This window comes from Streptomyces sp. YIM S03343 (assembly GCF_054729195.1).
This window is the reverse complement of sequence record NZ_JBPUKX010000001.1, coordinates 6855322-6970664: the sequence shown is the minus strand read 5'-3', so window position 1 is coordinate 6970664 and position 115343 is coordinate 6855322. Positions and strand designations below refer to the sequence as shown.

General features: G+C 71.0%; 97 protein-coding genes, 1 pseudogene and 2 riboswitches (2 of these 100 only partly in view). Of the genes and pseudogenes, 32 read left to right on the top strand and 66 right to left on the bottom strand.

Going from position 1 to position 115343, the window contains the following annotated elements; translation table 11 throughout:
* Both ACSYGN_RS30770 and ACSYGN_RS30765 read right to left on the bottom strand, forming a co-directional pair.
* A protein-coding gene (locus ACSYGN_RS30770) for an ABC transporter ATP-binding protein (protein ID WP_460403841.1) crosses the window boundary here: on the bottom strand, window positions 1-497 show its 5' portion. 475 nt of this gene lie to the left of the window's left edge; only the first 497 of its 972 coding nucleotides appear in the window; the start codon lies at window positions 495-497; the stop codon falls past the left edge of the window.
* Between the two features lie 701 nt (window positions 498-1198).
* Entirely contained in the window at window positions 1199-2413 is a 1215-nt protein-coding gene (locus ACSYGN_RS30765; RefSeq protein WP_460401351.1) for an NYN domain-containing protein, read from the bottom strand.
* A 225-nt stretch (window positions 2414-2638) separates the two neighbouring features.
* Between ACSYGN_RS30765 and ACSYGN_RS30760 the strand changes: the two genes are divergently transcribed.
* Window positions 2639-2818, top strand: coding sequence for a hypothetical protein (locus tag ACSYGN_RS30760; RefSeq protein WP_460401349.1), 180 nt, complete (start codon window positions 2639-2641; stop codon window positions 2816-2818).
* Window positions 2819-2931: 113 nt separating this feature from the next.
* Here ACSYGN_RS30760 and dnaE read toward each other — a convergent pair whose 3' ends face one another.
* Window positions 2932-6471: a DNA polymerase III subunit alpha gene (gene dnaE, locus ACSYGN_RS30755; RefSeq protein WP_460401347.1), complete on the bottom strand. Its 3540-nt coding sequence runs from the start codon at window positions 6469-6471 to the stop codon at window positions 2932-2934.
* Between the two features lie 267 nt (window positions 6472-6738).
* On the opposite strand from dnaE, the gene ACSYGN_RS30750 reads away from it, so the two are divergent.
* From ACSYGN_RS30750 to ACSYGN_RS30735, 4 genes are all read left to right on the top strand, one after another.
* Complete coding sequence (locus ACSYGN_RS30750) at window positions 6739-8064, top strand: DUF2252 domain-containing protein (RefSeq protein WP_460401345.1); 1326 nt, start codon at window positions 6739-6741, stop codon at window positions 8062-8064.
* Window positions 8065-8164: 100 nt separating this feature from the next.
* The gene (locus ACSYGN_RS30745; protein ID WP_460401343.1) at window positions 8165-8857 is read left to right on the top strand and encodes a hypothetical protein; all 693 of its coding nucleotides are present in this window, start codon (window positions 8165-8167) and stop codon (window positions 8855-8857) included.
* A gap of 80 nt (window positions 8858-8937) precedes the next feature.
* Entirely contained in the window at window positions 8938-9750 is an 813-nt protein-coding gene (locus ACSYGN_RS30740) for a thioredoxin domain-containing protein (RefSeq protein ID WP_460401341.1), read from the top strand.
* Window positions 9751-9902: 152 nt separating this feature from the next.
* Entirely contained in the window at window positions 9903-11564 is a 1662-nt protein-coding gene (locus ACSYGN_RS30735) for an alkaline phosphatase D family protein (RefSeq protein WP_460401339.1), read from the top strand.
* 9 nt (window positions 11565-11573) lie between these two features.
* On the opposite strand, the gene ACSYGN_RS30730 is transcribed toward ACSYGN_RS30735, so the two are convergent.
* Window positions 11574-12143 carry a dienelactone hydrolase family protein gene (locus ACSYGN_RS30730; RefSeq protein ID WP_460401337.1) on the bottom strand — a complete coding sequence of 190 codons (570 nt, stop codon included), beginning with the start codon at window positions 12141-12143 and terminating at the stop codon, window positions 11574-11576.
* A gap of 160 nt (window positions 12144-12303) precedes the next feature.
* On the opposite strand from ACSYGN_RS30730, the gene ACSYGN_RS30725 reads away from it, so the two are divergent.
* On the top strand, window positions 12304-13512 hold the full coding sequence (locus ACSYGN_RS30725) for an RNA-guided endonuclease InsQ/TnpB family protein (protein WP_460401335.1): 1209 nt from the start codon (window positions 12304-12306) through the stop codon (window positions 13510-13512).
* A 272-nt stretch (window positions 13513-13784) separates the two neighbouring features.
* Here the strand turns inward: ACSYGN_RS30725 and ACSYGN_RS30720 are convergent, their stop codons facing one another.
* The 6 genes from ACSYGN_RS30720 to ACSYGN_RS30695 all read right to left on the bottom strand — a co-directional run bounded on the left by ACSYGN_RS30720 (window position 13785) and on the right by ACSYGN_RS30695 (window position 19255).
* Window positions 13785-14525 (bottom strand): SDR family NAD(P)-dependent oxidoreductase, encoded by a 741-nt coding sequence (locus tag ACSYGN_RS30720; RefSeq protein WP_460401333.1) that lies wholly within the window; start codon window positions 14523-14525, stop codon window positions 13785-13787.
* A 49-nt stretch (window positions 14526-14574) separates the two neighbouring features.
* Window positions 14575-16161, bottom strand: a complete 1587-nt coding sequence (locus ACSYGN_RS30715) for a Na+/H+ antiporter (RefSeq protein WP_460401331.1) — start codon at window positions 16159-16161, stop codon at window positions 14575-14577.
* Window positions 16162-16295: 134 nt separating this feature from the next.
* Window positions 16296-16769: a GNAT family N-acetyltransferase gene (locus ACSYGN_RS30710; protein ID WP_460401329.1), complete on the bottom strand. Its 474-nt coding sequence runs from the start codon at window positions 16767-16769 to the stop codon at window positions 16296-16298.
* Window positions 16766-17710, bottom strand: coding sequence for an RluA family pseudouridine synthase (locus ACSYGN_RS30705; protein WP_460401327.1), 945 nt, complete (start codon window positions 17708-17710; stop codon window positions 16766-16768). Before ACSYGN_RS30705 ends, ACSYGN_RS30710 begins: the two co-directional genes overlap by 4 nt.
* A gap of 127 nt (window positions 17711-17837) precedes the next feature.
* Window positions 17838-18461 carry a signal peptidase II gene (gene lspA, locus ACSYGN_RS30700; protein WP_460401325.1) on the bottom strand — a complete coding sequence of 208 codons (624 nt, stop codon included), beginning with the start codon at window positions 18459-18461 and terminating at the stop codon, window positions 17838-17840.
* Window positions 18462-18592: 131 nt separating this feature from the next.
* Window positions 18593-19255: a TraR/DksA family transcriptional regulator gene (locus tag ACSYGN_RS30695; RefSeq protein WP_460401323.1), complete on the bottom strand. Its 663-nt coding sequence runs from the start codon at window positions 19253-19255 to the stop codon at window positions 18593-18595.
* 28 nt (window positions 19256-19283) lie between these two features.
* Here ACSYGN_RS30695 and ACSYGN_RS30690 point away from each other — a divergent pair, with 28 nt between their 5' ends.
* Window positions 19284-19679, top strand: coding sequence for a hypothetical protein (locus ACSYGN_RS30690; protein ID WP_460401321.1), 396 nt, complete (start codon window positions 19284-19286; stop codon window positions 19677-19679).
* A gap of 556 nt (window positions 19680-20235) precedes the next feature.
* On the top strand, window positions 20236-23379 hold the full coding sequence (gene ileS / locus ACSYGN_RS30685; RefSeq protein ID WP_460401319.1) for an isoleucine--tRNA ligase: 3144 nt from the start codon (window positions 20236-20238) through the stop codon (window positions 23377-23379).
* A gap of 795 nt (window positions 23380-24174) precedes the next feature.
* On the opposite strand, the gene ACSYGN_RS30680 is transcribed toward ileS, so the two are convergent.
* From ACSYGN_RS30680 to rsmH, 16 genes are all read right to left on the bottom strand, one after another.
* On the bottom strand, window positions 24175-25485 hold the full coding sequence (locus ACSYGN_RS30680) for a DivIVA domain-containing protein (protein WP_460401317.1): 1311 nt from the start codon (window positions 25483-25485) through the stop codon (window positions 24175-24177).
* A gap of 53 nt (window positions 25486-25538) precedes the next feature.
* Window positions 25539-25823: a YggT family protein gene (locus tag ACSYGN_RS30675; RefSeq protein WP_460401315.1), complete on the bottom strand. Its 285-nt coding sequence runs from the start codon at window positions 25821-25823 to the stop codon at window positions 25539-25541.
* 50 nt (window positions 25824-25873) lie between these two features.
* Window positions 25874-26515, bottom strand: coding sequence for a cell division protein SepF (locus ACSYGN_RS30670; protein ID WP_460403839.1), 642 nt, complete (start codon window positions 26513-26515; stop codon window positions 25874-25876).
* 129 nt (window positions 26516-26644) lie between these two features.
* Window positions 26645-27364: a YggS family pyridoxal phosphate-dependent enzyme gene (locus ACSYGN_RS30665; RefSeq protein ID WP_460401313.1), complete on the bottom strand. Its 720-nt coding sequence runs from the start codon at window positions 27362-27364 to the stop codon at window positions 26645-26647.
* Between the two features lie 6 nt (window positions 27365-27370).
* Window positions 27371-28099, bottom strand: a complete 729-nt coding sequence (gene pgeF / locus ACSYGN_RS30660) for a peptidoglycan editing factor PgeF (RefSeq protein WP_460401311.1) — start codon at window positions 28097-28099, stop codon at window positions 27371-27373.
* Between the two features lie 10 nt (window positions 28100-28109).
* A complete protein-coding gene (ftsZ, locus tag ACSYGN_RS30655) occupies window positions 28110-29309 on the bottom strand; it encodes a cell division protein FtsZ (RefSeq protein ID WP_460401309.1) in 1200 nt (399 codons plus the stop codon).
* A gap of 278 nt (window positions 29310-29587) precedes the next feature.
* Window positions 29588-30382 (bottom strand): cell division protein FtsQ/DivIB, encoded by a 795-nt coding sequence (locus ACSYGN_RS30650; protein ID WP_460401307.1) that lies wholly within the window; start codon window positions 30380-30382, stop codon window positions 29588-29590.
* Between the two features lie 236 nt (window positions 30383-30618).
* Complete coding sequence (gene murG, locus ACSYGN_RS30645) at window positions 30619-31707, bottom strand: undecaprenyldiphospho-muramoylpentapeptide beta-N-acetylglucosaminyltransferase (RefSeq protein ID WP_460401305.1); 1089 nt, start codon at window positions 31705-31707, stop codon at window positions 30619-30621.
* A 6-nt stretch (window positions 31708-31713) separates the two neighbouring features.
* Window positions 31714-33093 (bottom strand): putative lipid II flippase FtsW, encoded by a 1380-nt coding sequence (gene ftsW, locus ACSYGN_RS30640; RefSeq protein WP_460401303.1) that lies wholly within the window; start codon window positions 33091-33093, stop codon window positions 31714-31716.
* 265 nt (window positions 33094-33358) lie between these two features.
* On the bottom strand, window positions 33359-34810 hold the full coding sequence (murD, locus tag ACSYGN_RS30635; protein WP_460401301.1) for a UDP-N-acetylmuramoyl-L-alanine--D-glutamate ligase: 1452 nt from the start codon (window positions 34808-34810) through the stop codon (window positions 33359-33361).
* On the bottom strand, window positions 34792-35865 hold the full coding sequence (gene mraY / locus ACSYGN_RS30630; protein ID WP_460401299.1) for a phospho-N-acetylmuramoyl-pentapeptide-transferase: 1074 nt from the start codon (window positions 35863-35865) through the stop codon (window positions 34792-34794). Before mraY ends, murD begins: the two co-directional genes overlap by 19 nt.
* Window positions 35862-37268 carry a UDP-N-acetylmuramoyl-tripeptide--D-alanyl-D-alanine ligase gene (locus ACSYGN_RS30625; protein ID WP_460401297.1) on the bottom strand — a complete coding sequence of 469 codons (1407 nt, stop codon included), beginning with the start codon at window positions 37266-37268 and terminating at the stop codon, window positions 35862-35864. The genes mraY and ACSYGN_RS30625 overlap by 4 nt, the downstream gene beginning before the upstream one ends.
* Before the next feature lie 4 nt (window positions 37269-37272).
* Entirely contained in the window at window positions 37273-38928 is a 1656-nt protein-coding gene (locus ACSYGN_RS30620) for a UDP-N-acetylmuramoyl-L-alanyl-D-glutamate--2,6-diaminopimelate ligase (RefSeq protein ID WP_460401295.1), read from the bottom strand.
* A 119-nt stretch (window positions 38929-39047) separates the two neighbouring features.
* A complete protein-coding gene (locus ACSYGN_RS30615; RefSeq protein WP_460401293.1) occupies window positions 39048-40997 on the bottom strand; it encodes a peptidoglycan D,D-transpeptidase FtsI family protein in 1950 nt (649 codons plus the stop codon).
* 187 nt (window positions 40998-41184) lie between these two features.
* Window positions 41185-41679, bottom strand: a complete 495-nt coding sequence (locus tag ACSYGN_RS30610; RefSeq protein WP_460401291.1) for a septum formation initiator family protein — start codon at window positions 41677-41679, stop codon at window positions 41185-41187.
* Between the two features lie 68 nt (window positions 41680-41747).
* The gene (rsmH, locus tag ACSYGN_RS30605; RefSeq protein WP_460401290.1) at window positions 41748-42704 is read right to left on the bottom strand and encodes a 16S rRNA (cytosine(1402)-N(4))-methyltransferase RsmH; all 957 of its coding nucleotides are present in this window, start codon (window positions 42702-42704) and stop codon (window positions 41748-41750) included.
* A 383-nt stretch (window positions 42705-43087) separates the two neighbouring features.
* Here rsmH and ACSYGN_RS30600 point away from each other — a divergent pair, with 383 nt between their 5' ends.
* The 4 genes from ACSYGN_RS30600 to ACSYGN_RS30585 all read left to right on the top strand — a co-directional run bounded on the left by ACSYGN_RS30600 (window position 43088) and on the right by ACSYGN_RS30585 (window position 49033).
* Entirely contained in the window at window positions 43088-43633 is a 546-nt protein-coding gene (locus tag ACSYGN_RS30600) for a beta-class carbonic anhydrase (protein ID WP_460401288.1), read from the top strand.
* A 354-nt stretch (window positions 43634-43987) separates the two neighbouring features.
* The gene (locus tag ACSYGN_RS30595) at window positions 43988-45028 is read left to right on the top strand and encodes an AAA family ATPase (protein WP_460401286.1); all 1041 of its coding nucleotides are present in this window, start codon (window positions 43988-43990) and stop codon (window positions 45026-45028) included.
* On the top strand, window positions 45028-46422 hold the full coding sequence (locus ACSYGN_RS30590; protein WP_460401284.1) for a DUF58 domain-containing protein: 1395 nt from the start codon (window positions 45028-45030) through the stop codon (window positions 46420-46422). Before ACSYGN_RS30595 ends, ACSYGN_RS30590 begins: the two co-directional genes overlap by 1 nt.
* Window positions 46423-46642: 220 nt before the next feature.
* A complete protein-coding gene (locus ACSYGN_RS30585; RefSeq protein WP_460401282.1) occupies window positions 46643-49033 on the top strand; it encodes a transglutaminase family protein in 2391 nt (796 codons plus the stop codon).
* Window positions 49034-49155: 122 nt separating this feature from the next.
* Here the strand turns inward: ACSYGN_RS30585 and ACSYGN_RS30580 are convergent, their stop codons facing one another.
* The 3 genes from ACSYGN_RS30580 to ACSYGN_RS30570 all read right to left on the bottom strand — a co-directional run bounded on the left by ACSYGN_RS30580 (window position 49156) and on the right by ACSYGN_RS30570 (window position 51469).
* Window positions 49156-49563 carry a DUF3040 domain-containing protein gene (locus ACSYGN_RS30580; RefSeq protein ID WP_460401280.1) on the bottom strand — a complete coding sequence of 136 codons (408 nt, stop codon included), beginning with the start codon at window positions 49561-49563 and terminating at the stop codon, window positions 49156-49158.
* A gap of 278 nt (window positions 49564-49841) precedes the next feature.
* Entirely contained in the window at window positions 49842-50645 is an 804-nt protein-coding gene (locus ACSYGN_RS30575; protein ID WP_460401278.1) for a methyltransferase, read from the bottom strand.
* Window positions 50646-50881: 236 nt separating this feature from the next.
* Window positions 50882-51469, bottom strand: a complete 588-nt coding sequence (locus ACSYGN_RS30570; protein ID WP_460401276.1) for an SAV_6107 family HEPN domain-containing protein — start codon at window positions 51467-51469, stop codon at window positions 50882-50884.
* Between the two features lie 270 nt (window positions 51470-51739).
* Here ACSYGN_RS30570 and ACSYGN_RS30565 point away from each other — a divergent pair, with 270 nt between their 5' ends.
* The 4 genes from ACSYGN_RS30565 (at window position 51740) to ACSYGN_RS30550 (ending at window position 57493) form a co-directional block, all read left to right on the top strand.
* Window positions 51740-52732: an ATP-binding cassette domain-containing protein gene (locus tag ACSYGN_RS30565; RefSeq protein ID WP_460401274.1), complete on the top strand. Its 993-nt coding sequence runs from the start codon at window positions 51740-51742 to the stop codon at window positions 52730-52732.
* Window positions 52704-54788, top strand: coding sequence for a YhgE/Pip family protein (locus ACSYGN_RS30560; RefSeq protein WP_460401272.1), 2085 nt, complete (start codon window positions 52704-52706; stop codon window positions 54786-54788). The genes ACSYGN_RS30565 and ACSYGN_RS30560 overlap by 29 nt, the downstream gene beginning before the upstream one ends.
* Before the next feature lie 121 nt (window positions 54789-54909).
* Window positions 54910-55545, top strand: a complete 636-nt coding sequence (locus tag ACSYGN_RS30555; RefSeq protein ID WP_460401270.1) for a TetR/AcrR family transcriptional regulator — start codon at window positions 54910-54912, stop codon at window positions 55543-55545.
* A 439-nt stretch (window positions 55546-55984) separates the two neighbouring features.
* Window positions 55985-57493, top strand: coding sequence for a phytoene desaturase family protein (locus ACSYGN_RS30550; RefSeq protein ID WP_460401268.1), 1509 nt, complete (start codon window positions 55985-55987; stop codon window positions 57491-57493).
* A 36-nt stretch (window positions 57494-57529) separates the two neighbouring features.
* Here the strand turns inward: ACSYGN_RS30550 and ACSYGN_RS30545 are convergent, their stop codons facing one another.
* The 5 genes from ACSYGN_RS30545 to ACSYGN_RS30525 form a co-directional block, all read right to left on the bottom strand.
* Window positions 57530-58588: an SCO2102 family sporulation regulator gene (locus tag ACSYGN_RS30545; RefSeq protein ID WP_460401266.1), complete on the bottom strand. Its 1059-nt coding sequence runs from the start codon at window positions 58586-58588 to the stop codon at window positions 57530-57532.
* Window positions 58589-58611: 23 nt separating this feature from the next.
* On the bottom strand, window positions 58612-59568 hold the full coding sequence (gene metF, locus ACSYGN_RS30540; RefSeq protein ID WP_460401264.1) for a methylenetetrahydrofolate reductase [NAD(P)H]: 957 nt from the start codon (window positions 59566-59568) through the stop codon (window positions 58612-58614).
* A 187-nt stretch (window positions 59569-59755) separates the two neighbouring features.
* Complete coding sequence (thiE, locus tag ACSYGN_RS30535) at window positions 59756-60403, bottom strand: thiamine phosphate synthase (protein ID WP_460401262.1); 648 nt, start codon at window positions 60401-60403, stop codon at window positions 59756-59758.
* 462 nt (window positions 60404-60865) lie between these two features.
* The gene (locus ACSYGN_RS30530; protein WP_460401260.1) at window positions 60866-61231 is read right to left on the bottom strand and encodes an Rv2175c family DNA-binding protein; all 366 of its coding nucleotides are present in this window, start codon (window positions 61229-61231) and stop codon (window positions 60866-60868) included.
* A gap of 185 nt (window positions 61232-61416) precedes the next feature.
* Window positions 61417-62604 carry an NAD(P)/FAD-dependent oxidoreductase gene (locus ACSYGN_RS30525; protein ID WP_460403837.1) on the bottom strand — a complete coding sequence of 396 codons (1188 nt, stop codon included), beginning with the start codon at window positions 62602-62604 and terminating at the stop codon, window positions 61417-61419.
* A gap of 353 nt (window positions 62605-62957) precedes the next feature.
* A riboswitch (TPP riboswitch) is annotated at window positions 62958-63069 on the top strand.
* On the opposite strand from ACSYGN_RS30525, the gene thiO reads away from it, so the two are divergent.
* The 5 genes from thiO to ACSYGN_RS30500 all read left to right on the top strand — a co-directional run bounded on the left by thiO (window position 63067) and on the right by ACSYGN_RS30500 (window position 68412).
* On the top strand, window positions 63067-64230 hold the full coding sequence (gene thiO / locus ACSYGN_RS30520) for a glycine oxidase ThiO (protein WP_460401258.1): 1164 nt from the start codon (window positions 63067-63069) through the stop codon (window positions 64228-64230). Its footprint overlaps the riboswitch before it by 3 nt.
* Window positions 64227-64442: a sulfur carrier protein ThiS gene (gene thiS / locus ACSYGN_RS30515; protein WP_460401256.1), complete on the top strand. Its 216-nt coding sequence runs from the start codon at window positions 64227-64229 to the stop codon at window positions 64440-64442. The genes thiO and thiS overlap by 4 nt, the downstream gene beginning before the upstream one ends.
* Before the next feature lie 3 nt (window positions 64443-64445).
* A complete protein-coding gene (locus tag ACSYGN_RS30510) occupies window positions 64446-65240 on the top strand; it encodes a thiazole synthase (protein WP_460401254.1) in 795 nt (264 codons plus the stop codon).
* Between the two features lie 234 nt (window positions 65241-65474).
* Window positions 65475-67442, top strand: a complete 1968-nt coding sequence (pknB, locus tag ACSYGN_RS30505; protein ID WP_460401252.1) for a Stk1 family PASTA domain-containing Ser/Thr kinase — start codon at window positions 65475-65477, stop codon at window positions 67440-67442.
* A gap of 34 nt (window positions 67443-67476) precedes the next feature.
* Window positions 67477-68412: a deoxyribonuclease IV gene (locus tag ACSYGN_RS30500; protein WP_460401250.1), complete on the top strand. Its 936-nt coding sequence runs from the start codon at window positions 67477-67479 to the stop codon at window positions 68410-68412.
* Window positions 68413-68474: 62 nt separating this feature from the next.
* Here ACSYGN_RS30500 and ACSYGN_RS30495 read toward each other — a convergent pair whose 3' ends face one another.
* Window positions 68475-69116: a sulfite oxidase-like oxidoreductase gene (locus ACSYGN_RS30495; RefSeq protein WP_460401248.1), complete on the bottom strand. Its 642-nt coding sequence runs from the start codon at window positions 69114-69116 to the stop codon at window positions 68475-68477.
* A 185-nt stretch (window positions 69117-69301) separates the two neighbouring features.
* Here ACSYGN_RS30495 and bfr point away from each other — a divergent pair, with 185 nt between their 5' ends.
* Complete coding sequence (gene bfr, locus ACSYGN_RS30490) at window positions 69302-69778, top strand: bacterioferritin (RefSeq protein ID WP_460401246.1); 477 nt, start codon at window positions 69302-69304, stop codon at window positions 69776-69778.
* Between the two features lie 251 nt (window positions 69779-70029).
* Here the strand turns inward: bfr and ACSYGN_RS30485 are convergent, their stop codons facing one another.
* Together ACSYGN_RS30485 and ACSYGN_RS30480 are read right to left on the bottom strand one after the other, a co-directional pair.
* Window positions 70030-70284: a (2Fe-2S)-binding protein gene (locus ACSYGN_RS30485; protein WP_460401244.1), complete on the bottom strand. Its 255-nt coding sequence runs from the start codon at window positions 70282-70284 to the stop codon at window positions 70030-70032.
* 156 nt (window positions 70285-70440) lie between these two features.
* Window positions 70441-71793, bottom strand: coding sequence for a class II 3-deoxy-7-phosphoheptulonate synthase (locus ACSYGN_RS30480; RefSeq protein ID WP_460401242.1), 1353 nt, complete (start codon window positions 71791-71793; stop codon window positions 70441-70443).
* A 97-nt stretch (window positions 71794-71890) separates the two neighbouring features.
* Between ACSYGN_RS30480 and ACSYGN_RS30475 the strand changes: the two genes are divergently transcribed.
* Window positions 71891-71947 (top strand): trp operon leader peptide, encoded by a 57-nt coding sequence (locus ACSYGN_RS30475; protein ID WP_101392327.1) that lies wholly within the window; start codon window positions 71891-71893, stop codon window positions 71945-71947.
* A 107-nt stretch (window positions 71948-72054) separates the two neighbouring features.
* The gene (locus ACSYGN_RS30470) at window positions 72055-74013 is read left to right on the top strand and encodes an anthranilate synthase family protein (protein WP_460401240.1); all 1959 of its coding nucleotides are present in this window, start codon (window positions 72055-72057) and stop codon (window positions 74011-74013) included.
* On the opposite strand, the gene ACSYGN_RS30465 is transcribed toward ACSYGN_RS30470, so the two are convergent.
* From ACSYGN_RS30465 to ACSYGN_RS30445, 5 genes are all read right to left on the bottom strand, one after another.
* Window positions 73941-74960, bottom strand: a complete 1020-nt coding sequence (locus tag ACSYGN_RS30465) for a 2-hydroxyacid dehydrogenase (protein WP_460401238.1) — start codon at window positions 74958-74960, stop codon at window positions 73941-73943. The two genes, ACSYGN_RS30470 and ACSYGN_RS30465, sit on opposite strands and share 73 nt — an antisense overlap.
* Window positions 74961-75100: 140 nt before the next feature.
* A complete protein-coding gene (locus ACSYGN_RS30460; protein ID WP_460401236.1) occupies window positions 75101-76129 on the bottom strand; it encodes a 6-phosphofructokinase in 1029 nt (342 codons plus the stop codon).
* A 330-nt stretch (window positions 76130-76459) separates the two neighbouring features.
* A complete protein-coding gene (locus tag ACSYGN_RS30455) occupies window positions 76460-77122 on the bottom strand; it encodes a response regulator (protein ID WP_460403835.1) in 663 nt (220 codons plus the stop codon).
* A gap of 119 nt (window positions 77123-77241) precedes the next feature.
* Window positions 77242-78519, bottom strand: a complete 1278-nt coding sequence (gene macS, locus ACSYGN_RS30450; RefSeq protein ID WP_460401234.1) for a MacS family sensor histidine kinase — start codon at window positions 78517-78519, stop codon at window positions 77242-77244.
* 73 nt (window positions 78520-78592) lie between these two features.
* Window positions 78593-79357: a lysophospholipid acyltransferase family protein gene (locus tag ACSYGN_RS30445; RefSeq protein ID WP_460401232.1), complete on the bottom strand. Its 765-nt coding sequence runs from the start codon at window positions 79355-79357 to the stop codon at window positions 78593-78595.
* 199 nt (window positions 79358-79556) lie between these two features.
* Between ACSYGN_RS30445 and ACSYGN_RS30440 the strand changes: the two genes are divergently transcribed.
* Window positions 79557-80336 carry an alpha/beta hydrolase gene (locus ACSYGN_RS30440; RefSeq protein ID WP_460401230.1) on the top strand — a complete coding sequence of 260 codons (780 nt, stop codon included), beginning with the start codon at window positions 79557-79559 and terminating at the stop codon, window positions 80334-80336.
* Window positions 80329-81033, top strand: a complete 705-nt coding sequence (locus ACSYGN_RS30435) for a hypothetical protein (protein ID WP_460401228.1) — start codon at window positions 80329-80331, stop codon at window positions 81031-81033. The genes ACSYGN_RS30440 and ACSYGN_RS30435 overlap by 8 nt, the downstream gene beginning before the upstream one ends.
* A gap of 281 nt (window positions 81034-81314) precedes the next feature.
* Here ACSYGN_RS30435 and ACSYGN_RS30430 read toward each other — a convergent pair whose 3' ends face one another.
* From ACSYGN_RS30430 to ACSYGN_RS30405, 6 genes and pseudogenes are all read right to left on the bottom strand, one after another.
* The gene (locus ACSYGN_RS30430; protein ID WP_460401226.1) at window positions 81315-82079 is read right to left on the bottom strand and encodes an endonuclease/exonuclease/phosphatase family protein; all 765 of its coding nucleotides are present in this window, start codon (window positions 82077-82079) and stop codon (window positions 81315-81317) included.
* A 103-nt stretch (window positions 82080-82182) separates the two neighbouring features.
* Complete coding sequence (locus ACSYGN_RS30425; RefSeq protein WP_460401224.1) at window positions 82183-83136, bottom strand: ROK family glucokinase; 954 nt, start codon at window positions 83134-83136, stop codon at window positions 82183-82185.
* A 54-nt stretch (window positions 83137-83190) separates the two neighbouring features.
* Window positions 83191-83808 (bottom strand): DUF5304 domain-containing protein, encoded by a 618-nt coding sequence (locus tag ACSYGN_RS30420; protein ID WP_460401222.1) that lies wholly within the window; start codon window positions 83806-83808, stop codon window positions 83191-83193.
* Between the two features lie 57 nt (window positions 83809-83865).
* On the bottom strand, window positions 83866-85044 hold the full coding sequence (locus ACSYGN_RS30415) for an ArsA family ATPase (RefSeq protein ID WP_460401220.1): 1179 nt from the start codon (window positions 85042-85044) through the stop codon (window positions 83866-83868).
* 141 nt (window positions 85045-85185) lie between these two features.
* Window positions 85186-85629 (bottom strand): SRPBCC family protein, encoded by a 444-nt coding sequence (locus ACSYGN_RS30410; RefSeq protein WP_460401218.1) that lies wholly within the window; start codon window positions 85627-85629, stop codon window positions 85186-85188.
* Between the two features lie 178 nt (window positions 85630-85807).
* Window positions 85808-86562 (bottom strand): annotated as a pseudogene (locus ACSYGN_RS30405) (metallophosphoesterase family protein).
* 353 nt (window positions 86563-86915) lie between these two features.
* On the opposite strand from ACSYGN_RS30405, the gene ACSYGN_RS30400 reads away from it, so the two are divergent.
* Complete coding sequence (locus ACSYGN_RS30400) at window positions 86916-88712, top strand: AMP-dependent synthetase/ligase (protein WP_460401216.1); 1797 nt, start codon at window positions 86916-86918, stop codon at window positions 88710-88712.
* Window positions 88713-88805: 93 nt separating this feature from the next.
* Here the strand turns inward: ACSYGN_RS30400 and ACSYGN_RS30395 are convergent, their stop codons facing one another.
* Complete coding sequence (locus ACSYGN_RS30395; protein ID WP_460401214.1) at window positions 88806-90443, bottom strand: GMC oxidoreductase; 1638 nt, start codon at window positions 90441-90443, stop codon at window positions 88806-88808.
* Between the two features lie 516 nt (window positions 90444-90959).
* Complete coding sequence (locus tag ACSYGN_RS30390) at window positions 90960-92102, bottom strand: glycosyltransferase family 4 protein (RefSeq protein WP_460401212.1); 1143 nt, start codon at window positions 92100-92102, stop codon at window positions 90960-90962.
* 145 nt (window positions 92103-92247) lie between these two features.
* Here ACSYGN_RS30390 and ACSYGN_RS30385 point away from each other — a divergent pair, with 145 nt between their 5' ends.
* Window positions 92248-93558: a glycosyltransferase 87 family protein gene (locus ACSYGN_RS30385; protein WP_460401210.1), complete on the top strand. Its 1311-nt coding sequence runs from the start codon at window positions 92248-92250 to the stop codon at window positions 93556-93558.
* Here ACSYGN_RS30385 and ACSYGN_RS30380 read toward each other — a convergent pair.
* The 5 genes from ACSYGN_RS30380 to ACSYGN_RS30360 form a co-directional block, all read right to left on the bottom strand.
* Window positions 93515-94717 (bottom strand): hypothetical protein, encoded by a 1203-nt coding sequence (locus tag ACSYGN_RS30380; RefSeq protein WP_460401208.1) that lies wholly within the window; start codon window positions 94715-94717, stop codon window positions 93515-93517. The genes ACSYGN_RS30385 and ACSYGN_RS30380 overlap by 44 nt on opposite strands.
* A 78-nt stretch (window positions 94718-94795) precedes the next feature.
* Window positions 94796-95824: a C40 family peptidase gene (locus tag ACSYGN_RS30375; protein ID WP_460401206.1), complete on the bottom strand. Its 1029-nt coding sequence runs from the start codon at window positions 95822-95824 to the stop codon at window positions 94796-94798.
* 315 nt (window positions 95825-96139) lie between these two features.
* Window positions 96140-97174 (bottom strand): C40 family peptidase, encoded by a 1035-nt coding sequence (locus ACSYGN_RS30370; protein WP_460403833.1) that lies wholly within the window; start codon window positions 97172-97174, stop codon window positions 96140-96142.
* Window positions 97175-97383: 209 nt separating this feature from the next.
* The gene (locus tag ACSYGN_RS30365) at window positions 97384-98727 is read right to left on the bottom strand and encodes an NYN domain-containing protein (RefSeq protein WP_460401204.1); all 1344 of its coding nucleotides are present in this window, start codon (window positions 98725-98727) and stop codon (window positions 97384-97386) included.
* Window positions 98728-98789: 62 nt separating this feature from the next.
* The gene (locus tag ACSYGN_RS30360) at window positions 98790-99029 is read right to left on the bottom strand and encodes a hypothetical protein (protein ID WP_055541554.1); all 240 of its coding nucleotides are present in this window, start codon (window positions 99027-99029) and stop codon (window positions 98790-98792) included.
* Between the two features lie 190 nt (window positions 99030-99219).
* Here ACSYGN_RS30360 and ACSYGN_RS30355 point away from each other — a divergent pair, with 190 nt between their 5' ends.
* Window positions 99220-99993, top strand: coding sequence for a rhomboid family intramembrane serine protease (locus tag ACSYGN_RS30355; RefSeq protein WP_460401201.1), 774 nt, complete (start codon window positions 99220-99222; stop codon window positions 99991-99993).
* Complete coding sequence (locus tag ACSYGN_RS30350; protein ID WP_460401199.1) at window positions 99990-100271, top strand: Lrp/AsnC family transcriptional regulator; 282 nt, start codon at window positions 99990-99992, stop codon at window positions 100269-100271. The genes ACSYGN_RS30355 and ACSYGN_RS30350 overlap by 4 nt, the downstream gene beginning before the upstream one ends.
* A gap of 92 nt (window positions 100272-100363) precedes the next feature.
* Here the strand turns inward: ACSYGN_RS30350 and ACSYGN_RS30345 are convergent, their stop codons facing one another.
* The 6 genes from ACSYGN_RS30345 to ctaE form a co-directional block, all read right to left on the bottom strand.
* Entirely contained in the window at window positions 100364-101773 is a 1410-nt protein-coding gene (locus tag ACSYGN_RS30345; protein ID WP_460401197.1) for an aminotransferase class V-fold PLP-dependent enzyme, read from the bottom strand.
* A 436-nt stretch (window positions 101774-102209) separates the two neighbouring features.
* Window positions 102210-102326, bottom strand: a riboswitch (SAM riboswitch).
* Window positions 102327-102436: 110 nt separating this feature from the next.
* Window positions 102437-103501 (bottom strand): anthranilate phosphoribosyltransferase, encoded by a 1065-nt coding sequence (gene trpD / locus ACSYGN_RS30340; protein WP_460401195.1) that lies wholly within the window; start codon window positions 103499-103501, stop codon window positions 102437-102439.
* 160 nt (window positions 103502-103661) lie between these two features.
* Window positions 103662-105323 carry a cytochrome bc1 complex cytochrome b subunit gene (gene qcrB, locus ACSYGN_RS30335; RefSeq protein ID WP_460401193.1) on the bottom strand — a complete coding sequence of 554 codons (1662 nt, stop codon included), beginning with the start codon at window positions 105321-105323 and terminating at the stop codon, window positions 103662-103664.
* The gene (qcrA, locus tag ACSYGN_RS30330; RefSeq protein ID WP_460401191.1) at window positions 105320-106375 is read right to left on the bottom strand and encodes a cytochrome bc1 complex Rieske iron-sulfur subunit; all 1056 of its coding nucleotides are present in this window, start codon (window positions 106373-106375) and stop codon (window positions 105320-105322) included. The genes qcrB and qcrA overlap by 4 nt, the downstream gene beginning before the upstream one ends.
* Complete coding sequence (gene qcrC, locus ACSYGN_RS30325) at window positions 106372-107184, bottom strand: cytochrome bc1 complex diheme cytochrome c subunit (RefSeq protein WP_460401189.1); 813 nt, start codon at window positions 107182-107184, stop codon at window positions 106372-106374. Before qcrC ends, qcrA begins: the two co-directional genes overlap by 4 nt.
* A 123-nt stretch (window positions 107185-107307) precedes the next feature.
* Window positions 107308-107928 (bottom strand): aa3-type cytochrome oxidase subunit III, encoded by a 621-nt coding sequence (gene ctaE, locus ACSYGN_RS30320; protein ID WP_460401187.1) that lies wholly within the window; start codon window positions 107926-107928, stop codon window positions 107308-107310.
* 178 nt (window positions 107929-108106) lie between these two features.
* On the opposite strand from ctaE, the gene ACSYGN_RS30315 reads away from it, so the two are divergent.
* Entirely contained in the window at window positions 108107-108508 is a 402-nt protein-coding gene (locus ACSYGN_RS30315) for a response regulator (RefSeq protein ID WP_460401185.1), read from the top strand.
* 132 nt (window positions 108509-108640) lie between these two features.
* On the opposite strand, the gene ACSYGN_RS30310 is transcribed toward ACSYGN_RS30315, so the two are convergent.
* The 4 genes from ACSYGN_RS30310 to ctaC form a co-directional block, all read right to left on the bottom strand.
* Entirely contained in the window at window positions 108641-109906 is a 1266-nt protein-coding gene (locus ACSYGN_RS30310; RefSeq protein WP_460401183.1) for a L,D-transpeptidase, read from the bottom strand.
* Between the two features lie 168 nt (window positions 109907-110074).
* Window positions 110075-110473, bottom strand: coding sequence for a cytochrome c oxidase subunit 4 (locus tag ACSYGN_RS30305; protein ID WP_460401181.1), 399 nt, complete (start codon window positions 110471-110473; stop codon window positions 110075-110077).
* Window positions 110470-112197 carry an aa3-type cytochrome oxidase subunit I gene (ctaD, locus tag ACSYGN_RS30300; protein WP_460401179.1) on the bottom strand — a complete coding sequence of 576 codons (1728 nt, stop codon included), beginning with the start codon at window positions 112195-112197 and terminating at the stop codon, window positions 110470-110472. The genes ACSYGN_RS30305 and ctaD overlap by 4 nt, the downstream gene beginning before the upstream one ends.
* Window positions 112194-113159, bottom strand: coding sequence for an aa3-type cytochrome oxidase subunit II (gene ctaC / locus ACSYGN_RS30295; RefSeq protein WP_460401177.1), 966 nt, complete (start codon window positions 113157-113159; stop codon window positions 112194-112196). The genes ctaD and ctaC overlap by 4 nt, the downstream gene beginning before the upstream one ends.
* A 313-nt stretch (window positions 113160-113472) precedes the next feature.
* Here ctaC and ACSYGN_RS30290 point away from each other — a divergent pair, with 313 nt between their 5' ends.
* Entirely contained in the window at window positions 113473-114855 is a 1383-nt protein-coding gene (locus ACSYGN_RS30290) for an aminotransferase class V-fold PLP-dependent enzyme (protein WP_460401175.1), read from the top strand.
* Window positions 114856-114904: 49 nt separating this feature from the next.
* On the opposite strand, the gene ACSYGN_RS30285 is transcribed toward ACSYGN_RS30290, so the two are convergent.
* On the bottom strand, window positions 114905-115343 hold the end of the coding sequence (locus tag ACSYGN_RS30285; RefSeq protein WP_460401173.1) for a carbohydrate kinase family protein. It continues 536 nt past the right edge of the window; only the last 439 of its 975 coding nucleotides appear in the window; its start codon lies off the right edge, out of view; it ends in the stop codon at window positions 114905-114907.

Sequence of the window (115343 nt, the reverse complement as noted above, 5' to 3'; positions counted from 1 at the left end):
AGCAGCGGGCGCTGTCCGACCAGCGCGGCAGCGAAGCAGGCGAGCCTGCGCTGTCCGCCGGACAGTTTCCTGAGCGCCCGCCCGGCGATCGGCGCGAGGCCGAGTTCGTCGATCACGGCGTCCCGTTCGGCGCGCGCCCGGCGCAGGTCCAGGCCGCGCAGCCGTCCGGTGGTCTCGGCGGCCAGGGAGACGGTGAGCTCGTCGAGGGCGCTGGACTCCTGGCCGAGGTAGGCGAGGATGCGGGCGGCGCGCTCGGGGTGGCGCACGATGTCGTGGCCGAGGATCTCCACGCTGCCGTGGTCGGGGCGCAGCAGTCCGGTCAGCTGCCGTACGAGGGTGGACTTGCCGGCGCCGTTGGGCCCGAGCAGTCCGAAGATCTCACCGCGCCGGACGTCGAGTTCGATCCCGTCGGTGGCCCGCACCTCGGGGGTGGCCGGAGTACCGCGGCGACCGCGCACCGCGGGGTAGGTCTTCCGCAGACCGCGCACCGCACACACGACCTCGGGGTCGTGCCGTAGTGCCTGCACCGCGCGCGTGTTCACAAACCACGAGAGTACGTGGTGGGCTCCCTTTACCTGTCTTTGGGGCACCTGCCCGCCCCGAGGCCCGCGTCCCCCGAAAAGTCCCGCTCAGCCGGGGTGTCCAGGGCCGTCAGGATCCCGCCACAGAGGCTCGGTGCCGTCTTGTTCCCGCGGGTACGGCCGATCGGGGGACATGAGACATCGGTCACCCCCACGGCCCCGGGCCTCCGGCTTCCGGCCTCTGGCTCCCGGCTCCCGGCTCCCGGCTCCCGGCACCACAGCCGCATCGCGCCACCGCACCCGCAGCGCCACGCCCCCACCGCCGCACTCACACCGCGTGGCACCACGCAGCGCACGCAGCGCACGCAGCGCACTCGGCAGACCCGGCAGACCCGGCAGACCCGGCAGACCCGGCAGACCCGGCAGACCCGGCAGACGGACAACGCCGCGCGGCCGCGGCCCGGCCCCGTTTTCACACGATCGGGGGATCCCCGCCCCCGTCGCTCATCCCGCCCAGGGTGCCCCCGGCGGAACCGCTCACCGCCCCGGCCGACGCCCCGGGCGCCTTGCCCGTGCAGCGCCGGGGCCTCGGCCGCCCCGATCGCCCGCCGCCCCGATCCACGCCCGCCGCCCCGGCACCGCACGACCGTCGCCGCTTCACCCGGCGGAGCCGCCCCTCATTCCCCCGCCGGTGCGTGTTCCGTCTCCGTGCGGGCGTCGATCTCCCGCCAGAAGCCCGCCCGGATGGCGTAGCGGTCGTTCTCGTCGATCTGGTCGTCCTTGTGGGCGAGGAGGCCGAAGCGGGCGGCGTAGCGGAGGAGTTCGCCGTCGATGCGGTGCGGGATGCGGGGGTACATGCCGGAGAGGCGCTGGAGCTGGGACTGGTCGCCGAGGCGGGCCATCCAGCGGCGGGCGAAGACCTGGCCGACCTCGTAGGAGTCCCCGCTGACGGTGGTGATGTCCTCCTCGCGGTCGGCCCAGCGCTGCTCGGCCGTGGTGAGCTGGGCGAGGGTCGGCATTCCGGCGGCCTCGGGCGACTCGGCACCGGTACCGGGGCGCTCCACCCAGCCCTTGTCGGAGGACCAGCGCAGGGTGGCGCCCGGGGGGTGCTGGCCGCCGCCGTGCCCGCCGCCGGGGGCGCGGAGGGCGGCGAGGTCCTTCGGGGTGGGGACGCCCTTGGCCGACGGCACCCGTTCGGGTGAGGCCGCCGCGGCGGGCGGGCGGCGGCTCTCCTCGGGGCGCCGCTCGGGCGCCGGGGCGAGGGCGGTGTCGGGCAGCGGCGCGGAGAGGATCGCGGCGATCTCGGGCCGGGACTCGGGCGGCGGCGCACAGGGGCCGGACAGTTCCTTGGCGCGGACGGCCTTGGTGATCCAGGTACGGTCCAGGACGCGCCGTTCGTCGGCCTCGGCGACCAGGTCCTCGGACTGGTTGTAGTCGCCGTCGGCGGCCTGGACGGCCCACAGATGGACGGCGACGCCGTGCTCCTTGGCGGCCATCATGCCCGGCAGCAGATCACCGTCGCCGGTGACGAGGACGACGTCGGAGCAGGCGCCGTTGCGCGCGAGCTCGGTCAGTTCGGCGTGCATGGCGGCGTCCACGCCCTTCTGCGCCCAGCGCCCGTCGCTGCGGGTCAGGGCGCCGAGCCGGACGGTGACCCGGGGCATCACCCGCAGTCTGCGGTGCTCGGGCTGGGGCACACGGTCGGGGGCGCCGTCGAACCAGTAGATGCGCAGCAGCGGCCGTTCGGTGTCGGACTCGGCCTGCTCGCGCAGCCCCTGGATCAGCGCGGTGTGGTCCACGGCGATACGGGAACGCGAGGGGTCTCCGGCGAGCAGACTCGCAGCCGCCCCCAGCAGATACCCGGCGTCCACCAGGACGATGCAGCGGTCCACGCGATCCACCCTCTTTCCCGGGAAGTTTGCTTCGGGCTTCCTTCGAGTCTGCCCGACCGGGCGGAGGTTAACGGCCCGAACTCGATCTTCGGCGTGGCGTTTCGAGGAACCGGCCCCACGACAAGCTTGTCACAGACGGTAATTGTCCGACATGCGCCCCCGGTGGCCGTGTGTGAATCTGGTCGCGGCCCTGGCCCCTAGATCCCCCTCAGGAGGCAGATCACCATGGCCAAGAACAAGAACCGCAAGCAGTCGGGCCCGCCGAACCGCGCGCCGCACGACGAGAAGACCCGGGAACAGGCGCAGCACGAGATGGCCGAGGAGCACGAGCCGTCCGGGGCTCGGATACCGGGCAGCCCGACGGAAGTTGCCCGGAAACAGCAGAAGCGTTTCGGCCACAACTGACGCCCGCTGCGGGCGCAGCTGAGCACGGGGCAGAGCCTCGTGCGAACGAGGGGCGCATCCCGCATGGGGTGCGCCCCTCGTCACATCAAGTAGCCGGGGCGCCCGCGAGTGGGTCAGCCCGCGAGGCAGGACGGGCCGAGGAGCACCTTCAGGTCCCCGAAGAGCGCCGGGTCCGGCTTCACCCGGTGGCGGTCCAGGCGCAGGACCGTCGTCCTCGTCGGTCCCTGGAGCTTGATGCGGACCTCGCTGTCGCCCTTGTGGCTGGTGAGGATCTCGCCGAGGCGGCTGACCATCGGCGGGGTGACGCGGGTGGCCGCGATGGTGAGGACCACGGGCGCGTTGGCGCCCGCGGCGGACAGGTCGGGGACGGCGAGTTCCATGGCCACCAGCCGGGGAATGTCCTCGCGCTTGTCGAGGCGGCCCTTGACGAACACCACGGCGTCCTCGACGAGCTGGGTGGACACCAGCTGGTACGTCGCCGGGAAGAACATGCACTCGATGGAGCCGGCGAGGTCCTCGACGGTGGCGATCGCCCAGGCGTTGCCCTGCTTGGTCATCTTGCGCTGGAGGCCGGAGATGATGCCGCCGATGGTGACGACCGCGCCGTCCGCGTGCTCGCCGCCGGTGAGCTGGGCGATGCCCGCGTCGGCCTTGTCGGACAGCACATGTTCGAGGCCGAAGAGCGGATGGTCGGAGACGTAGAGACCGAGCATCTCCCGCTCCTGGGCGAGCAGATAGGTCTTGTCCCACTCCTCGTCGGTGAAGACGACGTCGAGTCCGAAGCCGGGTTCCTCGGTCTGGGCGTCGCCCATGCCGCCGAAGAGGTCGAACTGGCCCTCGGCCTCCTTGCGTTTGACGGCGACCACGTTGTCGATCATCGGCTCGTACTGCGCCGTGAGGCCCTTGCGGGTGTGCCCCATGGTGTCGAAGGCGCCCGCCTTGATCAGGGACTCCGTGGTGCGCTTGTTGCAGACGACCGCCTCGACCTTGTCGAGGTAGTCGGGGAAGGAGGAGTACTTCCCCTTGGACTTGCGGCACTTGATGATCGACTCGACGACGTTGGTGCCGACGTTGCGCACGGCGGACAGACCGAAGAGGATCACGTCGTCGCCCTGGGCGGAGAAGTTGGACACCGACTCGTTGACGTTGGGCGGCAGCACCTTGATGCCCATGCGGCGGCACTCGTTGAGGTAGACCGCCGACTTGTCCTTGTCGTCCTTGACGGAGGTCAGCAGCGCGGCCATGTACTCGGCGGGGTGGTTGGCCTTGAGGAAGGCGGTCCAGTAGGAGACCAGGCCGTACGCGGCCGAGTGCGCCTTGTTGAAGGCGTAGCCGGCGAAGGGGACCAGCACGTCCCACAGGGCCTGGATGGCCTCGTCGCTGTAGCCGTTCTTCTTGGCGCCGGCCTGGAAGATGGTGAAGTTCTTGGCCAGCTCGTCGGGCTTCTTCTTGCCCATCACACGGCGCAGGATGTCGGCCTCGCCGAGCGAGTAGCCGGCGATGATCTGGGCGGCCTTCTGCACCTGCTCCTGGTAGACGATCAGGCCGTAGGTGACCGCGAGGACCTCCTGGAGGGGCTCCTCCAGCTCCTTGTGGATCGGCGTGATCTCCTGCTGCTTGTTCTTGCGCAGCGCGTAGTTGGTGTGGGAGTTCATGCCCATCGGGCCCGGCCGGTAGAGGGCCGACACGGCGGAGATGTCCTCGAAGTTGTCGGGCTTCATCAGGCGCAGCAGGGAGCGCATGGGGCCGCCGTCGAACTGGAAGACGCCGAGGGTGTCGCCGCGCTGGAGCAGGTCGAAGGTGGCCGGGTCGTCCAGCGGGAGGGCGAGCAGGTCGATGTCGAGGCCCTTGTTGGCCTTCACCATCTTGACCGCGTCGTCCATGATCGTGAGGTTGCGCAGGCCGAGGAAGTCCATCTTCAGCAGGCCGAGCGACTCGCAGCTCGGGTAGTCCCACTGGGTGATGGTGACGCCGTCGGTGTGCCTGACCCAGACGGGGACGTGCTCGGTGATGGTCTCGCTGGACATGATCACGCCGGCCGCGTGCACGCCCATCTGCCGGACCAGGCCCTCCACACCGCGCGCGGTGTCGATGACCTTCTTCACGTCCGGTTCGCCCTCGTACATCCCGCGCACCTCGCCCGCCTCCGAGTAGCGGGGGTGCTGGGGGTCGGTGATGCCGGACAGCGGGATGCCCTTGCCGAGGACGTCGGCGGGCATGGCCTTGGTGATGCGGTCGCCCATCGCGTACGGATAGCCCAGCACGCGCGCCGAGTCCTTGATGGCGTTCTTGGCCTTGATGGTGCCGTAGGTGCCGATCTGGGCGACCTTGTCGGCGCCGTACTTCTCCGTCACGTACCTGATCACCTCGGCGCGCCTGCGCTCGTCGAAGTCGATGTCGACGTCGGGCATGGAGATGCGCTCGGGGTTGAGGAACCGCTCGAAGATCAGGCCGTGCGGGATGGGGTCGAGGTCGGTGATGCCCATGGCGTAGGCGACGATCGAGCCCGCCGCGGAGCCTCGGCCGGGGCCGACGGCGATGCCGTTGTTCTTGGCCCACATGATGAAGTCGGCGACGACGAGAAAGTAGCCCGGGAAGCCCATCGAGATGATGACGTCCATCTCGTAGTCCGCCTGCTTCTGGCGGTCCTCGGGGACGCCGCCCGGGAAGCGGCGGTCCATGCCGCGGCGGACCTCCTCCTTGAACCAGGTGACCTCGGTGTAGCCCTCGGGGATGTCGAACTTGGGCATCAGGTCGTGCTTGACGAACATGCCCTCGGTGTCGACCATCTCGGCGATCAGCAGGGTGTTGCGGCAGCCTTCCTGCCAGGCGTCGGAGGAGTCGATGGCGTACATCTCGTCGGCCGACTTCAGGTAGTAGCCGGTGCCGTCGAACTTGAAGCGGTCGGGGTCGGAGAGGTTCTTGCCGGTCTGGATGCACAGCAGCGCGTCGTGCGCGGTCGCCTCGTGCGCATACGTGTAGTGGGAGTCGTTGGTGACCAGCGGGGGGATGCCGAGCTTCTTGCCGATCTCCAGCAGGCCCTCGCGGACCCGGTGCTCGATGTCGATGCCGTGGTCCATCAGCTCCAGGAAGTAGCGGTCCTTGCCGAAGATGTCCTGGTAGTCGGCTGCCGCTTTGAGGGCCTCGTCGAAGTGGCCGAGGCGCAGCCGGGTCTGGACCTCGCCGGAGGGGCAGCCGGTGGAGGCGACGATGCCCTCGGACCACTGGGCGATGGTCTCCTTGTCCATCCGGGGCCACTTCTGGAGCCAGCCCTCGGCGTACGCGTCCGAGGAGAGCCGGAAGATGTTGTGCAGTCCGGTGCTGTTGACCGCCCACATCGTCTTGTGGGTGTAGCCGCCGGAGCCGGAGATGTCGTCGCGCTTCTGGTGCGGCTGGCCCCAGAGGATCTTGCGCTTGTTGCGCCGGGACTCCGGGGCGATATAGGCCTCGATGCCGATGATCGGGGTGATCCCGGCCTTCTTGGCGGTGTGGAAGAAGTCGTACGCGCCGTGCAGGTTGCCGTGGTCGGTCATGGCGATGTGCGACCACCCCTGCTCCTGGCAGGCGGCGAACATGTCCTTGAGCCGCGCGGCACCGTCCAGCAGCGAGTACTGGGTGTGGACGTGCAGGTGCGTGAACGGCGCTTTCGACACGGGTAGGGCCTCCAAGGAGAACTGGCGTCGACGGTCTCGCGTCCGGCTGCGGACAGTCTGGGGGACAGCGTCGAAGTCTATGCCCGGGCACTGACACCGTCCGGCGTTCCGCGCGTACCTTCGTGCGGGGTGTCGGGCACTCCCGCGGTCCCTCGCCCGTTGAAGGCGGCAGAGACGCCGTCGCAGGCGTTCACGCACGTCCCTGCACGTCAGTGCACCGTTTCTTGCACGTCAGTGCACCGTCCCCGCACCAGGAGGCACCCCTCGATGTCGGTACTCCAGCTCAACGACGAGCAGCGCGGCGAGGAGATCCTCGCCGTCTTCGACACCGCCTTCGGCGAGCTCCTGGCCGCCGACCCGGCCGCGTTCCGCGTGAAGTTCCGGAAGATGGCGGCCTCGGCGTTCGCGTTCTACCGGGGCACGGCCTGCCTCTTCTACCACGACCTCGCCGCCGAGAAGCGCGGCGGCCCGTACCTGGACGAGCGGACCTCGCGCGTGTGGATCCACGGCGACCTGCACGCCGAGAACTTCGGCACCTACATGGACTCCAACGGCCGGCTGGTCTTCAACGTCAACGACTTCGACGAGGCGTACGTCGGCCCGTTCACCTGGGACCTGAAGCGCTTCGCGGCCTCCATCGCCCTCATCGGGTACGCGAAGGCGCTGAGCGACGAGCAGATCACCGAGCTGGTCGAGGTGTACGCGGCGGCCTACCGCGAGCGGATCCGCGCGCTGTCGACGGGCGCGAAGCGCGACGAGGTGCCGCCGTTCACGCTGGACACCGCGCAGGGCCCGCTGCTGGACGCGCTGCGCGACGCCCGTTCGCTGACCCGTTTCGGGCTGCTGGAGTCGATGACGGAGATCCGCGACTTCGAGCGCCGTTTCGCGCCCGGCGGCGGCTCCCTGGAGCTGGACGCGGCCACCCGCTACAAGGTGCTGGCTGCCTTCGACGGCTATCTGGAGACGCTGCCCGAGACATCCCTGGACCGCCCGGACTCCTACCGGGTCAAGGACGTGGTGGGGCGGCGCGGCATCGGCATCGGCTCGGCCGGGCTGCCGTCGTACAACATCCTCCTGGAGGGTCACAGCGACGCCCTGGAGAACGACGTCGTCATCTACATCAAGCAGGCCCAGACCCCGGCGGTCTCCCGGCACATCACGGATCCGGCGATCCGTGACTACTTCCTGCACGAGGGCCACCGCACGGTGATCTCGCAGCGCGCCCTCCAGGCGCACGCCGACCCGTGGCTGGGCTGGACCGAGCTGGACGGCGCGGGACAACTGGTCGCCGAGGTCTCGCCGTACGCGGTGGACCTGGACTGGGGCGACATCGACGACCTGGAGGAGATCGCGGCCGTCGTAGCCGACCTGGGCCGCGCCACCGCCACCATGCACGCGGCGGCGGACGACACCTCGGGCGAGTCCCTGGTGCCGTTCTCCACGGAGCGGGCCATCGACGCGGCGATCGCGGCCGACGAAGCCGGTTTCGCGGGCCTGCTGACCGGCTTCGCCCACGACTACGGCACCCGCGCGCGGGCCGATCACCAGATCTTCGTGGACCTGTTCCGCAACGGCAGGATCCCGGGGCTGTAGCCTTCCGTCCGGCGCCCCCACCGGCCCCACGATTTTTCCGACCGCTCACAGGCTCCTTTTAGCAGTCTCCTACCGGAGCACGTGACACACTCATCACCGCATGGACATCACCGGAACCCCCCTCAGAGCCGCGCGCGCGGCGCTGTTCACGGCTGTCGTCGTGACGCTCAGCACCGCGTCGCACGTCCTGCTGTCCCGGGTTCCGCTGCCGCTCAACACGGTGGCCGCGACCGCGGCCGCCGTGTTCGCGCTCGCCTATGTCCTGGCGGGCCGCGAGCGGGGCTTCGGGGTGATCGCCGCCGCGCTGATCCCGCTGGAGCTGGCCGCCGACACGGTCTTCACCACCGGCCAGCAGGTCTGCTACGGCAGAGCGGGCGGCCCCGTCACGGGCCCGCTGCGCTCCGTCGGCGTCAACGTGCTGTGCGGTGACGGCAGCCATGTCGGCGATCCGCTGACCCGGATGACCGGCACCGGCGGCGACCGCATCGCCGTGCTGATGGCCCACGCCGACCCGGCGACCCCCTGGCTGCTGCTCGCCGCGCATGTCTGCGTGGGCCTGCTCGCCGCCGCCTGGCTGCACCGCGGCGAGCGGGCACTGGCCCAGCTGCTGCGGGCGGTGACCGCGACGACGTTCCGGCCGCTGCTGACGGCCGTCACCGCCGTGACGGTGCGGCCCGCCCCCGCGGCGCCTCGGCTGCCCCGCCCCGCCCCGCGGACGACCCCCGTCCGTGATCTGCTCACCGCGCACTCCCCCGGACGGCGCGGACCGCCCTGCCCGGCCACCGTCGCCTGACCGACGGAATCCGAGCAACGGCAGTCCCCCGCACCAATCCCGCGTACGGCATGTGCGCGCCCCGGATGGAGATCACCAGCATGAGCAAGCGGAACAGCCAGGACCAGAAGTTCGCGGCCCGAGAGCGGCTGCGCATCGAGCGCGAGAAGCAGGCGAAGAAAGACAAGATCCGGCGGCAGCTCATCGTGGCCGGCGCGATCGTCGCCGTACTCGGCGTGGCCGGCGGCATCGGCTACGTCGTCGTCCAGAACACCAAGTCCACCGGCTGGGACGCGGTGAAGGACGCCAAGGTCGTCCCGCCGACCAACACCACGGGCGCCAAGGGCGCGACCGTGATCATCGGCAAGAGCACCGCGAAGAAGACCCTCAAGATCTACGAAGACCCGCGCTGCCCGGTCTGCTCCGAATTCGAGCAGGTCATCGGCAAGACCGTGGAGAAGGACATCGCCGCCGGAAAGTACAAGCTCCAGTTCATCGGCGGCACGTTCCTCGACAACAACACCAACGGCGAGGGCTCCAAGAACGCCATGAGCGCCCTCGGTGCGGCGCTCAACGTCAGCCCCCAGGCCTTCCTCGACTTCAAGTACGCGATGTACTCGAAGAACTTCCACCCCGACGAGACGGACGACAAGTTCAAGGACGACGCCTACCTCATCAAGATCGGTAACACCGTCCCGGCGCTCAAGAACAACGCCACGTTCCAGAACGCGGTGAAGAACGGCACCTACGACGCCTGGGCGCTGGCCATGTCGAAGACGTTCGACACGAACAAGGACGGCGTGACGGGCACTCCGACCATCGTCATGAACGGCAAGGCGCTCACCGCCAACGGCGGTGTGCCGCGGACCGTGGCCGACTTCAACTCCGTGGTCGACGCGGCCCTGAAGGGCTGAGGCAGCCGGGGCGCCGCGGGGGCGGACCGCACCGGCTCAGCGGCCGCGCAGGCCGGTCTCCCGGCCGGCCCCCGTGGCCGTGCGCTGAAGAGCGTGCGAACTTTTGCGAGTTCGCCCGCTCTTCGTTCTACCCATCAGTAACCTGTCCGCTCGTGACCAGTCGATACAGATCGTCCGAGGACGTCAACTCTCTCCGCCCGCGCCGCCGTACGGTCGTCAAGGCGGCCGCCGCGGGTGCCGTGCTGGCCGGGCCGCTCGCCGCCGCTCTGCCCGCCCGCGCCGCGGACCAGGCCCCCGCCTTTCTGCACGGGGTCGCCTCCGGCGACCCGCTGCCCGACGGTGTGCTGCTGTGGACCCGGGTGACCCCCACCGCCGACGCGGTGCCCGGCTCCGGGCTCGGTCCCGACACCGAGGTCAGCTGGACCGTCGCAAGGGACAAGGCGCTGACGAACATCGTCGCCAAGGGCTCGACCACCGCCACGGCCGCCTCCGACCACACCGTCAAGGCCGACCTCCGCGGCCTGGAACCGGCCACCGACTACTGGTTCCGGTTCTCCGCGGGCGGCACGGACTCCCCGGTGGCGCGCACCCGCACCGCGCCGGCGGCGGACGCGAGCGTGTCCGGGCTGCGCTTCGGCGTGGTCTCCTGCGCCAACTGGGAAGCGGGGTACTTCTCGTCGTACCGTCATCTCGCGGCCCGGGGCGACCTGGACGCCTGGCTGCATCTGGGCGACTACATCTACGAGTACAAGTCCGGCGAGTACGGCACCCGCGGCACCGTCGTCCGCCCGCACGCCCCGGCGAACGAGCTGCTCACCCTCGCCGACTACCGCACCCGGCACGGCCGGTACAAGACGGACCCCGATCTCCAGGCACTGCACCACAAGGCGCCGGTCGTGGCCATCTGGGACGACCACGAGTTCGCCGACAACGCCTGGTCCGGCGGCGCGGTCAACCACACCGAGGGCGCCGAGGGCACCTGGACGGCCCGTCAGGCCGCCGCCCGGCAGGCTTACTTCGAGTGGATGCCGGTCCGCCCCGCCGTCGCGGGCACCACCTACCGCCGGCTGCGCTTCGGCAGACTCGCCGATCTGTCCCTGCTCGACCTGCGCTCCTTCCGCTCCCAGCAGGCGTCCTCGGGCAGCGGCTCGGTCGACGACCCGGACCGCACGATCACCGGGCGCGTGCAGCTGGACTGGCTGAAGGCCGGGCTGAAGGCGTCCGACACCACCTGGCGGCTGGTCGGCAACTCGGTGATGATCGCGCCGTTCGTCGTCGGCTCGCTCGCCGCGGACCTCCTCAAGCCGCTGGCCCAGTTGCTCGGGCTGCCGCAGGAGGGCCTGGCCGTCAACACCGACCAGTGGGACGGCTATACCGACGACCGCCGTGAACTCCTCGGCCATCTGCGCTCGAACAGCATCGGCAACACCGTCTTCCTGACCGGCGACATCCATATGGCGTGGGCCAACGACGTGCCGGTGGACGCGGGCACCTATCCGCTGTCGGCGTCCGCGGCCACCGAGTTCGTGGTCACCTCGGTGACCTCCGACAACCTCGACGACATCATCAAGGTCCCCGAGGGCACCGTCTCCGCACTCGCCTCGCCGGTCATCCGCGCCGCCAACCGCCATGTCCATTGGGTCGACACCGACCGGCACGGCTACGGCGTCCTGGACATCACCGCCGAGCGCGCGCAGATGGACTACTACGTCCTGTCCGACCGCACCAGTCCCGGCGCCACCTCGTCCTGGACCCGGTCCTACCGCACCCGCAGCGGAACGCAGCAGGTGGAGCGGACCTACGACCCCGTGTAGCGGCGGCCGCTACAGCGTTCCGAGGAAGCCGAGCGCCACCCGCCAGGTGGCCTCGGCGGCCTCCTCGTCGTAGTCGGGCAGGTCGGGGTCGGTGTAGAGGTGACCGGCCCCGGCGTACCGGTAGATCTCGACGTCGGCGCCCGCTCTCCCCATCTGCAGGTACCAGGCGCTCAGCCAGTCGTCGGTCTCGAACGGGTCGGGCTCGGCGACATGCAGTTGCACGGGGAGGCCGTCCACCGACGCGTTCGGCGCGAGGTCCGAGGTGCCGTGCAGGAGGAGCAGACCGCGCGCCCGCTCGTCGCCGAGCGCCAGGGTCTGCGCGATCGCGGCGCCGAGCGAGAACCCCGCGTACACCAGGCCGCGTTCCGAGTACGGCGCCGCGGCCAGTACGGCTCTCCTGAGCAGCTCCTCCTTGCCGATCTCCTCGCGGTAGGCCCGTGCCTCGTCCACCTCCGTGAAGGTGCGGCCGTCGAACAGGTCCGGGGTCCATACCTCGTGGCCGACGGCGCGCAGCCGGTCCGCTGCAGCGCGCACGGCGGGCCTCAGGCCGTAGACCGAGTGGAAGAGCATGATGCTCATCGGGTGTTCCCTTCGTGGATACCCCGGCCTTCAGGCCGGGGAGGAAGCGAAGCTCCTACGGAGCAGGGCAGGAAGAGCCGAATCGCCGTCAGGGCGGTTCGGCGTCCACCGCCACCGGCCAACCCTTTTTGTTCACACGGAAGCCGATAGGGTGTGAGGCGTGATGCGGCAGGTCAAGCGGGCGTTCAAGTACCGCTTCTACCCCACGAACGAGCAGGCGGCTGAGCTGTCGCGCACGTTCGGCTGCGTCCGCCTCGTCTACAACAAGGCGCTGGAGGAGCGCACGCGGGCCTGGTACGGCGAGCAGCGCCGGATCTCCTACGTACAGTCGTCCGCCGCGCTGACGCAGTGGAAGAAGACCGGGGAACTCGCTTTCCTGACGGAGGTGTCCTCCGTCCCGCTCCAGCAGGCACTGCGCCACCTTCAGACCGCCTTCGGGAACTTCTTCGCCAAGCGGGCCGAGTATCCCCGGTACAAGAGCCGTAAGAAGTCCCGCTCGTCGGCCGAGTACACCCGCAGCGCTTTCACGTGGCGCGACGGGAAGCTGACGCTGGCGAAGATGACGGAACCCCTGGACGTCCGCTGGTCGCGTCCGCTCCCGCACGGCGCGGAGCCCACGACGGTGACCGTGTCCCGCGACAGCGCGGGCCGCTGGTTCGTGTCCATGCTGTGCGAGGACACCATCGCCCCGGCCTCCGCCACCGACGCGGCGGTCGGCCTGGACGCCGGGATCACCTCCCTCGTGACACTGTCCACCGGGGAGAAGGTCGCCAACCCGAAGCACGAGCGGCGTGACCGCGCCCGACTGGCCCGCGCGCAGCGGGAACTGTCGCGGAAGGCGAAGGGCTCGAACAACCGGGAGAAAGCCCGGCGACGCGTCGCCAAGGTCCACGCGCGGATCGCCGACCGGCGCCGCGACTTCCTGCACAAACTGTCGACTCGTCTCGTCCGTGAGAACCAAACGGTCGTGATCGAGGACCTCACCGTCCGCAACCTGCTGAAGAACGGCAAGCTCGCGCGCGCCATCTCCGACGCGGCCTGGACGGACCTGCGCATGATGCTGGAGTACAAGTGCGCCTGGTACGGGCGCGAACTCGTGGTGATCGACCGCTTCTTCCCCTCCAGCAAGCTGTGCGGGACCTGCGGAACGGTCCGCGAGAAACTGCCGCTGAACGTCCGCGAGTGGACGTGCGCCTGCGGCACCGTGCACGACCGCGACGTGAACGCGGCAAGCAACATCCTGGCCGCCGGGCTGGCGGCGTCTGCCTGTGGAGACGGTGTAAGACCTCAACGGGAGTCCTCCCGGACGGGGCGGTCGTCGGTGAAGCAGGAAACCCAGCGGGCGACCGCCGGAATCCCCCACCCCTAGGCGGGAGACGAAGTCAAGAGGCCATGGTGCCAGCCGGGCCGGGTACAACAACGCCGGACCGGCCCGGTGCCCCCGGGCCGTTCCGTCACAGGGGCACCGCCCCCGTACCCCCGCTCCTCAAACGCTGGAGGGGCTAACCTTCCCCCCGTCTGCGGGTACCCCCTCTGGGAGAGTTTGAGGACGAGGCCCGAAGGGCCGACAAGCGGGTTCTGGGGGTGCAGCCCCCAGGGTCGGGAACGGGAAGGGGCGGCGGGGCGTGGCGACGCTTGGGCTCAGTGGCCGCGTTCGGCCCCTCCGTTGACCTGGATGATCTGGCTCGTGATGTGGGCCGCGGCCGGCGAGGCCAGCCAGTGGAGGGTGGCGGCGACATCGCCGGGGGTACCGGCGCGGCCCGTCGAGGTCTCGGCGATCAGACGGGCGCGGCGCTCCTCGGCGAGGGGGCCGCCGAAGAACTCGGTGTCCTCGACGTACCCGGGCGCGACCACGTTCACGGTGATCCCGCGGTGCCCGAGCTGCCGGGCCAGATCGTGGGCGTAGGGGTGCAGTGCCGCTTTGGACGCCGCGTAACCGCCGCTGCCGGAGCCGCGGAACGCGGCGATGGAGCCCAGGAACAGCACCCGCCCGCCCGGCTCGGCGAGCCGCGCCTTCAGTGCCTCGGTGAGCAGGACCGCGGTGAGCGTGTTGAGACGGAAGTTCAGGGTCCAGTCGTGGACGGCCTGTTCGAGCGGGTCGCCGCCCTCGTGGCGCGGTTCGTTCTGCCCGCCCCCGCCCGCGCTGTGCACCAGCACGTCGACGGTGCCGAACTCCTCCTTCACGAAGTGCGCGAGACCCCGCACGTCCTCACTGCCGCTCAGATCGGCGGCGTACGTCAGCGCCCCCGGCACCCCGGCCTTCTCCAGCGTCCCGGCGCGCCGCCCGACCAGCAGCACCCGGTCCCCGTCGGCCGCGAAGACCCGCGCCGCGGCGAGCCCGATCCCCGTACCCCCACCACTGATCACGACGTTACGACTCATGCCCCGACCCTACGGCCGGAAAGCCGCCGACAGCGGTAAACCCCCCGGGTCAGCGGAGGCTCCGCACGTCGAGATGGCGCAGCACCCGGTCCACCACCTCGGGATCCGCCCCGGGCTCACTGCGCGCGGCCAGCACCTCGTGCCGCGCCGCGCTCAACAGCTCGCCCTGGAGCCGCCGCACCCGCTTCAGCCGCCGCACCCGCTGATCGTGCCCCTCCCTCCGCTCCTCCTCGCTCAGCCCGGGATTGATCCGCACCCCGATCTCGATGGCCTGCCGCAGCATCCGCTCGGACAGTTCCTCGGACAGCTCCTCCGTCTGCTCGATCTCCCGCAGCCGCTGCTTGGCCGCCCGTGCCGCCCTTGTCGCGAGTTCCCGCTCGAAGGCCTGCTCCCGCTCGGTGTCGGCCCGCACCCCGAGCCGTTTCACCAGCCACGGCAGGGTCAGCCCCTGGAGCACCAATGTGCCCAGAATCACCCCGAAGGCGATGAAAATGATCTCGCCTCGGTCCGGGAAGGGGGCTCCCGCGTCGGTCTCCAGCGGGATCGCGAGGGCCAGCGCCACCGACGCCACCCCGCGCATCCCGGCCCACCACATCACGACCGTCTCGCGCCAGCTCATCGGGATGTCCTCGTCGTGGTCCCGGCGGGCGTGCAGCCGTTTGGTCAGCCAGGTGGCCGGCAGCAGCCACACCAGCCGTACCAGCACGACCGTGCCGAGGACCGCTCCGGCCCAGCCGAGCAGCTCGCCCCAGCGCCCGGACGCGGTCCTGAGCGCGTTGTGCAGTTCGAGGCCGATCAGCCCGAAGGCGACCCCGGTGACGAGGGTGTCGACGATGTCCCAGAAGGTGTGCCCGGCGAGCCGGGTCAGCACGTCGTCGGCGTCGAGGGCGTACTCGGCGAGGAACATCGCGGTGGTGAGTACGGCGAGCACCCCGGAGCCGTGCAACTCCTCCGCGAGGACGTACGACGCGTACGGCACCAGCAGGGTCAGCCCGATCTGGAGGGTCGCGTCGCCGAGCACGTCGAGCAGCCGGTTGGCGCCCCAGCCCAGCACCAGCCCGACCGCGACGGCGACCACCGCGGACAGCACCAGGTCGAGCCCTGCCCGCCAGAAGGAGAAGCTCCCGCTGACTGCGGCGGCGATCGCCACGTGGTACAGGACGATGGCGGTGACGTCGTTGAACAGGCCCTCGCCCTCCAGGATCGACACCAGCCGGCGCGGCAGCCCGAGGTGCCCGGCGACGGCGGTCGCAGCGACCGGGTCCGGCGGCGCGACCAGGGCGCCCAGCGCCACGGCGGCGGCGACCGGCAGCCCGGGGACGATCGAGTGGGCGACGGCGGCGACGGTCAGCATGGTGACGAAGACCAGCGCCACGGCGAGCAGGAAGATCGGCCGCCGGTTGGCCGCGAACTGCCGCCACGAGGTCCGCCGTACCGTCGCGTACAGCAGCGGGGGCAGCAGCAGCGGCAGGATCAGACCGGGCGGGACGTCGACGTTCGGCACGAAGTCGAGCACCGCGAGGACGCCCCCGAGCAGGGTCATCAGCACCGGCGCCGGGAGTCCGAACCGGTCCCCGACCGGCACGCTCACCACGGCCCCGAGCAACAGCACGAACAACAGGGCCAACTGGTCCACTGTGGGCGCTCCGGCAGGTCCGACGGTCGTACGGCGGCGTCGTACGGCGGATCTCCAGCCTGCCAGGCCACCGTCGCACCAGCCCGTCAGCGCCGCCCGGGCCCTCGCGCCGGGGCACTGATCGGACCGGGGCACTACAGGGTGCGGCGCATCCCCCGGTGCGGGATGCCCGCCTCCTCGTACTCCGGGCCGTACGCCTGGTAGCCGAGCCGCTCGTAGAAGCCCAGGGCGTGTGTCTGCGCGTGCAGTTCCACGGCCGTGAGACCGCGTGCGCGTGCCGCGTCCTCGATGGCCGCCACCAGGGCGATCCCGACGCCCAGTCCGCGCGCGAGCCGTGCCACGGCGAGCCTGCCGAGCAGGCCGAGGGACGGGTCGCCGCCGGTCGTCTCCCCGGCCCCGGGGCCGTGCAGCAGACGGCCGGTGCCGAGCGCCTCGCCGTCCTCCCGGACCGCGAGGACGTGCAGCGCGACCGCGTCGTAGGCGTCGTACTCGAGGTCCTCGGGGACACCCTGCTCGCCGACGAAGACCTCCTTGCGGAGCGTGAAGCACGCCTCGCGGTCGGCGGGGTCCTCGGCGACACGCACGACGTACGGGGTCTTGGGGCTCATGCGTAGGTCTCCTCGCGGACCTGGTCCAGAGCGCTCTGCAGATCCTCGGGATAGCCGCTGACGAACTCGGTCCACTCTCCGTCCCCGGGGTGCTCGAAGCCCAGGCGCACGGCGTGCAGCCACTGCCGGGTGAGGCGCAGCCGCCGGGCGAGCGTGGGGTCGGCGCCGTAGGTCAGGTCGCCGACGCAGGGGTGGCGGTGGGCGGCCATGTGGACGCGGATCTGGTGGGTGCGGCCGGTCTCCAGCTTGACGTCCAGCAGGGAGGCTGCACGGAACGCCTCGATGAGGTCGTAGTGCGTGACGGACGGCTTGCCGTCCGCGGTGACCGCCCACTTGTAGTCGAGGTTCGGGTGGCGGCCGATGGGCGCGTCGATGGTGCCGCTGGTCGGGTCGGGGTGACCCTGGACGAGCGTGTGGTAGCGCTTGTCGACGGTGCGCTCCTTGAACTGGCGCTTGAGCGACGTGTACGCGTACTCCGACTTGGCGACGACCATCAGGCCGGAGGTGCCGACGTCCAGGCGGTGCACGATGCCCTGGCGCTCGGCGGCGCCGGAGGTGGAGATCCGGTACCCGGCGGCGGCCAGGCCGCCGATCACGGTCGGTCCGCTCCAGCCGGGGCTGGGGTGCGCGGCCACGCCGACCGGCTTGACGATCACGACCACGTCGTCGTCGTCATGGACGATCTCCATGCCCTCGACCGGCTCGGCCACCACCTGCACCGGCGCGGGCGCCTGCGGCATCTCGACCTCCAGCCAGGCCCCGCCGTGCACCCGCTCGGACTTGCCGACCACCGAGCCGTCGACCTGCACCTTTCCCGCCGCGGCCAGCTCGGCGGCCTTCGTGCGGGAGAAGCCGAACATGCGGGAGATGGCGGCGTCGACGCGCTCGCCCTCCAGGCCGTCGGGCACGGGCAGGGTACGGATCTCGGGAAGCGTGCTCACCCGTCGAGTATGCCGGACGGGTGAGACAGCACCGTACGCACGCCCGCACACCGATGCGTTCCGGACCCACACGCGTGTGCCGCTCCGTGCGGCCACGGCTCGCGCGTCAGGTGCGGGCCCGACGGTCTCAGTCGCGGTGGACGCTGCCGTCCGGGTCCAGGCCGCGGAAGGACAGCAGCACGATCAGGATGCCGCCGCACACGATCGCCGAGTCGGCCAGGTTGAACACCGCGAAGCCCCTGGGCGCGATGAAGTCGACGACCTGGCCCTCGAACAGGCCCGGCGAGCGGAAGATCCGGTCGGTCAGGTTGCCGAGCGCGCCGCCGAGCAGCATCCCGAGCGCGATCGCCCAGGGCGTGCTGTAGAGCTTGCGGGCCAGCCGGATGATCACCACGATCACCGCCGCCGCGATCACCGTGAAGATCACCGTGAACGCCTGGCCGAAGCCGAAGGCCGCGCCCGGGTTGCGGATCGCGTTGAGCTCCAGCCAGTCGCCGAAGACCTTGATCGGCGCATGGTGTTCCAGTTTCGCGACCACGAGCATCTTGCTGACCAGGTCGAGGGCGTACGCGAAGGCGGCGACCACGAACAGGACACCGATACGGCGCCTGCCCCGGGGCCGCCCGGCAGCGGATTCCTGCTGGTCCGCGCCGTACCCACCGGGGACACCGGGCGTCCGGCCGGCCGCCGCCGGGTCGCCGCTGCCATCCGGGATGTCCGGCGTACCGATGATGCGCTCCGCCTCTGCCACGTGAGTCCCTCAACCTAGGTGCCTGACTGAGGACGAGAGTACGGCAAGGGCCGCCGGGCCGCCGTGCTCGGACGGCCCGTCCGGCGGCCCTTCCGGCCCGTACGGCCCACAACCGGCCCGCCACCGGTCCTTCAGTAGCGGCGCTCCTGTTTCTGCTTGCACTCCACGCACAGGGTGGCCCGCGGAAACGCCTGCATGCGCGCCTTGCCGATGGGCTTCCCGCAGTTCTCGCACAGGCCGTACGTGCCCGCGTCCAGCCGCTCCAGGGCGCGCTCGGTCTGGACGAGCATCTCGCGCGCGTTGGCGGCCAGCGCAAGCTCGTGCTCGCGCGTGATGTTCTTGGTCCCGGTGTCCGCCTGGTCGTCGCCCGCGCCGTCCCCCGAGTCCCGCATCAGGCCCGCCACGGACTCCTCGGACGTGGTGATCTCGGCCCGCAGCCGCTCCTCGTCCGACAACAGCTCGGCGCGGGCCTCCTCGACCTCCTCGGGGGTCCAGGGGTCCTCACCAGGGCGCACCGCGAGATCGCCCGGCTCCGCTGCCGCGGCGATCCGCGCCTTGGGGACGGCGCTGTTCGCCGCCGCCGTGGCCGTGCCAGGAGTCTTCTTCGCAACCACAGTCGTGGCTCCCGTCTGCTCCGCGGCCTGCGCCGCGACCGCTTTCTTGGCCGTGCTCTTGCGGGTCCTGCTCTTGCCTGTCGTGTTCTTGCTGGTCGTGTTCTTGCCGGTCGTGCTGGTGCTCTTCTTGGCGGCGGCCCGCCCGCCTTCGGCCGTCCTGGCCGCCGCTTTCTTGGCCACCGCCTTCTTGCCGACCGTCCCGCTGCCCGTGGCAGCCTTCCCTGCGGCCGTTTCGGACGGCGTCCCCGATACCGCCTCGGACGCCGTTGTCGCCTTGGACGCCGTTCTGGATGCCGCCTCGGATGCCGTTTTCGACGCCGCCCCGGATGTCCTCCCGGCCCCCGCCTCCTCCGCCGCCTCGACCACCGTGTTCATCGTCTTTGCCGGATCCGCTGTATCCGCTGTCTCCGCGGTCATCGCTGTCTTCGCTGTCTTCGTCGTCTTCGCCGCTGTCTTCCTACCCACCGCCTTGCCCGCCGCAGCCCTCTTTGCGGCACTCTTCGTGCCGCCCCCGCCCGCCGCGCCCCGTGTGCTGTTCTTCGCCACCATGGCTGCGGCCCCTTCACATATGGGATCATGCTCGCAAATCGCTCTGGGACGATAAATCGACTCGGGGCCCGCGGCAACGGGGCACACCGCCCGATTCGTCCGCCTCGCGCGTATCGCGCCACCGGATGCATGCGTTGTGCCCCGCGCCGCGCCCGATAATCAGCCAGGCCGGACGTCCCCGGATCCGGACCCTCGCACCTGACCGTTCGGGTCATCCCGCCGCCCTGCGGACCGCCCGCCGCGGCGTCCGGAAATCCGGTCGGCCGCTGTCCGTGCGGCGCCGTACACTGGGCGGAGCGAAAAGCGTGGATGGGGACGAGTAGCGGCGTACGCAGCCCAGAGCGACCCGGGGACGGTGGGAGCCCGGGGGTGAGCGCGCGGTGAACATCACCCCGGAGCCGCCGGAAGAAAGCCGCAGCAGACCAGCGACGGCGAGTAGAACCGGCTTCGCGACCCCAATGAGGGGGCTCGTCGGTGGGCGCAGGTCACACCGGTGGGCCAAGGAGGGTGGTACCGCGGGAGCGCGCCGAGCGGCGCGGCCGGTCCGGTCAGGGCCGCGGCTCTCGTCCCTCCGGACGGAAGGCAGCAAGTCCGCCGGAGGAAGCCCGCTGATGACAACGCCGACGTACCGCCAGGTACCCGCCCAGGTCGATCTGCCCGCGCTGGAGCACGCGGTGCTCGACTTCTGGCGCGAGCAGAAGATCTTCGCCAAGAGCCTGGAGCAGTCCGAGGGCCGCCCCGAATGGGTGTTCTACGAGGGCCCGCCCACCGCCAACGGCATGCCCGGCGCCCACCACATCGAGGCCCGCGTCTTCAAGGACGTCTTCCCGCGCTTCCGTACCATGCGCGGCTACCACGTGGCCCGCAAGGCCGGCTGGGACTGCCACGGCCTGCCGGTGGAGCTGGCTGTGGAGAAGGAGCTCGGCTTCAGCGGCAAGCAGGACATCGAGGCGTACGGCATCGCCGAGTTCAACGCCAGGTGCCGTGAGTCCGTGCTGCGCCACACCGACGCGTTCTCCGACCTGACCACACGCATGGGCTACTGGGTCGACCTGGACGACGCGTACGTCACGATGGAGCCCGAGTACATCGAGTCCGTCTGGTGGTCGCTGAAGGAGATCTTCACCAAGGGGCTGCTGGTCCAGGACCACCGGGTCGCCCCCTGGTGCCCCCGCTGCGGCACCGGCCTGTCCGACCACGAGCTGGCGCAGGGCTACGAGACCGTCGTGGACCCGTCGGTCTACGTCCGCTTCCCGCTGACCTCGGGACCGCTGGCCGGTGAGGCCGCGCTCCTGGTGTGGACGACGACCCCGTGGACCCTGGTGTCCAACACGGCGGTCGCCGCGCACCCCGAGGTGAGCTATGTCGTCGCGACGAACGGTGAGGAGAAGCTCGTCGTCGCGGAGCCGCTCGTCGGCAAGGCGCTCGGCGAGGGCTGGGAGACCACCGGGCAGACCTTCACCGGCACAGAGATGGAGCACTGGACGTACCAGCGGCCGTTCGAGCTGGTGGAGTTCCCGGAGCCCGCCCACTACGTCGTCAACGCCGAGTACGTCACCACCGAGGACGGCACCGGTCTGGTCCACCAGTCCCCCGCCTTCGGTGAGGACGACCTCAAGGTCTGCCGCGCCTACGGGCTCCCGGTGGTCAACCCGGTGCGCCCGGACGGCACCTTCGAGGAGGACGTGCCGCTGGTCGGCGGCGTCTTCTTCAAGAAGGCCGACGAACGGCTCACGGCCGACCTGGACGAACGGGGTCTGCTGTTCAGGCACATCCCGTACGAGCACAGCTACCCGCACTGCTGGCGCTGCCACACCGCGCTGCTCTACTACGCGCAGCCGTCCTGGTACATCCGTACGACCGCCGTCAAGGACCGTCTGCTGGAGGAGAACGAGAAGACCAACTGGTTCCCGGAGACGGTCAAGCACGGCCGCTACGGGGACTGGCTGAACAACAACATCGACTGGGCGCTGTCCCGCAACCGCTTCTGGGGCACCCCGCTGCCCGTCTGGCGCTGCGAGGAGGGCCATCTCACCTGCGTCGGCTCACGCGCGGAGCTGACCGAGCTGACCGGCACCGACCAGTCGGGGCTGGACCCGCACCGCCCGTTCATCGACGCCGTCACCTTCGGCTGCCGTCACGACGGCTGCGGTGCCACGGCTACCCGTATGCCGGAGGTCATCGACGCCTGGTACGACTCGGGTTCGATGCCGTTCGCGCAGTGGGGTTACCCGTACAAGAACAAGGAGCTGTTCGAGAGCCGTTACCCGGCGCAGTTCATCTCCGAGGCCATCGACCAGACCCGCGGCTGGTTCTACACGCTGATGGCGGTCGGCACCCTGGTCTTCGACAAGTCGTCGTACGAGAACGTCGTGTGCCTGGGCCACATCCTCGCCGAGGACGGCCGCAAGATGTCCAAGCACCTCGGCAACATCCTGCAGCCGATCCCGCTCATGGACCAGCACGGCGCGGACGCGGTGCGCTGGTTCATGGCGGCGGGCGGCTCACCGTGGGCGGCGCGCCGGGTGGGTCACGGCACGATCCAGGAGGTCGTCCGCAAGACCCTGCTGACGTACTGGAACACGGTCGCCTTCCAGGCGCTGTACGCGCGTACGTCCGACTGGGCGCCCAGCGCCGCGGACCCGGCCCCGGCCGACCGGCCGCTGCTGGACCGCTGGCTGCTGTCCGAACTCCACGCGCTCACCGACCAGGTCACCCAGGCGCTGGAGGCCTACGACACCCAGCGCGCCGGCAAGCTGCTGTCGGCGTTCGTCGACGATCTGTCCAACTGGTACGTCCGCCGGTCCAGGCGCCGTTTCTGGCAGGGCGACAAGGCTGCGCTGCGCACCCTGCACGAGGTCGTCGAGACCGTGACGAAGCTCATGGCCCCGCTGACTCCGTTCATCACCGAGCGGGTGTGGCAGGACCTGGTCGTGCCGGTCACCCCGGGCGCGCCGGAGTCGGTGCACCTGGCCTCCTGGCCTCAGGCCGACCTGTCGGCGATCGACCCGGAACTGTCGAGGCAGATGGTGCTGGTGCGCCGGCTCGTCGAGCTGGGCCGGGCCACGCGCGCGGAGTCGGGCGTCAAGACGCGTCAGCCGCTGTCCCGTGCGCTGGTCGCGGCGGCGGGCTTCGAGCGCCTGCACCCCGAACTGCACACGCAGATCACGGAGGAGCTGAACGTCAGCTCCCTGGCCTCGCTCTCCGAGGTCGGCGGCAGCCTGGTCGACACCACGGCCAAGGCGAACTTCCGTGCCCTGGGCAAGCGGTTCGGCAAGCGGGTCCAGGACGTGGCCAAGGCCGTCGCCGCCGCCGACGCGGCCGCGCTGTCGCTCGCGCTGCGCGAGGGCACGGCGTCGGTCGAGGTCGACGGCGAGACGGTCACGCTCGCGCCGGACGAGGTGATCATCACGGAGACCCCGCGCGAGGGCTGGTCGGTCGCCTCGGACTCCGGTGCCACGGTGGCGCTGGACCTGGAGATCACCGAGGAACTGCGGCAGGCGGGCCTGGCCCGTGACGCGATCCGCCTGATCCAGGAGGCCCGCAAGAACAGCGGCCTCGACGTGGCCGACCGCATCGCCCTGCGCTGGACGTCCACCGACCCGGCGGTCCTGGCGGCGCTGACCGAGCACACGCCCCTGATCGCCGACGAGGTCCTGGCCACGGACTTCGCCCAGGCCGAGCCGGACACCACCTACGGCCCCGCCTTCACCGACGAGGGCCTGTCCCTCACCTTCCACCTCAGAAAGGCCTGAGCGCTCCGCTGGTAGTGCCGCGATGTGCCGTACGTCGTCTGTCGTCTGCCGACTGTCGTCTGCGGCACCATCGTGGCTGGTCGCTCCCCCAAGCTCTCAACTTCGTTCGAGCAGGGAGGTACCCCCATCGCGGCGGAGCCGCATGTCGATACAGCCCCGCGCCCTTCAGGGGCGCTGCCGAACCGCAGCAGGCTTCACCCGGACCTGCTCAGCCGCTCACCACCCGCCCAGGCTCCCGACGGCACCGCCCCGGGAGCCTGGCCGCGCCCCACGACAGACCGCCGCCCAGCGGGCCCAGGGCTGGCAGCACTTCACTGCAGTCAGGTCTCCCACCCCCCGGCAGGGCCTGTCCCTGGAACGCGCCTCACGATCCGCAGCTCAGGGTCCGGCAGCTCAGGCGTCCACCCAGTCCCCGGCAAGCTCCTGACTGGCTCACAGCGGGTGCCCAGCGGGGCCACCGGCGGCCTCCCCAGCGGGCCTTCGGCGGGGGACGCACTCCGATCAGCAGGGTGCTGTCGCGGACCTGTCAGACGCCCGTGCAGGGGCTCTCTCGGCCCCAACGCCTCAGCTCCCGCGGCCCGTTCGCGGGGCCAGTGCCAACCGTCACCGTGTTACGCGGGTTCGCCTCGCGATGTCCGCGCCGGTCAACCCAGCCGACCTGCTTTTCTGCTGGGGGTCCGGGGGTCGTCCCCCGGGAAAATGCAGTGTCAACGCGCATAAAAGGGCGGGGCCCCGGAACTGGTCCGGGGCCCCGCCCTTTGAACGCCGACGACGTCTACCGCCTGCGGGCGGCCGTCAGTTGTCGTCCTCGTCGATCAGGAAGCCGCGCATCGGCGACGGCGCGCCGCCCATCGGGCCCGGGCCCTGCGGGCGCACCGGGGCCATCGGCTGGGTCATCGCCGGGGACATCGGCTGCTGGCCGCCGAAGGACGGAGCCGCCGGGCCGGGCCCGCCCATGGTCGGGCTGCCGTACGACGGGGCACTCGCGCCGGCCGGAGCCATCGAGGGCGCCGGGGACGGCGGCAGCGAGGGTGCGGACGGCGTGCGCGGCGGGGCGAGGGAGTCGTCCGCCTGGGTCTCCAGCTGACGCAGCTGGGACTCCAGGTACGACTTCAGTCGCGTCCGGTACTCGCGCTCGAAGCCGCGCAGGTCCTCGACCTTGCGCTCCAGCGTGGCGCGGGCGGACTCCAGGGAGCCCATCGCGACGCGGTGCTTCTCCTGCGCGTCCCGCTCCAGGGCGTCGGCCTTGGCACGGGCGTCGCGCTCCAGACCCTCGGCACGGCTGCGCGCCTCGCCGACGATCTTGTTGGCCTCGGAACGGGCCTCGGCGATCGCCTGGTCGGCGGTCTGCTGGGCCAGCGAGAGGACACGCGCGGCGCTGTCGCCGCCCGGCCCCTGACCGGGCATACCGGGACCACCCATGGGGCCGCCCATCGGTCCGCCCATGGGACCACCCATCGGGCCGCCCATGTGCTGCATGGGGGGCTGGCCGCCCATGGGGCCGCCCATCGGGCCCTGGCCCATGGGGCCTTGACCCATCGGACCCTGTCCCATGTGGCCCTGTCCCATCGGACCCCCCTGTCCCATCGGTCCCTGTCCCATCGGGCCGGGACCCTGCGGACCGCCCTGCGGGCCGCCCTGACCGCCGGGACCGGCGGGCAACGCCGGGGCACCGCTCGGCAGCTGGGGCGGACCACCCATGGGGCCCCCCATCTGCTGCGGCGGGCCCGATATGCCGGCGGGCACCGGTCCGCCGGGACCCCTCATACCCTGCTGAGGCATCCCGCCCTGTTGCGGCATACCGCCCTGCTGAGGCATCCCGCCCTGCTGAGGCATGCCACCCTGCTGAGGCATCCCGCCCTGCTGGGGCATGCCTCCCTGCTGCTGGTCCTGCTCCGGGGGCTTGCGCATGTTCTGCTGGTTCTGCGCGGCGGCACGCGTGGCCGCGGCGAGTTTCGCGCGCAGGTCCTCGTTCTCGCGGAGCAGACGGGTCAGTTCGGCTTCGACCTCGTCGAGGAACGCATCGACCTCGTCCTCGTCATAGCCTTCTCGGAGGCGGACGGTCGTGAACTGCTTGTTCCGCACGTCCTCGGGGGTCAACGGCATCTCTTCACCTCAACGTAGTCGTCGGCATTCGGCAAGACGGTAGGCCACATCGCTCACAGCCGGCTCACGACCGAGATCAGGATGTAGACGATGATCATCAGCACGAAGAAGGACAGGTCGAGCGCCACGCCCCCGAGACGCAACGGCGGGATGAACCGCCGCAGAAGCTTGAGCGGTGGATCGGTGACAGTGTAGGTGGCCTCCAGAACGACCACCATCGCCTTGCCGGGTTGCCACGAGCGGGCGAACTGGAAGACGTAGTCCATGACCAACCGGAAGATGAGCACGATGAGGAAGCACATCAGCGCGATGTAGACGATCTCCAGGACCACGCCCATGAGCCTTGCTTCCCTCTCCCCTGATGTCCGTGCCTTACCGGTACTGCGTCTCAGCTCTGGTTGAAGAACCCGCCCTCTGCGATGCGGGCCTTGTCCTCCGCCGTGACATCGACGTTAGCAGGAGACAACAGGAACACTTTCTGCGTCACCCGCTCGATGCTGCCGTGAAGACCGAACACCAGACCGGCCGCGAAGTCGACCAGACGCTTGGCGTCCGTGTCGTCCATCTCGGTCAGATTCATGATCACCGGCGTACCCTCACGGAAGTGTTCCCCGATGGTACGGGCTTCGTTGTACGTCCGCGGGTGAAGTGTGGTGATCCGGTACGGCTCTCGTTCCGACACGACCTTGGGCATGATCACCGGCGCGTTCTTCTCCAGGGACTGACGTTCTTGTGTGATGGACGCCACGGGCGCGATCCGCGCGGGGCGAACGGATTCCGCGGACAGCGAAGCGGACCGGGCCACGGGCTCCCGGGGGGCAGGCGGCTGAACGATACGCACCTCTTCGTCCCGTTGGGACTGATGTGCGCCGTGCGACTGGTGGGACGGTTCGTGTCGCCGGTGGTCCCGTTCGGGCTCCGGGTCCAGTTCGGGTTCGAAGTCGTCGTCGGGGTCGAATCCTCGGCCGTCGTACCCATCGTCCTCCACGAGGCCGAGGTAGACCGCCATCTTGCGCATCGCGCCGGCCATGCTCTGAGTCCTCCGCTCTGTGGTGGATCGGCTGACGAATACCAAGTCCATGCGATCCACGTGGTCGTCGTGTCCGCCTTTGGGCGACATTGACCATATTTTCTGCTGTGGTCCGACTTCTTGGCGACGTTACCCGAGGCTGGGGCGGACTCCGAGTACCGCGGTACCGACGCGCACATGTGTCGCCCCGGCCGCCACGGCCTCTTCGAGGTCCGCGCTCATCCCTGCCGACACCATGTTCGCAGCCGGACGGTCTCGGCGCAGGTCGGTCGACAAATCCATCAACCGCTCGAACGCTGCCCGTTGGCGACCGGCGTAATCCCCGGTGAGCGGGGCGACGGTCATCAGACCGGCGAGCCGGAGCCCGGGCGAGCGGGCGATCAGCTCGGCCAGTTCTCCGATTCCGCCCGGCGCCACTCCGCCGCGCTCGCCGCGGCCGCTCTCCGCGGCGTCGAGCGCCACCTGGATCAGGCACCCCACCTCGCGCCCGGCCCGCTCGGCATCCCTGGACAGCGCGGTCACTAGTCGGGAACGGTCGACAGACTGCACATAATCGGCATAACCGACCACGGAACGGACCTTGTTGGTCTGCAATTGACCGACAAAATGCCATGTGAGGGGCAGATCCGCACACGCGGCGGCCTTGGGGGCCGCGTCCTGGTCGCGGTTCTCGGCGACGTGCCGCACCCCGAGCTCCGCCAGGATCCTGACGTCGTCGGCGGGATAGGTCTTGGTGACCACGATCAGGGTCACCTCCTCGCGGCCGCGCCCGGCGGCGGCACAGGCGGCGGTGATCCGTTCCTCCACCTTTGCCAGGTTTGCCGCGAGTTCGCTCTTACGGTCTGTCATGTCCTATCAGCCCAGCCAGACATATCCCGCGAGCCGCCCGGTGCCGCGGTCTCGGCGGTAAGAGAAGTGGTCGCCCGACTCGCGCGTGCACACCGGTGACTGCGCCCGGTCGTACACCCCGAGCGCGTCGAGCTGCGCATGCACTCCGGCGCCCACATCGAGCGCCGGAGTGCCCCAACTGGTCTCGGCGTACGCCGCCGGTACGACGGCGGACACCTCGGCGCGCATCGCCTCGGGAACCTCGTAGCACCGTCCGCAGACGGCGGGTCCGGTGCGGGCGACGATCCGGGAGGGTTCGGCACCCAGTTCCATCATCGCGCGCACGGCCGCGGGGACCACCCCGGCGACCATGCCGGGCCGCCCGGCGTGGGCGGCGGCCACGACCTTGGCGACCGGGTCGGCGAGCAGTACGGGTGTGCAGTCGGCGGTGAGCACGGCGAGGGCGAGTCCGCGGCGGGCGGTCACCACCGCGTCCACCTCGGGCACCGGGCGTTCACCCCAGGGCGCGTCGACGACGGCGACGTCGGTGCCGTGCACCTGGTTCATCCAGACCACGGCCGCCGGGTCGATGCCGAGCGCCTCGGCGGCGAGCTTCCGGTTGGCCCGTACGGCTCCGGGGTCGTCGCCGACGGCCCCGCCGAGGTTGAGCTCCTCGTACGGAACGGCGCTCACCCCGCCCCACCGGTCGGTGAAGGCGAAGTGCGCGCCGCTCACGGTGTCGCGCTGTCCTATCACTTCGGGATCACTACTTCAGGAAGTCCGGGACGTCCAGTTCCTCGGCGGCGCTGTCCGCGTAGGTCCGGGACGGCGGGACCGGCGGGGCGACCGGGATGTCGGCGACCGGCTCGGGGGCGACGGGCGCGGCCTCCTCCTTCGGCGTGACGCTGCCGAGCGAGCCGAACGAGGGGCGGCTCTCCTGCTGCCGTACCGGGGCGGGCTCCTCGCGGCGGGCCGTGGACGAGGCCGAGCCGAGGACGTTGTCCCGGCGGGCCGGGGGCTGGCCCCCGTCGAAGCCGGCCGCGATCACGGTGACCCGCACCTCGTCGCCGAGGGCGTCGTCGATGACCGCGCCGAAGATGATGTTGGCCTCGGGGTGGGCCGCTTCGCTCACCAGCTGGGCCGCCTCGTTGATCTCGAACAGACCGAGGTCGGAGCCGCCGGAGATGGACAGCAGGACACCCCGGGCGCCGTCGATGGAGGCCTCCAGGAGCGGCGAGGAGATCGCCATCTCGGCGGCGGCCACCGCGCGGTCGTCGCCGCGGGCCGAGCCGATGCCCATCAGAGCCGAACCGGCCTCCGACATGACCGACTTCACGTCGGCGAAGTCGAGGTTGATCAGACCGGGCGTGGTGATGAGGTCCGTGATGCCCTGGACACCGGAGAGCAGCACCTGGTCGGCGGACTTGAAGGCGTCCAGCACCGAGACCTGGCGGTCCGAGATCGACAGCAGCCGGTCGTTCGGGATGACGATGAGGGTGTCGACCTCTTCGCGCAGCTCGGCGATGCCGTCCTCGGCCTGGTTGGCGCGGCGGCGGCCCTCGAAGGTGAACGGGCGGGTGACCACGCCGATGGTGAGAGCGCCGAGGGTGCGGGCGATGTTGGCCACGACGGGCGCGCCGCCGGTGCCGGTGCCGCCGCCCTCACCGGCCGTCACGAAGACCATGTCGGCCCCCTTGAGGACCTCCTCGATCTCCTCGCGGTGGTCCTCGGCGGCCTTGCGGCCCACGGCCGGATTGGCGCCGGCGCCGAGTCCGCGGGTGAGTTCACGGCCGACGTCGAGCTTGACGTCGGCGTCGCTCATCAACAGCGCCTGCGCGTCGGTGTTGATGGCGATGAACTCGACGCCCTTGAGACCGACCTCGATCATCCGGTTGATGGCATTGACACCACCGCCGCCGACACCGATGACTTTGATGACTGCGAGGTAGTTCTGCGGTGCTGCCACGTCGAAGGCCTCTCGCCTCGAGTTACGTGTCGCCGCCTCACGGCCGTGCCGCGATCCGACGACTGATGCCGAAGGGGACGGTCCGAACGCCGACCCGAACCCTAACGTTGAAGTTTAGGGTTACCAGTGTGTCTGTTCCTTGGACTCTTCCGGACAGGACACTAAGTCGACAAGTGGCGGACGTTCAATGAACACGCCGAACCTCCCGTTTTTCTTTTCACCCTATGTGATCAGGCAGTGGGGTGCCCAACCAGGGTGCTGGCCTGCGCGGATGTGCGTCAACTCCGCGATGACGCCGGGGCGGTGGGAACGCTCACATCGAAGTGACGGGCACCCGGCGAGGCCTTCATCAGGGCGGTGAGCGTCCTGGCCTTGGCGGCCCCGTTCTCGGAGCTTCCCCAGGCCACCGTCCGGCCGTCGGCCAGTTCCAGCGAGATGTCGTCGTAGGAACGGACTTTGACGGCCTTGGTGTCCGCCGCCACGGCGGCCGGAATCCGACCGGCGACGGCGACCGCCTCGCGCACCAGCCGGTCCCGGCCGAAGCGCCGCAGGCTCGCGGAGGCCGAACCGGGCAACTTCAGCGCGAGATCCAGGGCGGGAACCGCGCCCGGACGCTGGGAAACCGTGGCGAACCGGACACCCCGCCCGTCGACTTCGGTGAAGCGGCCGCTGTTCTCCAGAACGAGGACAGGAGTTCGCTCGGTGATTTTGAGCCCGATTCCGCCGGGCCAGGAACGGAACACCTCGACCGTGCCGATCCGGGGCAGTTCACCGCGCAGCCGGGCCTTGATCGCGGCGGTGTCGACGGACAGCAGCGGCTCCCCGACGGGCACGGCCGCCGCCTTGCGCACCTGGTCCGGTGTCAGGACGTGGGTTCCGGACACCGTCACCCGGCTCACGCGCAGCCATGGAGAGCCGTACAACAGCCATACACAGCCTGCGCCAAGGAAGATGAGGGCGGCGGCAAAAATGATCATCGTACGAGCCCTGGGGCGCCTCAGACGGCGAAGGAGGGGCGGGCCGGACGACCCCTGCTGGCTCTCACCGCGTTCCGCGGCGGTCGTTCCGGCCACGCTCCCCGCCTCTCATCTCGCCGATGCCCGTGGACTGTCCGGCCGATCATGCACCAGGGCGCCACCGGGACGGGACCCGGCACGCGCGCTTCGACGAGTCCGGGGCTCCGCCCGGCGGATCACGCCGAGGCGCGGAAACCGGTGCGAGTCCCGTCCGTTTCCGACCGGGACTCGCACCGGCTCAGGGCCGGGGTCGACGGGTCCGGCCCGCCTTTCCCGTGTTCCGCCGGACACGCTCAGCGTGCGGAGGCGATCGCCTCGTACACCATGCCGACGAGCAGTTCGTCGGCGTCCCGGCGGCCGAACTCGGCGGCGGCGCGGGACATGTCCCACAGCCGGTGCGGGTCGGCAAGCACCGGGAGGACGTTCTGCTGGATCCACTCCGGGTTGAGCTCCGCGTCGTCGACGAGGAGGCCGCCGCCCGCCTTGACCACCGGCTGGGCGTTCAGCCGCTGTTCCCCGTTGCCGATGGGCAGCGGGACGTAGGCGGCCGGCAGTCCTACGGCGGAGAGCTCGGCGACGGTCATCGCGCCCGCGCGGCAGAGCATCATGTCGGCCGCGGCGTACGCGAGGTCCATCCGGTCCAGGTAACTCACCGGGATGTAGGGGGGCATCCCCGGCATCTGGTGGACCTGCGGCAGTTCGTTCTTCGGCCCGACCGCGTGCAGGATCTGGATACCGGCCTGCTGGAGGTACGGCGCGACCTGCTGCACCACCTCGTTGAGACGCCGGGCGCCCTGCGAGCCCCCGGAGACCAGCAGCGTGGGCAGGTTGGGGTCGAGGCCGAAGGCCGCACGGGCCTGGGGCCGGTAGGCGGCGCGGTCCAGGGTGGCGATCGAGCGGCGCAGCGGGATGCCGATGTAGCGGGCGTCCCGCAGCTTGCTGTCGGGCGTGGACACCGCGACCTTCGCCGCGTAGCGCGAGCCGATCTTGTTGGCGAGGCCGGGCCGGGCGTTGGCCTCGTGGATCACGATCGGCACCCCGAGGCGCTTGGCGGCGAGGTAGCCGGGCAGGGCGACATAGCCGCCGAAGCCGACGACGGCGTCCGCCTTGGTGCGCTCCAGGATCTGCTCGGCCGCCTTGATCGTGCCGCGCAGCCGGCCCGGAACGGTGATCAGTTCCGGCGTGGGCTTGCGGGGCAGCGGAACGGCCGGGATCAGCGCGAGCTCATAGCCGCGCTCGGGGACGAGCCTGGTCTCCAGACCGCGCTCCGTGCCCAGGGCCGTGATGCCCACGGTGGGGTCCTGCCTGCGCAGGGCGTCCGCGAGGGCGAGCGCCGGCTCGATGTGGCCGGCGGTCCCCCCACCGGCGAGTACGACATGCACCGAAATTCACCGCTCTCCGGACGGCCGCGCCGCTGGCGCTCGCCGTCGCATCGTGTTCCATCTCCGAGGCCCCCGATCCGGCACGGCGCCTCCGCCGCGTTTTCTGCCAAAGCGGGGTTGCCGCATCGCAAGCGCCGCCCGCGCAGCGGGCTCGTCTCGCGCGAACGCGATCAGCAGCCCGATGGCGAACATGGTCGGCAGCAGGGCGGACCCTCCGTAGGAGAACAGCGGGAGGGGGACTCCGGCGATCGGCAGCAGACCGAGCACCGCACCGATGTTGATCACCGCCTGCGCGGTGATCCAGGTGGTCACGCCTCCCGCGGCATACCTCACGAAGGGGTCCTCCGTGCGTCCGGCCACGCGGATACCCGCATAGCCTAGAGCCGCGAAGAGGGCGAGTACCGACAGCGTGCCCGCCAGACCGAGTTCCTCTCCGGTCACGGCGAAGATGAAGTCGGTGTGCGCCTCGGGGAGTTGCCCCCATTTCTCCACACTTGCCCCGAGTCCGGAACCGAACAGTCCGCCGGAGGCGAGGGCATAGATCCCGTGCACGGCCTGCCAGCAGTCGACGGTCCCGGAGCGCGGTTCGGTGGCGCCGATACAGGCGAGGCGGGCCATGCGGTTGGGGCTGGTGCGGATGAGGATCGCACCGAGGGCCGCGGCGATCGACAGCACGCCCACGAACAGCCGGGTCGGGGCGCCCGCGAGCCACAGCAGCCCGAAGAGGATCGCGGTGAGGATGATCGCGGTGCCCATGTCGCCGCCGAGCATGATCAGCCCGAGCAGCATGAAGGCGACCGGGACCAGCGGCACCAGCATGTGCTTCCACTGGGCCAGCAGTTTCTTGTCCTGCTTGCGGGCGAGCAGATCGGCGCTCCACAGCACCAGGGCGAGCTTGCCGAACTCGCTGGGCTGGATCTGGAAGGAGCCGCCGAGGGAGATCCAGTTCTGGTTGCCGTTGACCGTCTTCCCTATCCCCGGCACCTGCACCAGGGCCATGAAGAACACGGCGCCCGCGAGGATCGGGTAGGCCAGCGCGCGGTGCAGCTTGACCGGCATCCGGGAGGCCACGAGGAGCAGCACGGCGCCGATGGAGGCGGCGAGGAACTGCTTGCGGAAGAAGAAGGAGCCCGGCAGGGACATCTGGAGCGCGGTGATCTGGGAGGCCGAGTAGACCATCACCAGTCCCAGCACGGTGATCAGCAGACTGCCGCCGAGGATCAGGTAGTACGCGGTGAGCGGCCGGTCCCATGCCTTTTGCGCGCGGTGGTAGAGGCGCCGTACGGGGTTGTCCCGCGGGGGGCGGGGCGCGCGCGGGGCGGCGGGCCGCCGTACGGCCCGCTGCGCCGGGGGACGCCCGGTCCGGCTGCCCGGGCTACCGGACATGCGCGGCTCCGCGGTACGGCATCGGCGTCGTCGGTCCCACGCGTCCCTCCCAGCCCCCGGTGTACCCGGTGTCAACGGGGGTGCCTGATGGCCCCCCGTGGCGTCGCGACGCCTGGCACGTACGCTCGCGGCGTTGCCGAACCGCCCACGTGGCTCCTCCCCCAAGCTCTCGGCTTCGCTCGAGCAGGGGGGACCCCCATCGAGGCCGCTCCGGCGCCTTGCGATCGCACGCACCAGACGCCGCTCCTTCCTCCACGGGTGCCCATCAGGCACCCCCGGTGCCGAGTCCGCGAACCGCCTCCGCGAACGCGTCACCGCGCTTGTTGTAGTTGGTGAACATGTCCATGGAGGCGCAGGCCGGGGCCAGCAGCACCGTGTCGCCGGGCCGGGCGAGCCGCCGGGCCTCCTGGACGGCCTGGAGCATCGCCCCAGTGTCGGTCCGTTCGAGGTCGACGACGGGTACTTCCGGCGCGTGTCGCGCGAGGGCCTCACGGATCAGCGCCCGGTCGGCGCCCATCAGGACCGCGCCGCGCAGCCGCTCCGCCGACCTGGCGACCAGTTCGTCGAAGGTGGCGCCCTTGGCGAGTCCGCCCGCGATCCACACGATCGACTCGTACGCCGCCAACGAGGCCTCCGCCGCGTGGGTGTTGGTGGCCTTGGAGTCGTCGATCCAGGCGACGCCGTCCAGGTCCGCCACGTGTGCGATGCGGTGGGCGTCCGGGGTGAAGGACCTCAGCCCGTCCCGTACGGCCGTGGCGGGCACCCCGAAGGCGCGCGCGAGGGCCGCCGCGGCAAGGGCGTTGGCGATGTTGTGCGGGGCCGGCGGGCGCACGTCGGAGACCTCGGCGAGCTCCTGGGCGTTCTTCTGCCGATCCGCCACGAAGGCACGGTCCACCAGGATGCCGTCCACGACGCCGAGTTGGGAGGGCCCCGGGGCGCCGAGGGTGAAGCCGACGGCGCGGCAGCCCTCCTCGACGTCCGCCGCGCGCACCAGGTCCTCGGTGGCCTTGTCGGCCGTGTTGTAGACGCAGGCGATGCGATTGCCCTCGTAGATACGGCCCTTGTCGGCGGCGTACGCCTCCATGGAGCCGTGCCAGTCGAGGTGGTCCGGGGCGAGGTTGAGGACGGCGGCGGAGTGGGCGCGCAGCGAGGGCGCCCAGTGCAGCTGATAGCTCGACAGCTCTACGGCGAGCACGTCGTACTGCTCCTCGCCGAGCACCGCGTCCAGCAGCGAGACGCCGATGTTGCCGACGGCGGCAGTGCGCAGTCCTGCGGCCCTGAGAATGGCCGCGAGCATCTGCACGGTGGTGGTCTTGCCGTTGGTGCCCGTGACGGCCAGCCAGGGCGCGGCGTCCGGGCCGCGCAGCCGCCAGGCGAGCTCGACGTCGCCCCACACGGGGACGCCCGCCTCGGCGGCGGCCGCGAACAGAGGCTTGTCGGGCCGCCAGCCGGGGGCGGTCACGATGAGGTCGGTGCCCTCGGGGAGCGAATCGCCGTCACCGAGGCGCACGGTGATGCCGAGCGCCGCAAGGCCGGCGGCCTGGGCGCGGGCCCGCTCGTCGTCGCCGTCGTTGACGACGGTCACGCGGGCGCCGAGCCCTTGCAGCACCTTGGCCGCCGGGACGCCGGAGACGCCGAGCCCGGCGACGGTGATGTGCCTGCCCTGGAATTCGTTGTGCCCCGAAGGCTCCGACGCGGTCACTTTTCCGCTGCCCATCCTGCGTAGAAGAGGCCCAGTCCGACGATGACACAAATACCCTGGATGATCCAGAAACGGACCACCACGAGCACTTCGGACCAGCCCTTGAGTTCGAAGTGATGCTGGAGCGGTGCCATCCGGAAGACGCGCTTGCCGGTGAGCCGGAAGGAGCCGACCTGGATGACGACCGACATGGTGATGAGGACGAACAGACCGCCGAGCAGCGCGACCAGCAGCTCGGTGCGGGAGCAGATCGCGAGGCCGGCGAGCACACCGCCGAGCGCCAGCGAGCCGGTGTCACCCATGAAGATCTTGGCGGGCGAGGTGTTCCACCACAGGAAGCCGAGGCAGGCACCCATCAGCGCGGACGCGACCACCGCGAGGTCGAGCGGATCGCGCACCTCGTAGCAGGCGTTGGGGTTGGTGAGGGTGATGGCGTTGGCGCACGACTCCTGGAACTGCCAGACGCCGATGAACGTGTACGCGGCGAAGACCAGGACGGAGGCGCCGGTGGCGAGACCGTCGAGACCGTCGGTGAGGTTCACGCCGTTGGACATCGCGAGGATCATGAACAGCGCCCAGACGACGAACAGCACGGGGCCGATCGTCCAGCCGAAGTCCGTGATGAACGACAGTTTGGTGGAGGCCGGGGTGTTGCCGCGGGCGTCGGAGAACTGGAGCGACAGGACCGCGAAGGCGATGCCGACGATCAGCTGGCCGGCCATCTTCGCCTTGGCGCGCAGACCCAGCGAACGCCGCTTGACGATCTTGATGTAGTCGTCCAGGAAGCCGACCAGGCCCATGCCGGACATCAGACCAAGCACCAGCAGGCCCGAGAAGGTGGGCGCGAAGCCGGTGATGAGCTTGGACAGGAAGTACGCGGCGACCGTCGCGAAGATGAAGGCGATACCGCCCATCGTCGGCGTACCGCGCTTGCTGTGGTGCTCGCGCGGGCCGTCGTCGCGGATGTACTGGCCGTAGCCCCTGCGGGCCAGCAGCTTGATCAGCAACGGGGTGCCGATCAGGGTGAGGAACAGTCCAATGACTCCTGCGAACAGGATCTGCTTCATCATCGGGCGGCAACCTCACCCTCGGCACCGGTCTCGAGCAGCGCCTGGGCAACGCTCTCGAGCCCCACCGAACGGGACGCCTTCACGAGGACGACGTCCCCTGGGCGCAACTCGCTGCGCAACAGGTCGACCGCCGCCTGTGCGTCGGACACGTGCACCGACTCCTCACCCCACGAACCCTCGTTATATGCGCCCAGTTGCAGCCAGGCGGCTTCCCTGCCCCCGACCGCGACGAGCTTGCTGACGTTGAGCCGGACGGCGAGCCGTCCGACCGCGTCGTGCTCGGCGAGCGCCTCGTCCCCGAGCTCGGCCATCTTGCCGAGCACCGCCCAGGTGCGCCGTTCCCCGCCCATCGCCGCGAGCGCGCGCAGGGCGGCCCGCATGGACTCCGGGTTGGCGTTGTAGGCGTCGTTGACGATGGTCACGCCGTCAGGGCGCTCGGTGACCTCCATCCGCCAGCGGGAGAGGGATTCCGCCTCGGAGAGCGCGACGGCGATCTCGTCTGCGGACATGCCCAGCTCATGGGCGACGGCGGCCGCGGCGAGCGCGTTCGACACGTGATGCTCACCGTACAGGCGCATGGTCACATCGCTGCACCCGGAGGGTGTGTGAAGCCTGAATGCGGGCTGTCCGGTGTCCATGAGTCGCACGTTCTCGGCACGAACGTCCGCTTCGCCGGACTCTCCGAAAAGAAGCACCTTCGCCTTGGTTCGGGTGGCCATGGCCCGTACCAGCGGGTCGTCGGCGTTGAGGATCGCGGTGCCGTCCTCGGGGAGGCACTCGACGAGTTCGCCCTTCGCCTCGGCGATCTGCTCGCGGCCGCCGAACTCGCCGATGTGGGCGGTGCCGACGTTGAGCACGAGCCCGATGCCCGGCGGGGTCAGTCCGGCCAGGTAACGGATGTGGCCGAGGCCGCGGGCGCCCATCTCCAGGACGAGGAACCTGGTCTCCTCGGTGGCGGTGAGCGCGGTGAGCGGCAGCCCGATCTCGTTGTTGAGCGAGCCCGGTGTGAACACGGTCGGCGCCTTGCGCCTGAGCACCTGGGCGATCAGGTCCTTGGTGCTGGTCTTGCCCGCGGAGCCGGTGAGCGCCACGACGGTGGCGCCGAGCCGGGTCACGACATGGCGGGCGAGGGCGCCGAGCGCGGTCTGCACGTCGTCCACGACGATCGCGGGCACCCCGACCGGGCGGGCGGCAAGCACGGCCACCGCGCCCGCCGCGACGACGTCCGCGGCGAAGTCGTGGCCGTCCACGCGCTCACCGGTGAAGGCGGCGAAGAGGCTGCCGGGCACCACCTCGCGGGAGTCCCGGACGACCGGTCCGGTGATCTGCGCGGACGGATCCGGTATGTCGTAGGTCTGCCCGCCGACTGCTGCTGCGATCTCGGCGAGGGAGAGGGCGATCACAAGTTCATCCCTGGGTCTTCTGGATAGCTTCGCGAAGCACCTGGCGGTCGTCGAAGGGACGTACCACCCCGGCGATGTCCTGGCCCTGCTCGTGGCCCTTGCCCGCGACGAGCACGGTGTCCCCGGGCCGCGCGCGGGCGACGGCGGCTGCGATGGCGGCGGCACGGTCCTCGAACAGGACGACCTCGCCACGCTCGTGTGCTGGTACGGACGCCGCGCCCTGGAGCATGGTTGCGAGGATCGCCAGCGGGTCCTCGGAGCGCGGGTTGTCGGAGGTCAGTACGACAGTGTCGGCGAGCCGCGCGGCGGCGGCGCCCATCGGGGCGCGCTTGGTGCGGTCGCGGTCCCCGCCGCAGCCCAGGACGATGTGCAGCCGGCCCTCGGTGACCTCGCGCAGGGCGCGCAGCACCGATTCGACGGCGTCCGTCTTGTGGGCGTAGTCGACGACCGCGAGGTACGGCTGACCGGCGTCGACCCGCTCCAGGCGGCCCGGCACGCCCGGCACGGCGGCGACCCCGTCGGCGGCGGTCTGCGGGTCGAGACCGGCGGCGGCGAGGGCGACGATCGCGGCGAGGGTGTTCGCCACGTTGAAGGCCCCCGGCAGCGGCGCTCTCGCGGTGATCCGCTCGCCCTTGGGGCCCACCACCGTGAACGACGAGTCCATGGGGCCGATCCGGACGTCCTCGGCGCGCCAGTCGGCGTCGGGGCGGCCCTCGGCGGAGTACGTGACGACGGGTACCGTCGCCTCGCCGGCCAGCCTGCGGCCGTACTCGTCGTCGGCGTTGATCACGCCCGTCCGGCTGCGCCGCGGCGTGAAGAGCTGTGCCTTGGCCCCGTAGTAGTCCTCCATCCCGGAGTGGAACTCCATGTGTTCCGGGCTGAGGTTGGTGAAGACGCCGATGTCGAAGACGCAGCCGTCGACCCGGCCGAGCACCAGGGCGTGGCTGGAGACCTCCATGGCGACCGCGTCGACGCCGCGCTCCCGCATGACGGCGAACAGGGCCTGGAGATCGGTGGCCTCGGGGGTGGTGCGCTCGGACTTGATGCGCTCGTCGCCGATGCGCATCTCGACGGTGCCGACGAGGCCCGTACGGTGCACGGTCCTGAGGCCGCCCTCGACGAGGTAGGCGGTGGTGGTCTTGCCGGAGGTGCCGGTGATGCCGATCTGGAGGAGATCGCTGCCCGGGCGGCCGTAGATGGTGGCCGCGAGTTCGCCCATGCGGCCTCGCGGGTCCTCGACGGTCAGCACCGGCAGTCCGGTGGCGGCGGCGCGTTCGGCGCCGCCCGGGTCGGTCAGCACGGCGACGGCGCCGAGACCTGCGGCCTGGGCGGCGAAGTCGGCGCCGTGCATCCGGGCACCCGGCAGGGCGGCGTACAGATCGCCGGGGCGTACGGCGCGTGAGTCATGGGTGATGCCCGTGACCTCGGCGGGGGTGTCCGGCGCGGCGGTCCCCAGCTGATCGGCGAGCTCCGCGAGGGGTGTCGCGGAGACCTGAACCGGTCGTGGCGGTCCCGGGTAGGTCACGGAAACGCCCTTCTGGGTGGTTTGAAACTGATCAGCTTGTGGCACGGCGGTGAGCGTACCGGGCGTACCCGCCTGCGGGCGAAGCGGAGGCGGGGGCGGGGTGGGGTTCCCGGGGTCGGGAGTGATCATGGTCACGGGCGTTCCTGGCTGGTTGCGCTGATCAGTGACGATTTCTGGACGGTTTCGGGATCGGTTTCAGGATCGGTTTCAGGAATGGTTCGGGAGCGGATTCGGGAGCGGATTCGGGCCTTGGGTCAAGGGGTGTAGGAAACGGGCAGGTTGGCGGCCTTCGCGCCGGTGGGCGCGACCTGGAGGGTCTTCAGCGCGAACTCCATCACCTGCTTGAAGACGGGGCCGCAGATCTGGCCACCGAAGTAGCTGCCGCTGGTGGCGTTCTGGATGGCGCAGTAGACGGTGACTCGGGGCTTGTCGGAGGGGGCGAAACCGGCGAACGAGGAGGTGTAGCCGTGGTACTTGCCGGTGGCCGGATCCACTCGGTTCGCGGTGCCGGTCTTTCCGGCGACACGGTAGCCGGGGATGCGTGCCTTGGCTCCGGTGCCCTCCTGGTCGTCGACCACGGACTCCAGCATCTTGGCGAGGGTGCGGGCGGTCCTCTCGCTGACCACCCTTGTCTTCGCGGGCTTCGCGGCGGCGGTGAAGCGTCCGTCGGCGCCCTTGGTGCCGCGCACCAGGGTGGGTTCGATGCGGACGCCGCCGCCCGCGACGGTCGAGTAGACGGACGCGGCCTGCACCGCGTTGAGGGACATGCCCTGGCCGAAAGGGATCGTGTACTGCTGCGAGGTCGACCAGGAGCTCGCGGGCGCGAGGATGCCCTTCGTCTCGCCGGGGAAGCCGAGGCCGGTGTAGCTGCCGATGCCGAACTTGCGCAGATACGAGTACAGGACCTTGTTGGCCTGCGGCTGGGTCTTGCCGAGCTGTCCGGTGGCCAGGATGGTGCCGATGTTGCTGGACTTGGCGAGCACGCCGTTGAGGGTCAGGTTCCAGGTCGCGTGGTCGATGTCGTCCTGGAACAGCCGGTCGCCGCGGTGCAGCCGGTTGGGCACGACGACATGGGTGAACGGGGTGGCGGCGTTCTCCTCCAGCACGGCGGCCATCGACATCACCTTGGCGGTGGAGCCGGGCTCGTAGGCGTCCTGGAGGGCCGCGTTGCCCATGGCGGCGGAGTCGGCCTGGGAGAGGTCGTTGGGGTCGAAGCCGGGCGAGTTGGCCATGGCGAGGATCTCGCCGGTGCGGGTGTCCTGGACGACGACATAGCCGCGGTCGGCCTTGGACTTCTCGACCTGCTCGGTGATGGCCTTCTGCGCGGCCCACTGGATGTCGCGGTCGATGGTGAGCTCGACGTCGGAGCCCGCCACCGCGGGGGTCTCGGTGGAGCCCGCGGTGGGCACCTCACGGCCGCCGGACTGGGCGTAGCGGATCTTGCCGTCCTTGCCCGACAGCTGCCCGTTGAGCTGCTGCTCGATACCGCCGCCGCCCTTGCCCTCGGCGTTGACCCAGCCCAGTATCCCGGCGGCGAGATCGCCGTTGGGGTACACGCGCTTGCTGCTGGGGTCGGAGAAGACTCCCGCGAGCACATTCACGGTCGACTTGTCGCTCCCGGCCTTCGTGACGAGCGCGGCCTTCAGATCCTTGATCTGCTTCCACACCTGCGGGGTCTGCCGCCGGGCGAGCAGTACATAACGGGTGTTCTTCGTCCGCAGCTTCTTCGCCACGGCCGACTGCTCCTGCCCGAGGATCGGTGCCAGCAGCGCCGCGGCCTGCTCGGGGCCGTCGTCGATCCCGAGCTGCTTGCGGGTGAACATCGTGGGGTCGGCCGTGATGTCGTCGGCGTCCACGCTGATCGCCAGGGCCACCCCGTCGCGGTCGGTGATCCCGCCGCGCTCGGCGGCCAGGGTGTGCACGACATAGCGGTTCTGCTCGGCCTTGGCGGCGTACGCGCTCGCGTCGACCGCCTGGACCTGGAGCAGCCGTACGACGAACACGAGCAGCACCAGCGCCAGCGCGAGCCCGACCAGCCGCAGCCGGGGCCGCGGACTGCCGAGCCGGATGGCCTGCGGCGCCCGCGGCCGCGGCGGCCCGGGCCGCCGCACCGGCCGCCCCCCGGGCCCGGGCCGCTGCCGCCCGCCGTCCCGGGCCTGCACGGGCGAGGGCACACGCCGCCGGGGCGGCTGCCTGTCGGTCACTTCCGTCACCTGCCGGGGGTCGGGGTTGCGGCGGGGGCGGCCGGGGAGGCCGGATGGTCCAAGGCGACGCGAGCCGCGTCCGGAGCCCCGGTCCGGGAGCACCGGCCGACGACGGCACGGCACGGGGCCGAGGGCGGGGAGGAGGCGGGCGCGTGGTGGCCCGACGGCTGCCTGTCGGTCACTTCCGTCACCTGCCGGGGGTTGTGGCCGGGGCGGCCGTGGGGGTGGGGGTGGTCTGTGTCGGGGACGGGGTGGTGGGCGGGAGGGTGTACTGGCGGAGGGCTTCCGGGGAGAGGACCAGGGGGGCCGTCGAGACCGTGGGGGCGGCGCTGGAGACGCCCTTCACCGTGCCGTCCGGGTTCAGGAAGGCCGGGTCGCCGCCGGGGACCATGCCGAGTTCGCGGGCCCGGCGTTCGAGGGCGTCGGGCGCCGAGTAGGAGTCGATGTCCCGCTGGAGGGCCTGTTCCTCGTCGGTGAGGTTCTTGGTGTCCTTCTGGAGGTCGTCCAGCTTGAACGACCCCGCGCTCATCGCCGAGTTCAGCATCAGCAGCCCGATGAGCCCGCCGCCGAGGAGCAGCACGACGAGCAGGACGAACGGCGTCCGCGCGGCCCGTCCCCGGCCGGCCGGGAAGAGCCGGGCGAGCCGCGCCGCCCGCCCCCTCAGCTCGGGTCCCCTGCTCACACGGCCTCCCGGGGTCCCGGCCCGCCCGCGCCCCGCACGCCCGTCATCGCGCTCACCCCACGGTTTCCCTACTTCACGGCTTCCCTGATGCGCTCGGCCCCGCGCAGCCGGGCCGGGGCCGCGCGCCGGTTCTCGGCGACCTCGTCCTCGGTGGGAAGTTCGGCACCGCGGGTGAGCAGCTTGAGCCGGGGCTGGTAACGCTCGGGCACCACCGGCAGCCCCGGCGGCGCGGTGGAGGCGGCCCCGGCCGCGAACACCTGCTTGACCAGCCGGTCCTCCAGCGAGTGGTACGACAGCACCGCGATCCTCCCGCCGACGGCGAGCACGTCCACGGCGGCCGGGATCGCCCCCTCCAGCACGGAGAGTTCACCGTTGACCTCGATACGCAGCGCCTGGAAAGTGCGCTTGGCCGGGTTGCCGCCGGTGCGCTTGGCGGCCTGCGGAAGGGCGTCCCGGATCAGCTCGACCAGCCGTGCGCTGGTGGTGAACGGGGCCTTCTCCCGTTCCCGCACGATCGCGGACACGATCCGTCTGGCCTGCTTCTCCTCGCCGTACACACGCAGGATCCGCACCAGTTCACCGGGCGGGTAGGTGTTGAGGACCTCGGCGGCGCTGATGCCGGTCGTCTGGTCCATGCGCATGTCCAGCGGAGCGTCCTGCGCGTAGGCGAACCCGCGGCCGGCCTCGTCGAGCTGCATGGACGACACGCCGAGGTCGAACAGCACGCCCTGCACGCGCGCGATGCCGAGGCGTTCCAGCACGGCGGGCAGTTCGTCGTAGACCGCGTGCACCAAGGTGGCTCGCTCGCCGAACGGCGCGAGACGCTCGCCGGACAGCCGCAGCGCCTCCTTGTCCCGGTCGAGCGCCACCAGCCGTGCCTCGGGGAACCGCGTGAGCAGCGCCTCGCTGTGGCCGCCCAGGCCGAGCGTGCAGTCGACGACCACGGCGCCGGGCTCCCCGAGGGCGGGGGCCAACAGGTCCAGGCAGCGCTGGAGCATCACCGGGACATGTCGACTGTTGCTCAAGGGGCCCTCTCAGGTCCGGCGGGCGCCGTACGCACCGCCGGGTCCCCCGGAAGCGTCGGCCGGCCGCGAGCGGAGGAGGCCGAGCCGTACGTACGCACCGCGCACGCGGGTGAACTCCGGAACGTCGCCGGGGTCCCGGGACGTCAGCAGGGGGAAGCCTCGCCTCCCGCTTCGCGTCACTTTAGTCCACGGTGTCGCGCGGTCAATCAACCGGCCTGCGCGTCGTGCGCCCCGTCCCCGGCTCCACGGCGATTCCTCCTGAATCACCCGTACGGCCCTGCCTCGCCCTTCGTGGGGGGTCATGCACAACAAGTAACGATGGCGTTTCTTTGTCCTGCCCTAGCACAAGACCGGGACCCCACATGACCAGTACCGTCATGACTATGACGACTTCCGCATCAGTTCCCACCGGACCCGAAGGCGCCATAACCGCAGGCACCGTGACGGACCGCCTCGTAGAGGCCAATCAGCGCTATTCCGACGCGTTCACCGATCCCGGCATGGACGCCCGTCCCGTCCTCCGGGTGGCCGTGGTCGCCTGTATGGACGCCCGCCTCGACCTGCACGACGCGCTCGGCCTGGCGCTGGGCGACTGCCACACCATCCGCAACGCGGGCGGCGTGGTCACCGACGATGTGATCCGCTCCCTGACCATCAGCCAGCGGGCGCTCGGCACCCGCAGCGTCGTCCTCATCCACCACACCGGCTGCGGTATGCAGTCCCTCACCGAGGAGTTCCGGCACGACCTGGAGATGGAGGTCGGCCAGCGTCCCGCCTGGGCGGTGGAGGCCTTCCGCGACGTCGAACAGGACGTGCGGCAGTCCATGCAGCGGGTGCGCACCTCGCCGTTCCTGCTGCACACCGGCGATGTGCGCGGCTTCGTCTTCGATGTCCACACCGGACTGCTGAGCGAGGTCGACCCGGCCTGACGGGCGGCGCGGCCTGACGGGCGGTGCGGCCTGACGGGCGGTGCGGCCTGACGGGCGGTGCGGCCGGTCCGCACCCTCGGGCGGACCGGCCGGTCAGCCGGCCAGCCGTCAGGCCGGTCCGTACGGACGAGCTGACACATCCGGCCATCTGTACGCCGACGGTCTACGCAAAAGACCGCGAAGACGGACATTCCACGGCCAGTTGTCCACAGTCGAGTGACACGAACCGGTAACGGCAACAAGAATGCGGTTGTGGCGTCACGCGGAATCTTCACGCGTGGTGTCCGTATATCGGGGTGGGCCGTTCCGCATCGCAGAGCGTCGGCCCGGAAAGAACGGGCCGAGGAGGGCCGGGTGACGACCTATGACGATCGAGCGAGCCTCACAGATCTGACCGCCACTGTGGAGCGGGTCCGCAGTTCGGTGGAAGGAGTGATCGAGGGCAAGCCCGAGGTCGTACGGCTTTCACTGACCGTGCTGCTCGCCGAGGGACATCTTCTGATCGAGGACGTCCCCGGCGTCGGCAAGACGATGCTCGCCAAGGCGCTCGCACGGTCCATCGACTGCTCGGTGCGCCGTATCCAGTTCACCCCCGACCTGCTTCCGTCGGACATCACCGGCGTGTCCATCTGGGACCAGCAGCGCCGGGACTTCGAGTTCAAGCCGGGTGCGATCTTCGCGCAGATCGTGATCGGCGACGAGATCAACCGCGCCTCGCCCAAGACCCAGTCCGCGCTGCTGGAGTCGATGGAGGAGCGCCAGGTCACCATCGACGGGCAGACCTACGAACTGCCCAGCCCGTTCATGGTGGTGGCCACCCAGAACCCGGTCGAGATGGAGGGCACGTACCCGCTGCCGGAGGCCCAGCGCGACCGCTTCATGGCCCGGGTCTCGGTCGGCTACCCCAGCGTGGAGGCCGAGCTCCAGATGCTGGACGTGCACGGCGGGGTCTCCCCGCTGGAGGACCTCCAGCCGGTGGCGCACGCGCACGACATCGTGAAGCTGGTCGAGGCGGTGCGCGGCGTGCATGTCGCCGAGGCGGTACGGCGCTACGCGGTGGACGTGGTCGCCGCCACGCGCACCCACCCCGAGCTGAGACTCGGCGCCTCACCGCGCGCGACGCTGCATCTGCTGCGCGCCGCGAAGGCGGCCGCCGCGCTCAGCGGCCGGGAGTACGCACTGCCGGACGACATCCAGGCCCTCGCCGTGGCCGTCCTGGCGCACCGCCTGCTGCCCACCGCCCAGGCCCAGCTCAACCGGCGCACCTCCGAGCAGGTCGTGCAGGAGATCCTTCAGCGCACCCCGGTGCCCGCGGCGCCGCCACAGGCCAGCGGCTTCGGCGGTCTCGGCCGCGGCACACCGGCATACGGCCAGCAGCCGCCGCGGAGGGTGTGATGACCTCCCCGGGGCCGGGCGGCCTGCCGGAGACCGACCGCGGGGAGAAGGGCGGCGTCCGCACGGCCCTGGCCGGTCTGACCACCCGCGGCCGTTCCTTCCTGGCGGCCGGGATCGCCGCGGCGATCTGCTCGTACGTACTGGGGCAGAGCGATCTGCTCCGGGTCGGTCTGCTGCTCGCCCTGCTGCCGCTGATCTGCGCGGGCGTCCTGTACCGCACCCGCTACCGGGTCGCCGCCAGCCGCCGGCTGTCCCCCTCGCGGGTGCCCGCGGCGAGCGAGGCGCGGGTCCATCTGCGGATGGACAACGTCTCGCGGCTGCCCACCGGGCTGCTGATGCTCCAGGACCGGGTGCCGTACGTGCTCGGCCCGCGCCCGCGCTTCGTGCTGGACCGGGTGGAACCCGGCGGGCGCCGCGAAGTGTCCTACCGGGTCCGCTCCGATCTGCGCGGCCGCTATCCGCTGGGCCCGCTCCAGTTGCGGCTGACCGACCCGTTCGGGATGTGCGAGCTGACCCGCTCCTTCTCGACGTACGACACGCTGACCGTGATCCCGCGCGTCGAGCCGCTGGCCCCGATCCGGCTCAGCGGCGAGGCCAGGGGCTACGGCGACGGGCGGCACCGCTCGCTGGCGCTGGCGGGCGAGGACGACGTGATCCCGCGCGGGTACCGCCACGGCGACGATCTGCGCCGGGTGCACTGGCGCTCCACCGCGCGCTACGGCGAGCTGATGGTGCGCCGCGAGGAGCAGCCGCAGCGGGCCCGCTGCACGGTGCTGCTGGACACCCGCGGCATCGCCTTCCGGGGCGCGGGCCCCGACTCGGCCTTCGAGTGGGCCGTCGCGGGCGCGGCATCGGTGCTGGTCCACATGCTCGAACGCGGCTTCTCGGTACGGCTGCTGACGGACACCGGCAGCTCCGTGCCCGGTGAGGGGGCCGACGGCTTCGCGGGCGCCTCACAGGAGTCGGCGGACGCGGCGGGGCTGATGATGGACACCCTCGCGGTGATCGACCACTCCGACGGCAACGGCCTGTCACGCGCCTACGACGTGCTGCGCGGCGGCAACGAGGGGCTGCTGGTGGCCTTCTTCGGCGACCTCGACGAGGAGCAGGCGGCGGTGGCCGCGAAGATGCGCCAGCGCAGCGGGGGCGCGGTGGCGTTCGTGCTGGACGCCGACACCTGGACCCGTGAACCGACCGACGTCCCCGCCCCCGGCGACCACCACGAGGACCACCTCCGTATGCTCCGCGAGGCCGGCTGGACCGCCCTGAGCGTCCCCCGCGGCACCTCCCTGGACGCCCTGTGGCGCCAGGCCGACCGCGACCGCACGGGCCTGACCGGCCCGGCGCCGGCGTCGAACCCGACGGGCGGTCGGGCGAACGGGGTGCGGGCGTGAGGGGGCGGGTGCGGGTGGCACCGCGCGGAGCGAGCAGGGCGAGCGGTGCGAGCGGTGCGACCGGGGCGAGCGGTGCGACTGGCGGCCCCCGGCGACGCCTCGCGGGCGGGGCCGGGGGCGAGCAGGCCCCTACGTCGTTCCGCGCACCGCGCACGCGTGGGGCGTGGCGCTCGGAGACCGGTGGTGCCGGTCACGTCGAGGTCGAGAGGGAGGTGCGGGTATGAGTGGGCAGGCTCGGCTGGCGCTCTGTGCTGCTGCGGCCACGCTGATGACGGCCTGTGCCATGCTGCCGCTGGTCTCCCCCGCGACCTGGCTGGTCCAGGCCGCCTTTCTGCTCGCCGTGCAGTGCGGGGTGGGCGCGGCGGCGCGGCGGGTGCCGCTCGCCCGGCCGCTGACCGTCGCCGCACAGGCCCTGGTCACGCTGTTCCTGCTGACCCTGGTCTTCGCCCGGGAGTACGCCCTCGTCGGGCTGCTCCCCGGCCCCGAGGCCTTCCGGCACTTCGCCGAGCTGTTCCGGGCAGGCACGACCGATGTGAGCCAGTACGCCATCCCGGCACCGCTGTCGGAGGGCATCCGGCTGATGCTGGTCGGCGGTGTCCTGCTGATCGGTCTCGCGGTGGACACCCTCGCGGTGACGTTCCGCAGCGCGGCCCCGGCGGGTCTGCCACTGCTCGCGCTGTACTCGGTCGCGGCGGGGCTGTCCGGCGGCAGCGCGGACTGGCTCTGGTTCCTGGTTGCGGCCGCCGGCTATCTGATGCTGCTGCTCGCCGAGGGCCGTGACCGGCTCTCGCAGTGGGGCCGGGTCTTCGGCGGGGCGGCGCGTGCGCCCGGGGAGCCGTCCGCGGGGGCGGTGGCGCCGGTGCGCACCGGCCGCCGTATCGGGGCGGTAGCGCTGGGTCTGGCCCTGGTGGTGCCGGCGGCGCTGCCCGCGATGCACGGCGGTCTGCTGGACGGCGCCGGGACCGGCCTCGGCGCGGGCACCGGCAACGGCGGCACGATCTCGGCGGTCAACCCGCTGGTGTCGCTGCGCGACAGCCTGAACGTGAACGAGGACCGCACGGTCCTGAGCCTCCGCACCAACAGCAACGACACCTCCGACCTGTATCTGCGGATCGTCTCGCTGGACGACTTCGACGGCACCACCTGGAAGCCGTCCCAACGGCACATCACATCCGTGCCGAAGTCGTTCCCCACACCGCTCGGCCTGCGCGGCGAGGTCAAGCGCGCACAGATCACCACGAGCGTGATGGCGGCGGAGTGGTACGCGCAGGACTGGCTGCCGATGCCGTATCCGCCGAGCGCGGTCAAGATCGGGGGCAGCTGGCGGTACGAGCCGGTCGGCATGACCCTCGTCGGCGACCACGGCCAGAACACGCGCGGGGTGTCGTACACGGTCACCAGCCTGAGTGTGCAGCCGACCGCGGAGCAACTGGCGGCGGCGCCGGAGCCGTCGGGGGCGCTGAAGCGCGAGTACACGAAGGTTCCGGACTCGCTGCCGGCCGTGGTGGAGAAGACCGCCCGGCACATCACCGAGGGCGCGAGCAGCCACTACGAGGAGGCGGTGAAGCTCCAGGACTGGTTCGCGGTGACGGGGGGCTTCCGGTACGACACCTCGGTCAAGGTCGGCTCCGGCCAGGACGCGATAGCCAACTTCCTGCGGGACAAGCAGGGCTTCTGCGTCCACTTCTCGTTCGCGATGGCGGCGATGGCCCGCACCCTGGGCATCCCGGCGAGGGTCGCCGTGGGCTTCGCACCGGGCTCGCCGCAGGCGGACGGCACGGTGTCGGTGGGCCTGAAGGACGCGCACGCGTGGCCCGAGCTGTACTTCGAGGGCGTCGGCTGGACCCGCTTCGAGCCGACCCCCAGCCGGGGCACGGTGCCGTCGTACACCCAGTCCACGGCGCCCGGCAGCAGCGTTCCGGACCCCGGGCTGCCGTCCCGTGCGACGAACCCGACGGCCTCCGCGGCGCCCTCGGCGAGCGAGAGCTGCACCGCGCAGCTCCGCAAGCTGGATGCCTGCCCGAGCGAGTCGGCCCAGCTCGCGCCGGTCAAGAACGACGACGGCCCGAGGTGGTGGCTGAGGGCGCTGGTCGCGCTCGGCATCCTCGTCGGGCTCGCGATCCCGTTGTCGCCGATGCTGTGGCGGCTGCGGGTGCGGGCGGTACGGCTCGGCGGGCACGGCCGTACGGAGGCGGACGGGGCGCGGTACACGCTGGCGGTCTGGCAGGAGTTGACGGACACCGCGTGGGACTTCGGGATCCTCCCGGACGAGTCGCAGACACCGCGCGGTGCCGCCGCCCGGATCGTCCGGCTGGGGCATCTGGAGCCGGTCGCCGCGGCAGCCGTGCACCGGGTCGCGGACGCGGTGGAGCAGGTGCTGTACGCACCCCGGCCGCGCCCGGTGGCGGGCCTCACGGACGAGACGCGCCGGGTGATCACGGGGCTGCGGACCACCGCCGGCCGCGGCACACGGCTGCGGGCGCTGTTCCTGCCGCGGTCGGCCGCCCAGGTGGTGTGGGCGGCCTCCGCCTGGTGGACTGCGCTGCCGGGCCGGGCACGGGCCACCCGTCCGATGGCGAGGCTGCGCAGGCCGTCGGGGCAGCAGGGCTGAGACCGAGGTCAGGCGCTGCCACGGGGCATGTGTGAGGGGCGGTCACCCGGTGGGTGACCGCCCCTCACACATGTCCTCGGCGGCTGTCCGTCTCCCGGCCCCGGCTGCCGTCCGTCCGCTGTCTACTGGTGGCCCTGCTCGTCACGGCGGCGCTGCCAGCGCTGCTCGATCCGGTCCATCATGGAGCGCTTCTGCTTCGGCTTCTGCTTGGGCTGACGGCGGGTGTGCGCAGTGGCACCCGCGGGCTGCTCGCCCGGCTTGGGGGCCTTGCGCCAGCCCGTGACGGCGAGCACGGCGCAGCCGAGCATCACGAGGAAGCCCACCACGCTGACCCAGATCTGCTGCGCGACCACACCGGCCATGAGGAGCGCGATACCTACGAGGAAGCCAGCGACCGCCTGGTAGACCCGCCGCCGGGTGTACGTACGCAGCCCGCTTCCCTCGAGCGCCGACGCGAACTTGGGATCTTCGGCGTACAGCGCTCGCTCCATCTGCTCGAGCATGCGCTGCTCGTGCTCCGAGAGCGGCACGGAGTCCTCCTCATCGTGCAGTCGCCGGGGCGACCCGGGGGGTCCCTTCAGGATAGGCAGGGAATCGCCCCCGTGAAACCCGCCCCTCTACGCCAATTGGCCATTCGGAACCCGCCATGTACGTCGCGGCTCGCTGAGGTTTCCATTCCCCGGCGGCCGACCCGTCATGCCGGGTGGTCCACCTCGATCATACGGCCCGGGTCGCCCGTACGGGGGGTCTGTGGCGCACTCCATCCACCGACAAGGCGCTGATCAGGGGCCGCGCCCCGGGAGCCCGCTCAGGCCCCGTGGGCCCCCTGGGTCTCACCCAGCACATGAAGCTGTGTGGCCACGGAATGGAACGCGGGCAACTCGGCCGCCGCCTCCTCGAGCTGGAGCAGGGCCTCCAGGGCGCCCGGTTCGGTGTCCACGAGGACCCCGGGGACCAGGTCGGCGAAGATCCGCACGCCGTGCACGGCGGCGACCGTGAGGCCCGCGTCCTCGACGAGCGCGGTGAGCTGCTCGGCGGTGAAACGCCGGGGCACGGGGTCACCGGCGCCCCAGCGGCCGTCGGGGTCGGCGAGGGCCTGGCGGGCCTCCGTGAAGTGACCGGCGAGGGCGCGGGCGAGCACGGCGCCGCCGAGTCCGGCGGCGAGCACGCTGAGCACGCCCTCGGGGCGCAGGGCGTCCACCGCGTTGCGCAGGCCCTCGGCGGGGTCGTCCACATACTCCAGGACGCCGTGGCACAGCACGACGTCCTGGCCGCCTCGCTCGACGACGTCGAACAGCCCGTGGGCGTCGCCCTGGACGCCGCGGACCCGGTCGGCGACCCCGGCCTCGGCGGCTCGGCGCTCCAGCGCGAACAGGGCGTTGGGGCTGGGGTCGACGACGGTGACACGGTGGCCGAGGCGGGCGACGGGCACGGCGAAGTTGCCGCTGCCGCCGCCTGCGTCGAGGACGTCCAGGGACTCCCGTCCGGTGGCCTTCACCCGGCGTTCGAGGGCGTCCTGGAGGACCTCCCAGACCACGGCGGTACGGAGGGAGGCGCGGGGCCGCGAGGGGTCGGAGCGCAGCGACGTCGTGGGAGGGCGGTGGTCCGACACGGCAGTTGACTCCTCGGCGCGGCACCGCCACCTGCCCGGCGGCGCGAACGGGGCGCCTCCCCGCCCCGCCTGCACGGGAAGGGAGGCCATAGGCACCGTCCACCCTATTGCCTCCGCCCCCTCCCTGGTCACCGCGACGACAAGCGCCGCAGGGCGTCTCGCAGGGCGGACGGCAGCCGGACGACAGACGGGCGGCAGACAGAGGGCAGGCGGTCCGCGGGAGTGGCCCGGCAGGCTCAGCCCGCGTCCGGGTAGTCGTCGTCGCTCCGGCCCGGGCGCTGTGCCCCGGCGGTGGTGCCGGTGTCGGTGTCGGTGTCCTGGCGGGGCTGGGGAAGGACCGGCTGGAGGACCAGCATGCGTTCCACGAGGCGGATGAACATCGCCACGTCCCGTATCAAGTCGTCGGCGTCACGGCGGCCGGCCGCGCCCCGGATGCCCGCCTCGGCCAGAGCGCGGCGGCGGGCGCCGGAGGCGAACAGGGCGCTCCATTCGGTGAGTTCGGGGGCTATCTCGGGGAGCACCTCCCAGGCGCTCCGGATCCGCGCCCGGCGGCGCGGTGTCGTCTCCGGGCGGCCCCGTGCGGCCAGTACGGCCGCGGCGGTCCGGAGGGCGGCGAGGTGGGCGGTGGCGTAGCGCTCGTTGGGTGTCTCGAAGGCGTCGGCCTCGTCGAGCGCCGCGCGGGCCTGGGCGAGCAGGTCGAGGGCGGCGGGCGGGGCCGTTGCCCTGCGCAGTACGGGGTGGACGTCGCTCGCCGGGCCGGTCAGTGAGGGGGCAGGGCCGGTGGCGCGGCGCCGGTGGGCGGCAGCTGCGGGATGGCTGGCCATGACGAACCTCCTGTCGTCTGGGTCACGGCACGCCCTGACACGTGGTGCCGTATGTGCCCATCGTGAGGTATGCCACTGACAATCCGTTCTGACCTGCGGTTTTGCTTCGAGCGCGAGTTCGGGTTAGTTTTTGCACTGACCAGTCAGTTCAAAACTCTCGGGGCCCCGGGAGGCGCTGGTCCAGCGCGCCGTCGGCCGGACCGACGCAGCAGCGCTCAGAGATCCAGAGGTACTGGCAAGACCAGAGGTACTGGGACAAGGGGATGGGTCATGCGGGGTAGTGAAGGCGGCGGACTGGCCGTCACAGCCCGTGGGTACGGGCTCAAGGGCCCCCGCGGCTTTGCGTTCCGCGGGATCTCCGTGGACGCGGAGCCCGGTTCGCTCATCGCGATCGAGGGGCCGTCGGGTACGGGCCGCACATGTCTGCTGCTCTCCCTGACGGGCCGTATGAAGGCCACAGAGGGATCCGCGACCGTGGGCGGGTTCCGGCTGCCGAAGCAACTGGCGGCGGTGCGCAGGGTGAGCGCGCTGGCACATGTCGCCGGAGTCACCGAGCTCGACCCGGCGCTCACGGTCGGCGAGCATCTGCGGGAACGGGCGCTGCTCCAGCGGCAGTTCTGGGACTCGCTGCGCGGGCTGGTGCGGCCCGGCAAGGAGCGGCGGCGGGAAGCGCGGCAGCGCATCGACACCGCCCTCGCGGCGGCAGGACTCGACCGGGAGGCGCTGCCCAAGGGCAACCGCACCGTCGTACGCGATCTGGAACGCCTCGAGGCCCTGCGGCTGTCCATCGCCGTGGCGCTCATCGGCCGGCCCAAGCTGCTGGGCGTGGACGACACGGACCTCAAGCTCTCCGACGCCGAGCGGGCCGAGGTGTGGAAGCTGCTGAGGTCGATCGCCGAGAGCGGGACGACCGTCGTCGCGGTGTGCAGCACGGCACCGGAGGGCGCCGTGGTCGTCCCCACCCGTGATCCCGGCGGCGGCACACCCGGCGACAGCGACATACCGGAGACGGTCGGGCGCGACACCACCGGCGCACCGGCGGCCCGGGACACGGCCGAGGCCGAGGCCGACGCCTCCGGCGCCGTCGATCTCCGCAAGGTCGTCAGTCTCCGCAAGGCCCTCACCACCCAGGCCCGCACCGGCACCCTCGCCGCTTCCTCCGACGATCCCGACTCCACCGACGACACCGACGACACCACGGACACCGTGACCGACACAGCGAAGGGATCGGCCGATGCGTTTGCCGAAATTGGCCGCGCTTGAGCTGCTGCGCTTCGGCCGCGGGAAGCTGCCGCGGGTGGCGCTGGTCGCCATCATGGTGCTGCCGCTGCTCTACGGCGCCCTGTACCTGTGGTCCTTCTGGGACCCGTACGGCCGTCTCGACCGCATCCCCGTCGCCCTGGTGAACGCCGACAAGGGCGCCACCGCGGACGGCAAGAAGATCCACGCGGGCGACGACATCACCAAGAAGCTGCTGGACAGCGAGACCTTCGAGTGGCACCAGGTGAGCGCCGCGGACGCGCGCAAGGGTGTCGAGAAGGGCACCTACTATCTGTCGCTGAGCATGCCGGCCGATTTCAGCAAGCGCATCGCGTCGAACTCCGGCGACTCACCGGAGACGAGCGCGCTCCAGGTGCGCACCAACGACGCGAACAACTACATCATCGGCTCGATCTCCCGGTCGGTCTTCAGCGAGGTGCGCACGGCCGCGTCCACGAAGACGTCCCGCGGGTTCCTGGGCCGGATCTTCATCTCCTTCTCCAGCATCCACGACCAGACCGTCAAGGCCGCCAACGGCGCCGACAAGCTGGAGGGCGGCATCGGGAAGGCCGAGCAGGGTTCCAAGGACCTCGCCGCGGGCCTGACGACCGCCAAGAGCGGCAGCTCCAAGCTGGCCGGAGGGCTGAAGAAGCTCACTTCCGGCGCCGGTGACCTGGAGGACGGCTCCCAGCAGGTCGCGGACGGCACCCAGACGCTCGCCGACAAGGTCAACGGGGTCGCGTCCAAGGTCGGACCGTTCCTGAAGGACAACGAGAAGACCATCGGCGACACCGCCCAGCTGGTCGCCGACTCCGCCAAGATCATCCGGAAGAACCTGGACACCCTGGTCGAGACCGCCCCGATCGCCGCCAAGGGCGCCCACGCCGCCGTCGACGGGCTCGACAAGATCTACCAGGCGCGCTGCGTGACGGCGACGCTCCCGGACGACGCCTGCGCCGATCTGAAGAAGGCCGAGCAGGCCGCCACCGACGTGGCCACGATCGCCGACGACCTCAACACCCTGATCGCCGACCAGCGCGGCGACATGAAGAAGCTCGACACCGACCTGGCCACGCTCCAGAAGCAGGCCCAGGCGCTCGCCGACCGCGCCCCGTATCTGTCCTCGGACCTCGACGACGCCGTCAAGAAGATCAACAAGCTGAACGACGGCGCCGCGAAGGTCGCCGCGGGCGCGAAGACGCTGCACTCCGGCCTCGGCACCGCCCACACCGGGGCGAGCACCCTCGACAAGGGCGTCGGCAAGCTGGAGGCGGGCGCGGACACCCTCTCCGGGGGCATGTACAAGCTGGTCGACGGATCCTCCACGCTCGCGGGCGGCCTGCACGACGGCGCCTCCCAGATCCCCGACTACGACAAGAGCGACCGCGATCTGCGCAGCACCGTCATGTCGGACCCGGTGCAGCTCGCCAGCAAGGACATCCACGCGGCGTCCAACTACGGCACCGGTTTCGCCCCGTTCTTCATCCCGCTGTCCCTGTGGGTCGGCGCGATGGTGTCGTACATGCTGATCCCGCCGATGAACCGGCGCGCGCTCGCCGCGGGCGCGTCCGCACGGCGGATCGCGCTGGCGGGCTGGCTGCCCGTGGCGGTGGTCGGGGTGATCCAGATGCTCGCGCTGATGACGGTGCTGCACTTCGCGATCGGCCTCCAGATGGCGCGGACGGCGGGGACGGTCGCCTTCCTGGCGCTGACGGCGATCTCCTTCGCGGCGCTCGTGCAGTGGCTCAACGCGCTCTTCGGCGTGGCCGGCCGGGTCTTCGTCCTGGCCCTGCTGATGCTCCAGCTGACGGCCGCGGGCGGCACCTACCCCATCGAGACCAGCCCCGGCTTCTTCACCGCGATCCACCCGTTCCTGCCGATGACCTACGTCATCGAGGCGCTGCGCCGGCTGATCTCGGGTGGCGGTCTCCAGCCGGTGTGGCACGCGTGCGCGGTGCTGACCGCCTTCATGGTCTGCTCCCTGGCTCTGACGGCCTTCTCGGCCCGCCGCCAGCAGGTGTGGACGGTGCGCCGTCTGCACCCGGAGCTGACCCTGTGACCGGCCGGTGGGGGGCGGCGGCCGGGGCCACGGCCGCCCCTCACCGGCCCTGCCTCCCCTTCACCGCCCATCGAAGACTTCCACCCACGCGGAAGGAGCCGTTCCTGTGAGAATCGGGGCCATGGAAAGCAGCAGCGCCAGGACCGGGGGCACCACGCGCCGCGAGGCCACCCGGCAGAAGCTCTACGAGGCGGCGGTCACCCTCATCGCCGAGCAGGGCTTCTCCGCGACCACCGTGGACGAGATCGCCGAGCGGGCCGGGGTCGCGAAGGGCACGGTGTACTACAACTTCGCGAGCAAGTCGGTCCTCTTCGAGGAACTGCTGCGGCACGGCGTGGGCCTGCTCGCCGCGGCACTGCGGGAAGCCGCCGAGCGGAGCGCGCGCGAGGGCGGCAGCCGGGTGGACGCCCTGGACGCGATGATCCGCGCGGGACTCGGCTTCATCGCCGGCTCTCCGTCGTTCACGCAGCTCTACGTCGCCGAGCTGTGGCGTACCAACCGGGCCTGGCAGTCCACGCTCATGGTGGTGCGCCAGCAGGTCATCGCGGCCATCGAGGACGTCCTGCGCGAGGGCATCGCGAACGGCGAGCTCAGCGAGGAGATCGACGTCCCGCTGACCGCGGCCGCGCTGGCCGGCATGGTGCTGGTGGCCGCCCTGGACTGGCAGGCGTTCCAGCCCGAGCGGACCCTGGACGACGTCCACGCGTCCCTGTCCCGGCTGCTCCAGGGGCGGGTCGGCGGCAGGCGTATGCCGTAGCGTGCTGCTGCCGCCGTCGCCATTGACGGTGGCCGCAGCACGAAGGCGCCGGTTCTGCGGCCACCGCGGTTTCCCGCGGGCCGCCGCAGAACCGGCGCCTTTTCGTACCCCCGTATCCCCCGTGCGTCCCCCGTACGGCTTCCCCCGTGCTCCCCCGTACTTTCTCCTTCGGAACCCCGGGGTGGTCGGCCCCGGGTCTCCCCCGTGTCTCGCTTCCGCCGACGAGTCGGCGGAAGGAGCGGATCAAGGGCGCGACGCCGTTCCGCCGCCCCGTGTCGGCGGTCCCGGAGCCGCGCCCCCTCCGTGCCTCCACTCTCTCGTTCCCGCAGGTCAAAACCCATCCGCGCGCGTACTCATCTCTGCACCTGAGTACGCGTACTCAGTCCCCCGCGCTCAGCCCCACGACGGGCTGTCAGTAGTGCCCGATACAGTCGCAGACATGGGACGGATCGCGGTGATCGGCGCCGGGATGGGCGCGATGGCGGCCGCCGCCCGGCTGGCCGTCGCGGGCCACCGGGTGGTGGTGTACGAGCGCACGGAGACGTACGGCGGCGCACTGCGCCGGCTGGAGCGGGACGGCTTCGCGTTCGACACCGGCCCCGGGCTGCTCACCCTGCCCGCCGTCTACCGCGACCTGTTCGTCAAGACCGGCAAGCAGCCGCTGGAGGAGTGCGTCGAGCTGGTCCAGGTGGACCCGGCGTCGCGGCATCTGTTCGCGGACGGTACGTCGGTGTCGTTGCCGAACGCCTCGCGCGCGGGCGTGGTCGCCGCCCTGGACGAGGCGCTGGGGGCGGGCGCGGCCAGGCGCTGGGGGGACTTCCTGGTGCGGGCGCGCGAGGCATGGGACCGCACCCGCAGACCGCTTCTGGAGGAGCCCCTGTGGCCCGACTGGCGGGTGCTCACCGAGCGTGAGCCCTACCCGGCGGTGCCGCACAAGCGGCTGCTGCGCACCCGGCGTGCCGTCACCCTCACCGAGATCGGCGCCTGGGAGCTGCGCGACCCGCGCCTCGCGGCCCTGCTGGACGGCTGTGCGCTCGCGTACGGCGTCGACCCCGGCAGCGCCCCGGCGAGCGCGGCCGTGCTGCCCTACATGGAGCACGCCTTCGGTGTCTGGTATGTGCGCGGTGGCATACGGGAGTTGGCGCGCGCGGTGTACGAGCGATGCGTGGCGCGGAAGGTGGAGTTCGTCTTCGGAGCCGAGGTGACGGGGGTGCTGGAGAAGGACGGCCGGGCGGCCGGGGTCGAGTGGGGCGACGGGACCGTGGCCGAGGCCGACCTGGTCGTGGGCGGCGGGCCGTGGCGGTTGCGGAGACTGCTGCCGGGGCGTGAGCTGTACGGCGCCGAGGACGTGCCGCCCCGGGCGGAGGGGCTGCGTCCGGGCCGGGTGGTGGTGTGTCTGGCGCTGCGCGGCGCGCGGGAGCCGGGCGCCGCGCACCGCACGGTGGTGCACTCTCCGGACGCGGCGGCCGAACTGGACCTGTTCGGGCGGGAGTCGGTGCCCGAGCAACCCACGGTGCGGATCGACCGCCCGGACGATCCGGCGCTGCGCCCCGACGCGGGGCACGAGTCCGTGGTGCTGACGGCGACGGTCCCGTCGGGGAGGGGCTACGACTGGGAGGCGCCGGGCGCGGCGGACGCGTTCGCCGACCGGATGACCGCCGCCGCGGAGCGGGCGGTGCCGGGGCTGCGGGAGCGGATGCTGTGGCGTGAGGTGCGCACTCCGCTGCACACCGAACGGGAGACGGGCGCGGAGGGCGGTGCGGTGCCGCCGCCCGCGCTGGCCGGTCCCGCGGGGGTGCTGCATCCGGCTACGAGTACGTCGATACCCGGGCTGTTCTCGGCCGGCGGCTGGTCGCACCCCGGCGGCGGCCTGGCGCACGCGGGGATGTCGGGTGCGCTGGTGGCGGGACTCGTGGTGGAGGGGCCGGGGTTCCGCGGCTCGCAGTGAAACGCGGGAGGCCGGAAAGGGGAAGGGGGAGGCGGGTCAGAAGCGGTACTGCTGGTCGTCGTAGCCGCCGGCCTGCTGCTGGCCGCCGGTCTGCTGGCCGTCGCCGGTCTGCTGGTAGGGGTACGGCTGCTCGGGCGGGAGGGCGCCGCCGTAGGTCTCGTCGTTGCGCTGCTGCGGGACCCAGACCCCGCCGGCCGGGGTCTCGGCGTAACCGCCGGTGCCGTACTGGTCCTGGCCGTAGCCCTGCTGCTGGCCGTACTGCTGCTGGCCGTAGGCGTCGTAGGAGGTGCCGTCGGCTCCGTACGCCTGGCCGCCGCCGGTGCCGTAGGGGTCGGAGTAACCGGCGTACTGCTGCAGGCCGCTCGCGTCGTAGCCGTACTGCTGCTGGCCGTAACCGGAGTAGTCGTAGCCGTAGTTCTGACCGGTGCCCTGGGCCGCAGCGGCATAGTCCTGGTCCTGGGAGGGGGACTGCTGCTGGGACTGGTCCCCGCCCGGGTAGCCGGGGGTGCCGGGGTCGCCGTACACGCCGTAGTTGCTGGTGTCGTCCGGCATGGGCTGCGGCTCGTAGACCGTGGTCGTCTCGGCGGCCGTGGGGGCGTCGGGGCGGCCGGAGGCGAACACGTCGTCGCGCTCGTCAGCCTGGTCGTCGTCCTGGCCGTACGTCAGGTCGTCGCGGCGGTAGGCGGCGGCCTCCTCGCCGTAGCCGCCCTCCTCCGGCTCCAGCTCGGAGACCTCGAGGACCGCCTCCTGGCGGTCGCCCTTGCCGCGGCGGCGCTTCTTGCCGCCGCCCGGACCGGCGACCGGACCTCCGGGGGCACCCGGGTGCTCCTCGTCGTCCTCGGGCCGCTTGACCGCCCAGCCCGCGACGAAGCCGCGGCGGAACGACAGGGTGACATAGGTCTGCCCGACCGCGAACGCGGCGGCGCCGATCCCGATCACGACGACGGAGGGGATCAGCACACCGAGCACCACGCCGACGAACCCGGCGAAGGCGAGCAGCCGCCAGCGCAGCCGCGCCTTGTACTGCAGCAGCACCTCGCCGAGCAGCCACAGCGCGACGATGCCGAACGCGATGTAGAGGACCGTCCAGCCCATGTACGCCCCTCTCCCAGTGGCCGCTACGCAGTGTGGCGTACGCCCGTGCGGCCGGTCCAGGCCTGCGGCGGGTGGTGCAGACCCAGGTTCTCGTAGATTTCCAGCGTCGCCGTGGAGTTGTTCAGCGTGATGAAGTGCAGTCCGGGCACTCCCTCGGCCAGCAGCCGCGCGCAGAACTCTGTGGCGAACTCGATACCGATGGAGCGTACAGCGGCGGGATCGTCCTTCGCTGTGAGGATCCGCTCCCGCAGGTCCGCCGGGAACGCCGCATTGCTCAGCTGGGACAGCCGCTCCAGCATCTTGATGCTGGTCACAGGCAGGATCTCGGGAATCACCGGCGTCATGCAACCGGCGGCGTCGACTTGCTCACGCAGGCGCAGATAGGACTCCGGCGCGAAGAACATCTGCGTGATCGCGTAGTCGGCGCCCGCCCGGCATTTGTCGACGAAGTGCCGGATGTCGGTCTCCTGGTCCGAAGAACGCGGATGCATCTCCGGGAAGGCGGCGACACCGACGCAGAAGTCGCCCGACTCCTTGATGAGCCGGACGAGTTCGGCCGCGTAGGTCAGCCCCTCGGGGTGCGGCACCCAGTCGCCCATGGGGTCGCCGGGCGGGTCGCCGCGCACCGCGAGCATGTTGCGGATCCCTGCGTCGGCGTACTGGCCGATGATGTTGCGCAGTTCGGCGACGGAGTGGTTGACGGCGGTGAGATGGGCGACCGGGGTGAGCGTGGTGTCGGCCACGATCTGCTGGGTCTCCTTGACCGTGGTCGCCCGGGTGGTACCACCGGCACCGTAGGTCACCGAGACGAAGTCGGGCGCCACCGCCTCGACCCTGCGGAGCGCGTTCCACAGGCTCCGCTCGCCCTTGGGGGTCTTCGGCGCGTAGAACTCGAACGAGTACGTCGTCTTGCCTGCGGCGAGCATGTCACGCACGGTGCGCGCGCGATCAGTCCTGGTGGACGAGGTTCCGAGGGCCATACCCGCAGGTTAGCCAGGGACTGCTGGTCACCCAACTACGCACTACCGATATGCCCGTTTTACCCACTTGTTGTCCATCCTTTGGACAGCGAGAGTGGCAGCCGGATCCGCCGGTGGTCGGTGGTCGGTGGCTGGGCGGCTGGCGGCTGGCGGCTGGGGGCTGGCGGCTGGCGGCTGGCGGTGAGGCTCAGACCTCGCCGAGCCGCTTCGCGAACTCCGCCGCGGCCTCGCCCGGGTCGTCCGCCTCCGTGATCGCCCGTACGACGACGACCCGGCGGGCGCCGGCCTCGATCACCTGGTCCAGATTGCCCAGGTCGACACCGCCGATGGCGAACCAGGGGCGGTCGGTGCCGAGGCCCGCCGCGTACCGGACCAGGCAGAGGCCGGGGGCGGGGCGGCCGGGCTTGGTGGGGGTGGGCCAGCAGGGACCCGTGCAGAAGTAGTCCACGCCGTCCTGCACGGCTGCCGCGGCGGCCTCCGCCTCGCTGTGGGTGGAGCGGCCCACCATGACGTCCGGCCCGAGGATCGCACGGGCCGCGGGGACCGGGAGGTCACCCTGGCCCAGATGCAGCACATCGGAGCGGGCGGCGTGGGCGACGTCCGCGCGGTCGTTGACCGCGAGCAGCTTTCCGTGCCGGGCACAGGCGTCGGCGAAGACCTCCAGATGCGCCAGCTCCTCGGCCGCCTCCATGCCCTTGTCGCGCAGTTGCACGATGTCCACGCCACCGGCCAGGGCCGCGTCCAGGAACTCGGGGAGGTCGCCCTGGCGTCTGCGGGCGTCCGTGCAGAGATAGAGGCGGGCGTCGGCGAGCTGTATGCGTGCGGTGCCGGGCATGGGCGGGTCCCCCGTGTCGGGTCGTGTGGGCGCGGGTCGGAGCGGGTCGGAGCGGTGACGTGCGGGCTGGTCCGTACGGGTCGTAGCGGGCGCGGGCTGCCACCCGGCGGCTCGTGCCAGCGGGGACCACGCCGTGCCGACGGCGTACGCGGGTCGTAGGGGTGGTGGTGCGTCGGCTGGTCCGTTCGGGCCATGGCGGGCGCGGGCTGCCTCCCTGCGGCTCGTGCCGACGGGAGACGCGCCGTGCCGACGACGAGCACCGGCCGTCGCCTCGGCCGCGAGCCGGGGCCGGGGCGTGCCCGGGCCTGCCGGTGCGGCAGGCCCGGCGGGTACGGACTGCGGGTACTACGGCCCGCGCCCGCACGGGCGGTGGGCGCGGGCCGAGTGGCGGGCGGGCGGCAGGGTTCCGTGCGGCCGCAGGGCAGGACGCCCTGCCGCCGGGGGCGGCACCCCGCCGCCGGGTCAGACGGCGAGCGCCTGGGCGCGGCGCTTCACCTCCGTGCCGCGGTTCTCGTTCAGGGCCTGGGCGGGGGTGCCGGGCAGGCTGGGGTCGGGGGTGAAGAGCCAGTCGATCATCTCTTCGGCCGTGAAGCCGTCGTCCCTCAGCAGCGTCAGGGTCCCGGACAGACCCTTGACGATCTTGTCCTCGTCGATGAAGGCCGCAGGTACGTGCAGGGCACGGTTCTCACCTCGGCGTACGGCGATGAGCTGTCCCTCCTTGACCAGCTGCCGGACACGTGTCACGTCGACGCCGAGCTGTTCGGCAATGTCGGGCAGGGTGAGCCAGGCGGGGACGAGAGCATCGGTCTTTGCGTCAATCTCGGTCACGGGAACCAGACTGCCATCTGCCACTGACAGCCGGAAGTCGAGCCGGGCCAGGTGGGGTGGTGCGCCGGTCGCCGCGCGCCCGGCGCCGCCCCCGCAGGACGCCCCTCAAGATGCCCCGAAGGGCGGCGCGCAAGGGCCTGCGCACGGCCTTGCGCGAGGCCCCGTACGAAGCCCTGCGCGAGGCCCTACGCCAAGGTCGCGTTCTTCAGCGGGCGTGCCGGGTCGGCCAGGGCGCCGGGGTCCATCCGGCGGCCCGCCTCGATGAGTCTGCGGCCCTGGGCGAGGTCCCGGGGCCGTCCCACGGCGAGCAGGGCGACCAGACGGCCGTCCCTGAGCCAGCAGACCGACCAGGCCGGGCCGTCCGGGTCGCCGCGCCACACGGTGCTGTCGGCACACGCGTGGTGTCCGGCGTACTGCACGAACCGCCCGAACTGCTCGGACCAGAAGTACGGCACCGGGTCGTAGACCGCCGGGTCCTCGCCGACGATGTTCGCGGCGACCGTGCGCGGCCCGTGAAGGGCGTTGTCCCAGTGGTGGACGAGGAGCCGCTCGCCGTAGCGCCCGGAGGGGAACGAGGCGCAGTCGCCGACCGCGTACACGTCCGGCGCCGAGGTGCGCAGGCCGTCGTCGGCCAGGATCTCGTGCTGTGCGCCGAGGGCGATGCCGGAGCCCTCGAGCCAGTCCGTGGCGGAGCGGGCGCCGATGCCGACGACGACGGCGGTGGCGGGCAGCCGGCTGCCGTCGTCCAGGACGACCGCGCCGGGCTCGACGGCCGCCACGCGCGCGTGGGTGCGCAGCGCCGCCCCGCTGTCGGCGTACCAGGCGGTCATCGGCGCGGCGACCTCCGCGGGCAGGGCACCGGCGAGCGGGCGGTCGGCCGCCTCGACGACGGTCACCGCGCAGCCCGCGTCCCGGGCAGCCGTGGCGAACTCGGCGCCGATCCAGCCCGCGCCGACGACCACCACGTCCTGCTGTCCGGCCAGCACCGGCCGCAGCCCCTCGACATCGTCCAGGGTGCGCAGCAGATGCACGCCGGGCACGCCGTCGGCCCCCGGGAGGCGAATCGGTTCGGCGCCGGTGGCGAGCACCAGGACGTCGTACGGCTCAGGGCCCGCGTCGGTGTCCAGTTCGTGGTCGGCGGGGCGGACCCCCAGTGCAGTGCGGCCGAGCCTCAGGTCGATGCCGAGCGCGGCGAAGTCGATGTCGAAGGCGGAGTCGTCGGTCTTGCCGAGCAGGACGGCCTTGGAGAGCGGGGGGCGGTCGTAGGGGCGGTGGGGTTCCGCGCCGATGAGCGTGACGGTGCCGGCGAAGCCCTGATCGCGCAGCGCGACCGCGGTCTGCACCCCGGCCATGCCCGCGCCGACGACGACCACGCGCCGCTCCGGTTGGGTGCCGTGCACCGGCGTTCGCGCGCCCGCGGTCCGCTCGTCCTGTGTCCGTCCGACTGTCGGCTCGTCCTGTCTCCGCACGCTCACACGATCACCCTATCCGTCACGGTGCGCCGGTCGGAGAGAGCGAACAGTGACGTCCTGCACATGCCCCGCCAGGTGTGCGGCGGCCCCCTCCACCATGTCGGTGCCGCGGCCCTCCGGCGGCTCCCGCTCCCGCGTCTCAAGGACAGGCCCGTCAGGCGAACGGCCCATGAAGGCGACTCCCTTGGCGGGGTGACGCGCCAGGCGTCGCCGGGTGGACGGGGATCGGGCGGCAGGGGCTAGGGTGGCGCCGTACAAGCACTCGCGGGAGCCCGGACGCACCGGGCTGAGAGGGAGGCTGGCGGCCTCCGACCGTACGAACCTGATCCGGGTCATTCCGGCGAAGGGAGGGGCTGGACGCCCATGTCCTCACGTACGTCAGACGTCCTTGTCATCGGGGGCGGAATCATCGGCCTGGCCACGGCCTGGCGGGCCGCGCAACGCGGGCTGGCCACCGCCGTGGTGGACCCGGCACCCGGCGGCGGGGCCGCCCAGGTGGCCGCCGGGATGCTGGCCGCGGTCACCGAACTGCACACCGGCGAACAGACGTTGCTCGCCCTGAACCTCGAATCGGCGCGCCGCTACCCGGACTTCGCGGCCGAGCTGACCGAACTCACCGGTCACGACGTCGGCTACCGCCGCTCGGGCACCCTCGCCGTCGCCCTGGACGCCGACGACCGCGCCCAACTGCGCGAACTGCACGTCCTCCAGCAGCAGTCGGGGCTGGACCCGGAATGGCTGTCCGGGCGGGAGTGCCGGAAGCTGGAGCCGATGCTCGCGCCGACCGTGCGCGGCGGGCTTCGGGTGGACCAGGACCACCAGATCGACCCGCGGCGGCTGGCGGCGGCGCTGGAGGCCGCGTGCGAGCGGGCCGGGGTGGTCTTCCACCGGGCATGGGCCGAGCGGCTGACCGTCACCGGGGACCGCGCCACCGGCGCCGTCACATCGGACGGGACCGCGCTGGGTGCGGACCAGGTGGTGCTGGCCGCCGGGAGCCGGAGCGGGCAGCTCGCCGGGGTGCCCGACGCCGTGGTGCCGCCCGTGCGGCCGGTGAAGGGCCAGATCGTGCGGCTGACCGTGCCGCCGCGGTACGCCCCGTTCCTGAGCCGCACGGTGCGCGCGGTGGTGCGCGGCAGCCACGTCTATCTGGTGCCCCGGGAGAACGGCGAACTGGTCATCGGCGCGACCAGCGAGGACCTCGGCTGGGACACCACCGTGACCGCGGGCGGTGTCTACGAACTGCTGCGCGACGCCCATGAACTGGTGCCCGGCATCACGGAACTGCCGCTCACCGAGACCCAGGCGGGGCTGCGCCCCGGCTCCCCCGACAACGCGCCGCTGCTCGGCCCGACCGCGCTGCCCGGGCTGCTGCTGGCCACCGGCCACCACCGCAACGGCGTGCTGCTGACGCCGGTCACCGGGGACGCGCTCGCGGACGCCCTGGTCACCGGTGAGCTTCCGGCTCAGGCACGTCCGTTCACACCGGGGCGGTTCACGGCCGACCGGCTCGCGGAGCAGCCCGCGTGAGCGCCGCGAGCGTCGCCGTGTCCGTCAACGGCCGGGCGCGGCGGTTCGCGACGGGTACGGCGCTCGACGCCGTCGTACGGGAGCTGACCTCGGCGCCGTCCGGGGTGGCCGCCGCGCTCAACGAGACCGTGGTCCCGCGGGCGCGGTGGGCGCAGACCGCGCTGCGCGACGGGGACCGTGTCGAAGTCCTCACCGCCGTCCAGGGAGGCTGACCGATGGCCGACGATCCTCTTGTCCTCGGCGGCATGTCCTTCACGTCCCGCCTGATCATGGGCACCGGCGGCGCGCCGAGCCTGGAGCTGCTGGAGCGGGCCCTGGTGGCGTCCGCCACAGAGCTGACCACCGTCGCGATGCGGCGGGTCGATCCGGCGGTACGGGGCTCCGTGCTGTCGGTGCTCGACCGGCTCGGCATCCGGGTGCTGCCCAACACAGCGGGCTGCTTCACCGCCGGTGAGGCCGTCCTGACCGCCCGTCTCGCGCGCGAGGCGCTGGGCACGGATCTGGTCAAGCTGGAGGTGATCGCCGACGAGCGCACCCTCCTGCCGGACCCGGTGGAGACGCTGGACGCGGCGCAGACGCTGGTCGACGACGGCTTCACGGTGCTGCCCTACACCAACGACGATCCGGTGCTGGCGCGGCGGCTGGAGGACGTGGGCTGCGCCGCCGTCATGCCGCTGGGCTCGCCGATCGGGTCGGGGCTGGGGATCCGTAATCCCCACAACTTCGAGATGATCGTGGAGCGGGCGGGGGTGCCGGTGATCCTCGACGCGGGGGCGGGTACGGCGTCGGATGCGGCCCTGGCGATGGAGCTGGGGTGTGCGGGGGTGCTGCTCGCTTCCGCGGTGACGCGGGCTCGGGAGCCGGTGCTGATGGCATCCGGGATGCGGCTTGCCGTGTCGGCGGGGCGGATGGCCCGGCTGGCGGGGCGGATGCCGAGGCGATTCCTCGCGTTGGCCAGTTCTCCTGTGGAGGGGCTCGGGGTGCTGGATCCTGAGCGGCCGGCTTTCTGACGGTTTCTCGCCGTCGGCGGCTTTGCGTCAAAGATTGTTCTCCCACCCGCGCACCGCCCGTTTCCAGTTGGTCGAGTGGTGCGCGTTTCCCGTGGGGGTTCTCGCCGTCGGCGGCTTTCGCAGGCCGGTGGTGCGGGCCCTCGTGGGCGGGGTGCGTCACAAGTGCGCTGCAGTCGGGGTTCCGTTCTGGGGGAAACCGCGATGGTGTCGGTGACGGCTCGTACACTCACCTGCGTGGATACGACCCTTCAGGACCCTTTGGTCGGGCGGGTGCTCGATGGCCGGTATCGCGTCGACTCGCGCATCGCGGTGGGCGGGATGGCCACGGTCTACCGGGCCCTGGACACCCGTCTGGACCGGGTTCTCGCGCTCAAGGTGATGCACCCGACGCTGGCCGCCGACGGTTCCTTCGTCGAGCGGTTCATCCGGGAGGCCAAGTCGGTGGCCCGGCTGGCGCACCCCAATGTCGTCCAGGTGTTCGATCAGGGCACCGACGGGTCGTACGTCTATCTGGCGATGGAGTACGTGCCGGGCTGCACCCTGCGCGACGTGCTGCGTGAGCGCGGCGCGCTCCAGCCGCGGGCGGCGCTCGACATCCTGGAGCCGGTGCTGGCCGCGCTCGGCGCCGCGCACCGCGCCGGTTTCGTGCACCGCGACATGAAGCCGGAGAACGTGCTGATAGGCGACGACGGCCGGGTCAAGGTCGCAGACTTCGGGCTGGTGCGGGCCGTGGACACGGTCACCAACAGCTCCGGCGCGGTGCTCGGCACGGTGTCGTATCTCGCACCCGAGCAGATCGAGCACGGCACCGCCGACCCGCGCGTCGACGTGTACGCGTGCGGGGTGGTCCTCTACGAGATGCTGACCGGCGTCAAGCCGCACACCGGGGACTCCCCGGCCCAGGTGCTCTTCCAGCACCTCCACGAGGACGTACCGCCGCCCTCGGCCGCCGTGCCGGGGCTGCCGTACGAACTGGACGACCTGGTCGCCGCCGCGACCGCGCGCGTGCCCGGCATCCGGCCGTCCGACGCCGTGGCACTGCTCGCGCGGGTGCGCGAGGCACGCAGCCCGCTGACCGACGCCCAGTTGGACGCGGTGCCGCCGCAGGCGGTCCCGGGGCCGCACGACAACGCCGAGGACCGTACGAGCGTCATCGCGCACGGGCTGAGCGTGCCGCGGCCGCTGCCGGTGAATGAAGATGAGGGGGACGAGAGAGAGGCGGGGGACGAGAGGGACGAGGGCGACACCCAGGCGCTGCTGCACCGCACCAGCCGGCTGGAGAACCCTGCCCTGCCGCCGCGCCCCGGGCCGTCCCGGTCCCGGCGCGGGCTCGTGATGCTCGTCGCCGCCGTGCTGGTGGTCTTCGGGGTGGGCGCGGGCGTCTGGTACATCAACTCCGGGCAGTTCACCAAGGTCCCGCCGCTGCTGGCGAAGACACAGACGCAGGCCGAGGCACGGCTGAAGAACGCCGGTCTCGACGTGAAGAAGGTCGAGCACGCCTACAGCGACACCGTGAAGCGCGGCACCGTCATCAGCAGCGACCCCGCCTCGGGCACCCGCATCCGCAGCAACGACGCGGTGACGCTGGTCGTCTCGGACGGCCCGGAGACCGTGAAGGTCCCCGACCTCGCGGGCTACCCGCTGGACAAGGCGCGCACCGTGCTGAAGCAGAGCGGGCTGGTCCCGGGCATGGTCACCCGGGAGTTCGACGAGGACATGACCCGCGGCTTCGTGATCGGCACCGTACCCGCCTCGGGCATCGAGCGGCACACGGGCTCGGCCATCGCGCTCACCGTCAGCAAGGGCAGCCCGATCGACGTACCGGACGTCACCGGCGAGGACCTGGACCAGGCACAGTCGGACCTGACGGACGCGGGCCTGAAGGTGAAGGTGGCCACGGAGCAGATCAACTCGGAGGTCGACGCGGGTCAGGTCGCACGGCAGACCCCCGCGGACGGCACCCAGGCCGCCAAGGGCGACACGGTGACGCTGACGATCTCCAAGGGCCCGGTGATGGTCGAGGTGCCCGATGTGACCGGGGACAGCGTCGACGACGCGAAGCAGACGCTGAAGGACGCCGGGTTCAAGGTCGACGAGGACCGCGGGCTGCTCGGGCTGTTCGGCGACACGGTCAAGAGCCAGTCGGTGAAGGGCGGCGACACCGCACCCAAGGGCTCGACAATCAAGATCACCATCCGGTGACCGGACACTATCGGGAGCATGACACCCTGGGCGGGTGAGCAGTCAGCAGTCGGCCCCCGCCTCCGGGCCCGTCGTCTCCGGTCATGCCGCCTCCGGACCCGCCCGCGACGCCGTACGCAATCCCGTCGGCGGTCATGTCCCGGTCGCGGGCGGGCTCCACTCCGTGGGGCTGTCGTACGCCCGTGACCTGGGCGCGGAGACCGTGCAGGTCTTCGTCGCCAACCCGCGCGGCTGGGCCACCCCGCCCGGTGATCCACGGCAGGACGAGGCGTTCCGCGCGGCGTGCGAGGCCGAGTCGATGCCGGCGTACGTCCACGCCCCCTACCTGATCAACTTCGGCTCGCACACCGAGGCCACGGCCGAGCGGTCGGTCGCGTCGATGCGGCACTCGCTCAGGCGCGGCCGGGAGATCGGCGCGCGGGGTGTGGTGGTGCACACCGGCAGCGCGACCGGCGGGCGGGAGCGGTCCGTGGCGCTGGCGCAGGTACGGGAGCTGCTGCTGCCCCTGCTGGACGAGCTGACCCACGACGACGATCCGTTCCTGCTGCTGGAGCCGACGGCCGGGCAGGGCGCGTCCCTGTGCTCCCGCGCCTGGGATCTCGGGCCGTACTTCGAGGCGCTGGACGCACACCCCCGGCTGGGCGTCTGTCTGGACACCTGCCATGTCTTCGCGGCCGGCCACGACCTCGCCGGCCCGCACGGGATGCACCAGACCCTCGATCTGCTGGTGGACACGGTCGGCGAGGGCCGGCTGAAGCTGGTGCACGCCAATGACTCCAAGGACGTCGTCGGCGCCCGCAAGGACCGCCACGAGAACATCGGCGCAGGTCACATCGGTGAGGACCCCTTCCGCGCCCTGATGACGCACCCCGCCACCGAGGGCGTACCGCTGATCACCGAGACGCCCGGCGGCAAGGAGGGGCACTCGGCGGATGTGGCGCTGCTGAAGAAGCTGCGCGACGGCGACTGAGGCGGGGCGGGGTCCCGGGGGGCGGGCCCGAGGGGGCGGGCCCCGGCATCAGAAGCCTTGCGTCAGAGCTCCGGGCCGTCTCCCGGGTCCTCCTGGTAGGAGTAGCGCTGTTCCTTCCAGGGGTCGCCCAGGTTGTGGTAGCCGCGCTCCTCCCAGAAGCCACGGCGGTCGGCGGTCATGTACTCGACGCCGCGGACCCATTTGGGTCCCTTCCACGCGTACAGATGGGGGACGATCAGCCGGACTGGGAAGCCGTGCTCGGCGGTGAGGATCTCGCCGTCCTTGTGCGTGGCGAACAGGGTGCGCTCGGAGGCGAAGTCGGACAGCCGGAGATTGGCGCTGTAGCCGTACTCCGCCCAGACCATCACATGGGTGACGGCGGGCGCGGGCGGCGCGCTCTGAAGGATCGTACGGGCCGGTACGCCACCCCACTCGGCGCCGAGCATGCTGAACTTGGTGACACAGTGCAGGCCCGCGACCACGGTGGTGTACGGCAGGGCGGTGAACTCGGCGTGGTCCCAGGTGTGCTTGTCACCGTCGGCGGTGGCGCCGAAGACCCGGAATTCCCAGCGTTCCGGCCGGAACTTGGGTACCGGGCCGTAATGGGTGACCGGCCAGCCGCGCTGAAGTCGCTGCCCCGGCGGAAGCTCGGACCGTTCGGCCTCTCCTGGTTCTCCTGTTTCGGGCTCCACCGGATGACGCATGACTCCATCCTGACAGACGCGGAGCGGTGCAACTGACCACCGCGGACACGAATGGGGCATACGGTGCCTAGTGCTTATAAGTGTGAACTTACTGGACGAGTCGGAGCGCCGGTGCCATCATGCGGCGCATTGCGCCTGTCCCGCTCCGGATCGGGCCGGTCCCCGCTGTGGAAGGAGCCGCTGCCATGCAGGGCGACCCCGAGGTCATCGAATTCCTCAACGAACAGCTCACCGGTGAGCTCACCGCGATCAACCAGTACTTCCTGCACGCCAAGATGCAGGAGAACTTCGGCTGGACCAAGCTCGCCAAGCACACCCGGCACGAGTCGTTCGACGAGATGAAGCACGCGGAGGTTCTCACCGACCGGATCCTGTTGCTGGAGGGGCTGCCCAATTACCAGCGGCTATTCCATGTCCGGGTGGGGCAGACGGTTCGTGAGATGTTCGAGGCGGACCGGCAGGTGGAGGTCGAGGCGATCGACCGGCTGCGGCGGGGGATTCAGGTGATGCGGGACAAGGGGGACGTCACATCGGCGAACATCTTCGAGTCCATCCTCGCGGATGAGGAGCTTCACATCGACTATCTGGATACTCAGCTGGAGCTGGTGGAGAAGCTGGGTGAGGCGCTTTACCTTGCCCAGGTGATTGAGCCCGATAGCTAGGTCGGTGCCTGTGGCGATTCGGGTGCGGGTGCGTCGTGGCTGGTCGCGCCCACGCGGCGGAGCCGCATATCGATACAGCCCCGCACCCCTGGGGAGTTCAGCTTGCCGCGTGCCGTGAAGGCTGGGGCGGTTGCCTGTCCGCGTTTCGGGTGCAGGTACGTCGTGGCTGGTCGCGCCCACGCGGCGGAGCCGCATATCGATACAGCCCCGCGCCCCTTAGGGGGCGTCCGGCCTGCCGTAAGTCGCAGGAGCTAGGCTGCTTCGCCCAGCATCCCAGGGGCTTCGTCCAGCTGTGCGAGTACCGGTTCGCCCCTGTCGGCCAGTTCTCGGCGGGGGCAGGCTCCTCTGCCCAGGAGGGACTGGATGCGGCGTACGCAGGAGCCGCAGTCGGTGCCGGCCTTGCAGGCGGAGGCTATCTGGCGGGGTGTGCACGCTCCGCCGTCGGCATGGTCCTTCACCTGCTGCTCGGTGACGCCGAAGCAACTGCAGACGTACACGCGGTTCACCTCCCGCCGGGATCGGATCAGTAGTGCCGTACCGTCTTCCCGCTGCTCGGTGAGGCAAACCTAACCTTACGCGTCCCATAGTGGACGCAAAAGGGAAAAGGGCGCGGATCGCATGTGATCCGCGCCCTATCCGTCAGGCGATGACGGGCCCGCCCCTCACTGGTCCCGGTACATCTCCGCGACCAGGAACGCCAGGTCCAGGGACTGGCTGCGGTTCAGACGGGGGTCGCAGGCCGTCTCGTAGCGCTGGTGGAGGTCGTCGACGAAGATCTCGTCGCCGCCGCCCACGCACTCGGTGACATCGTCACCGGTGAGCTCGACATGGATGCCGCCCGGGTGGGTGCCCAGGCTCTTGTGGACCTCGAAGAAGCCCTTGACCTCGTCGAGCACGTCGTCGAAGCGGCGGGTCTTGTGGCCCGAGGCCGCCTCGAAGGTGTTGCCGTGCATCGGGTCGGTCACCCACACCACCACCGCGCCGGACGCCGTGACCTTCTCGACCAGCTCGGGAAGCCGGTCACGGATCTTGTCCGCACCCATCCGCACGATGAACGTGAGCCGCCCCGGCTCACGGTCCGGGTCGAGGCGCTCGATGTACTGGAGCGCTTCCTCGGCCGTGGTCGAGGGGCCGAGCTTGATGCCGATCGGGTTGCGGATCCGGGACGCGAACTCGATGTGCGCATGGTCGAGCTGCCGGGTGCGCTCACCGACCCACACCATGTGCCCGGAGACGTCGTAGAGCTGCCCGGTGCGGGAGTCGACGCGGGTGAGCGCCGACTCGTAGTCCAGCAGCAGCGCCTCGTGCGAGGAGTAGAACTCGACCGTCTTGAACTCCTCCGGCTCCGCGCCGCAGGCCCGCATGAAATTCAGCGCGTTGTCGATCTCGCGGGCCAGTTGCTCGTAGCGCTGGCCGGAGGGGGACGAGTTCACGAAGTCCTGGTTCCAGGCGTGCACCTGGCGCAGATCGGCGTACCCACCGGTGGTGAAGGCGCGCACCAGGTTCAGCGTGGACGCGGACGCGTGGTACATCCGCTTCAGCCGCTCAGGGTCCGGGATGCGGGCGGCCTCGGTGAAGTCGAAGCCGTTGACGGAGTCGCCGCGGTAGGTCGGCAGGGTCACGCCGTCACGGGTCTCGGTCGGCTTGGAGCGCGGCTTGGAGTACTGGCCGGCGATCCGGCCGACCTTCACCACCGGCACGGACGCGGCGTACGTCAGCACGGCGCCCATCTGGAGCAGCGTCTTCAGCTTCTGGCGGATGTGATCGGCGGACACACCGTCGAACGCCTCGGCGCAGTCACCGCCCTGGAGGAGGAACGCCTCTCCCTTGGCGACGGCCGCCAGCCGGGCGCGCAGCTGGTCGCACTCGCCCGCGAAAACCAGCGGCGGATACGACTCGAGGTCCGCGATCACTGCGCGCAGAGCCTCGGGGTCGGGGTACTCGGGCTGCTGCGCCGCGGGCAGGTTTCGCCAGGTGTTGCCAGCGCTGACGCTGGTCTTAGCGTTCACGGTCACGACATCAACATTACGGGGTGATGTCCTGGCATCCCGCCAGTGCTCAGGAATTGAGACGTCCGCTGCGTCCCCATCCGGATGTTGTACAGTGCGCCCCATGTTCGCGCACTCGAACCAGAACTGGTGGTGGACCGCTCATCCGGCGGCCCACTGACTGCGCGTACGCAAGACGTCGCGAAGGCCGCCCGAGGGGCGGCCTTCGGTGTTTCCGGAGTCCGTTCCTCGCACTGAGAATCTTCCCAGCGAGAAGGACACAGACCCATGCAGCTGCTCGACCTGCTCGACGATCCCCGCCCGTTCGCCCTGCTCCGCCGCCGCACTCCGGGCCACGACGAGAACACCGTCGAGGTCTTCCTCGGCACCGTCAGCACGTACGACCGCCTGGCCGACCTCCCCGACGAGTGTCTCGCCCTCGTCCCCTTCCGGCAGATCCGCGAGCGCGGCTTCGACGTGCGCGACGACGGGACGCCACTGACGGTCCTCACCCCCGAGGAGACACACACGATGGCTCTGGGTGAGGCCCTCGCCCAGCTCCCCGCGCATGAGGTCCGTGTGCGCACGGGCGGCTTCGACGTCGGCGACGCGGAGTACGGCGAGATCGTCGGGCGGGTGCTGCGGGACGAGATCGGGCGCGGCGAGGGCGCGAACTTCGTCATCCGGCGGACGTACGAGGGCGAGATCCCGGGGTTCGGGCGGGCGGACGCGCTGGCGCTGTTCCGGCGGCTGCTGGAGGGCGAGCGGGGCGCGTACTGGACGTTCGTGGTGCACACCGGAAATGAAAAGGGGCCCGAAGGGCCTTCCTCAGAAGGGCGGCGGCGGGAGACGGGTGGGCGGACGCTGGTCGGGGCGAGCCCGGAGGTGCATGTGCGGATGTCGGGCGGCACGGTGGTGATGAACCCGATCAGCGGCACCTACCGCTACCCGGACGGCGGCCCCACCCCGGAGCGTCTGCTCGGCTTCCTCGCCGACGGCAAGGAGATCGAGGAGCTGTCGATGGTCGTCGACGAGGAACTCAAGATGATGTGCACGGTCGGCGACATGGGCGGGGTGGTGGTCGGCCCGCGGCTGAAGGAGATGGCGCATCTCGCGCACACCGAGTACGAGCTGCGCGGCCGTTCCTCGCTGGATGTGAGGGAGGTGCTGCGGGAGACGATGTTCGCAGCCACGGTGACCGGCTCACCGGTGCAGAACGCCTGCCGGGTGATCGAGCGGCACGAAGTCGGGGGCCGCGGCTACTACGCGGGGGCGCTGGCGCTGCTCGGCCGGGACTCCGGGGGCGCCCAGACGCTGGACTCCCCCATCCTGATCCGCACCGCCGACATCGACGCGGCCGGGCGGCTGAGGGTCCCGGTCGGCGCCACTCTGGTGCGCGGTTCGGATCCGACGGGCGAGGTCGCGGAGACGCACGCCAAGGCGGCTGGGGTGCTTGCGGCGCTGGGTGTACGGCCGTCCCGGCCCCGGGCGGAGCGGGAGCGCCCTCGGCTGGCCGACGACCCGCGGGTGCGGGCGGCGCTGGACGGGCGCCGGGCGTCGCTGGCGCCGTTCTGGCTGCGGATGCAGGAGCGGTCCGGGGAGCTGTCCGGGCACGCCCTGGTGGTGGACGGCGAGGACACCTTCACGGCGATGCTCGCGCACGTGCTGCGCTCCGGCGGTCTGGAGGTGACCGTACGGCGCTACGACGAGCCCGGGCTGCTGGAGGCGGTGCTCGCGCACGCGGGGCCGGTGGTGCTGGGCCCGGGTCCCGGCGACCCCGCCGATCTCACCGACCCGAAGATGCGCTTCCTGCGGGACCTGGCCGCGCGGGTGATCCGGGAGCACCGGCACGGGGTGCTCGGGGTGTGTCTGGGGCACGAGCTGATCGCCGCCGAGCTGGGGCTGGACATCGTGCGCAAGGAGGTGCCGTACCAGGGTGCGCAGACGGTGGTCGATCTGTTCGGGAGGCCCGAGACGGTCGGTTTCTACAACAGTTTCGTGGCGTACTGCGACGACGAGGCGGCGCAGGAGCTGGCCGCGCACGGGGTCGAGGTGAGCCGGGCCGCGAACGGCGAGGTACATGCCGTGCGCGGCCCCGGCTTCGCGGGGGTGCAGTTCCATCCGGAGTCGGTGCTGACCCTGAACGGCGCCGCGGTGGTCCGGGAGCTGGTGGGTCAGCTGGCCGGAGCGGGCGGGTCGGGCGGCCGGGGGACGAGGACGTTGTCCGAGCGGCGTCCGGCCAGGTAGTCCTCGACGTTGGCCACCGTGGAGTCGACGATCTGGTGGACGGCGTCCTCGGTGTAGTACGCCTGGTGCGAGGTGACCAGCACGTTCGGGAAGGTGACGAGGCGGGCCAGGGTGTCGTCGGCGATGGCTTCCAGGGACTTGTCCAGGAAGAACAGGCCCGCCTCCGCCTCGTAGACATCGAGGCCGATGCCGCTGAAGCGGCCCTCGCGCAGCTCGGTGACGAGGGCGGCGGTGTCGACGAGGCCGCCGCGGCTGGTGTTGACCAGCATCGCGTCGTCCTTCATCGACTTCAGCGCGTCGGCGTCGATGAGGTGCTGGGTCTGCGGCATCAGCGGGACGTGCAGGGTGATCAGGTCGGACTCGGCGAGCAGCTCCTGCTTGGAGACGTACTCCATGCCGAGGTCCAGGCAGGCGGGGTTCGGGGCGATGTCCCAGCCGAGCAGCCGCATGCCGAAGCCGTGCGCGATGCGGGCGAACGCTTCGCCGATCTTGCCGGTGCCGACGACTCCGGCGGTGCGGCCGTGCATGTCGCGGCCCATCAGCCCGTCGAGGCGGAAGTTGAAGTCGCGGGTGCGGGTGGAGGCGCGCACTATGCGGCGGTTGACCGCCATGGCGAGGGACCAGGCGAACTCGGCGACCGAGTACGGCGAGTAGTACGAGACGCGGGCGACCGTCATCGCGAGGCGCTCGGCGACCCCGAGGTCGATGTTGTTGAACCCGGTGGAGCGCTGGGCGACCATCTGCGTGCCGCCGGTGGCGAGGGTCTGCAGGACACGGTTGTCGAGTCCGCAGTTGACGCTGGTGCAGATGACGTCGTAACCGGCCGCGATCTTGGCGGTGTCCTGGTCCAGGAAGACGTCCAGGCAGCGGATCTGGTGACGCCCCTCGAACGCCTTCTCGAGCAGCGGCTTCTCGTCGGCCTGTACGCCGAACGCCAGGATCTCCAAAGGTCCCTCCGGGGTCGGGCCGGAACTGGCCGGAACTGGTGTGCTACCAGCGAGTTTACGACCCCGGAGGCGCTGCTCGTACGGCCGGCCTCACCACCGACCGCGACCGGCCTCACCACCGACCTCACGGCCGGGAGGCGTCAGCCGAAGAAGACGCCGATCTCCCGGTACAGCTCGGGGTCGACCGTCTTCACCCGGGCGACGGCGTCCGAGACGGGCACCCGGACGACATCGGTGCCGCGCAGGGCGACCATCGTGCCGAAGGCGCCGTCATGGACGGCCTCGACGGCGTGCAGCCCGAACCGGGTGGCGAGCCAGCGGTCGTACGGGCTGGGGGTGCCGCCGCGCTGGATCGGGCCGAGGACCGTCATCCGGGACTCCTTGCCGGTGCGCGCCTCGATCTCCCGGGCGAGCCAGTGGCCGACGCCCGACAGCTGCGCCTGCCGGCAGGGGGCGGAGGGGTCGTCGCCGAGCTCCGGAATGCCCTCCTTGGGCCGCGCGCCCTCGGCGACGACCACGATCGGGGCGTACGACGCCCGGAAGCGCGAGGTCACCCAGTCGCACACCTGATCGATGTCGAAGGGCTGCTCGGGGATGAGGATGACGTTGGCGCCGCCGGCGATGCCCGAGTGGGCGGCGATCCAGCCGGCGTGATGGCCCATCACCTCGACGACCAGGACCCGCATGTGCGACTCGGCCGTGGTGTGCAGCCGGTCGATGGCTTCCGTCGCGATGCCCACGGCGGTGTCGAAGCCGAAGGTGTAGTCGGTGGCGCACAGATGATTGTCGATGGCCTTCGGTACGGCGACGCACGGCATCGCGTGCTCGTCCGACAGCTGCGCGGCCACGCTCAGGGTGTCCTCGCCGCCGATGGTGATCAGCGCCTCGATCTCGTGCTTGGCGAGCGTCTCCTTGACCTTGCGGATGCCGTCCGGGACCCTGTGCGGATCGGTGCGGGAGGAGCCGAGGATCGTGCCGCCGCGGGGCAGGATGCCGCGCACCGCGGGGATGTCGAGGGGCATCGACTGCCCGTCGACCAGGCCCCGCCAGCCGTCCAGGAAGCCGGTGAACTCGTAGCCGTAGTCCTGGACGCCCTTACGGACGACGGCCCTGATGACGGCGTTGAGCCCCGGGCAGTCGCCGCCTCCGGTCAGCACTCCGACACGCATGGAACGTCCCTTCGCCGCTGTGCCGCTGATTCGTACCGATCGGACCCACGCTAGTGACGGACCTCGTCAGGCGAGCATGGGCGGGAGGGGGCAAAACACGGCACCGTCGGCGGGTTTGGAAGCCGCTCGTATGTTCATCGGCCCGCTCGTCTGCTGGGCGGCGCCAGGCGCTCCGCGGGGGGTACCGCGATGGGCCGTCGATCGTCTGCGGGCCCGTCGTGGCTGGTCGCGCCCCTGCGGCGGAGCCGCATGTCGGCACAGCCCCGCGCCCCTTCGGGGCGCTGCCGAACCGTAGTCGACTTCGCCGGGGCCGCTCAGATCACCGACAGGCTACTCGTCGTCCAGGCCGCGCTCTATCGCGTAGCGTACGAGTTCCACCCGGTTGTGCAGCTGGAGCTTGCCCAGCGTGTTCTGGACGTGGTTCTGGACCGTGCGGTGGGAGATCACCAGGCGCTCGGCGATCTGCTTGTAGCTCAGGCCCTTGGCGACCAGCCGCAGCACCTCCGTCTCGCGGTCCGTCAGCCGCGGGGCGTCGGGTCCACCGGTGTCCTGGGCGGGCGCGGGCTCGGCGGCCAGCCGACGGTACTCCCCCAGCACCAGACCCGCCAGGCCCGGGGTGAACACCGGGTCGCCGGCCGCCGTACGGCGCACCGCGTCCAGCAGCTCCGCCGTCGACGCCGACTTCACCAGATAGCCCGTCGCGCCCGACTTCACGGCCTCCAGGACGTCGGCGTGCTCGCCGCTCGCCGACAGAACGAGGACCCGCAGGGCAGGGTCGGCTCCCACGAGTTCCTTGCACACCTGTACCCCGGGCTTCTCCGGGAGGTTCAGGTCGAGCACCAGGACGTCCGGCCCGGCGGCCCGCGCTCGGCGCACGGCCTGCTCGCCGTCGCCCGCAGTGGCCACCACGTCGAAACCGGCCTCGGCCAGGTCACGGGCGACCGCGTCGCGCCACATGGGATGGTCGTCGACCACCATGACCTTGATGGCCATGGCCGCCGTGGCCACCGTGGCCGCCGTAGCCACCGTGGCCGCCGTAGCCACCGTGGTGGCCGTGGCCGCCCTGGCCGCCGTGGTGGCCGTGGTGGCCTCGATAGGGCCCTGCCGCTCGCTCATCGCCGTTCCGCCTTCCCCCGTGTCCGCACCGCATCACCCCGTTTGCCCCGGTCACCCCGGTCCTTCGGCACCGTCAGCTCGACCTCCGTGCCCTGTCCCGGCACCGAGATCAGCTCGGCCGTCCCGCCGATGTCCCTGAGCCTTCCCCTGATGGACTGCGCCACCCCGAGCCGCCCCTCCCCCTCGGCCTGCGCGAGCCGGCCCTCCGGGATGCCGGGGCCGTCGTCCCGGACGGTGACGATCACCGTGCCGGGCTCGTCCTCGACCAGGATCCAGGCGCGGGCGCCCTCGCCCGCGTGCACCCGCACATTGTCCAAGGCGGCGCCGACGGCCGCGGCCACCTCCCGCGCCAGGTGCGGCGGCAGCGGCACCGGGGCGCCGGGCTCGGCGAGGCTGACGCCTGGCGCGGCGTACGGCGCGAGCAGCGTCCGCAGGTCCACGGGGGCGCCGTGGCCGGCCGCCCCTTCGTCCCCGGTGTCGTCCGGTTCCTCCACCATGCGTACGACGGCCCCCTCGGCGGCGTCCTCCGAGACCCGGGAGACCGGGACCAGACCGCCGGAGACCAGGGTGCGCAGCGCGATCTGCTGCTCCCCGGCCATCCGGCCCAGCTCGGCCGCCTCACCGCCGAGCACCGCGCCGCGCCGCGCCACCATCGCCAGCACCTGGAGCACACCGTCGTGGATGTCCCGGGCCAGCCGCTCCCGCTCCCGGGTGGCGGCCTCGATCTCCAGGGCGCGGGCGAGGGTGCGTTCGGAGGCGCGGGCGACCTCGACGACGTAGCCGATGGCGATGGAGGCGACCCACACGAGGATCACGTTGTGCACGGTGTCGCGGGCCGGTCTGCCGCGCTCCACCAGATTGACGACGGCGACGGCCGTGGAGGCGATCGCGGCCCAGCGCCAGCCGCCCTTGAGGGCGAAGGCCAGCACCGCGCCGGCGGTCCAGATCGACGGCAGCGTCGGACCGCCGTCCAGGACCCGCTGGTGGGCGTCTGCGACGGGGGTGAGGAGGATGCCGGTGAGGGCGAGGGCCAGGTCGGCGGCGAGGAAGCGCCGGGTGCAGGCGGCGGCGTTCGCCACCTTGGGCAGGGTGGCGAGGGTCCAGCCGCACAGGACGAGGAAGTAGGCGACGGCGAGCCAGGGGCGGGCGAAGCGGTCGTAGGCGGTGGCGAACAGGCCGACGGCGTAGAGCATCGTCAGCACCCGGTACCCGGCGAGCGCGCGCCACAGCGGCAGCTCGACCGACATCCTCATGACTCGCTCACGCCGGGCCATGCGCCACCCCACCCACCCCGTCCGGACCGCTGAAGGGCTGTCCCAGCCGTCCCTGCTGCTGTCCCTGCCTGTTCTACAGGTCCGCCGGGTCCTTCAGGTCCTTCTTGGCGGCCTTCGCGGCCTCCGTGGCGGCCTTCGCGGCTTCGGCGATCTGGCGCTTGGCGGCGGTCGCGTACATGTCGACGTACTCCTGGCCGGAGAGCTTCATGATCTCGTACATGACCTCGTCGGTCACCGCGCGCAGGACGAAGCGGTCGTTCTCCATGCCCTGGTAGCGGCTGAAGTCGAGGGGCTCGCCGATCCGGATGCCGGGGCGCATCAGCTTGGGTACGACCTTGCCGGGCGGCTGGATCTTCTCCGTGTCGATCATCGCGACCGGGACGACGGGCGCGCCGGTGGCGAGGGCCACGCGGGCGAGTCCGCCGGGCTTGCCGCGGTAGAGCCGGCCGTCGGGCGAGCGGGTGCCCTCCGGGTAGATGCCGAACAGCTCGCCGCGCTCCAGCACCTCGATACCGCTCCGGATCGCCGCCTCGCCCGCGCCCCGGGCGCCGGAGCGGTCCACCGGGAGCTGGCCGACGCCCTTGAAGAACGCGGCCGTCAGGCGTCCCTTGACGCCCGGCGTGGTGAAGTACTCCGCTTTCGCGATGAAGGTGACCTTGCGGTCGAGCACCGCGGGCAGGAAGAAGGAGTCGGAGAAGGAGAGGTGGTTGCTCGCCAGGATCGCCGGGCCCTCCGCCGGAATGTGCTCCAGTCCCTCCACCCAGGGTCTGAAGGCGACCTTCAGCGGTCCTCCGATAGCGACCTTCATCGCGCCGTACAACAAGCGAGTGCCTCCCATGTCTGTCGATCAGACCATAACCCGGAGAAGCCGCAATGAGCCCGACGACCCTGGTCGGTGTCAGTGCGGTCGCGTACGGTGAAGCACACCCGGACTTCTCTTTCCCGGACCCGTTCCTCTCACGAACCCGGACCTGTTCCTCGCGCGAACTCGTCCCTTCGACGAAGAACTCGTCCCTTCGACGAACAGGAGACCCAAGGTGGCGGTGCTCCCCGGAGCCGAGCCGTTCCGTCATGAGGGCGGGGAGGTCGGTGTCCTCCTCTGCCACGGATTCACCGGCTGCCCCCAGTCCCTGCGCCCATGGGCCGGTCATCTCGCCGAGCACGGGCTGACCGTCTCGCTGCCGCTGCTGCCCGGGCACGGCACACGCTGGGAGGACATGGCCCTCACCGGCTGGCCGGACTGGTACGCGGAGGTGGACCGCGAGCTGCGGGCCCTCGGCGAGCAGTGCTCCCGGGTGTTCGTGGCGGGGCTGTCCATGGGCGGCGCGCTGGCGCTGCGGCTGGCGGCGAAGCACGGGGACGCGGTCTCGGGCGTGGTCGTGGTCAACCCGGCGAACAAGGTGCACGGCCTGGCCGCACACGGCCTTCCGGTGGTACGGCATCTGGTGCGCTCCACGAAGGGCATCGCGAGCGACATCGCCCTCCCGGGCGCGGAGGAGCTGGGGTACGACCGGGTGCCGTTGGACGCGGCGCACTCGCTGCGCGGGTTCCTGCGGATGGTCGACGGTGAGCTGCCGCAGGTCACCCAGCCGCTCCTGCTGCTGCACAGCACGCAGGACCATGTGGTGCCGCCGGTCGACACGGCACGCATCCTGGGCCGGGTCTCCTCCATGGACGTGACGGAGATTCTGCTGGAACAGAGCTACCACGTCGCGACGTTGGACTATGACGCGGACCGGATCGTCGCGGAGAGCCTCGCGTTCATCGGCCGGCTCGCACCCAGTGCCGGCAAGGAAGGGACGGCCACCGTTGGCTGAGCACGACTCCGACCGCGAGGACCGCGAGCCGGACGAGCGGGGCACCCCGTTCGACGAGGAGGCCGCCTGGGCGGCGATCGTCGCCGGGTACGGCGAGGAGCCGCCGGACCCGCCGGGCAGCACGCCGTTCAAGCCGATCGAGGACCTTGCCCTGCCGGACACGGTGCTGAACCCCGGTCCCCGGCGGGAGCCTGCGGCGGGGCGGGGGCCGGAGGCGGCGGAGGCTCCGGAGACTCCGGGGGCGGGCGAGTCGGCTGAGGCTGCCGGGGCTGCGGAGTCGGCCGGGGGCGCCGGGACCGCCGGGACTGCGGAGTCGGAGCCGAGGGAGCCGAGTGCTCCCTCGGAACCCACCCCGCCGCCGCTGGGCAGCTCGATCTCCTTCGCGCCCGGTGTCGGTCCGCGCGACTACACCGTGCCGGAGCCGTCCGACGACGACCTCGACGAGGACGACGAGGGGCACTTCGTGCCGCCCGAGCCGCCGCCGGTGCCTACGGGCGACACCACCGCGCGGTTCGCCTGGCTGGGGGTGGTCGGCGGGCCGGTGCTGCTTCTGCTGGCGATTCTGCTGGGCTGGGAGATGACCTGGTGGCTGACGACGCTCGGGGTCGGCGGGTTTCTGGGCGGGTTCGTGACGCTGGTCGCCCGTATGAATCCGGACGACGAGGACGATGATCCTGGGCGGGGGGCGGTGGTCTGAGTCCGGCCCTTGCGGGCCGGGTGTTCTCCCACCCGCGCACCGCCCGTTTCCAGTCGGCTGGAAGGCGGGCGTTTCCTGTGGGGGTGGAGCGCCGTCGGCGGCTCTCCGCCGGTGGGTCTGCATCGGCGGGTTTCCGTCGGTGGGTCTGCATCGGCGGGTTTCCGCCAGCGATTCTGTCGGCGACTCTCCGTCGTGGGTGGGGGCGGTCGTGCGGGCCCCCGGCGTCCGTCGGCGGCTTTCCGTCGTGGGTGGGGGCGGTCCTGCGGGCCCCTGCAGGGGGATCAGGTGGCGGGGATTTTGAGGGCTGCCAGGACCGGGAGGTGGTCTGTGGCTCTTTTCAGGTCGGCGTCCTTGATGCCGGGGTGGTGGAAGGGAACTCCGCAGCCCAGGACCTCGATGTCCTTTGTCGCGAAGATCGCGTCGATGCGCTGGAAGGGGGCCGCCGAGGAGAAGGTGTGGTCGTCGGGGCCCCAGGGGGCCGTGGTCCGGCAGTCCTGGAGATACTCCGCCAGCCGCGTGAAGGTGGGGCCGGTAGGGCGTTCGTTGAGGTCACCGCCGGCCACCGCGTGGTCCACGCCCATCGCGGCGAGCCGGTCGAGCAGCATGCCGCCCTGCTCGTAGCGCTCGTCCTTCTCCAGGCTCAGATGGCAGCTGACCACCCCGAGCCGGGCCGCCCCGAAGCGGACCACGGCGGTGGCGAAGCCGCGCCGGTGCTGCCCCGGGGTGAGCGGCAGCAGCACGTCCTCCGTGCGCTCCACGGTGGCCCTGAGCGAGCACAGCAGGGCAGGTCCCGCCGCCGTGGCACCGCCGGTGAGGATCACCTGGCCGCTCTCGGCCGCGAGCCGGGCGAGCCTCTTGCGCCAGCGGAAGAACCGGGGCGCCTCCTGGATCAGCACCAGGTCGGGCGCGCACACCCCGATCACCCGGGTGAGCGCGGCGGTGTCGTCACGCATCGAGCGGATGTTGTAGCTGAGGACGCGGATGACGGCCGAACCGTCTCGCTCGGTGCGCGAGTTGGGAAGGTGCAGGGGGGTGGTCGTCGGCATGCTCGTCAAGATACGCGCCAGGACGGCCGCAGCCCGGGTACGGCAGCGCCCGCCGTACCCCGTTGGGGGGTCCGGCGGGCGTCGGGCGTGCCTGTGCGGCGGATCACATGACCGGGTCGGGCTCCCGGGCCAGGTCGGCGGCGCCCACCAGACCCGCGTCGTTGCCGAGCTTGGCGGCGAGGACCTGGGCGACCGGGCGCCAGTTGCCGCCCACCAGCCAGCGCTTGAAGGAGTTGCGGATCGGGTCGAGGACCAGCTCGCCCTCGTCCGACAGACCGCCGCCGACGATGAACGCGGACGGGTCGAACAGGGAGGCCAGGTCGGCCAGCCCGGCGCCGACCCAGCGGGCCAGCTCACGGTACGAGTCGACGGCCACATGGTCGCCCTGCCGGGCGGCGATGGAGATGTGCTTGCCCTCGATGCCGTCGGGCGTGCCGTCGCCCAGTGCCAGCAGCACCTCGGCGGCCTCCGGGGTGGCGTTGGCGCGCTGCTTGGCGTATCTCACCAGGGCGCGGCCGGAGGCGTACTGCTCCCAGCAGCCCTGCGAACCGCAGCCGCACAGCAGACCGTCCGGGACCATCCGGATGTGGCCGAACTCGGCGGCCACGCCGAAGTGCCCGCGGCGCAGTTTGTTGCCGATGATGATGCCGCCGCCCAGGCCGGTGCCCAGGGTGATGCAGATGACATTGCGGTGGCCCTTGCCGGCACCGAACTTGTACTCGCCCCAGGCCGCGGCGTTGGCGTCGTTCTCGACGACCACCGGGAGGCCCACGCGGGCCTCGACCTTCTCCTTGAGCGGCTCGGACCGCCAGTCGATGTTGGGCGCGAAGTACACCGTGGAGCGCTGCCGGTTGACGTATCCGGCCGCACCGATGCCCACGCCGACGATGTCATGCCCGGCTCGCGCACCCTCCACCGCCGAGGCGATGGCGTCCACGATGGCCTCGGGCGTGGTGGGGGTCGGCACCTTGAAGGTCGAGAGGATGTTGCCGTCCTCGTCGACCACGCCGGCCGCGATCTTCGTGCCGCCGATGTCGACGCCGATGGTGAGTCCCATGAATCCCTCAGTTCCGGTCGAGCCCCGCTATGGGCAACCGTACCCGAGTGGGCTCTAGTCCAAGTCGATACGCTCGCCCGGGGTGGTACCCTCTCCCCCTTCATTCCGGTCTGTCCACCGGTCCTCCAGGGAGTCCCCGCCGCGCGCCGAGCGATCCGCCCAGCGTTTCTCCTGTGCCTGGACGGCGGAGCGGTACGCGGCGAGCAGTTCGCCGCCCGCGGCGGCCAGATGATCGAAGACGTCCGGATTGCGCTCCATCACCGGTTCCACGGCCGCCTTGGCCTGCTCCACCACCTGCCGCACAACCTGCTGGGCGGCGGGTCCCGCGACCGCCCCGAGCAGCGGTGACTGCAAGCCGGACAGCCTCTCGGCGACGGCGTCGACCAGCTTGCGCAGTTCCTCCGCCGCCGAGCCGGGCGGCGGACCGTACCGGGCCCGGCGGCGGGCCTTCTCGGCCGCGAGATCCTCGGCACAGGCCGTGGCCCAGGCGTCGCCGTCGGTCGCCTTCGGTTCCGCGACCGGCGGTTCCGCGACGGGCGGTTCCGCGATCGGCGGTGCCTCGTCATCGACCGAGGGTTTCGAGGTGGTGTGCACCGGCTCCGGGGTCGTCCTCGCCGTCTCCGGCTCCGACTCGGGCGTGGCGTCGTCGGGCGTGGGACGCTCTTCGCTCATGACGGACTCCTGACTACGCTTCGTCTCTACGACGTTACCCGACCCGCAGCGCCTCGTTCACCGGCTCCGGGGCCACAGTTCGGGGTCCGGCGCGAACCGGATCCGCAGCTCGCCCTCGCGCAGCGCGGCACCGGCGACGGTGCACCGGCGCAGGGCCGACGGCAGGGGCACGATCCTCCGGAACTGACCGACGGTGACGACGAGTTCGTCGCCGCGCCGGATCAGGTCGAGTTCGTCGCGTATCGCGCCGGGCAGCGGGATGTGCCATACGAGCACACCGTCGGCGGCGATGCGGTCGGTGACCGGCCAGTCGAGCGGGGCGGGTGCGGGGCCGCCCGTTCCGGTGCCGGGGCCGGTGAGCGCGGCGAGGTCGTCGGTGCCGCGGGGGTCGCGGCCGAGGTGCGGGACCTCGGTCACCGGGTACGACTCCCGCCAGTCGGCCAGCGTCTTGCGCTGCTGGGCGAGCGGTGCGGCCAGCCATGCGTCCGCCGCGGCCTCGGGCAGCACCCGGCTGGCGACCACCGTCTCGACCGGGAGACCCCGCAGGGCGAACCCGAGGGCGGCGGCGCGGACGGCTTCGTCACCGGCCGGACCCGGTTCTGCGACCAGCCGTACGGCGGTGCCCCGGTCGGCCAGCACCGCCTCGACGGCGGCGAGTTCGGTGTCCCAGCGGGACGCGGTGTCGTACAGCCACTCCGCGGGCATCGGGACACCGGCGAGCCGGCCGAGTACGGGGCGCAGGGCGCGGGCCGCCTGCCGCTCGGGCGGCAGCACCCGGCGCAGATAGCGGCGCAGCTCCTCGGGCAGCGCGAGCAGGGCGAGGGCCTGCGGGGCGGGCGGGAGATCCACGACGAGGAGATCGTGGTGCTCCGACAGCGCGGCGTCGCGCAGGGCACGCAGGAAACTCAGCTCCTCCGCACCGGGCAGCGGGGTGACCTCCTCCGCGTCGATACGGGCGGCGCCGAGCAGGTCCAGCACGGTGGTGGCACGGTCCTGGAAGGCGGCGAGGTCGTCGCGGAAGCCCTGGGCGGCGTCGGGGCGCCAGGCGGTGAGGCCCGGCACGACCGGGACCGGTGCGGCGCCCGTGCTCACGCCGAGCGCCGCGCCGAGGGTGTCGGTGCGGTCGGCGCCGAGGAGGAGGGTCCGGGTGCCGGCGGCTGCCGCCGTGAGGGCGGTGGCTGCGGCGACCGTGGTGCGGCCTGCGCCGCCGGGGCCGGTGAGGAGGATCGTGCGCATGGTGTTACACGCTAGCGTGCATGTGCTCGGGGGCTGCGCCCCCGAACCCCCCTGTCGGCCCTTCGGGCCTCGTCCTCAATCGCCGGACGGGCTGAATAATGCTCGGCCCAGGCCGGAATGGAACCCTCTCCACCGTGAGCGTCAGACCCCGTCGGACTCCACGCGCTTCTTCAGGCCCGCCAGTGCGCGGTCGGTGATGACCTTCTCCGCCTTGCGCTTGATCATGCCCAGCATGGGGATCTTGACGTCCACCGTGAGCTGGTAGGTGACCTCCGTCGCGCCCTCGGCGGTGGGCTTGAGGTGGTAGGAGCCGTCGAGGGAGCGGAGCATCTGGGACTTGACCAGGGTCCAGGAGACCGTGTCGGCGCCGGTCCAGGTGTACTCCAGGACCTGGTCGTCCTTGATGGCGCCGGCGTCCATGACGAGACGGACATGGGCGGCACGGCCCTGGTCGTCGGTCTTGAGGACCTCGGCCACCTTCACCTCGCCTGTCCAGTCCGGGTAGCGGGCGAAGTCGGCGATCACCCCCATCACATCGGCCGGGGCCGCATCGATCGTGATGCTCGAGCTGGTGTGTTCCGCCATCGCCGTGGCTCCTCCGGATGCGGGCCGGTAGACCGGTAGAGAGGTCATCGCCGTGCGCGGGGGTGCGCACGTGTGTGCAGCGTGAAGGCTACCGCGCACGCGACCAGCCGGGATCACCCACAGGTGCCGCGCCGACCCAGGTGTCGTGGGCGGGGTTCCGTCTCCGCCCAGCCGCGGTTCACCATTCCAGGGCGAACGGCCGTCCGGTGGAGGCGAAGTGGCCCACGTTCACGCATTCGGTGGCGCCGATCCGCATCCGGCGCACCAGCGGCTGATGGACATGGCCGAAGAGGGCGTAGCGGGGTCTCGTGCGGCGGATGGCGTCCAGCAGGGCGCGGCTGCCGCGTTCGAAGCGGCGCGCGACGGTGTCGTAGACGAGTTCCGGGACCTCCGGCGGGATGTGGGAGCACAGGACGTCCACGGCGCCGACGGCCTCGATCTTGGCGGCGAACTCCTCGTCGCTGATCTCGAACGGGGTGTGCATCGGGGTGCGCAGGCCGCCGCCGACGAAGCCGAAGGTCAAGCCCCCGATCCTGGTGGTTTCGCCATCGAGGACGGTGGTGCCGGGAGCGGCGTACTCGGGCCAGAGGCGCGGTATGTCGACATTGCCGTAGGTGGCGTACGTCGGTGCGGGAAAGGCCGGGAACAGCTCGGCGTACTGCTTGCGCACCGCTTTCTCGATCACGGAGGCCCGGTCGGTGCCTATCCCGGCCCACAGCCGGGCACCGAACTCACGGGCCTCGGCGAAGCGGCGGGCGGTCGCAGTTCGACGAGCCGGTCGGCGTTCGCCTCGCCGAACAGGTCGGGGAAGATGCCGCGGGAGTGGTCGGCGTAGTCCAGGAAGTTGACCAGGTCACCCAGGCAGACCAGGGCGTCCGCGCCCTCGCCGGCGCGGGCCAGGTCGCGGACGTTGCCGTGCACATCGCTGACCACGTGGATCCGGGTCCTGCGGTGACCGGACGGGGTGGGTGCCATGACGATCAAGGGTACGGGTGCGCGGCGCGGGTGAACAGTGGCGGCCGGACCTGCGGTTACTGGCAAGTCAGGAAGAGGGTCGACTACCGTACCGAAAAGAACAGCAAACCGTGTGACGCAGCAGACATCTCGTCGGGACCCCCTGTCGAGAGAGCCAAACCGACGGGTAACGTCCGAGCAGTCCAGTCGTGCTCAGGAATTCACCCAGTGGCCCGTCGGCCGCTGACAGCCCGAGCACCTGCCCGAGCCTTGGACCGCACCGTCGCATCACACAACGTCGTGGCGCCGGCGCCCTATGAGGAGCAGCAGTCTTGCGCGAGTTCAGCCTTCCGGCTTTGTACGAGGTCCCTGCGGACGGGAATCTGACCGACATCGTCCGCAGAAACGCCGCGCAACACCCTGACGTCGCCGTGATCGCCCGCAAAACGGACGGGGTCTGGCAGGACGTCACCTCGACGGAATTCCAGGCCGAGGTGCGGGCCGCCGCGAAGGGGCTGATCGCCGCCGGGATCGAGCCGGGCGACCGGGTCGCGCTGATGTCGCGCACACGCTACGAGTGGACACTGCTGGACTTCGCGATCTGGACCGCGGGCGCGGTCACCGTACCGGTGTACGAGACCAGTTCGCCGGAGCAGGTGCAGTGGATCCTGTCCGACTCGGGCGCGAGCGCCTGTGTCGTGGAGCTGGACGGTCATGCGGCCGCCGTGGAGTCGGTGCGCGACCGGCTGCCCGCCCTCAAGCACGTCTGGCAGATCGAGGCCGGCGCGGTGGAGGAGCTGGGGCGGCTGGGGCAGGACGTCACGGACCGCACGGTCGAGGAGCGCAGTTCGCTGGCGAAGGCCGACGACCCGGCGACCATCGTCTACACCTCCGGTACGACGGGACGGCCCAAGGGCTGTGTGCTCACCCACCGCAGCTTTTTCGCCGAATGCGGGAACGTCGTCGAGCGGCTGCGCCCCCTGTTCCGCACCGGTGAGTGCTCCGTGCTGCTGTTCCTGCCGCTGGCGCATGTCTTCGGACGGCTGGTGCAGATCGCGCCGATGATGGCGCCGATCAAGCTGGGCTGTGTCCCGGACATCAAGAACCTCACCGACGAACTGTCCGCCTTCCGGCCGACGCTGATCCTGGGCGTGCCGCGGGTCTTCGAGAAGGTCTACAACTCGGCACGCGCCAAGGCGCAGGCGGACGGCAAGGGCAAGATCTTCGACAAGGCCGCCGACACCGCCATCACTTACAGCAAGGCGCTGGACACCCCGTCAGGGCCGTCACTCGGCCTGAAGCTCAAGCACAAGCTGTTCGACAAGCTCGTCTACGCCAAGCTGCGCGCGGTGCTGGGCGGGCGCGGCGAGTACGCCATCTCGGGCGGCGCCCCGCTGGGCGAGCGGCTCGGCCACTTCTTCCGCGGCATCGGCTTCCGGGTCCTGGAGGGCTACGGCCTCACCGAGTCCTGCGCGGCCTCGGCGTTCAACCCCTGGGACCGGCAGAAGATCGGCACAGTCGGGCAGCCGCTGCCGGGTTCGGTGATCCGGATCGCGGACGACGGGGAGGTGCTGCTGCACGGCGAGCACCTGTTCACGGGCTACTGGAACAACGAGGGCGCCACCGCGGAGGCGCTCGCCGACGGCTGGTTCCACACCGGTGACATCGGCACCCTCGACGAGGAGGGGTATCTGCGGATCACCGGCCGCAAGAAGGAGATCATCGTCACCGCGGGCGGCAAGAACGTGGCCCCGGCGGTGATCGAGGACCGTATCCGGGCGCATGCGCTGGTCGCGGAGTGCATGGTGGTGGGCGACGGGCGGCCGTTCGTCGGCGCGCTGATCACCCTGGACCCGGAGTTCCTGGTCCGCTGGGCCGCCGAACAGGGCAAACCGGAGGGCTCCGGCGTCGAGTCGCTGCGCGAGGACCCGGAACTGCTCGCGGCGATCCAGAAGGCGGTCGACGACGGCAACGCGGCGGTTTCCAAGGCGGAGTCGGTGCGGAAGTTCCGAGTGCTCTCCTCGCAGTTCACGGAGGCTTCGGGACATTTGACTCCGTCGTTGAAGCTGAAGCGGAGTGTTGTGGCGAAGGATTTCTCTGACGAGATCGAGGCGATTTACCGGCGGTAGCTTGCCGGATTTCGGCTGCGGGCCGGTGGGGGTTGTTCGCGCCCACGCGGCGGAGCCGCAAATCGGCACAGCCCCGCGCCCCTTTGGGACGCCTCAGTGAGCGATGTCTTCAGCCAGGGCTCTCTCCAGGGTGCGTTCTGCCAGGGCTGTGATGGTGACGAAGGGGTTTACGCCGATTGAGCCTGGGACGAGGGAGCCGTCGGTGATGTAGAGCCTGGGGTAGCCCCTTGCTCTGCCGTAGTCGTCTGTCGCCTTGCCGAGGACGCAGCCGCCGAGGGGGTGGTAGGTGAAGTCATCGGCGAAGACCTTGCTGGTGGAGCCGAACAGGTCGTAGCGGTAGATGGTGGCGTTCGCGGCGTTGATCCGGTCGAACAGTTTCTTCGCCATGGCGACGGAGACGGCGCTCTGGGCGGTGGTCCAGCCGAGTTTCACCTTGCCGGACGCGGAGTCGTAGGTGAACGACGCCCGCTGGGGGTTCTTGGTGATCGCCAGATACAGGCTGACCCAGTGCTCGAACCCCATGGGCAGCGGGGCGATCTCCGCGAAGACGGGGTTGTCGGTGTTGGCCCAGTCGTCGATGCCCAGCACCGGCATGGTCGCCTGGTTGGCGCCGACGGTGTCCCAGATGTGGTTGGCGCGGCCGAACATGGTGTTGCCGTTGGTGCCCCAGCCCGCCCCGACACTCGCGGCGAGCGCGGGGAGCGCGCCGGTGTCCCGGGCGCGGACCAGGAGTTCGGTGGTGCCGAGGCTGCCGCCGCCGAGGAAGAGATAGGTGCAGCCGTACTGCTTGGTCTCGACGACCGCGCCGGTCTGGTCGATCCGGTCGGCGGTCACCACCCAGCTCCCGTCGCTCGCACGGCTGATGGCGGTGACCTTCTCCAGGGTGTGGATGGTGACGTTGCCGGTGCCGAGGGCGGAGGCGAGGTACGTCTTGTCCAGGCTGCGTTTGCCGTGGTTGTTGCCGTAGATCACCTCGGCGGCGAGGGCCGACTTGGTGGCCGTGCCCGCGGCCTCGCGCTGCATGTAGCCGAAGTCGTAGACGTTGGGCACGAAGGTGGTCTTCAGGCCGGTGTTGGCGGCGGCCTTCCGTGAGGTGCGGGCGAACTGGTACCACTCGGTCGACTCGAACCAGGCCGGGTCGACGGTGTTCACGCCGAGCATGGCGCGGGCGCGCGGGAAGTACGTGGCGTACATCTCGGCGGCGTCGACCGTGGGGAACTGCTCGGCGAAGTACGACTGGAGCGGGGTGACGGCCATGCCGCCGTTGACCAGGGAGCCGCCGCCGACACCGCGGCCGACGTAGACGGACATGTTGTCGTAGTGCACGCGGTCCAGGACACCGGGGTAGGAGCTGATGTCCTTGTTGACGAGGTCCAGCCAGAGGAAGGTGGCCAGCGGGGCCTCGGTGCGGGTGCGGAACCACATGGAACGGCGGTCGGGGGCGGTGGTCGAGCAGAAGACCTTGCCGTCCGAGGCGGGGGTGTTCCAGAGCTGGCCCATCTCCAGGACGAGGGTCCGGACACCGGCCTGTCCCAGGCGCAGGGCGGAGACGGCTCCGCCGTAGCCCGATCCGATGACGATGGCCGGCGCGGTGTCGACGGCGGTGGGTTCTGCGCCCTGGGCTGCCTGGAGGGTGATTCTGGTGATGCCGAGGGTGGCCGCGGCCTGCATGGCAGCGATGCCCAGCAGGCGGCGCCTTGTCAGCTGACGCTGTGTCAGGTTTGGGGTCATGCGGGCAGCATGGGCGGATTTTCGGGTTCCGGCTAGGGGTGTGGGGGGACGGGTTGCGGGCGCGGGTGCGTTGTGGTTCTTCGCGCCCGCGCGGCGGAGCCGCATATCGGTACAGCCCCGCGCCCCTAGGGCGTGTTTCGAAAGTCCCGCCTGCCCTGCGACGCCTGGCACGCACGCTCGCTGTGTTGTCGGGATCGCCCACGTACGCCCAGTACGAGGGCGACCCTCCGCCTTGCGATCGCACGCACCAGACGCCGCAGGGCCCGCCCTTCGGGCGGCCGGCGCTACTTTCGAAACACGCCCTAGGGGGTTGCAGCTTGCCTCGGCCCAGCCGCGGGCAGTCGTGCCGCTGCGGGGGTCCCCCCTGCTCGAAGAGCTTGGGGGAGGCACGGGTGGGCGCGGGCGGCAACCCGTCAGCGCCGGGCTGCGCGACCTCGTTCCCACCACGTGCGGATGCGTTGTGGCCGGGCGCGCCCTGGGCTGGGCAGCGTCCGGGAGGTGGGAAGGGGGCCGGGGCTACAGCAGCGTCTTCAGGTGTTCTGCCAGGAGGTCCCAGCGCCAGCGTTCCTCCACCCACGCGCGGCCCCGTTCGCCCATGTTCCGGCGGAGTTCGGGGTCGGCGAGGAGGGTGGTGATGCGGTCTGCCGTGTCCTCGACAGAGACCCCGCGGACCACCCAGCCCGTCTCGCCGTCCAGCACCGCGTCCGGCGCGCCGCCCGAGTCGCCGGCGACGACCGGGAGACCCGTCGCCGATGCCTCCAGGTAGACGATGCCCAACCCCTCGACGTCCAGCCCGCCCCGGCGGGTACGGCACGGCATGGCGAAGACGTCACCGGCGCCGTAGTGCGCGGGCAGCTCGGACCAGGGCACGGCGCCCGTGAAGCGTACGGAGGCGGCGACACCGGTCTCGACGGCCAGGACACGCAGGTCCTTCTCGTAGGGCCCGCCCCCGACGATCAAGAGCACCGCGTCCGGCTCGGCGGCCAGGACGGCCGGCATGGCGCGGATCAGGGTGTCCTGGCCCTTGCGGGGGACCAGGCGTGAGACGCAGACCACGACCGGGCGGTCGGTCAGACCCAGCCGGGCCCGTACCTCGTCGCCGCCCGAGCCCGGATGGAACACCTTCTCGTCCACCCCCGGCGGCAGCTGCACCATCCGCGCGGCGGCCGCCGGTGTCAGCGCGGCGGCGATCCGTGAGCGGGTGTACTCGCCGAGGTAGGTGATGGTGTCCGTGGACTCCCCGATCCGGCGCAGCAGCCCGCGCGCGGCGGGCAGTTGGGCCCAGCCCGCCTCGTGGCCGTGGGTCGTGGCGACCAGCCGCTCGGCGCCCGCCCTGCGCAGCGCCGGTGCCATCAGCCCGAGCGGTGCCGCCGCCCCGAACCACACGGACGTACACCCGTGTTCGCGCAGCAGCCCGACGGCCCGCCGGGTCACCGCGGGCGTCGGCAGCAGCATCGTCGTACGGTCGCGTACGACGGTGAAGGGCTGCTCGGCGTCGAAGGCGGCCGTGGCCTCGGCGCCCTCGCGCCCGCGCTTCCAGGTGGAGGCGTAGACGACCAGCCGGTCGGGGTCCAGCCGCAGCGCCATGTTGTGCAGGAACGCCTGGATGCCGCCGGGGCGGGGCGGGAAGTCGTTCGTCACGATCAGGGTCTTGTGCATCGCATCGCCGACCCTACCGAACGACGGACCTCACAGTGCTCCCCGCCGTGCCTCATGGGCGGTACACAGCCGGCCGCGCCATCATCATGACCGGCATCATGGGCTGAGGAGCGACGGACCGACGGACGAGGCGGGGACGGACAGGGTGGATGGCAGTCGTGCCACCGGGCGGCTGAGTCCGGTGTGGCCGCTCGCGGTCTGGGGGGCGACCCGGCTGGTCCTGCTGCTGTTCGTCTTCAAGGTGTTCGTCTTTCCCGGGCCGGACGTCACCAGCGATGTGTCGGTGATCTACCAGAGCTGGTACGACGTGCTGCGCCACGGCAGTTTCCCGTCGGGCGACGTCACCTGGCAGTATCCGCCCGCCGCCGCGCTCGCGATCCTCTCCCCCGGCCTGCTGCCGTTCCTGGACTACGCCGGCGCCTTCTTCGTACTGGCCTGCCTCGCCGATCTCGTCGTCCTGGTCCTTCTGCTGCGCACCGGTCGGCGTCCCGGCCGTACGCCGCGCGGCGCCTGGGTGTGGGTGGCGGGCGTCCCGCTGCTCGGGCCGACCGTGTACGCGCGCTACGACGTGATGGTCACCGCCGTGGCGGTGGCCGCAGTGCTCGCGGGAGCCCGGCATCCGAGGGTGATGGGGGCGCTGGCGGGCTTCGGTGCGCTGCTCAAGGTGTGGCCGGCGCTGCTGCTGGTGGGCGCGGTAAGGCGCCGGGCGTGGACGGCGGCCTCGGTGACGGTGGCCGGTCTTTCGCTGCTGTCCACCCTGGCCGCGCCCGGCGCCTTCGCGTTCGTGACCGCGCAGCGCGACCGGGGCACCGAGGTGGAGTCGCTGGGCGCGCTGTACTTCCATGTGGCCCGGCACTTCGGCTGGCAGGGGCAGGTGCTGCTGCACTACGGCTCGATCGAGTTCCTCGGCCCGTACGTCGACGTGGTCAGCACGATCGCGCTCACCCTCACCGGGGCGGTGTTCGGCTGGCTGCTGCTGTGGCGGCTGCTGGCGACGCGGTTCCTGCCGCACACCCTGGCGGAGGCGGCCTTCACGGCGGTGCTGCTGTTCACGGTGACCAGCCGGGTGATCAGCCCGCAGTATCTGGTGTGGCTGGTCGGCACCGGCGCGGTGTGTCTGTGTTTCCGCGCCGGTCGGATGGGGTGGCCGGTCGGGCTGGTGCTGGCGGCGTCGTTCGTGACGGTGCTGGAGTTCCCGCTCGGCTTTGTGCACGTCGTGATGAGTGATCCGCTCGGTGTCACCCTGCTCCTCGTGCGCAACGGCCTGCTCGTGGCGGCAGCCGTCGTGGCGGCCGTGCGGCTGTGGCGTTCGACGGTCGTCGAACCCGTATCCGCGGCCACGGCAGAGGAGGAAGGGGAAGAGGAAGAAAAGGAAGAAGACGAGAACGAGGACGAGGACACGGGCTCGCGGCTCAGCCCAGTTGAGTCCGGAGATAGTCCCGCCACTGCGCGGTGAAGTCCGTGAGGCTGGTGCCGAGGACCGTCTTCATCGCTTCCTCGACCGCTCCTGGGCGCTGTGCGTGGGCGCCCACCGCTCGGTAGAACCGGCCGAGTCCGTCGGGTCCCCAGCGGTCGGCGATCATGCGGCAGGCCAGCCAGCCGCTCTCGTAGGCGCGGGCCAGTTCGGTGGCGTCGCCGGTGAAGCCGAAGGCGCTGTCGGCGGGCAGTGCGGAGGGGACGTGGCCGTCCTGGACCGCGCGCCACAGTTCGGGGGCCGCCTGGGCGGGGGTGCGGCCGGTATGGAGGTAGCCGATCCAGTCGGCGTAGCCCTCGGAGAGCCACAGCGGGGTCGCGGGGGTGGTGTGGGCGCGGGTGGCGACATGGGTGGTCTCGTGGGTGAGGACGACCTGTTTGCCGAGCGTGCCGAGGACGGCGTACGCGTCCGGGTTGACGACGATCCGGTCGGCCGGGGTCTGTCCCGAGCCGCCCGCCTTTCCGGTGGTGACCGCGGCGATCCCCCGGTAGGAGGAGGCAGGTGAGCCGAGCAGGGCCGCCATGTCCTCCAGGGAGGAGGGGACCAGGACGACGACCTGGCGGGACCAGTCCGTGCCCCAGGCACCGGTGACGGCGGGGACGGCGTGGTCCGCGAGTCCGGCGAAGGTGCGCAGCAGGGCCGGGGACTTGCCCACCCCGAGGACCAGGCTGTGGCTGCCGTGGATGGCGGTGACCCTGCCCTGGTCCCAGAGCTGCTGCGCGCTCTTCTTCGCCGGGCGGTCGGTGTCGACGTACCACCGGCCGTCGGCGGTGCGGCTGAGGGTGAGGGTGCGGTCGGTGGTGACGGGGGCCTTGTCGTAGCCGCGTACGCGGTAGCTCAGTTCCGCGTCGGCGGTGGCGGTGGCGCCGGTGCGGTGCAGTGCGGTGAGGCGGTACGACCAGGAGGTGAGCGGTACCGCGCCGAGGTCGGTGAAGCCGGTGCGGGTGCCGGTGCGGCCGTAGGCGGCGGCGTCGTGATGGAGGACGGCCGCCGAGCGGCGGTCGAGCAGCCGCTGCACCTCGGCGCGGGCGCGGTCGACGACGGTGCCGCCGCCGCACGACACCAGGGACACCAGCAGAGCCGCGAGCAGCAGGCACAGCCCCGCGGCCGAGGAGCGCGACGTACGCGTACGACCAGCCATCCTTCCGATCGTACGGTGAGCGGCGACCCTCGTATCCCACTCCGGCCCTCGTATCCCGCTCCGTCCCCCGTGCCCCGGTCAGACCCGGGTGACGGAGGAGATCGGCATCATGCCGACCGGGTCGTAGCGCACCGGGGCGCCGGGGTGCGGAGCGTGGATGACCTGGCCGTGGCCGACGTACATCGCGACATGGCTGGCGTCGGAACGGTAGACGACCAGGTCGCCGGGCCGGGCCTGGGAGAGCGGGACGTGGTGGCCGGCGAAGCGCTGCTCCTGGGAGGTGCGCGGCAGCTGGATGCCCGCCTGCGCGTACGACCACTGCATCAGGCCGGAGCAGTCGAAGCCGCCGGGGCCGCTGGCGCCCCAGATGTAGGGGCGGCCGAGGGCGGAGCGGGCGGCGGCCACGGCGGCTGCGGCGCGCGGGCCCGACGGGACCACGGGGCCGCCGAGGCCGGGCAGGTCGGTGCGGCCGGAGCGGGAGGCCCGATCGTAGGCGGAGCGTTCGTCGGGCGACAGGGTGCCGAGCAGCTTCCGGGCCCGGGCGAGCTTGTGCTCGACGGTCCGCTTGTGGCGGGCCACGGTGGTGCGGGCCTTCTCCAGATCGGCGAGTTTCCCGGTCGTCTCGGCGCGTTCCTGGTCGAGCTCGCGCAGCGCCGCCCGGAAGTCCCGCAGCCGCCCGGCCTGGCGGTCGTTGATCCGGTCGAGCTCGGCGGCCTTGTCGAGGTAGTCGTCCGGGTCGGAGGACAGAAACAGCTGGAGCGCGGGGTCGATGCCGCCCGAGCGGTACTGCGCGCCCGCGAGTGAACCGAGTTCGTCGCGCAGGGTGTTGACGCGCTGCTGCTGCCGGGCGATGCGGTCCTGGGCGTCGTTCACCTCCCGGCGGAGCCGGCCGGCGCGCTCCCCGGCCCGGTCGTACGCCTCGGTGGCCCGTTCGGCCTCGTGGTAGAGGCGGTCCACCTCGGACCGGGTGTCGTCGTGCGGCGCGGCCCCGGCGGGCGTGGCCGGCAGAGCGCCGGTCGCGGCCGCGGCGGCCGACAGCACGCAGAGGGCGACGCTCGCGCCCCGGTCGAACCCCGGAGACGATGCAAGGCGGCGATGGGACCCCACGGGAAGCCGCACTCCTTCCGCTGGCGGACATGGACCGTCCTCCCGCGCCGGGCTGCGGCGCAGTTGCCGCGGCGGTGCGGGAAAACGCGCCAGACAGTAGCCCCGCGGGCCCGTGACGGCCAACGACCCACTCGTGCACACAGCGTGACGCCCCGCCTCTGACGCAGGTCAGCGGCGGGGCGTGGGCTCAGACGGACTTGTCGTGATTCGCTCGTTCGGGCGGAAAGACGGCAGGTCCTCGGAGCGCTGTGCGGTGTGTTGCGCGGTGTGCTGTGCGACGCGTCGCGCGGTGTGCTGTGCGAAGTGTCGCGCGGATCAGATCCGGACGCCGAACTGGAACGGCATGTTCCCGATCGCCTCGTAGCGCACCACGGCTCCGGTGTGCGGGGCGTGCAGCACCTGGCCGTTGCCGGCGTAGAGGCCGACGTGGTGCTGGTCGCCGTAGAAGATGACCAGGTCGCCGACCTTGAGGTCGCTGACGCTGTAGATGCGCGTACCGGCGCTGGCCTGGGCCTCGGAGGTGCGCGGGATGGAGACGCCGGCCTGGGCGTAGGCCCAGGAGGTCAGACCCGAGCAGTCGAAGGAGGACGGGCCGGAGGCGCCGTAGACGTAGGGGGAGCCGATCACGCTCTGGGCGGCGGCGAAGGCCGCGGCGGCCCGGTTGGAGGCGGCGGTGGAGTTGCCCAGGTCGACCCGGGCGGTGGAGGAGCGGGTGGCGCGCGCCTCCTTGGCGGCCAGGTCGGCCTTCTCCTTGGCCGTCAGGGTGTTGAGGACCTTCTGCGCGTCCGCGAGCTTGCTCTGGACTTCCTTCTTCTTCTTCGCCAGCTCGGTGCGGGTGGCGGCGAGGTCCTTGAGCTTGTCGCTCGCCTCGGAGCGCTCCTGGGCCAGTTCGCGCTGTTTGTCCTGAATCTTCTTCAGGGACTCGACCTGCTGGCTGCTCAACTGGTCGAGCGTGGACGCCTTGTCGAGGTAGTTGTCCGGGTCGGACGACAGGAAGAGCTGGAGCGAGGGGTCGATACCGCCGGTGCGGTACTGGCCGGCCGCCATCGAACCGAGGCCGTCGCGGAGCTTGTTGAGCTCCTCCTGGCCGCGGGCGACGTTGTCCTGGATGGTGGAGATCTCCTTCTGGAGCTTCTCCTGCTTCTCCTTGGCCCCGTTGTACTTCTCGGTGGCCTGCTCGGCCTGCTCGTACAGCGCGTCGACCTTGGCCTTGACCTCGTTCTTGCTGAGCTTCTCGGCGGGTGCCGCGTTCGCGGCCTGCGAGCTCAGAACGACGGCAGCGGCTGCTGCGGTGGTCAGCACGGTCACCCGTGCTCGGCTCGACTGCTTCGGTCGACGGTGGGACGCCACGGAGACGCGCTCCTTCTTCTGAGTGATCACCCGCGTGAAGGTTCGAGCCACGACCCTAGTGACCCAACCGTGATCAGTTCAAATCCTCAGGAGCAAAATCGCGTCACACCGTGCATTCTTTGCCCACAACTCACGTGCAGTGATATCCGCTTGACACTACGTTGCGTGACACTTCCGCCAATTCGGGCATTAGGTCTCTACATTGACCTTTACGACAGTCGCTTCAGAAGTACCGCAGACGCGACGGGACGGGCCCCCGCCTTGGCGACCCCGTCGGCCACCTCGCGGTCGGTCGAGGCGACGATCACCGGGCGGCCCGGCGGTTCGGCGCGCACCAGTTGGCGGATCAGCTCGTCGGCGGTCACCCCGGGCTTGGAGAACAGCACCCGCACCCCGCGCGGCGGGGCGAGCAGCACCGGCGCGGCCAGTTCGGCGCCGTCGAAGACACAGGTGACCTCCGCGCCGGTCTGCGCGGCAAGCGCCGACAGCTGGCCCAGCAGCCGGAGCCGCTGCTTCTCCAGCGGCATCTGGGGATAGCCGGTTTTGGTGACGTTGTAGCCGTCGACCACCAGATGCGCCTGCGGCAGCGCGAGCAGCTGGTCAAGGATGGCCGGGTCGTGCTCGGAGAGCGCGCGGGCCGCGATGTCCTTCGGGGTCATTCGTCCCGGTTCGACCGCATCGACCGTCTCGGCCGGGCGCACCGACACCGGCGGCAGGGCGAGTTCGCGTCGGAGACCCTGCGCGGCGTCCAGCACGGTGTCCAGCAGCAGCCGTACCCGCATGTCCTCGACGCTGCGCCCCTCCCGGGCCGCGCGCCGGGTCGCCTCCAGGGCCGCCTCGGCCTCCCCCAGCCGCGCCTTGAGCCGCCGGCTCTCGCTCTCCGCAGCGGACAACTGCGCCTGCACCTCCGCCCGTACGGCCTCGGTCTCGCCCGCCGCCTTGCGCAGCGCGGCCTCGCCGCGCTTGACGTCACTGAGCGCCGCGCGCAGCTTGCGGTGCAGCGCGTCGCCCTCCTTCTTGGCAGCGTCCAGCTCGGCGCGCAGCCGCTCCGTCTCCGACCGGGTCTGCTCCCGGGCCCGCTCCAGTTCCTCGCGCAGCCGCTCCAGTTCGGCCCGGCTCTCCTCATCGGCCCGCTCGGCGTCGGCCCGCTGGGCCTCCTCACCGGCCGCGGTCACCAGCTTCACCCAGTCGGCCGGACGCAGCACATAGGCCGCCGCGGCCACATCGAGCGGATCGGCGGCCGGAGGCGGCGCGCCGGAGTCCAGGGCGCCGCACAGCTCCGGCTGGGCCTCCCTGAGCTTCTCGCCGATGCGCTGGCGGAACAGCGGGTCGGTCTCCAGCGCCGCCGCCATCGCGTTGCCCGCGAACTTCGCCCGGCGGTTCGGGGCGAACCGGGCGTACTGCCGCAGCTGCGCGGGCAGCTCGGCCACCGTCAGCCCGCCGAAGCCGTCCGAGACGATCTGCACCACCCTGTGGCGCACTCCGTCGGGCAGCGGACGGTCGAGCGCCTCCGCGGCGCCGTCGTCCGGCTCCGCACTCGGTGTCTCCACCATCCGTCACCACCCATGACTCTGACGTACCCCCTGCGAGGGGCCGTCCGCGGGGGCCGCTCCTGTCAGGAGCCGGCGCCCGGCCTGTCCACCAGTTCCACCTGATCCACGGCGTTGCACCAACGGCACCGCACCGACTCGATGGTCTCACTGACCACCTCGCGCTCCTCGACCTTGGGCTCACCGGCCAGGTCGAGGTGCACGTACTCGACCACCTTGGAGGATCGAGTCACGTCGAAACGGGTGAGATTGCCGCACAGTGTGCAGCGCCACCGCGTCGTGGCGGTCGGCAGGGGAACCGTCATCAGGGCTGTTCGCCTTCCTTCTCCAGGTCCGGGGACCGTCTCGGTGTCCAGTGACCAGTGTCTGTTTACGGCCGGTTGCCCAGCGCGTGTGGCTCGTAACCCTACGGCCTGGCAGGTACCCGCCGCCCATCCGTCCATGGCGGCGAGGCGGCCCGTGTCACTGCGTCCCGTTACGTCATGCTCTGTGTCCATGATCGGCAACTGGAGCAACCCGGCCGGCAGGGCGCTCAGGGCGCTGCACCGCACCCCGGCACCGATGACGCACGGGCTGATCGCCGTGTGCGTCCTGGTCTTCCTGACCGGCCCGGCCTCCGGCCTGAACCCGGCCTACGGCTCCGGAACGGCGCTGCTCACCGCCCGGCGCACCTATTTCCGGCGCTGGGGCGTGATCCCGGCGGACCTCTTCGCCAGCACGGCCCGCGAGGCCCTCACCCCGGTCACCGCGCTCTTCGTGCACGGCAGCTGGGTGCATCTGCTGGGCAACATGCTCTTCCTCTACGTCTTCGGCGCGATGACCGAGGCACGGATGGGCCGGGTGCGGTTCGCGCTGTTCTACGTCGGCTGCGGCTGCCTCGCCATACTGGGCTACGCCGCCGCGAACTCCGCCTCCGGGCAGTCCCTGGTCGGCGCGTCCGGGGCGATCTCGGCGGTGCTCGGCGCGTTCCTGTACCTGTTTCCCGGGGCACGGGTGACCAGTGTCTTCCCCTTTCTCCTCTTCCTTCCGCTGCGGCTGCCCGCCTGGGTCGTGCTGCCCTTCTGGGCGGCTCTCCAGTGGCTGGCGGCCCAGCGTGCGCCCCAGGGGCCCGGCGTCGCCTACCTCGCCCATCTGGTGGGCTTCTCGCTGGGCTTCTGCTACGCCTGGGTGCGGTTCGGGCGTACGACTAGAGTGAAGGCCGCGTCAGCTCCAGCTCCAGCTCCAGCTCCAGCTCCAGCTCCAGCTCCCGAGGGAGAGAACCAGCCGTGATCACCGCGATCGTCCTCATCAAGACCAGCGTGGACCGGATTCCCGAGATCGCGGAATCGATCGCCGCGTTGGACTCCGTCAGTGAGGTGTTCTCCGTGACGGGGACATATGACTTGATCGCGATGGTTCGGGTGCGGGAGCACGAGGAGCTGGCGTCGGTCATCCCGGGGCGGATCAGCAAGATTCCCGGGGTGGAGGCGACGGATACCCACGTGGCGTTCCGGACGTACTCCCAGCATGACCTGGAGGCTGCGTTCTCCATCGGGCTGGACAACTGAGGGGCCTCAGGAGGCGGGGGCGCGGGTGCGGTCGCGAGTGCGGGTGCGCTGTGGCTTGTCGCGCAGTTCCCCGCGCCCCTAAGGAGTCAGCCTCACCCTTGGTTTGACGTGACCGTCTCTCCCTTTACGGGGACGCAGCGGCCGTCCTTTGTTTCGTAGGTCCACTTGGCGCCGGTCGTCACCAGTTCCTTCACTGCCGTGAGGAAGCGGGTGACGTGTTCGTCGGGGGTGCCTGCGCCGAAGCTGATGCGGATGGCGTTCAGGGGGCTTTCCGTGGCGCCGCATTCGTCGGCGGGGTCGGGGGCCGTGCCCAGGAGGGTGCGGAGCAGGGGGTGGGCGCAGAAGAGGCCGTCGCGGACGCCGATGCCGTACTCCGCGGAGAGGGCCGCCGCGAAGTGGGAGCTGTTCCAGCCGTCGACCACGAAGGACACCACACCGACCCGCGGGGCGTCGTCGCCGAACAGGGACAGCACCGTGACCTGGGGAATCTCGGCGAGGCCCGCGCGGACCCGGGTGACCAGCCGCTGCTCCCGGGCGACCAGCGAGCCGAAGCCCGCCTCGGTGAGCGCCGTACAGGCGGAGGCGATGGAGTAGGCGCCGATGACGTTCGGTGAACCGGCCTCGTGTCGGGCGGCGCTGTCGTGCCATTCCACGACGACCTTGCCGTCGGCACCACGGGTGACCCGGCGGCTGGCGCCGCCCCCGGCGAGGTAGGGGTCGGCGGCCTTCAGCCAGTCGGCGCGGCCCGCCAGCACCCCGGAGCCGAACGGGGCGTAGAGCTTGTGGCCGGAGAAGGCGACCCAGTCGACGTCGAGATCACGCACCGACACGGGGTGGTGCGGGGCGAGCTGGGCGGCGTCCAGGACGATCCGGGCGCCGTGCGCATGGGCGGCGGCGGCCAGCTCGCGCACCGGCCACAGCTCACCGGTGACGTTCGAGGCGCCGGTGACACAGACCAGGGCCGGGCCGTGGGGATCGCGGCCGGCGAGGGCGCGCTGAAGGTTCTCGACGGCCTCGCCGGGGCTGCGCGGGGCGTCGAGGACGGTGAGGCGGGCGTTCTGCCAGGGCAGCAGGGCGGCGTGGTGCTCGGTCTCGAAGACGTAGACCTGGCAGTCCGCGGGGAGCGCGGCGGCGAGCAGGTTGAGGGAGTCGGTGGTGGACCGGGTGAAGATCAGCTGGTCGTCGGGGCGGCAGTCGAGGAACCCGGTGACGGTGCGGCGGGCGTTCTCGAACAGCTCGGTGGAGAGCTGGGAGAGGTGTCCGGCGCCGCGGTGGACACTGCCGTAGTACGGCGCGTAGGCGGCCACGTCGTCCCAGACCCGCTGGAGGGCGGGGGCGCTGGCCGCGTAGTCGAGGGCGGCGTAGGTGACGGAGCCGCCGGTGACGAGCGGCACGGTGACGTCGCGCCCCAGCACGGGGAGCGGGGTACAGGGGGGCTGATCGGCGGCGGCGCTGGGGGCGGTGGTGGCGGGGGCGGTGGTGGCGACAGTGGCGGCGGACATGGCTCAACTCCCGTGAGACAGGCGGGCATCACCACGCGAGCGCAGGCGGCCGACGTCGGACGGCGCGCGGGAAACGGCGACCGCGGGACCGGCACGGACGGCTCGGGCGGGGTGATGTCGAAGGGCGAAAGGGCGAAAGGGCGATACGGGACGCGGAGACCGGGCTCCGCTGTCCGTGTGCCTGTCGTCGGATCTCCCGCCGCCCGCCGAGAGGTCGGGCTGTACGGGTGTCCCCAATCCCCCGGACGGACTGAGCCGGAAGAAGAGGTGACGACAAGGCCTGGGGCCTGTGCACCCGATGGTTGTCGCGGAGAGGGCGGTCACCGCCAATATCCACGACCTGATCGGCCGGACAGGCCTAGCGCATTCGCTTGCTCACAGAAGGCTCCCTCGTGACCAGGACCCCTGGTGCCTCACTCAGGGACTGAGTGCGAGGGGTCCGCGCTTGCCGAGGGCTTCGCTGCCGACGGCCTGGTCTTCACCCGGGGCACCCCGCCACGGACGGAGGGTTGCCGGACAGCCGGCCGGGGCCTGATGGCTGTCGCTCATGACCTGGCCGTCATCCTGCCACATGATCGGCGACGCACAAGGGCGCAGTCCGTATGCCGGACTGCGCCCCCTGTGACCTCGTTCGACTCGTACGACTCGTACGACTCGCGCGCCTCAGGCGTGACTGGCTGCCACCCAGCGTTCCAGGGTGCGCCGTGCCGCGCCCGAGTCGATGGACTCGGCGGCCTTCGCCATCCCGGCCGCCAGCTGCTCGGCGAGCGGCGCGTCCGTGGGGTCGAGGGCCGCGAGGGCGGCGGCCGAGTTGAGCAGCACCGCGTCCCGTACGGGGCCCTGTTCGCCGTTCAGCAGACGGCGTGCGACATCGGCGTTGTACGACGGGTCGCCGCCGCGCAGCGCCTCCACCGGTACCCGCTCGATGCCGACGTCACGCGGGTCGAAGGTCTGCTCGGCGACCTTGCCGTCGCGGACGGTCCACACGTGCGAGGTGGAGGTCGTGGTCAGCTCGTCGAGGCCGTCGTCGCCGCGGAACACCAGGGAGGAGTTGCCGCGGTCGGCGAGGACGCCCGCGATGATCGGCGCCATGCGCGGATCGGCGACGCCGATCGCCTGGGCCTTCACCTTGGCCGGGTTGGTCAGCGGGCCGAGTGCGTTGAACACCGTACGGATGCCCAACTGGCCGCGGGCCGCGGCGACATGACGCAGCGCCGGATGGAACTTCACGGCGAAGCAGAAGGTGATGCCGGCTTCCTCGGCGACCTCGGCGACCCGCTGCGGGGTGAGATCGAGGTTGACGCCGAGCTTCTCCAGGACGTCGGAGGAGCCGGAGGCGGAGGAGGCGGCCCGGTTGCCGTGCTTGACGACCTTGGCGCCGGTGCCCGCGACGACGAGCGCCGACATGGTGGAGATGTTGACCGTCTTCGCGCCGTCGCCGCCCGTGCCGACGATGTCGACCGTACGGCCGGACACCTCGATGACGTTGGCGTGCTCGTACATCGCCCGGACCACGCCGGTGATCTCCTCGACGGTCTCGCCCTTGGCCCGCAGGGCCACCACGAATCCGGCGATCTGCGCGTCGGTCGCCTCGCCCCGCATGATCCGGTCCATCGCCCAGGCGGTCGCGTCGGCGCTCTGGTCACGGCCGTCCAGCAGGGCGTTCAGTACCTGGGGCCAGGAACGGCCCGCCGCGGTGTCGCCTCCAGCGGGGGTCACAGCGCTCATCAGCCGCTCCTGGGTGTGTCATCGACAGCGTGTGACCCCACCCTATCCACCTGCGGGGACGGCCGAGGGCCCCGTCCGGACAGCGGATGCTGTCGGCGGACGGGGCCCTCGGCCGTGGCGTGGCGAAACGCAGCGATCAAGCGATCAAGCGATCCGGCGATCAGTGGTGGCCGTGGCCGCTCGTGATCTCCTTGTACTCCTCGACGGTCGGCTTCGGGATCTGGTTGTACTCGCCGTAGTACGCCTTGCTGAGCTTGGCGCGCAGCTTCACCGAGCCCTTCACCTTGCGTACGACGCCGTTCTCGTCGACCGTCGGGCCGACCTGGGCGGGCACGTACTGGTCGTGCGCGGTGAGGGTGTGCAACTGCTCCTGGCTGAGCGGCTCGTGGACCTCGATGAACTCGCCGTGCGGCAGGCGCTTGATGATGCCGGTCTCCCGGCCGTGCAGCACCTTGTCGCGGTCACGGCGCTGGAGGCCGAGGCAGATCCGCTTGGTGACGAGGAACATGAGCACCGGTCCGACGAAGACGAAGATCCGGACGAACCAGGTCACCGCGTTGATCGACAGGTTGAGGTGGGTGGCCCACAGGTCGTTGCCGCCGCCGATCAGCAGGGTGAAGTACACCGTCAGCCAGGCGACACCGAACGCGGTGCGCGTCGGGGCGTTGCGCGGGCGGTCCAGGATGTGGTGCTCGCGCTTGTCGCCGGTGATCCAGGACTCGATGAACGGGTAGACCGCGATCGCGACCAGGACCAGCGGGAAGATCATCAGAGGGATGAACACGCCCAGGACGAGCGTGTGGCCCCAGAAGTTGACCTCCCAGCCCGGCATGAAGCGGATCAGACCCTCGGAGAAGCCCATGTACCAGTCGGGCTGGGCGCCGGTGGAGACCTGGTCCGGGCGGTAGGGGCCCATGGCCCAGATCGGGTTGATCTGCGCGACCGCGGCGATGGCCGCGATGACACCGAAGACCAGGAAGAAGAAGCCTCCGGCCTTGGCCATGTAGACGGGCAGCAGCGGCATGCCGACGACGTTCTTGTTCGTCTTCCCGGGGCCCGCGAACTGCGTGTGCTTGTGGTAGAAGACCAGGATCAGATGGCCGACCACCAGGCCGAGCATGATGCCCGGCAGCAGCAGGATGTGGACCGAGTAGAAGCGGGCCACGAAGTCGCCGCCCGGGAACTCGCCGCCGAAGAGGAAGAACGAGAGGTACGTGCCGACGATCGGCGTGGACAGGACGGCGCCCTCCATGAACCGGACGCCGGTGCCGGACAGCAGGTCGTCGGGGAGCGAGTAGCCGGTGAAGCCGGTGAACATGCCCGTGACGAGCAGCAGGAAGCCGAACAGCCAGTTGACCTCACGCGGCTTGCGGAACGCGCCGGTGAAGAAGACACGCATCATGTGCACGAACATGCCTGCGATGAAGATCAGCGCGGCCCAGTGGTGGATCTGCCGGATGAGCAGACCACCGCGCACGTCGAAGGAGATGTGCAGGGTCGAGTTGAACGCCTCGGACATCAGCTGGCCCTGGAGCGGGACATAGCTGCCGTGGTACACGACCTCGTTCATCGAGGGGTGGAAGAACAGCGTCAGATACACACCCGTGAGGATGAGGATGATGAAGCTGTAGAGGCAGACCTCGCCCAGCATGAACGACCAGTGGTCGGGGAAGATCTTGCGCATGTTGGCCTTGGCCAGGGAGTAGATCCCCAGTCGGCCGTCGGCCCAGTCGGCCACCCGCTCCCCCGCGGGCGCCGTGTCGCGCGAGCGGCCCTCCGCGTTGTCGCCGGCCGTGTTCGTGTTGGTCGGTGCAGTACTCATCCGCGCTCCCAGAAGGCAGGACCGACGGGCTCCTCGAAGTCGCCGAGCGCCTGGAGAAAGCCCTCACTGTCCACGCCGATGCGCAGCTGCGGCAGGGCGTGGCCGGCGGGGCCGAAGATCACTCGGGCGCCGTCGGAGAGGTCGAAGGTGGACTGGTGGCACGGGCACAGCGCGTGGTGGGTCTGCTGCTCGTACAGCGAGATCGGGCAGCCGACATGGGTGCAGATCTTCGAGTACGCCACGATGCCCTGGTGGGACCACTCGAGTTCCTGCTTGTCCTTGATGTTGTCCGGCTGGAGCCGGACGACCATCAGGGCGGACTTGGCGATCTGGGTCTGGAAGTCCTCGTCGGTCTCCGTCAGGCCGTCGGGCATGGCGAAGGTGAGCGAACCGACGGCGACGTCCGAGGCGCGCAGGGGCTCGTGGGTGTTCATGTTGACCAGGCGCTTGCCCTTGGACCACAGGGTGCTGCGCAGCTTGGTCCCGGGCAGCGGGCCGAGGTCGCGCAGCAGGACGAGACCGGAGAGCGGCACCAGGGTGAGCGCTCCGAACATGGTGTTGCGGATCAGCTTGCGGCGGCCGAGCGCGGATTCCTTGGCGCCCTGCCGGAAGTCCGCGAAGACCTGGGAGCGGACGTCCTGGGGGGCCTCGATGGGGTGCCGCTCGTCGGTGATCTCCGCGTCGGACATCAGGGTGCGGGCCCAGTGGACGGCGCCCGCGCCGATGCAGAAGAGCGCCGTTCCGAGGGTCAGGCCCAGCGCGAAGTTCATCGCGCTGAGGTGACCGATCGGGAAGACGAAGATGTCCTTGTCGTCCGGGATCGCCACGTACGAGGCGATGAAGCCGACGGTGGCCAGCATCGACACCGTGAACAGCAGGGCGACGGTGCGCTCGGACCGCTTCGCGGCCCGCTCGTCGATGTCCTGGACCCGGGGCTCGTGGGGCGGCAGGCCCGGGTCCGCGAACGGGTCCTTCTCGTCAGCGACACCTACCGTGCCGGCGGTCTCCTGCGCGGTGGGCAGGTTCTCTTCTGGAATGTCTTGGTTACTCATGACTTCTTGGCCTTTGCGGTCCGAGCGGCGACCCAGACGGCGACCGCGATCAGCGCGCCGAGTCCGAAGATCCAGCCGAACAGGCCCTCGGTGACCGGACCGAGGCCACCCAGTTCGAGGCCGCCCGGGTTGGTCGTCTCATCACCGTTGACCGCGTTCAGGTACGCGATGATGTCCTTCTTGTTCTGCTCCGTCATCGTCGTGTCGGGGAACGACGGCATGTTCTGCGGGCCGGTGAGCATGGCCTCGTAGATGGTCTTCGGAGCGACGCCCTCGAGGTTCGGGGCGTACTTGCCCTTGGTCAGCGCGCCACCCTTGCCGGTGAAGTTGTGGCACTGGGCGCAGTTGGTGCGGAACAGCTCGCCACCCCGGGCGATGTCCGCGCCGTCCTTGCTGTACTGCTCCTTGGTGGGCACCGCGGGACCGGCGCCCAGCGAGGCGATGTACGCCGCGAGCTGGTCGATCTCGGCCTGCGAGTAGGTGGCCTTCTTCTTCGGGACCTGCGCGCCCTCCGAGGTGGCGGCCGGCATACGGCCGGTGCCGACCTGGAAGTCGACGGCGGCGGCGCCCACGCCGACCAGGCTCGGGCCGTTGGAGGAGCCCTGGCCACCGGTGCCGTGGCAACTGGCGCAACCCACCAGGTAGAGCTTTTTGCCCTCCTGGATGGTCAGGGACTGGGCGGTGTCGTCGGCCTGCGCCTTGCTCGCGGGCGCGAAGGCGGCGTACAGCCCCCCGGTGGCCGCCAGCGCGAGGAGTAGGACGACGACCGCCGCCAGCGGATGGCGTCGTCGTGCGGAGAGCTTTTTCACGGATTACCCCGGTGTCAGGATCTTCTGCGTCGATGCTTCTGGTGTGGGATCGGCCCGCCTCGGCCGGACGGCCACCGCGAAACTGCGGGATTGCGGTGATCGGCTGCCGCGGACGGCCCCGGGCTACTTGATCAGGTAGATCGTGGCGAAGAGGCCGATCCAGACGACATCGACGAAGTGCCAGTAGTAGGACACGACGATGGCGGCGGTCGCCTGCTCGTGGGTGAACCTCCGGGCCGCATAGGTACGGCCGAGGACCAGCAGGAAGGCGATGAGTCCGCCCGTCACGTGCAGGCCGTGGAAGCCGGTGGTCAGATAGAAGACGGAGCCGTACGGGTCGGAGGAGAGCGAGAGCCCGTCCTTCTTCACCAGCTCCGTGTACTCGAAGATCTGACCGCCGATGAAGATCGAACCCATCACGAAGGTGACCATGAACCAGGCCCGGAGCCTCTTCACGTCCCCGCGCTCGGCCGCGAACACGCCGAGCTGACAGGTGAGGGAGGAGAGCACCAGGATCGTGGTGTTGGTCGCGGAGAACGGAAGGTTGAGATGGTCGGCCATCGCCTTCCAGTGATCCGGACCGGTCACCGATCGCAGGGTGAAGTACATCGCGAAGAGGGCCGCGAAGAACATCAGCTCGGAACTCAACCAGATGATGGTCCCGACGCTGGTGAGGTTCGGCCTATTGACCGACGGGTGCGCGTGCCCGGTGTCTACTGTCGTTGCTGTCGCCACGACCGACATTATGTCGGTCGCTTATCCCGCCCTCACTCCGGGGGTGCCGTTCGGAGTGTCCGCCCCCTGTGTACTGCCCTGATGGCTGGTGGAAGGGGTCATCCGGCTGTGTCGGTGAGGAGTTCGAGGGAGTACCATCCGCGGCAGCGGTTCAGTCCGTACGACGCTGAGGTCTCCCGGAGGAAAAATGCAGCCGACCGCCACGGTGCTGGTCTACAGCGACGATTCCAACACCCGCGAACAGGTCAGGTTGGCGACCGGGCGCAGGCCGGCCCCCGATGCACCGGTGGTGGAGTTCGTCGAGTGCGCGACGCCTGCGGCGGCGTTGCGTGAGCTGGACAAGGGGGGTATCGACGTCGCCGTCCTGGACGGGGAGGCGGTGCCGATGGGTGGCATGGGGTTGTGCCGCCAGATCAAGGACGAGGTCTTCGAGTGCCCGCCGGTGCTGTTGCTGATCGGGCGGCCGCAGGATGCGTGGCTTGCGACGTGGAGTCGGGCGGAGGCGGCGGTTACGCATCCGCTGGAGCCTGTGGAGTTTGCGGCGGCGTTGGCTGCTTTGCTGCGGCAGCGGGGGCTTGTGGGGGTCTGACGGTTCCCTGTCGGGTGCGGTGCCCTTTTCGGGTGCGGGTGCGTGGGGGTTGTTCGCGCAGTTCCCCGCGCCCCTTTGGAGGGATCTGTTGCGATGTGCGGCTCCGCCGCGACAACCGCGCCCCTGGGGCGTTTACACCGCTGTAGGTCGGAGCCTTGCTGTGTCTTGTGGGGTTGGTGAGGTCGGGGACTTGGGGGTCAGGGCGGTGCCTTTGCGCCATTTCTCCCAGGTGACGTTCCAGTCGCCGTAGCCGTTGCCGAAGGGTTCCATCGTGTCGCCGTTCGAGTTGACGACCTTGACGATGTCGCCCTCGCGGACGGTGTTGTAGAACCACTCGGCGTTGGCGGTGCTCATGCCCACGCAGCCGTGGCTGACGTTCTCGTAGCCCTGGGAGCCGACCGACCAGGGGGCGGCGTGGACGTACTCGCCGCTCCAGGTGAGGCGCGTCGCGTAGTAGACCGGCAGGTCGTAGGAGTCGGAGCTGCCCTCGGCGATGCCGATGGTGGTGCTGCGCATGCGTACGAAGTACTGCTTGGCCATGACGACCTTGACGCCGTTGCGGGTGTCGAAGCCGGGCTTGCCGGTGGTGACGGGGATCTGCTCGATCTCGGCGTCGTTCTTGTACACCGTCATCTGGTGTGCCGCGGCGTCCGTGATGGCGATGAGGCGGTCACCGACGGTCAGCGTCACGGGCTTGGAGGCGGTGCCCCAGAGGCGGTCGTTGATGCGGACGCCGTTGAGTTCGCTGTGGACCCGGATCGTGGTGTGGGCGGGCCAGTAGTCCTTGGGGCGGTAGTGGAGTTCCTTGTCGCTCACCCAGTACCAGGCGCCCGTCACGGAGGGCGCCGACTCCACACGCAGCCCGCGCTCCACGGCGGCCCGCTGGGCCCTGTCCTTGACCGGCCGGCTGAGCAGTGCCGTGACGGGCTGTCCGACGCCGTAGGTGCCCGTTTCCGGGCCGAAGGTGACGTCCAGGCGTGTCGAGCCCGCGGGCTTGCTGGTGTCGAAGTCGACGACTCTGCGGCCGGGGGCGCCGTCCTCGTCCTCCGTGCTCACCCGCACCGTGTAGTGGGCGTCGGCGGCCAGCGGGGAGGTGCTGTGCCAGCGGGTGCCGTCGGCCGAGAGTTCGCCCGTCACAAGGCGTCCCGTGGCGTCGACGGCCGTCACGTCGGTGATACGGCCGTCCCCGTCCTCGGTGGTGATCTCGAGGGGCTTGTCGGGGTCGGCCTTCTTCCCGTCGCCGCTGTGGGTGTCGACGGAGATCTGGTCAGCCGCGTCGAAGGGCTCGGCCGACAAGGGGTTGCCGTCGGCGCCGCAGGCGGTGACGCCCGCGCCGAGGGCGGTCATCACCAGCAGACCTGCGCCGATGACGGTGCGAGTGCGCGGAGAGTGGTTCATGCGCTCCACGCTAGGAAGCACCGTCAAGCGCGGCGCGCTGGGTGACTCGTAAGAGGGACGGACATTGCGGCGAACGCAGGAGCCCGGACCCTCCGTGTCGGAGTGTCCGGGCTCCCGGCCGCGCTGGGTGTGCTAGTCGGCGTACCGCTGGTGGTGCTGCTGCGGGTGCTACTGGGTGCGGTTCTCGCCGCGGTAGTACTCGAAGACCCAGCCCCACAGACCGAGCAGGATGATGGGGGCCGCGAAGTACAGCAACCACCAGCCGATCGCGACGCCGAGGAAGGCGATCGCGGCGCCCGTGCCGAGGGCGAGCGGCTGCCAGCTGTGCGGGCTGAAGAAGCCCAGCTCGCCCGCCTCGTCCGCGACGTCGGCCTCCTTGTCGTCCATGGCGCCCGCGTCGACCCGCCGGGCGGTGAAGCCCAGGTAGAAGCCGATCATCACGGTCAGGGCGAAGGAGAGGAAGAGCGCCGTGGTGCCCGCCGGCTCCTTGGACCACACGCCGTAGACGATGGCCATGATGAGCAGGAAGACGCTCAGCCAGGCGAACAACCGGCCCTGGATCTTCACTTGCCGACCTCCTTGCTGCCCGCCCCGGCGCCGTGACCGGCGTACTCGAGCTGTTCGAGGGCGGCGATCTCCGGGTGGTGCAGGTCGAACGCCGGGGATTCGCTGCGGATCCGCGGCAGGGTGACGAAGTTGTGCCGCGGCGGCGGGCAGGACGTCGCCCACTCGAGCGAACGGCCGTAGCCCCACGGGTCGTCGACCTCGACCGGCTTGCCGTACTTGGCGGTCTTCCACACGTTGTAGAAGAACGGGAGCATCGACATGCCCAGCAGGAACGAGCTGATCGTCGAGATCGTGTTCAGCAGGGTGAAGCCGTCGGACGCGAGGTAGTCGGCGTAACGGCGGGGCATGCCCTCGACACCCAGCCAGTGCTGGACGAGGAAGGTGCCGTGGAAGCCGATGAACAGCGTCCAGAAAGTGATCTTGCCGAGCCGTTCGTCGAGCATCTTGCCGGTGAACTTGGGCCACCAGAAGTGGAATCCGGCGAACATCGCGAACACCACGGTCCCGAAGATGACGTAGTGGAAGTGCGCCACCACGAAGTACGAGTCCGAGATGTGGAAGTCCAGCGGCGGCGAGGCCAGGATGACACCCGTCAGACCGCCGAAGAGGAAGGTGACGAGGAAGCCGGTCACCCACAGCATCGGGGTCTCGAAGGACAGCGAGCCCTTCCACATGGTGCCGATCCAGTTGAAGAACTTCACACCGGTCGGGACCGCGATCAGGAAGGTCATGAAGGAGAAGAACGGCAGCAGCACTCCGCCGGTGACGTACATGTGGTGCGCCCACACGGTCACGGACAGACCGGCGATCGAGATGGTCGCCGCGACCAGGCCCATGTAACCGAACATCGGCTTGCGGGCGAAGACCGGGATGACCTCGGAGACGATGCCGAAGAACGGCAGCGCGATGATGTACACCTCTGGATGGCCGAAGAACCAGAAGAGGTGCTGCCACAGCAGGGCCCCGCCGTTGGCCGGGTCGAAGATATGGGCGCCGAACTTGCGGTCCGCCTCCAGGGCGAACAGCGCGGCGGCCAGCACCGGGAAGACCAGCAGCACGAGGATCGCGGTCAGCAGCACGTTCCAGCAGAAGATCGGCATGCGGAACATCGTCATGCCCGGAGCGCGCATGCAGATGATCGTGGTGATGAAGTTGACCGCGCCGAGGATGGTGCCGAAACCGGACAGGGCGAGGCCCATGATGCCCATGTCGGCGCCGATGCCCGGCGAGTGGACGGCGTCCGACAGCGGCGCGTACATGAACCAGCCGAAGTCGGGGGCGCCGGACGGGGTGAGCAGGCTCGCCGCGGCGACGAGCGAGCCGAGCAGGTAGAACCAGTAGGCGAGCATGTTCAGCCGCGGGAACGCCACATCGGGCGCGCCGATCTGGAGCGGCATGATCCAGTTCGCGAAGCCGGCGAACAGCGGCGTCGCGAACATCAGCAGCATGATCAGGCCGTGCATGGTGAACGCCTGGTTGAACTGCTCGGCCGACAGGATCTGAAGACCCGGCCGGGCCAGTTCTGCCCGCATGAGCAGGGCGAGGATGCCGCCGACGATGAAGAACACGAACGACGTGATCAGATACAGCGAGCCGATGGTCTTGTGGTCGGTTGTCGTCGCCCACTTGACCAGCACATTGCCGGGCCGGCGGCGTCGTACCGGTAGCTCGTTCTCGTACGACTCCTCAGCCGCGGCACCCTGGGGTTCGTTGAGGATGCTCAATTCTTCGTCCTGTTCGTCTCGGCGTTCTTCTCGTGCTCCGTCTGCGCGATGCCCGCCGGGATGTAGCCGGTCTGGCCCTTCTTGGCGAGATCCTTGAGGTGCTGCTCGTAGCGCTCGGGGGAGACGACCTTCACGTTGAAGAGCATCCGGGAGTGGTCGACGCCGCAGAGTTCCGCGCACTTGCCGAGGAAGGTGCCCATTTTGTTCGGGGTCACCTGGAACGCGTTGGTGTGGCCCGGGATGACGTCCTGCTTGAACAGGAACGGCACCACCCAGAAGGAGTGGATGACGTCACGCGAGGTGAGGACGAAGCGGACGACCTTGCCCTCCGGGAGCCAGAGGGTCGGCCCGGGGTTTCCGGTCTGCGGGTTCTTCGTGCTCGGCGTGCCGACGTCGTAGACGCCGCCCGCGTTCGCCGGGAACTGGTTCTTGTAACGGTCGGGGATCGCCGACAGGTTGGCGTCCGTCTTGGCGTTTCCGGTGGAACCGGGGACGTCCGCGATGTAGTTGAAGCCCCAGCTCCACTGGAAGCCGACGACATTGACGGTGACGTCGGGCTTCTGGGAGATGGACAGGAGCTTCGACTCGTCCCGGGCCGTGAAGTAGAAGAGGACGGAGACGATGATCAGAGGGACCACGGTGTACAGCGCCTCGATGGGCATGTTGTACCGGGTCTGAGCAGGAACCTCGACCTTGGTGCGGCTGCGCCGGTGGAACACGACGGACCAGAGGATCAGTCCCCAGACCAGACAGCCGACGGCAAGCGCGGCCGCCCAGGACCCCTGCCACAGGGAGAGGATGCGGGGTGCCTCTTCCGTGGTCGGGGTGGGCATACCAAGGCGGGGGAAGTCCTTGTATGTGCAACCGGTGGCGGTCGCCAGGACCAGGCCCGCGGTCATTGCCTGGAGCAGCTTCCGCCGCATCGGGCGCCGCGGCGAGAGGTCGGAGCCGTTGGGACTCACGTAGCGCCTTCCCGAGAGTCTCGCCCGCGACATGGCTGCGGCCGGGTCTGCACGGTCGCCGCCCTGCGTCGGGCAGGGGTTTGGATGTTTATGCGGAGCAAACCTTAGCCGACGCCTTGTCGGCGCTCGCGGGGAGGGTGCCATACGCGTCGTCGCCCCCTTCCTGAGGCGGGGACGGGCGCCCGAACACCGGGGTCAGCGGGGTCTGTGCGCCGCCGCGGGCCGGATGTGACGGCCCGCCACCGAGCGGCGGAGCCCGCCTCGGCACGGCCCTCGCTCCTTCGTCCCGTCACCGGGGTTCTAACGTGGCTGTATGTCGTACTTCGATGCCGCCTCCGCCGCTCCTCTCCATCCCGTCGCCCGTCAGGCGTTGTCTGCCTCGCTGGACGAAGGGTGGGCCGATCCGGCGCGGTTGTACCGGGAGGGGCGGCGGGCCCGGCTGCTTCTGGACGCGGCCCGGGAGGCGGCCGCCGAGGCGGTGGGGTGCCGGGCCGACGAGATGGTGTTCACGGCGTCGGGCACACAGGCCGTGCATCACGGTGTCGCCGGGGCGCTGGCCGGGCGGCGGAGGGTGGGACGCCACCTGATCGTGTCAGCCGTCGAGCACTCTTCCGTCCTCCATTCGGCGGACGTCCTGGAGGCCGAGGGCGGGACGGTGACGCGGGTGCCGGTGCTGCGGACGGGGGCGGCGACCGCGGCGGCATACGGCGAGGCACTGCGGGAGGACACCGCGCTGGCCTGTCTCCAGTCGGCCAACCATGAGGTGGGGACCGTGCAGCCGGTCGCCGAGGTGGCCGAATTGTGCCGGGCGGCGGGGGTGCCGTTGCTGGTGGACGCGGCGCAGTCGCTGGCCTGGGGGCCGGTGGAGGGCGGCTGGTCGCTGCTGACGGGGAGTGCGCACAAATGGGGTGGCCCGTCGGGGGTCGGCCTGCTGGCGGTGCGCAAGGGGGTGCGGTTCGCGCCGCGCGGCCCGGTGGACGAGCGGGAGTCGGGGCGGGTCGCCGGGTTCGAGAACATCCCGGCGATCGTGGCGGCCGTGGCCTCGCTGCGGGCGGTACGGGCGGAGGCGGCCGAGGAGGCGGTACGGCTGCGGGAGCTGACGGAGCGGATCCGGGCGCGGGTGCCGGGGCTGGTGCCGGACGTGGAGGTGGTGGGCGATCCGGAGCGGCGGCTGCCGGGGATCGTCACGTTCTCGTGTCTGTACGTCGACGGGGAGACCCTGCTGCACGAGCTGGACCGCGCCGGTTTCTCGGTGTCGTCGGGATCGTCGTGCACCAGCAGCACCCTGACGCCCAGCCATGTGCTGAAGGCGATGGGGGTGCTGAGCGAGGGCAATGTGCGGGTGTCGCTGCCGCCGGGCACCCCCGAGGCGGATGTGGAGCGGTTCCTGGAGGTGCTGCCGGGGGCGGTGGCCGGGGTGCGCGAGAAGCTGGGCGCGCCGGCTGCCGGGACCTCCGGCGGTGCGGGCGACGACGTGGTGGTCGTGGACGCGCTCGGGAAGCGGTGCCCGATCCCGGTGATCGAGCTGGCGAAGGTCTTCGGGGACGTACCCGTGGGCGGCACGGTGCGTGTGCTGTCCGACGACGAGGCGGCGCGGCTGGACATCCCGGCGTGGTGCGAGATGCGCGGGCAGGAGTACGTCGGTGAGGAACCGGCGGACCGGGGCACTGCGTATGTGGTCCGCCGGGTGTCCTGACCGGGCCGGTCCAGGACTGTCCCGGCCGGCCCCCAGGGCCTGTCGTCCCTCAGACGAGGTGGACCTGCACCTCACCGGCGGCGTCGTGGCCGTACGCCTTGGTGAAGCGGTCCATGAAGTGGTTGCGGCGCAGCTGGTACTCCTGGGTGCCGACCGTCTCGATGACGAGGGTGGCGAGCATGCAGCCGACCTGCGCGGCGCGCTCCATGGTGACGCCCCAGGTCAGGCCGGAGAGGAACCCGGCGCGGAAGGCGTCGCCGACGCCGGTCGGGTCGGCCTTGCGGTCCTCCTCGGGGGTGCCGACCTCGATCGGGCCCTCACCGGCCCGCTCGATACGGACACCGCGGGAGCCGAGGGTGGTGACGCGGTGGCCGACCTTGGAGAGGATCTCCTCGTCGGTCCAGCCGGTCTTGGCCTCGATGAGGCCCTTCTCGTACTCGTTGGAGAAGAGGTACGCCGCGCCGTCCAGCAGTATCCGGATCTCGTCG

What these genes read in the sequence shown, in the direction of transcription:
- ACSYGN_RS30760 (WP_460401349.1), top strand. Translation starts at nt 2,639, where the DNA reads ATGGCCAAGAACAAGAACCGCAAGCAGTCGGGCCCGCCGAACCGCGCG.
- ACSYGN_RS30750 (WP_460401345.1), top strand. Translation starts at nt 6,739, where the DNA reads ATGTCGGTACTCCAGCTCAACGACGAGCAGCGCGGCGAGGAGATCCTC.
- ACSYGN_RS30745 (WP_460401343.1), top strand. Translation starts at nt 8,165, where the DNA reads ATGGACATCACCGGAACCCCCCTCAGAGCCGCGCGCGCGGCGCTGTTC.
- ACSYGN_RS30740 (WP_460401341.1), top strand. Translation starts at nt 8,938, where the DNA reads ATGAGCAAGCGGAACAGCCAGGACCAGAAGTTCGCGGCCCGAGAGCGG.
- ACSYGN_RS30730 (WP_460401337.1), bottom strand. Translation starts at nt 12,143, where the DNA reads ATGAGCATCATGCTCTTCCACTCGGTCTACGGCCTGAGGCCCGCCGTG.
- ACSYGN_RS30720 (WP_460401333.1), bottom strand. Translation starts at nt 14,525, where the DNA reads ATGAGTCGTAACGTCGTGATCAGTGGTGGGGGTACGGGGATCGGGCTC.
- ACSYGN_RS30710 (WP_460401329.1), bottom strand. Translation starts at nt 16,769, where the DNA reads ATGAGCCCCAAGACCCCGTACGTCGTGCGTGTCGCCGAGGACCCCGCC.
- ileS (WP_460401319.1), top strand. Translation starts at nt 20,236, where the DNA reads ATGACAACGCCGACGTACCGCCAGGTACCCGCCCAGGTCGATCTGCCC.
- ACSYGN_RS30680 (WP_460401317.1), bottom strand. Translation starts at nt 25,485, where the DNA reads ATGCCGTTGACCCCCGAGGACGTGCGGAACAAGCAGTTCACGACCGTC.
- ACSYGN_RS30675 (WP_460401315.1), bottom strand. Translation starts at nt 25,823, where the DNA reads ATGGGCGTGGTCCTGGAGATCGTCTACATCGCGCTGATGTGCTTCCTC.
- ACSYGN_RS30670 (WP_460403839.1), bottom strand. Translation starts at nt 26,515, where the DNA reads ATGGCCGGCGCGATGCGCAAGATGGCGGTCTACCTCGGCCTCGTGGAG.
- ACSYGN_RS30665 (WP_460401313.1), bottom strand. Translation starts at nt 27,364, where the DNA reads ATGACAGACCGTAAGAGCGAACTCGCGGCAAACCTGGCAAAGGTGGAG.
- ftsW (WP_460401303.1), bottom strand. Translation starts at nt 33,093, where the DNA reads ATGTCCGGTAGCCCGGGCAGCCGGACCGGGCGTCCCCCGGCGCAGCGG.
- murD (WP_460401301.1), bottom strand. Translation starts at nt 34,810, where the DNA reads ATGGGCAGCGGAAAAGTGACCGCGTCGGAGCCTTCGGGGCACAACGAA.
- mraY (WP_460401299.1), bottom strand. Translation starts at nt 35,865, where the DNA reads ATGATGAAGCAGATCCTGTTCGCAGGAGTCATTGGACTGTTCCTCACC.
- ACSYGN_RS30600 (WP_460401288.1), top strand. Translation starts at nt 43,088, where the DNA reads ATGACGACTTCCGCATCAGTTCCCACCGGACCCGAAGGCGCCATAACC.
- ACSYGN_RS30590 (WP_460401284.1), top strand. Translation starts at nt 45,028, where the DNA reads ATGACCTCCCCGGGGCCGGGCGGCCTGCCGGAGACCGACCGCGGGGAG.
- ACSYGN_RS30585 (WP_460401282.1), top strand. Translation starts at nt 46,643, where the DNA reads ATGAGTGGGCAGGCTCGGCTGGCGCTCTGTGCTGCTGCGGCCACGCTG.
- ACSYGN_RS30570 (WP_460401276.1), bottom strand. Translation starts at nt 51,469, where the DNA reads ATGGCCAGCCATCCCGCAGCTGCCGCCCACCGGCGCCGCGCCACCGGC.
- ACSYGN_RS30565 (WP_460401274.1), top strand. Translation starts at nt 51,740, where the DNA reads ATGCGGGGTAGTGAAGGCGGCGGACTGGCCGTCACAGCCCGTGGGTAC.
- ACSYGN_RS30560 (WP_460401272.1), top strand. Translation starts at nt 52,704, where the DNA reads ATGCGTTTGCCGAAATTGGCCGCGCTTGAGCTGCTGCGCTTCGGCCGC.
- ACSYGN_RS30555 (WP_460401270.1), top strand. Translation starts at nt 54,910, where the DNA reads ATGGAAAGCAGCAGCGCCAGGACCGGGGGCACCACGCGCCGCGAGGCC.
- ACSYGN_RS30550 (WP_460401268.1), top strand. Translation starts at nt 55,985, where the DNA reads ATGGGACGGATCGCGGTGATCGGCGCCGGGATGGGCGCGATGGCGGCC.
- ACSYGN_RS30545 (WP_460401266.1), bottom strand. Translation starts at nt 58,588, where the DNA reads ATGGGCTGGACGGTCCTCTACATCGCGTTCGGCATCGTCGCGCTGTGG.
- metF (WP_460401264.1), bottom strand. Translation starts at nt 59,568, where the DNA reads ATGGCCCTCGGAACCTCGTCCACCAGGACTGATCGCGCGCGCACCGTG.
- thiE (WP_460401262.1), bottom strand. Translation starts at nt 60,403, where the DNA reads ATGCCCGGCACCGCACGCATACAGCTCGCCGACGCCCGCCTCTATCTC.
- thiO (WP_460401258.1), top strand. Translation starts at nt 63,067, where the DNA reads ATGTCCTCACGTACGTCAGACGTCCTTGTCATCGGGGGCGGAATCATC.
- ACSYGN_RS30510 (WP_460401254.1), top strand. Translation starts at nt 64,446, where the DNA reads ATGGCCGACGATCCTCTTGTCCTCGGCGGCATGTCCTTCACGTCCCGC.
- ACSYGN_RS30495 (WP_460401248.1), bottom strand. Translation starts at nt 69,116, where the DNA reads ATGCGTCATCCGGTGGAGCCCGAAACAGGAGAACCAGGAGAGGCCGAA.
- bfr (WP_460401246.1), top strand. Translation starts at nt 69,302, where the DNA reads ATGCAGGGCGACCCCGAGGTCATCGAATTCCTCAACGAACAGCTCACC.
- ACSYGN_RS30470 (WP_460401240.1), top strand. Translation starts at nt 72,055, where the DNA reads ATGCAGCTGCTCGACCTGCTCGACGATCCCCGCCCGTTCGCCCTGCTC.
- ACSYGN_RS30460 (WP_460401236.1), bottom strand. Translation starts at nt 76,129, where the DNA reads ATGCGTGTCGGAGTGCTGACCGGAGGCGGCGACTGCCCGGGGCTCAAC.
- ACSYGN_RS30455 (WP_460403835.1), bottom strand. Translation starts at nt 77,122, where the DNA reads ATGGCCATCAAGGTCATGGTGGTCGACGACCATCCCATGTGGCGCGAC.
- macS (WP_460401234.1), bottom strand. Translation starts at nt 78,519, where the DNA reads ATGGCCCGGCGTGAGCGAGTCATGAGGATGTCGGTCGAGCTGCCGCTG.
- ACSYGN_RS30445 (WP_460401232.1), bottom strand. Translation starts at nt 79,357, where the DNA reads ATGGGAGGCACTCGCTTGTTGTACGGCGCGATGAAGGTCGCTATCGGA.
- ACSYGN_RS30430 (WP_460401226.1), bottom strand. Translation starts at nt 82,079, where the DNA reads ATGCCGACGACCACCCCCCTGCACCTTCCCAACTCGCGCACCGAGCGA.
- ACSYGN_RS30425 (WP_460401224.1), bottom strand. Translation starts at nt 83,136, where the DNA reads ATGGGACTCACCATCGGCGTCGACATCGGCGGCACGAAGATCGCGGCC.
- ACSYGN_RS30420 (WP_460401222.1), bottom strand. Translation starts at nt 83,808, where the DNA reads ATGAGCGAAGAGCGTCCCACGCCCGACGACGCCACGCCCGAGTCGGAG.
- ACSYGN_RS30415 (WP_460401220.1), bottom strand. Translation starts at nt 85,044, where the DNA reads ATGCGCACGATCCTCCTCACCGGCCCCGGCGGCGCAGGCCGCACCACG.
- ACSYGN_RS30410 (WP_460401218.1), bottom strand. Translation starts at nt 85,629, where the DNA reads ATGGCGGAACACACCAGCTCGAGCATCACGATCGATGCGGCCCCGGCC.
- ACSYGN_RS30395 (WP_460401214.1), bottom strand. Translation starts at nt 90,443, where the DNA reads ATGACCCCAAACCTGACACAGCGTCAGCTGACAAGGCGCCGCCTGCTG.
- ACSYGN_RS30390 (WP_460401212.1), bottom strand. Translation starts at nt 92,102, where the DNA reads ATGCACAAGACCCTGATCGTGACGAACGACTTCCCGCCCCGCCCCGGC.
- ACSYGN_RS30380 (WP_460401208.1), bottom strand. Translation starts at nt 94,717, where the DNA reads ATGGCTGGTCGTACGCGTACGTCGCGCTCCTCGGCCGCGGGGCTGTGC.
- ACSYGN_RS30365 (WP_460401204.1), bottom strand. Translation starts at nt 98,727, where the DNA reads ATGGTGGAGACACCGAGTGCGGAGCCGGACGACGGCGCCGCGGAGGCG.
- ACSYGN_RS30360 (WP_055541554.1), bottom strand. Translation starts at nt 99,029, where the DNA reads ATGACGGTTCCCCTGCCGACCGCCACGACGCGGTGGCGCTGCACACTG.
- ACSYGN_RS30355 (WP_460401201.1), top strand. Translation starts at nt 99,220, where the DNA reads ATGATCGGCAACTGGAGCAACCCGGCCGGCAGGGCGCTCAGGGCGCTG.
- ACSYGN_RS30345 (WP_460401197.1), bottom strand. Translation starts at nt 101,773, where the DNA reads ATGTCCGCCGCCACTGTCGCCACCACCGCCCCCGCCACCACCGCCCCC.
- trpD (WP_460401195.1), bottom strand. Translation starts at nt 103,501, where the DNA reads ATGAGCGCTGTGACCCCCGCTGGAGGCGACACCGCGGCGGGCCGTTCC.
- qcrB (WP_460401193.1), bottom strand. Translation starts at nt 105,323, where the DNA reads ATGAGTACTGCACCGACCAACACGAACACGGCCGGCGACAACGCGGAG.
- qcrA (WP_460401191.1), bottom strand. Translation starts at nt 106,375, where the DNA reads ATGAGTAACCAAGACATTCCAGAAGAGAACCTGCCCACCGCGCAGGAG.
- ctaE (WP_460401187.1), bottom strand. Translation starts at nt 107,928, where the DNA reads ATGTCGGTCGTGGCGACAGCAACGACAGTAGACACCGGGCACGCGCAC.
- ACSYGN_RS30315 (WP_460401185.1), top strand. Translation starts at nt 108,107, where the DNA reads ATGCAGCCGACCGCCACGGTGCTGGTCTACAGCGACGATTCCAACACC.
- ACSYGN_RS30310 (WP_460401183.1), bottom strand. Translation starts at nt 109,906, where the DNA reads ATGAACCACTCTCCGCGCACTCGCACCGTCATCGGCGCAGGTCTGCTG.
- ACSYGN_RS30290 (WP_460401175.1), top strand. Translation starts at nt 113,473, where the DNA reads ATGTCGTACTTCGATGCCGCCTCCGCCGCTCCTCTCCATCCCGTCGCC.